Source organism: Methylobacterium sp. J-077, from assembly GCF_022829365.1.
In the GTDB taxonomy this organism is placed as follows: domain Bacteria; phylum Pseudomonadota; class Alphaproteobacteria; order Rhizobiales; family Beijerinckiaceae; genus Methylobacterium.
On sequence record NZ_JAKSYJ010000230.1, the window covers coordinates 1 to 111,357 of the forward strand.

Sequence of the window (111,357 nt, forward strand, 5' to 3'; positions counted from 1 at the left end):
CTCGATGCCGGCATCGTCCGGCCGCAGCTGCAGCCGGTGTTCTTGCCCGGCCTGCTGGCGGAGCTGGCCGAGAGCTTCAAGCCGTTCGCCGAGCGCAAGGGCCTGCGCCTCGCGGTGCGCTGCCCGGACATCACGGTCACCACCGACGTGATGCTGCTCCAGCGCATCCTCCAGAACCTGGTCTCGAACGCCGTCCGCTACACCGGCGCCGGCGGCATCGTGCTCGCGGCCCGGCGGCGCGCCGGCGGAATCCGGGTCGACGTGTTCGATACCGGCTGCGGCATCGCCGCCGAGGAGCGCGACCTCGTCTTCGAGGAGTTCTTCCGGGGCGGCGCCCGGACCGGCGCCGCGGAGGAGCCGGGCCTCGGCCTCGGCCTGTCGATCGTCCGCCGCATGGCCCAGGCGCTGGACCATCCCCTGACCCTGGCCTCCCGGCCCGGCCACGGCACCCGGGTGACCCTGGGCCTGCCGCTGAGCGAGGTCCCGGCCGCTCCAGCGCCCGCTGCCCCCGTGGCGACCCGGCTCTCGGGCGCCCATGTCCTGGTGGTCGAGAACGATGCCTCGACCGCCGACGCCCTGGCGCGGCTGCTGCAGAACTGGGATGCCCGGGTCTCGACGTTCCGCGATCTCGCCGGCGTGCGCGGGGCGGTGGAGGCCGGCGCCGCGCCGCCCGACATCCTGGTGCTCGACTACCATCTCGACGACGGCGCCTGCGGCCTCGACGTGGCCGCCTATCTCCGCGGACGGTCCGCGAGCCCGCTCCCGGCGATCGTCACCACGGCCGACCATTCCGAAGCGATCGAGGCGCGGGTGGCGGAGGCCGGCGCCGAGCTGGTCCACAAGCCGATCAAGCCCGCGCAGCTCCGCTCGCTCCTGACCTACATGCTGGCGTGACGCACAATCCCGTCCGCGCCGTGACATAGGACACGCGGCAGCCCTCGACGCTGTGCCGCGCCTGCGCGAGAGGAAGCCGGCATCCGCGGTGCGTCCCGCGCCCGGATCTTTTCCCGCAACCGACGTCGCCGGCCCTCCGGGACGCCGCAGGAGCGCGCGCGCATGGCGCAGGTCCCGGCCGGTACAGGCGCCCCCGCGCAGGGCGGCCAGCATGATGGCCTGCCGCCGCGGGAGCGTCTTCTGGCGATGGCGGCGATCGGCCTGGCCATGACCATGGCGGTGCTCGACGGCGCGATCGTCAACGTCGCGCTGCCCGTGATGGCGAAGGACCTGGCGGTGAAGCCGGCCGACGCGATCTTCGTGGTCAACGCCTACCAGATCGCCGTGACGGCGAGCCTGCTGCCGTTCGCGTCGCTGGGCGACATCTTCGGCTTCCGGCGGGTCTACCTGCCGGGGCTGGCGCTGTTCGTGGCCGCGTCGCTCGCCTGCGCGGTCGCGCCGAGCCTGCCCCTGCTGATCACGGGACGCATCGTCCAGGGGCTCGGCGCCGCGGCGATCATGAGCGTCAATATCGGCTTCGTGCGCTTCATCTACCCGCACCGGATGATCGGCCAGGGGGTCGCCAACGTGGCCCTCGTGGTGGCGGTGGCCTCGGCCGCGGGCCCGACCGTGGCGGCCGCGATCCTGTCGGTGGCGACCTGGCCCTGGCTGTTCCTGGTCAACGTCCCGGTGGGCCTCCTGGCCCTGGCGGTGGCGACGCGGACCCTGCCGGTGACGCCGGCGAGCGGTCGGCGCTTCGACCTGGTGAGCGCCGTGCTCAACGCCCTGACCTTCGGCCTGCTGATCATCGGCATCGACGGGCTGGGCGACCCGGAGCGCCAGGCGATCGCCGTCGCCGAATTGGTCGGCGCCCTGGTGATCGGCGCCGTGTTCGTGCGGCGCCAGGTCCGGCTGCCGGCGCCGCTGCTGCCGGTGGACCTGTTGCGGATCCCCGCCTTCGCCCTGTCGATGGCGACCTCGGTGGCCTCGTTCGCCGCCCAGATGGTGTCCTACGTCGCGCTGCCGTTCTACTTCCAGGACGTGCTGCACCTCTCCAGCACCCAGACCGGCTTCCTGCTCACGCCCTGGCCGATCGCGGTGGCCGCCATGGCGCCGGTCTCGGGGCGGCTGGCCGACCGTTACCCGCCGGGGCTGCTGGGCGGCATCGGGCTGGCGATGCTGGCCGCCGGCCTCGTCTGCGTGACGCTGCTGCCGGCGGCGCCCGCCACCCTCGACATCGTCTGGCGCCTCACCCTGTGCGGTCTCGGCTTCGGCCTGTTCCAGTCGCCCAACAACAAGGTCATCGTCACCTCTGCGCCGCGGGAGCGCGCCGGCGGCGCCAGCGGGATGCAATCGACCGCCCGGCTCACCGGCCAATCGCTCGGCGCGGCCCTCGTGGCGGTGATCTTCGGGCTGACCCACGGGCTCGGGCCCGAGCGGGCCGTGACCCTGTCGCTCTCCTGCGCGGTGGCGCTGGCCGCTCTCGGCGGCTGCGCCAGCGTCCTGCGGCGCGGTAAGGGCGGTTAGGCGAGCCCGGCATGCCACCGACCAGCGTGGCGAGCGTTGGCGGAGATCGATACCCGCACGATCCACGCCCCGGAGCCTCCGCCCATGGACCTCGACCTCACCGGCAAGAAGGCCCTCGTCACCGGCTCGACCGGCGGCATCGGCTACGCCATCGCCAGGGAACTCTGCGATCTCGGCGCAGAGGTCGGCATCAACGGCCGCACCGCCGAGCGGGTCGAGGCGGCGCTGACCAAACTCCGCGGCGAGACCAAGGCCGGCCGCGCCTTCGCCGCGCCGGGCGACGTCGCCACCGCGGAGGGGGTCGATGCCCTCGTCCGGGCGCTGCCGTCGGTCGATATCCTGGTCAACAACGCCGGGATCTTCGAGCCGAAGCCGTTCTTCGAGATCCCGGACGCGGACTGGCAGCGCTTCTACGACGTGAACGTGATGAGCGGTGTGCGCCTGTCGCGCGCCTATGCCCCGGCCATGGCCGAGCGCGGCTGGGGCCGGGTGATCTTCATCTCCAGCGAATCCGGCATCAACACGCCGACCGAGATGGTCCATTACGGGATGACCAAGACCGCGCAGCTCGCGATCTCCCGCGGCCTCGCCCAGACGGTCGCCGGCACCGGCGTGACGGTCAACAGCGTGCTGCCCGGGCCGACCCTGTCGGAGGGCGTGGCCGAGTTCATGAAGCAGATGGCCGGGGGCGCGGCCGATGCCGACCTCGACGCGATGGGCCGGGCCTTCGTGGCCGAGCATCGCCCGTCGTCGCTGATCAAGCGCCTCGCGACGGTGGAGGAGGTGGCAAACCTCGTCGCCTATCTCTGCAGCCCGGCAGCGAGCGCCACGACGGGCGCTGCGCTGCGGGTGGATGGCGGTGTCCTGCAAGGTCTCGCGTAGACCGCCTCGATCGAAACGGTCATCGGCTCGGGGCTATCGAGCCCCGGTTGATCGAGAGCCACCGGTCCGGCCGCGGGGCCGGACGCGGGCTTTGACAATCAAGCTTTCAGGTGCGCCGCGAGATGCTTGTTCATCTCGAACATCGAGCACTTGTCCTTGCCGAAGACCTTCTTGAGCTTGTCGTCGGCGAGGATCTCGCGCTTGTTCTCGGGGTTCTGCAGGTTGTGCTTCTTGATGTAGTCCCAAACCTTGCTGACCACCTCACCGCGGGGCAGCGGGCTGGTGCCGACGATCGCGCCGAGATCGGCAGACGGCTTCAGCGGCTGCTGCAGGGCGTTCGGCTTGGCGCCGGCGGCCTTCGTGGCGGCGGGCTTGGCAGCCTTGGCGGGAGCGGCCTTGGCGGCCTTCGGCTCATCGGCCTTGGTGGTCTTGGCCGCCTTCGGCGCAGCCTTCTCGGTCTTCGTGGCCATAAACTTCCTCCGGTTCTCGGGCCGCAGGCCGGGGCATGAGCGCCCCACGGCCGAGCCAGCATAGCAGCAACTAAGCGGTGCTGCCGCCGTTCCAAGGGGAAATCGCCTTCGGAGGGCCATCATCCACAGGGCAGGCGCGGAAATCCACTCCGGAACCGGCCGATTTGCACCGCAGCGAAGATGATTTCGTCAGAAACGGCCGATCGAAACCTGCTCTTAACGGTCGCGCTCCAGCAATACAGTCATGTTTACCCCGGTCCTCACGCTCGCGCTGTTGCTCGCCACCGGGCTCGTGCTCGGTCTTGGTCTCGGGATCCGGGCCGAGCCGGCCGCGTCCGGCCTGCAACCGGGCCGCCAACTGGTCTGAGCGCGGGCGTCGCCATCCCCCTCGCGGCCTTGCCGTGCGGGGCCGCCCGGTGCATCTGCCCGGCGCCATGATCGATCCCATCACATCCACCACCCTGGACAGCACCGCCCACGTCGTCCAGGTCGCGCTGAGCCCGGTCTTCCTGCTGTCCGGCGTCGCGACGCTGCTCAACGTCTTCGGCGCCCGGCTCGCCCGGGTCGCCGATCAGGCCGAGCGCGTCTCGACGCGGCTGGCCGGCGCCGGCGAGGCCGAGCGGGTCATCCTGGGCCAGCGCCTCGACCGGCTGCATACCCGCTTCCTGGCGCTGGACGCGGCGGTGTTCCTGGCCGCGCTCGGGGGCGTTGCGACCTGCGGCTCCGTGCTGACCCTGTTCGTCGGGGCCCTGCGCGACAGCAAGGTGGCGAGCCTGCTGTTCGGCCTGTTCGGCGCCGCGATCCTGTGCACGCTGTGCGCGCTCATCGCCTTCGGGTTCGAGATGCTGCTGGCCAGCCGGTCGGTCCGGGACCGGATCAACCAGCGCCGGGCCAATGCCGGGATGCTCGCGGATCTCTGATCGCCGGAACCCGTCCCCGCCCCGGCGTTTAGTCAGCAGGGCCGGATGCACGTCCGGCCCGGTCTGCGTAACCCGGGAGTCATCATGCCGACGGATCTGCCCACCGAGCGTACCGTGAGACCGACGGGCTCCCTGGAGCTCGATCCCACCGGCGAGGGCATCGCCATCGACGAGACCGCCCGCCTGATCGCGTCGAACAAGGTCGAGGGCACGGCCGTCTACGACCTTGAGGGGAAGCACCTCGGGGCCGTGCACAACTTCATGGTCGATAAGGTGACCGGGCAGGTCGCCTACGCGGTCCTGGCCTTCGGGGGTTTCCTGGGGCTCGGCGAGAACCACCATCCCCTCCCCTGGAAGGCGCTGACCTACAGCACCGAACTCGGCGGCTACGTGGTCGACATCGATCCGGGCAACCTCGCCGGCGCCCCGAGCCACGGCCCGGGCGAGGACGCCTTCGCCGACCCGAACTATCGCGGGCGGATCGAGGATTATTACGGGCTGCGCGCGCCGACGGCGTGAGCTTTGTGCGCGGGCGACACGCGTCTTCTCCCTGCGGCTACCGCCTGCACAAATCTGGAGCGCTGTCGCTCTTGCAGGTCGCTACGAGCCCCCTCTCCCGTTCGGGAGGGGACCCGCGCCCGTCACGCGTAACGCTGTGGCCTGCTCGGCGAGAGAACCCCGCGTGAGGCCCATAGCTTCGCGGGAAAGCGCGGCCCGTCCGTGCACCGCGCCCCCTTCCGGAGGACGCCCTTAAAACTTCCCGCCCAGCCCGACGCTGCCGCCGGGCGAGAGCATGGGACCCATCGAGCTGCTGCTCCCGCCGCTCGCGGCGTTGCCGCCCTCGATATCCTCGCGCCGGATCCGACGCTCGCCGGCGCTGGCCGACTGCGTCGCGCCGCCGGTGCTCTTGGGGATCGCGAGCTGCTTCGTCGGGGTGGTCTGGAGCGGCTGGCCATCGGCATCGACCGCGGCGTTCCGGGCCTCGCGGTTGGGCAGGGAGCCGCGCAGCGACGGCGGCAGCCCGACCTCCGTCTCCGGCATCACGCCGCCGCCGCCGCCGAGCGCCTGACAGCCGGCCACCAGGCCGGCCAGGGCGGCGCCGAGCGCGAGGCCGCGCGCAACGGCGCATCCCGACGAGGTGAGGGTCGACATCGTGTGGTCCTTGCAAGGGGCCGCATCGGTCTGCGCGGCGCGCATGGGTTTCTGGTCCGGTGTCTACGCTGGGGTTGCGGCGAAAACCAGACGCCCCTTGCGGCGGTGCGAACCGGAGGTCGCCCGGGCCACACCGGCGTGGAACTTGCGGACCGGCCGCGACGATCCATAACTTCGCCTAGGTCCTTCGGCAGACAGCTGCCCGCAGGCGGGGTCTCGCCGGTGGCGGGCCCGAACCCGGCCATACGGTCGCGGTCGTGCCGGCGCGCCGGCCCGGCCCGGCCTTTCCTCAGAGGACGCAGCGTGTTCAGAACCAACCGGATGATCGCGGCCGCAACGATCGCCCTGTGGGCGTCGGGAGCCGTGGCGCAAGCCCCGTCCCCCGGGGGCGAGGGCGCATCCGGCCAGGCCGCGCCCGCCAGCCCGCCCGCCGCCCCGCCGGCCCCGGGCGCGACGACGGGCGCTGCGCCCGCGGCGACCCCGCCCGCCAACGCGACGCAGGCGGCCCCGGCGAACGCCGCCCCGCAGCAGCAGGGGACCCCGGCCACGGTCCTCGACACCCAGGATTACGAGAGCCTGCTCGGCCGCAGCGTGCGCAGCGCCGGCGGCGACGAGCTCGGCCGTGTCATCGACATCATCATCGACAAGGACGGTCATCCGCGGGCCGCGATCATCGATTTCGGCGGCTTCCTCGGCGTCGGCACCCGCAAGATCGCCGTGGATTGGCGCGCCCTGCGCTTCACCGCCGACGGCAACAAGGAGCGCAAGCTGTCCGTCGCGCTGAGCCGCAACCAGGTCCGCGTGTCGCCGGAATACAAGGCCGGCGAGCCGATCGTGGTGCTCGGCCCGGCGAGCCCCGCCGCTCCTGGGGAAGGCGATCAAGCCGCCACCCCGGCCGCGCCGGCCGGCCCCGCCGCACCCGCTCCCACGGCCGCCGCCCCGGCTTCTCCCGCCGCCACGACCGCGCCTGCCGCGCCTGCCGCTCCGGTGCCCGCCGCCCCTCAGGAAAAGGCTCCGGACAAGTGACGGTGGCCCGATTGAAGGCAAGACCCGCCATTTCCCCCCGCGAGCGCGAGGTGTCCCGACAGGACCCGCGGTCGCGGCTCGTCCGCCTGAAGGACCAGGCGGCCGAGGTCCCGCGCGAGCCGGCGCGGGCCGCCGCGGAGGCCGCGCCTGTGGACCGAACGCTGTCCGCGGTGAGCCGCCACGGCCTCGACGCCTTCGCGTTCTTCGTGGCCAACCTGCAGACCGGGTTCGGGCCGTTCCTGGCCGTGTACTTCTCACAGGCGAAGTGGACGCAATCCGATATCGGCTTCGCCCTGACCGTGGGGAGCCTCGTCGCCCTGCTCGGGCAGGTACCGGGCGGCGCCTTCGTCGATGTCGTGCGCTCGAAGCGCTTCGCCGCCGCGGTGGCGGTGATCGGCATCTCGGGCAGCGCCTTCGCGCTGGCGGTCTGGCCGAGCTTCCCGGTGGTGCTGCTGGCGATGGCGGTCCATTCCGGGGCGAGCTGCGTGCTCACCCCGGCGATCGCGGCGATCAGCATCGGGCTGGTCGGCCGCGCCCGAGCGGGCGAGCGCCTCGGCCGCAACGCCAGCTTCGCGGCGGTCGGCAACGCCCTCGGCGCCGCCGGCATGGGCGCCATCGGCTACTACCTCTCGAACGGGGCCGTGTTCTACCTCACGGCGGCCCTCGTGGTGCCGACGATCGTCGCGCTCAGCCGCATCCGCGCCCGCGAGATCGATCCCAACGTGTTCAAGGAGGCGGCCCCGGCGCAGGCACCGCGCACCGCCGGGCAGGACGGGGTCCGGGCGCTGCTGACCAATCGCGGTCTGCTGTGCTTCTCGGCCTGCATGGTGCTGTTCTTCCTCGCCAACGCCGCGATGCTGCCGCTGGTCGGCAGCGTCCTGACCCTGCGGGCGAGCGAGACCGCGACCGCCCTGATCGCGGCCTGCATCATGGTCCCGCAGGCCGTGCTCGCGGTGAGCGCCCCCGCGGTCGGCCGGGCGGCGGAGCGGTTCGGCCGCTACCCGGTGCTGCTCCTCGGCTTCGGCGCCCTGCCGGTGCGCGGCCTGATGCTCGCCTACACCACCAACCCCTACGGCCTCGTCGCCATCCAGGTGCTGGACGGGATCTCCGCCTCGGTGCTCGGCGTGATGGTCCCCCTCGTGGTCTCGGATCTCACCCGGGGCACCGGACGGTTCAACCTGGCGCTCGGCGCCGTCGGCACCGCGATGGGCGTGGGCGCCGCCCTCTCGACCTCGATGGCCGGGATCATGGCCGACCGCCTCGGCAGCCACAGCGCCTTCCTGGGGCTGGCCTTCATGGGATTTGCGGCCTTCATGCTGGTGGCGCTGATCATGCCCGAGACGCGCCAGCCCGCGGAGGCGGCGTGACCCGCGGCACCAGATTCGCTTACGTGTCTCCGTGCCGCTCAAGCGGCGTTCAGGTTTGACAGATAAAAGCGCGCGGGAGGTGCGGGCCGGTGCAACATATGGCAACGCTGTCGCGTTGCCGCTGCGGGTCCGACTGCGCCCGCGTTGCACTCCGCCTCAGCCCGCACCCGCCAGTGCCGCGTGAATACGGAATGGTCACCGCGATGGAAGAGCTGCACCAATACGCTGAGAGGCCCTTCGCCTTCGTCGGGCGATACCTCCGGCGCCGCTGGGTGCCCCACCTGGTGATCCTGATCTCCGTGCTCGGCGCGGTCGGGTTCTCGGTCTCGACCGATTACGCCCTCAAGGGCGTGGTCGATGCGCTGACCAAGGGGCCGGGCCCGGGCAACACCGTGGTCTGGGGGGCGCTCTCGGTCCTGATCGCCTTCATCGCGGCCGACAACATGCTCTGGCGCGTGGCGGCGCTGACCGGAGCCTTCACCTTCGTGGGCGTCACCGGCGACATCCGCCGCGACCTGTTCCGGCACATGACCGGCCATTCCCCGACCTTCTTCTCGGACCGGCAGCCGGGCACGCTGGCGTCGCGCATCACGGCGACCTCGAACGCGATCTTCACGGTCGAGAACATGTTCGTGTTCAACGTGATGCCGCCGACCGTCGCGGCCTTCGGGTCGATCGGCTACATCGCCACCGTCAACACCACCATGGCGGCAATCCTGGCCGGCGTGTTCGCCGCGGTCGTCGTGCTGATGTTCAAGATGGCTTCGGCCGGCAAGCCGCTGCACCACGACTTCGCCGCCAAGGCGGCCTCCGTCGACGGCGAGATGGTCGACCTCGTCGGCAACATGTCGCTGGTGCGCGCCTTCTCGGGCTTCAAGCGCGAGGGCCAGCGCTTCGAGGGCACCATCGCCACCGAGATGCGCGCCCGGCGCTCGTCGCTGCTCTACCTCGAGAAGCTGCGCATCGTGCACGCGGTGCTGACTGTACTGGCAGTGTTCGGCCTGCTCTACTGGGCGATCCAGATGTGGGAGGCCGGCCAGGCGACCAACGGCCAGGTGGTGCTGGTCTGCACGCTGGGCATCCGCATCCTGGCGGCGACCCGCGACCTCGCGGTGGCCCTGGTCGACGCGACCCAGCACACCGCCCGTCTCGCCGAGGCGCTGCACACCCTGCTCCAGCCGCACGACCTCGTCGATCATCCGGAGGCGAAGCCGCTCACCGGCCAGGGCGCCAAGATCGAGTTCGACCACCTCGCCTTCAACTATCCGGACGGGCGCCCGGTCTTCACCGATTTCGACCTGGTGATCGAGCCGGGCCAGAGGGTCGGCCTCGTCGGCAAGTCCGGCGGGGGCAAATCGACCCTGTTCTCGCTGCTGCAGCGCTTCTACGACGTGAAGAGCGGCGAGATCCGCATCAACGGCCAGACGATCGAGCGGGTGACCCAGGAATCCCTGCGCGAGGCGATCACGGTCGTCCCGCAGGACGTGTCGATGTTCCACCGCAGCTTGCGCGAGAACATCCGCTACGGCCGGCCCGAGGCCACCGACGACGAGGTCTGGCAGGCCGCCGAGGCGGCGCGCTGCACCGAGTTCATCCAGGCTCTGCCGGAGGGGTTCGACACCATGGTCGGCGACCGGGGCGTCAAGCTCTCGGGCGGCCAGCGCCAGCGCATCGCCATCGCCCGCGCGATCCTGAAGAACTCGCCGATCCTGCTGCTCGACGAGGCGACCTCGGCGCTCGACGCGGAATCCGAGCAGGCGATCCGCCAGGCGCTCGCCAACCTGATGAAGGGCCGGACCGTCATCGCCATCGCGCACCGCCTCTCGACCCTCCAGGATTTCGACCGGATCGTCGTGCTGGAAGGCGGCCGCATCATCCAGGACGGCTCGCCCGACAACCTGACCCATCTCGACGGCTTCTTCCGCGAATTGATGAAGAAGGAATCGATGTCGATGTCCCTGGCCGCCGCCTGAGCGGCGATCCCGGCCGTGCCCGACCTCGACAGCGTCGTCCGGGAGATCTCGGAGGAGATGGCGCAGCGCCGCGACCGGGGCGCGGTGGCCGACTACATCCCCGAACTCGCCCACGTGGACCCGAACCAGTTCGGCATCGCGGTGATCGATGCCGAGGGCCGGGTCACGACCGGCGGCGACAGCGAGACGCCGTTCTCGATCCAGAGCGTGTCGAAGGTGTTCACGCTCACCCTGGCGCTCGGCATGGTCGGCGACCGGCTGTGGAAGCGGGTCGGGCGCGAGCCCTCGGGCAACCCGTTCAACTCGATCGTGCAGCTGGAGCGCGAGCGCGGGGTGCCGCGCAACCCGTTCATCAACGCCGGCGCCATCGCGGTGACCGACGTGATCCTCTCCGGCCACGAGCCCCGGGAGGCGCTGGGCGAGATCCTGCGGTTCATGCAGTTCCTGGCCCAGGACCCGACCATCACCATCGACGAGCGGGTGGCGGCCTCGGAGAAGCGCACGGGTTTCCGCAACACCGCGCTGGCCAACTACATGAAGTCCTTCGGCGTCATCGAGAACCCGGTCGACTACACGCTCGGCGTCTACTTCCACCATTGCGCCATCGCGATGAGCTGCCGCCAGCTCGCCACGGCCGGCCGGTTCCTGGCCCATAACGGCCGCAACCCCTCGACCGGCCACAACGTCGTCTCGGTCGAACGGGCGCGCCGCATCAACGCGATCATGCTGACCTGCGGCCACTATGACGGCTCGGGGGAGTTCGCCTACCGGGTCGGCCTGCCGGGCAAGAGCGGCGTCGGCGGCAGCATCCTGGCGGTGGCGCCCGGCAAGGCCTCGATCGCGGTCTGGTCGCCCGGCCTCGACGCCGCCGGCAATTCCCATCTCGGCCGCGTCGCCCTGGAGCGCCTGACCCAGCGCATGGGCTGGTCGGTGTTCGGGGCCTGACGTTCGCGCGGGGTAAGAGGACGTCTCCGCCGCCATTCCCGCGAGGCGAAGGCGGAGGCGGACGCCTCCGGGGTCAACAGCGCTGGAAGTACCGGTAGATATCCGGTGCGCGCAGCCACTTGAACTCCGCCGTCAAACCGCCCTGCTGCTGGATCCACTGACGAATACCGGCCGGATACCCGCCCCACATCGTCTCGGTTCCGGCCTCGTGTTGCGCCAGATGGAAGCCGAAGGCGGCCTCCGGCGTCACGCAGATCCGGCTTGCCGGCACGTGGCCGAGCAACGTGGTGCAGGCCGATTGGCAGTTCCCGACCACGCGCACCCGCTTGCCCTGCGCGGCGAGTTCGGTCCAGAGGCTGTCATACTGCATGACCGAGCCCCCGTGATTGTCGGATACATCGATCGTGTCGCCCGCGATGCGCCATTCCGACATCGGATCGCTCGATCGACCACCGCGCGCGGACGGGCTGAGCGGATAGAGCAGGCCTGCGCACAGAAGCGCCGCCGCCACGAGATGCGAAGCCGGCCGGAACTTTTGCCCGCACATCATGATGAGCCGCCGATTTCCTGACCGAACGTGCCCAACACTGTATCGGCGAATGCGGACGACAGTCGAGCCCCGGCATGGATCGCCAACCGCCGTCGTGATCGCACGATGGCGAGCGGGAAGCCGCGCCTTGCGTGGGCCGATCTTTCAGGGCAAGCGGCGCGGCTGGACGGGACGGGCGACATGACGACGAGTGCGGCTCCGCGCGCGCGATTGGGCCAAGACGGGGCGACATTGGATCCCGGCGCCATCCTGGCCCGCCTCGACCGGCTGCCGCCGACCCGCACAGTCTGGCGCTTCGTGGCTTTGCTCGGCCTCGGCTTTTTCTTCGAACTCTACGACCTGCTGTTCACCGGCTATGTCGCGCCGGGCCTCGTGAAGGCCGGGATCCTCACGCCGACGACGCGCGGGCTATTCGGCGCGAGCGGCGTGGCGAGCTTCGTGGCGGCCCTGTTCACCGGGCTGTTCATCGGCACGCTGGTCTGCGGCTGGCTGGCCGACCGGTTCGGCCGCCGGGCGATCTTCACGTGGTCGCTCCTGTCCTACACGGCCGCCAACCTCGTGATGGCCTGCCAGACCGAGGCGTTCGGCCTCAATTTCTGGCGGCTGATCGCCGGGATCGGCCTCGGCCTAGAGATGGTGACCATCGGCAGCTACCTCTCGGAGCTGGTGCCGAAGGGGATCCGCGGCCGCGCCTTCGCCCTGTGCCAGGGCATCGGCTTCACCGTCGTGCCGGTGGTGGCGTTCCTGTCCTACCTGCTGATCCCGGTGGCGCCGCTCGGGATCGACGGCTGGCGCTGGGTCGTGCTGATCGGCGCCACCGCGGCGATCGGGGTCTGGTGGCTGCGCGCGGGCCTTCCGGAGAGCCCGCGCTGGCTGGTCGAGCGCGGGCGGCTCGCGGAGGCCGACGCGATCCTGCGGCACCTCGAGGCGCAAATCGCCGCCGAATACGGCCGCCCCCTGCCGACGCCCGCTGCGCCCGAACCTATGCAGCGGCGCGGCGCGTTCGGCGATTTGTGGGTGCCGCCCTACCGTCGCCGGGCCCTGATGATGGCTGGCTTCAATGTGTTCCAGACCGTGGGCTTCTACGGCTTCGCCAACTGGGTGCCGACCCTGCTGGTGGCGCAGGGCATCACGATCACGTCGAGCCTCGCCTACACGGCGCTGATCGCGCTCGCCGCTCCGGTCGGCCCGCTGATCGGGCTGGCCATCGCTGACCGGTTCGAGCGCAAGCACGTCATCGTGGCCGCCGCGCTGGTCTACATCGCCTGCGGGCTGGCCTTCGCGCAGACCCGGGACGTGTCGGCGACCGTCGCCCTCGGGATTGGCCTGACGCTGGCCTCCAACGTGATGTCCTACAGCTTCCACGCCTACCAGGCCGAGTTGTTCCCCACCGGCATCCGGGCCCGGGCGGTGGGCTTCGTCTATTCGTGGAGCCGCTTCTCGGCGATTTTTACGGGTTTCGTCATCGCCTTCGTGCTGCGCGAGGCCGGCACCCCGGGGGTGTTCCTGTTCATCTCCGCCGCAATGCTGGCGGCCGGACTTCTTGTCGGTCTTCTCGGGCCTCGCACCCGCGACGTGGCTTTGGAGAAGATCGCGGGTTAAAGCTCGCCGCCGCGCGGTAGCGAATCGTGATACCCTCAAGCCATGGTCGCACAGCCAAAGTCCCGGATGACGGTCGACGAGTTCCTGGTTTGGGCCGAGAACCAGCCCGGGCGCTACGAGCTTGTGAACGGCGAGGTTTTCGCGATGTCACCGGAGCGGGCTCGGCACAGCCTGGTGAAATACGCCACGCAGACGGCACTGAACCGCGCGATTAGGAGAGCCGGCCTTCCCTGCCACATGATGCCGGACGGGATGACGGTCCGCGTCGACGCCGCGACCACGTTCGAGCCGGATGCCCTGTCTTATTGCGGGCCGGCAATCGACCTCGATGCCGTCGAAGTGCCCCACCCTGTCATCGTGGTCGAGGTGCTTTCACCAGGGACTGAATCGGTGGATACCGGGGCGAAGCTCGTCGGCTATTTTCAGATCATGAGCCTGTACCACTACTTGATCATCGACCCGGTCAGGCGCCTCGTGATCCACCATGCGCGCGGCGCCGAGGGGCTGATCGAAACCCGGATCGCGACCGAAGGCGCCCTCGACCTGACGCCGCCGGGCCTGAGCCTGCCCGTCGGCGAGCTGTTCGCCGATCTCCCGCCCCCCGCAGAGCCCGCGGCTTGATCCGATCCGAGGCGGATGTCACAGCGGCGCAAACGCGAATCAGGACGCCCGGATGACCACACCCCTCGATCTCCTCGTGCTCGGCAACGCCATCGTCGACGTGATCGCCCGCACGGACGACGCCTTCCTGGCCGCCCAGGGCGTGACCAAGGGCGCGATGCAGCTGATCGACGAGTCGCGGGCGGAAGCTCTGTTCGCCGCGATGGGCCCGGCCACGATCGTGTCGGGAGGCTCGGGGGCCAACACCGCGGTGGGTGCGGCCCTGCTCGGCGCCAAGACCGGCTTCGTCGGCAAGGTCCGGAACGACGAGCTCGGCGGCCTGTTCAGCCACGACCTCAAGGCCACGGGCGTCAGCTTCTCGGTGCCGCCGGCGAGCGAAGGGCCGGCCACGGCCCGCTGCTTCGTGCTGGTGACGCCGGATGGCGAGCGCACCATGAGCACTTATCTCGGCGCCTGCCAGGGGCTGAACCCCGAGGACGTGGACCGGGCGCTCGTGGCCTCGGCCCGGGTGGTCTACCTCGAAGGCTATCTGTGGGATCCGCCCGCTGCCAAGGACGCGTTCCGCAAGGCTGTCCAGATCGCCCACCAGGCCGGCAACGCGGTGGCGCTGACCCTGTCGGACGCGTTCTGCGTCGGCCGCTACCGGGACGAGTTCCTGGGGCTGGTGCGCGACGGCAGCATCGACATCCTGTTCGCCAATATCGGCGAGTTGCAGAGCCTCTACCAGACCGACGATCCCGAGGCCGCCGTGGCCGCGCTCCGCGACGAGCGCAACGCCCGCGGCCGGCACCTGCTCGGCCTCGTCACCCGCTCGTCGGATGGCGCCCTGGTGGTGCAGGGCGGCGAGGTCCGGACCGTCGAGGCGAGCCCGGTGCGCGAGGTGCTGGACACGACCGGCGCCGGCGACCTGTTCGCCGCCGGGTTCCTGGCCGGCCATGCCTGCGGACTCGACCACGTCACCAGCGCCCGCCTCGGCGCGCTGGCAGCCGCCGAAGTGATCCAGCATATCGGCGCACGCCCGCAGGCCGACCTCGTCGGCCTGGCCAAGGCGCGCGGCCTGCTCTGATCCGCCCCCTCAGGCGGCCCGAACCGTCGCGAGGAAGTGGGTCACCTCGCTCCGGAGATGCTCGGAGCGGAGCGACAGCTCGGAGGCCGAGCTGAGCACCTGATTGGCTGCCGCCCCGGTTTCGTTGGCGGCACCCGCGACCCCGGAGATGCTGCTCGTCACCTCGCCGGCGCTCGCGGCCGCTTCCGTGACGTTGCGGGCGATCTCCTGGGTCGCCGCCCCCTGTTGCTCCACGGCCGCGGCGATCAGGGTCGCCACCGTGCTGATCTCCTGGATCCGCCCGCCGATGCGGCCGATCGCCGAAACGGCGCCATCGGTCGAGGCCTGGATGCGCCCGATATGGCCGCTGATCTCGTCGGTGGCCTTGGCGGTCTGGCTCGCCAGCTCTTTCACCTCAGCCGCCACCACGGCGAAGCCGCGCCCGGCCTCGCCGGCCCGGGCCGCCTCGATCGTGGCGTTGAGCGCCAGCAAATTGGTTTGCCCGGCGATGGTGGTGATCATCGTCACGACGTCGCCGATCCGGGCCGCCGCGCCGCTCAGCTCCTGCACCAAGTGGGCGGTGGAGGCCGCATCCTCGACGGCGGCCTGGGTCAGCGCCGCTGCGTTCGAGACCTGACGGCCGATCTCTTGGACGGAGCTTTCCAGTTCCTCCGCGGCCGAGGCGGCGGTGTTGACGTTGGCGGCGGCCAATTCGGCTGCGCTCGCCACCCGCAGGGATTGGCTGGCAGCGCCCGAGGCCGTGTCGGTCATGGTGGTGGCGGTGGCCTGTAAGGCCGCGGCGGCCCCCGAGACCGTCCCGATGATGCCGCCCACCGCCCCCTCGAAGGCGTCGGCGATCTGGCGCATGCCGGTCTTGCGCTGCTCCTCGGCGGCCTGTCGGGCCTGGGCGGACTCCGCTTCCAGGGCGCGAGCCCGGATCAGGCCGTCCTTGAAGACCTGCACGGAGGCTGCCATGGCGCCGATCTCGTCGCGCCGCTCGGCATGGGGAACGGTAATGGAGAGGTCCTGCGCGGCCAGCCGGGCCATGATCTCGGTCATGGACCGGATCGGGCGGGCGACGCCGCGCAGGATCAGCCAGAAGGCTCCGGCCGTGGCCGCCAGCCCGGCGATCAGTGCGGCGGCCGTGACGGTCCAGGCCGTCGTGTAGGCATCCTCGGCGCGCTTCGTCGCGGTCTGCGTGCCCTCGGCATTGACCTTGGCGAGATCCCCCAGCGCTCCGAAGGCGCCCACCAGAGGGGCGCGGGCCGGCGCGATGGCGTCGCGGGCTGCGGTGCGATCACCGCGCTTGAGCGCGGCTACGATGGCCTCCCGGGACGCCAGATAGGCCTGCCACCGCGCCTCGAACGCGTTCCACAGACCTGTCTCGCGCGGCGATCCGATATGCGACCGATACTGCTGGAATCTCTCCGGGATAGTCGCATCCATCTCGGTGAATTCAGCATCCAGATCGCGGTTTTCGGCGCTGTTTTCGGCGATGACTTTGCGGATCGTCGTGGTGTGATAGCGAAGCGCTAGGAACTGCAGTTCGTCCAGCTCGTGATCCTTCACGTTCCAGACATCCCGCATCTCCCGGGCCGAATCATGCACGTCTTTGATACTGACGATATTGCACAATGAATTTACAACTAAAAGAACCAATCCGATAAACGAAACCAGAAACAACCGAACCGTTATGCTGCGACCGAACCGCATCTCGCTCTCCACCCAGTGTCACTGTGTAAGATATTATCGCATCAGCGTGACAGAATGGATTTGAAGACAGTGATTTGATTTAAAAAATCGATGGCCGGCAGACGGTATGACGAACAAATTCGCTCACCGGTTCGATTTATAGCCTGAAACGATCCGCCCGAGCCCAATTGGAAGTAGAGAAACGGCGATCGCCGCAATGGCCTGCCGGATCACGGCCGGAGCAGCACCTTCCCGACCGCGGCCCGGCGGGTCAGCAGGCCGAACGCCTCGGGGAAGTCGGCCAGCGCGTAAACGCCGTGGACCTGCGCGGTGAGCTTGCCCTCGGCGACCCAGTCCAGCAGCCGGCGCTGGTCGGCCCGGTACGCCGCCGGCTCGCGGTCGAGGAAGGCGCCCCAATGGACGCCCTGCACGTCGAGCTCCTTCAGCAGGATCAGGTTGAGCGGCAGCCGCGGGATGCCGCCGGCGGCGAAGCCGATGACGAGGTAGCGGCCGCGCCAGCCGAGCGCCCGCAGGGCGGGTTCGGCGTAATCGCCGCCGACCGCGTCGTAGACCACGTCGACCCCGCCGCCGCTGATCCGGCGCAATTCGTCCTTGAGGGTCGCGGGATCGTAGACGAGCGTCGCCTCGGCGCCGTGGGCGCGGGCGACCGCCAGCTTCTCCTCCGAGGAGGCGCAGGCGATCACCCGGGCGCCCATCAGCCGGCCGAGTTCCACCGCGGCGAGGCCGACGCCCCCGGAGGCGCCGAGCACGGCGAGCCATTCGCCCGGCTTCACCTTGGCCCGGTTGGCCAGCGCGTGCAGCGAGGTGCCGTACGTGATCGTGAGCCCGGCCGCCTGCGCGTCCGGCACGGCCTCCGGCACCGGCGTGAGCTTGGCGGCCTCGATGGCGATCAACTCGGCGCAGCAGCCGTGGCCGGCATGGACGATCACCCGGTCGCCGATCGCGACGCCCGAGGCCCCCTCCCCCAGCGCCTCGACCACCCCGACGCCCTCGCCGCCCGGCGAGAACGGCAGCGGCGGCTTCACCTGATAGCGCCCGGCGACGATCAGCGTGTCGAAGAAGTTGAGCGCGGCGAGCCGGATCCGCACCAGGGCCTGCCCGGGCCCCGGCACCGGACCGGGGCATTCCACGATCTCCAGATGCTCCGGCCCCTTGAGCCTCGTGCATAGCAGCGCCCGCATCCTATCCTCCCGGTCGATGTGTTGGTCCTGTCCAGGCCAAAGTTCAGGCCGAGACCGGCCGCGCGGTCAAGCCGTCCCGATCATCTCCCGGATGCGGGCGCCCAGCACCTCGACCCCGAACGGCTTGGTGATCACCTGCATGCCGGGGGCGAGCGGGCCGTTGCCCAGCACCGCATGCTCCGCGTAGCCGGTGATGAACAACACCTTGAGGCCCGGGCGCGTCGCCCGGCCGGCCTCGGCCATCTGTCGGCCGTTCAAGCCGCCGGGCAGCCCGACATCGCTGACCAACAGGTCGATGCGGACGTCGGATTGCAGCACCTTGAGTCCGGCGGTGCTGTCGGCCGCCTCGATCGCGGTGTAGCCCAGATCCTCCAGCACCTCGGTGACGAGCATGCGCACGGTCGGCTCGTCGTCGACCACCAGCACGGTCTCCCCCGGCGCCGCCCGGGCGGGGGCCCCGAGGGCGGCGTGCGGATCCTCCTCCAGAGCGGCGCCGCGGTGCCGGGGCAGGTAGAGGCAGACGGTGGTGCCCCGGCCGAGTTCGGAGGCGATCCGCACCTGGCCGCCCGATTGCTGGGCGAAGCCGTAGATCATCGACAGGCCGAGGCCGGTACCCTGCCCGATCGGCTTGGTGGTGAAGAACGGCTCGAACACCTTGCCGACGATCTCCGGCGCCATGCCGGTGCCGGTATCGGTGACGCGCAGCACGAGGTACTGGCCCGCCGGCAGGTCCTGGCGCCGGGCTGTGCGGGCGTCGAGCCGGGTGTTGGCGGTCTCGATGGTGATGCGGCCGCCCTCCGGCATCGCGTCCCGGGCGTTGATGCACAGGTTGAGCAGCGCGTTCTCGAGCTGGGGCGGATCGACCAGGGCCGGCCACAGGCCGGCCTCGGTCACCACCTCGACGGTCACGGCGGGGCCGACCGTGCGCCGGATCAGCTCCTCCAGGCCTGCCACCAGCCGGTTCACGTCGGTGGGCTTCGGGTCGAGGGTCTGCCGGCGCGAGAAGGCGAGCAGGCGGTGGGTCAGGGCGGCGGCGCGCTTGGATGCGCCCTGGGCGGCGTTGATGTAGCGGTCCACATCCATGAGGCGGCCTTGGGCGAGCCGGGTCTGGATCAGCTCCAGCGAGCCGGAGATGCCGGCCAGCAGGTTGTTGAAGTCGTGGGCGATGCCGCCGGTGAGCTGCCCGACCGCCTCCATCTTCTGCGACTGGCGCAAGGCCTCCTCGGCGGCGGCCAGCGCGTCGGCGCGCTCGCGCTCGGCGGTGAAGTCGCGCCCGACCGCGTTGATTACCCCGTCGCCGGGGCGCGCCGCCCAGGTGATCCAGCGATAGCTGCCGTCCCGATGGCGATAGCGGTTGTCGAAGCGGGCTTGGCTGCGCCCCTCGGCCAGTTGCCGGCCGCCCTCGGCGGTGCGGTCGAGATCGTCCGGATGGACGAAGCGCATCAGGTTGGTGCCGACGAGCTCGTCGGCGCGCCAGCCCAGCAGTTCCGTCCAGGCCGGGTTCACCGCGGTGATCGTCCCGTCGAACAGGCAGCGCAGCATCATGTCGGACGAGAGGGTCCAGAGCGCGTTGCGGTCGGCGGTGCGCTCCTCGACCTGCCGGGCCAGGGAGGCGTTGAGGTCGCGCAGCTCCGCGAGCGCGGTCTCCAGCCGGGCCTGGCTCTCGGTGAGGGCGGCGTCGGCCAGCACCCGGCCGGTGGTCTCGTTGGTGAGGATGAACAGGCCGGCGACCTTGCCGTCCGCGTCGAGCACCCGCGAATACGAGAAGGTCCACCACGTGTCCTGTGCGCCCCGGTCGGTGTCGAGCCGCCACGGCAGGTCGATGAACCGCTCCGGCCGGCCGTCCATGGCGGCGTCGATGATCGGCTTGGCCTGCGCCCAGCCATCGGCCCAGACCTCATCGAACCGCGCGCCCATGGCCCAGGGCAGCCGCGGCCCGAGCAGGGGAAAGTACGTATCGTTGAAGAAGAAATGGAGATCCGGCCCCCAGGCCAGGATCATCGATTCCGGCGAGTTGAGCACCAGCGACAGGGCGGCGCGAAACTCCGCCGGCCAGGTTTCCGGGGGGCCGAGGGGGTGGCCGGACCAGTCGCGCGCGCGGATCATGCGCGCGGCCTCGCCGCCGCCGGAGAGGAAGGCCAGGGGGTCGGTCACAGGGCGGGAACGGTACTCGTCATGGGCATATACGGCGTATGACTGCCTTTGGCGGCATCTCCAAGATGGCCGCTCGCGGTTCAATGACATCGTTGCAAAGCACCGTCTTTGCGAGCGGAGCGAAGCAACCTAGGGCAGCGGGGCATTCGTGAGTATGGCGCCGACTGGATTGCTTCGCTTCGCTCGCAAAGACGGTCGGGCCCAGCCTCGATCCAACCAGCTCGCCAGAGGCTGAACCCGATCAGACTAAGCGTGCGAAAGAGTGCTGACGGCCTTTCCCGGTCATTCACGTGCTGCGCCGACGAAGGCGGCATTTGGCTCAAAGCAGGCGCTTTTCGGCGGACATCGTATAGATCTTGGCTGGAGTCGGGAGCAAACTCGGCCGCCGCTGGCGAGGCGGCGTTTTGACGTGGCCCCCACACCCATCAAGTCAGGAAAGAATTTGGATGAGGAAGGCCGCGCCACTGAAATTGATCCGGCCGCGAGCCTCTGACACTAAACTTCAATTATAGCGGTTTGGTATCGAGCCAGAGAAGCACGCCGAGTTTAAGGAGGCGCTGCTATCGGCAGCGCGTTCCGCAGTCGAACAATTTCCGGACAACCTAGAGGCTGTTAAGAAAGAGCTCCGAGAAGCGTTTCCTGTGAGCGTGCTAACGGCGTTCTTCAACTATGGCATGCAGGTAAGCCTGGGGCCGACCGCTGAACAGCACAAGCCCTTGCCAGATATCCTGCAGCATCACGGCGAACTCCTCCACGCCCTGGTGCTGACGTTGCCGATTGGGGAATGGGGCAAGCGTCCCCTCACATCCGACGTCATGCAGCGGCTCTTCGATGCAGTACCGCAGCTATCCAACACGTTTTTCATGCAGCGTGTCCTAGACGGCGAGTCTATCCAAGACAACGAGGCACAAGTCGTGCTCTCTCTTCAGGAGCGCATCCGCTTTCACACACACGGAGTCCGAAACTGGGGGTACTTTGACAACGTCGTGGCTCTTTCGCGCGATCTCTACGCCGCGCTCGATCAAGGACTCTCTGCACATCATGGGTTTGGCGCCTCGGACGTGATCGATGTTCTCTTGGCGCTCACCTCCGAGTTCGAGCGCCGAAATGGGGAGCACTGGGAGATCCTTCGCAAGGTTCTCCGCGGCCGCACCGTACGTAAACTGGTGGAACTCTACTACAGGCACGTCCCCAACCTGACAGGAAGCGTGGACGAAATGCTAGCTGCGCTACCAAAATCTTTTACTCGCGAGCAGATGATTGGGTTGCTTATGTCGCATCTCGATCTTAGGGTGCTTGATGTTGCAACCTTTACGGTTGCCGAGATTGCAGCACTCACTAAGAAGCCGGTATCGGCAATCCAAGCGGTCCTCAACGCCTTAGCATTCGAGCCAGGCTCCCTCGAAGATCAAAAGCCGCAGCATCTGTTCCTCGACAATCCCGTGTGGGATCACCCGGCCATTCGAATGGGCAGGCGGTTCATCATACCGCTCCCACACATGGCCTTCAGCCATATCCACCGGCTGATGGACCGCTTGATCGCTGAAGCGGGGCTGCAGAAGCAACTAAAGGATCGTCGGGCAATCTACCTCGAGCAACAGCTTGAGGCGGTGTTTCGCTCGGCGCTCCCCGGAGCGGAAATAAAGCCAGGCATCAGGTGGAAGAAGAACGGCCAACAGTTTGAGAACGACCTAGTGGTCCTTTTCGATCACGTGGTGATCATCGCTGAGGCCAAGTCGCACCGCCTCACACCCTCAGGGCTCCGCGGAGGCAAAGAACGTGTGAAGCGGCACCTCGACGAGATGGTGCTCGATCCTTCCATCCAGTCGTTGAGGCTTGAGGCACTGATAACGGCGGCTCGTGGCGGTGACGCGGAAGCAACTGAAATTCTAACCGACATCGGCATTGACCCAACCTTGGCAGACCGCGTGGTTCGCCTCTCGGTCACCCTAGACGACTTTTCGGTGCTAAGTGCTTCAGAGCCGGACTTTAAAAAGGTGGGATGGGTCCCTCAGGACCATGCGCTTGCACCAAGCTTTCTGATTTCAGATCTAAAATGTGTCGTCAGTATTCTAGACAATCCTATATCATTTTTACACTATATATACGAGCGTGTTGATTTACAGAAGTCTTTCGATTTGCTAGGAGACGAAATCGATTACCTCGGTTTGTACTTAGCAACGGGATTTAATATCGCCGCCCTCCGCAAAGATTTTTCTAAGTTCTCGCCTGTCGGTATGTCTGCTCCGATCGATCGCTACTATAGAGAACGAGAGACTGGGCTGAATGTGCCGAAGCCAAAGATGGATCTCTGCCCACTGTGACGAAAAATCATCGATCGGCTTGTCCAGGCTCGGCCGCCCGGCTGGACGCTCGTTGGGATGCAGCTACTTTCGAGCGCTGATCCGGCTGAGCAGCGAGCAATTGAGCGGAACCTTCACAAGCTGCGCGCCAATGTGCGAAAGCAATACCGTAATCCGGAACACATAAGCACCCTCGTTATCCGTCCGCTTGAGCAGCGAAAGGGCGCAGTAATGTTCTACTTGTTCCCAGACCAATTGCGGAACACTCAGCGAACCGCAATGCAACAGCTCGCAGAAGAAATGTCAGCGGCTGAAAATCTGATGTCATGTCTGATATTCTCTCGGTCAACTAAGAATTGGGGCCAGGCGTATGAAGCCGTTTTGCTGCTGGAGCACAAGGTGACGCCACAAGCGCTACTGGCCTAATCGCTAACTCCTTATCAATCCTCCTGTCGAGATCATGCGATATCGGCTTCTGGTGTGCAGCGATTGTTAAAAGTTCGATACCTGACTGGCGGCATTCCACCCTTTTCGGACATTGCCCCGGCCAAGCTGATCAAGTTCCAACCCTAGTGCGCCTCCTGCCAATTCCCCGCCGCCTTGGCCTCCACCACCAGCGGCACGCGGAGCGTCAGAGCCGGCGCCGGCGCCTCTTCCATCACGCCGCGGATGATCGGGATTGCCCGGTCGATCTCGTCCTCGGCGGCCTCGAAGACCAGCTCGTCGTGCACCTGCAGCAGCATGCTGACCTTGAGCTTCTGGGCGGTGAGCGCCCCCTCGATCCGGGTCATGGCCCGGCGGATGATGTCGGCGGCCGAGCCCTGGATCGGGGCGTTGATCGCCTGGCGCTCGACGCTGGCGCGCTCGGACGGGTTGTTGGAGCGGATCTGCGGGTAGTGGCAGACGCGGCCGAACAACGTCGTGACGTAGCCCTTGTCCCGGCAGATCTTTTTGGTGGTGTCGATGTAGTCGCGGATGCCCGGGAACTGCTCGAAATACTGCTTGATGAACGCCGACGCCTCCTCCCGACCGATGCCGAGCCGGTCGGCAAGCCCGAAGGCCGAGATGCCGTAGATGATGCCGAAGTTGATGGTCTTGGCCCGGCGCCGCAGGTCCGGCGTCATGTCCTTCAGCGACACGCCGAACATCGCCGAGGCCGTGGCGGCGTGGATGTCGATCCCGTCCGCGAACGCTTTGCGCAGCTCCGGGATGTCGGCCATGTGGGCGAGCAGCCGCAACTCGATCTGCGAGTAGTCGGCCGAGATCAGCCGGTTGCCGGGCGCCGCCACGAAGGCCCGGCGGATGCGCCGGCCCTCCTCGGTGCGGATCGGGATATTCTGGAGGTTCGGCTCGGAGGAGGAGAGCCGCCCGGTGGTGGTCGCCGCTAGGGAGAACGAGGTGTGGACCCGGGCGGTCTCGCGGTCGGCGTGGGTCTGGAGCGAATCCGTGTAGGTGGATTTCAGCTTCGCGAGCTGCCGCCACTCCAGGATCTTTTTGGGGAGTTCGTGGCCGGCCTGGGCCAGTTCCTCAAGAAGAGTCGCGGGCGTCGCCCACTGGCCCGACGGCGTCTTCTTGGCCCCCGGCAGGCCCATCTTCCCGAACAGAATGTCGCCGATCTGCTTCGGCGAGCCGACCGAAAACTTTTCGCCGGCATCGTCCTGGATCTCCTCCTCCAGGCGGACGAGGATCTGCGAGAAATCGCCCGAGAGGCGGCTCAGCATCTCCCGGTCGACCCGGATGCCGCGCTGCTCCATCCGGGCGATCACCGGCAGCAGCGGCCGCTCCAGGGTCTCATAGACGGCGACCCGGCGCTCGGCGACGAGGCGCGGCTTCATCATCCGCCACAGGCGGAGCGTCACGTCCGCGTCCTCGGCCGCGTAGGCGGTGGCCTTGTCGATAGCGACCCGGTCGAAGCTGACCTTATTGCGCCCCGTACCGGCTACATCGGAAAACGTGATCGGCTGGTGTCCGAGGTGGCGGCGGGCGAGCTCGTCCATGCCGTGGCCGCCCTTGCCGGCGTCGAGCACGTAGGAGATCAGCATCGTGTCGTCGAACGGCGCGATCTCGATGCCGTAGCGGGCGAGCACGACCCAATCGTATTTCAGGTTCTGGCCGACCTTCAGGACGCCCGGGTTTTCCAGGAGGGGCTTCAGCCGACTGAGCGCGTCCTTGAGCGGGATCTGGCCCGGCACCGGCTCGGCCACGTCGGAGGCGGCCGCGCCCTCGCCGAACAGGTCGGTGGCGTCGGCCTGCACCTTCGCGGCCTGGATATGGGCCAGCGGGATGTAGCAGGCCCGGCCGGTGGCGGTGGCCAGGGAGACGCCGACGAGGCCGGCCTTGTGCGCGTCGAGGGCGTCGGTCTCGGTATCGACCGCGACCACTCCGGCCTCTTCAGCCTCGGCGATCCAGGCGTCGAGCTGCTCCAGGGACGCGACGGTCTCGTAGGCGGCGGTGTCGAACGGCGCCACCGCCTCGGCGGCGCGGGCGGCGACCACGTTGCCGGGCGTCGCCTCGATCGGCGCCCGGGGCTTCGCCGGCGCGTCCGGCAGGTCGAGATCGGCGAAGGGATCGACCTCGCCGCCCTCGGGCGGGGCGGCTCCCGGCGGCCGCTCGGCGCCGGCGGCCGCAGTCTCAGGGTCCGGCGGCACGGAATCGCCGAAGAACGGCACCGCATCGCTGCCGCCGGCGGCGTTGCCGTAGCCGTGGGGCTTGGCGCCCGGCAGCAGCGCCGGATCCGGCTTCACCGCCTCGGGGTCGACATGCAGCATCTGGGCGATGCGGCGGGTCAGGGTGTTGAACTCCATCGCCTTCAGGAAGCCGACGAGCTTCTGCGGGTCGGGCTCGGGGACGCGCAGGTCGTCCAGATCGACCGGGACCGGCACGTCCTCGACCAGGGCCACCAGCTTGCGCGACAGCTGGGCCTGCTCGACATTGGCCAGCAGAGTCTCGCGGCGCTTGGGCTGCTTGATCTCGCCGGCCCGCTCCAGCAGCGCCTCGAGGCTGCCGAACTCCTTGATCAGAGCCGCGGCGGTCTTCAGGCCGATGCCGGGCACGCCGGGAACGTTGTCGGATGTGTCGCCGATCAGGGCCAGCGCGTCGCCGATCTGGTTGGGCTGCAGCCCCTCCCACTTGGCGATGATCGCCTCGACATCGAGGTTGCGCTCGGGCCGGTAGCCGGCCTTGCCCTTGGCGCCGGATTCGAAATCGTAGAACCGGACCAGCGGCCCGACGAGCTGCATCAGGTCCTTGTCGGACGAAACGATGATGACCCCCGCGCCCCTTGCCTCGGCCTGACGGGTGTAGGTGGCGATCAGGTCGTCCGCCTCGTAGCGGACCAGCTCCACCGCGTGCAGGCCGAAGGCCCGCACGGCGTCGCGCATCAGCGGCATCTGGCGCTTGAGGTCGTCCGGCGCGTCGGGGCGATGGCCCTTGTAGTCCGGGAACATCTCCTTGCGGAACGAGCCCTCGGACTTGTCGAAGATGATGCCGAGATGGGTCGGCATGATGCCGGCCGCGCCCTCCTGCAGGAACTGGGCGATCTTCGTGCAGAACAGCCGCACGGCACCGGTGGGCAGCCCGTCCGAGGGACGCGAATTGTACTTCTGGTCCTGGTTGATCGACTGGAAATAGGCCCGGAAGATGAACGACGAGCCGTCGACCAGGATTACCTGATCGCCCGGGCCGACGGGTTTGGTCGCGGGGCTCGCGTCGGGCTTCGCGTCGATCATGTGCTCAGGCGGCTCGGGGCGATCAGGGGTCGGGCGCGCGGTCCAACTCGGCGCGGCAGGCGGCGACGAGGACGGGCAACTCGTGGTGGACGGTGAGCCAGACGATGTCCAGCGTCACCCGGTGATAGCTGTGGCGATAGACGTTCCCCGCATCCGCGATCTGTCGCCACGGCACCGCCGGATGCCGAGCTTTCATCTCGGCGCTCAATCGACGGCTCGCCTCCGAAATGATTTCCAGGCCGCGCACGACCGCGAAGTGGGTGCGCTCGTCCGCCTCGACCGTCTCAAACGTGAACCCGGCCACGAAGCGGGCGACGCGCTGCGCGTTGACGATGATGTCGGAGCAGGCGGTCCGCTCGCGCTCAGAAGGCGAAAACGGCATCGCGCTCGGCTCGCGTGCGGACCCGATCCTTCAGGGCCGCCCGGTTCGCCACGTCAACCCGGATCGGAAACAGATCATCGATGAAGTGGCAGAGTCCGACATAGCCATAGACACCGCCGACGACGGGCGCGTCGATCTCGATCATCACATCAAGGTCGCTGTCCGCCTGTGCTTCCCCGCGAGCGACGGAGCCGAACAATGCTGCATGGAGCACCCCACGGCGGCGAAGTTCCGCCTCGTTGGCGCGCAGGATGTCGAGGGCAGCGAGCTTGTCCATCGTGGTGGGACCACAGAGAATCGTCACCGATCAGCATAGCAGAACCGAGCGCGGTGGAGGATCATGCCGCCAGTTCCCGTCCCAGCGCCTCCACCCGGCGCAGATCGTCGACGAAAGCCGCGTAGGCCTCCTCTTTCGCCTCGTCGGGCAGGCGCAGCAGGTAGGACGGGTGGACCGTGATGAAACCCTGGACGCGGTCCTCGAACCGGTCGAACCGGAACGGGCCCCGCGCCCGGGTGATCGGGACCGCCTTGCCGGTCAGTGCCAGCACCGCTGTCGCGCCCAGCGCCACCACGAGCTTCGGGGCCACGAAGTCGAGCTCGCGATCGAGCCACCAGCGATAGTGGCTGACCTCGCCGGCCGTCGGCTTCTGGTGGATGCGGCGCTTGCCGCGTTCCTCGAACTTGAAGTGCTTGACGGCATTCGTGAGATAGCTCGCCCCGCGGTCGATCCCGGCCTCCGCCATGGCCCGGGAGAGCAACTGCCCCGCCGGCCCGACGAAGGGCCGGCCCTGCCGGTCCTCCTGATCACCCGGCTGCTCGCCCACGAAGGCGACGGTGGCCCCGACAGGTCCCTCGCCGAGCACCGCCTGCGTGGCGCCCGGCACCAGCGGCTCGGTGCGCTTGATGATCGCGTTCAGCGCCTCGAGGGTTTTGGGGTCCTGATCGGCCATGGCGGCGACGGCGCGGGCGGGTTCGCGGCGTGTGGGCAAGGTTGGCTCCCTCTCGATCATCGCGTCGGTGCGCCCCGCCGCCGCCCGGACCAGGGCGGGGATCGCGGCGGTCTCGGGCATGTTGTGCCAATACTTCTTGGGCATCTCCGCCCGCATCGCCTTCAGGTTGGTGCGGGCCGGGTTGAACGTGCTCTCGTAATAGGTCTGCCACCCGGCCTCGAAGCCGTCGCCCTCGGGGAGCGACGCCCGGTCCCCCGGCGGCCCGTAGGTCAGGGTCTCGGTATCCCAGCGGGCCGACCCCTCCGGCGTCAGGATCGACCAGCGCATGCCCCGGAACCGCGCGACGAAGAACGGCGCCGCCGCCTCCAGGATGTGATGGTCGGGCTCGAACCACGCCACGAAATGCTCGCCGGTCGCGTCCTCGGCGCGGCGGAAGCGCAGGAAGGCGTGCATCTTGTGCAGGTCGCGCCCGATCGCCTTGGCCATCCGGTGCAGGCGGTGGACCAGGGGATCGCTGCCGACCTCCATCAGGTGCCGCTCGCCGTGGCAGACCCGCCAGATCAGGGCGTAGAGCAGCCCGTAACGCTCCGGGTCGCGGTGGGGGATCACCTGCGGGATCAGGGCGGCGACGGGTTTGGGCAGGGCGAGCGGCGCGGCGGGGGCCTGGGCGGTCTCGGTGCCGAACAGGCCGGGGGAATCCGTCACCGCCCACGCCACGGCCTCGGGGGGGACGCCCTCCGCAATGAGCCGGCGCGCGGCGTCGCGGAAGCCGGTGAGATCGGCGCCCGGGCGCAGGAGGATGCTTTGCGGCGCGCGCGCATTCCCTCTCCCCTCTGCGGGGGAGGGTGGCCCCCGGAGGGAGTCGGGAGAGGGGAGCGCCGCTTCCTGAAGAGTCGCGACGACCGCGCCATCCTGCATCGTCGCGCTGCCCCTCTCCCGACCCGGCCTGACGGCCGGCTCACCCTCCCCCGCAGAGGGGCGAGGGAGCGGCGCGTTTCCGAGCGTCATCAGAACAAACTCAGCTGCGTCGCCGGCTCGACCAGCCGGGCGCGCAGGTCGAGCCGGTCGGTCAGCCCGACCGGGCGGTGGTCGGCGGCGACGAGGAACGGCCGCGCCCGCTTCAGCCCCGAGGTCAGCCGGGCGACGTCGTCGAGGCGCAGGGTCGCGTGGCGGCGCGCCGTGATGATCTTGTCCACCGCTCGGGCGCCGAGGCCCGGCACGCGCAGCAGCCATTCCCGGTCGGCCTTGTTCACGTCGACGGGGAATTTCTCGCGGTGTTTCAGCGCCCAGGCGAGCTTAGGGTCGATGTCGAGGGCGAGCATGCCGTCCTCCGAGGCGTCGGCGACCTCATCGGGGGTGAACTGGTAGTACCGGAGCAGCCAATCGGCCTGGTACAACCGGTGCTCGCGCTGGAGCGGCGGCGGCTTCGGCGGCAGGATCGCTGATCCGTCCGGGATCGGGCTGAATGCCGAATAGTAGACCCGCTTCAGCCCGACGCTGCCGTAGAGATGCGCGCTCTTGCGGATCAGCGCCTCATCGGTGGTGGCATCGGCTCCGACGATCACCTGGGTCGAATGCCCGGCCGGGGAAAAGCGCCGCTTCTCGGCCTTGGCCTCGACGATGCGCTCGCCGATCTGCGCCATGGCGTTCTGGATCGCGGCCCCGTCCTTCTCGGGGGCGAGCCGTTCCAAGCTGGCCTCGGTGGGCAATTCCACGTTGATCGAGAGCCGGTCGGCGTAGAGGCCAGCCTCCTCGATCAACCAGGGGCTCGCCTCGGGAATCGACTTGAGGTGAATGTAGCCGGCAAAGCCATGATCGCGCCGGAGGGACTTCGCCACCCGGGTCAGCAGCTCCATGGTGTGGTCGGGCGACTTGATAATGCCCGACGACAGGAACAGGCCCTCGATGTAGTTGCGCCGGTAGAAGTTCAGGGTCAGGTTGACGACCTCCTCGACGGTGAACTTGGCCCGCCGGACGTTCGAGGACCGCCGGTTGATGCAATAGGCGCAGTCGAACAGGCACCAGTTGGTCAGCAGGATCTTGAGCAGGGAGACGCAGCGCCCGTCTGGCGTGTAGGCGTGGCAGATCCCGGCCCCGGTGGTGGAGCCCAAACCGTCCTTGCCGGCCGCACGCTTCGGCGCCGCCGAGGACGCACAGGAGGCGTCGTACTTGGCGGCATCGGCCAGGATGCGCAGCTTCTTGGCGAGGGTCTCGTCCATCGAACAGACAATGAACGACAGGCCTGAAGAGGCAAGGCCGACCCGTGCCCGGCCCCCGTCCGTGATGCCGCACCCCGGTGGAGACAGCACGTCGAGCACGATTCCGACAAGAAGGCACCCATGCAGGACACATCGCAATTCCCGGATCGCCCTGATCCCGGCTACACGCAGGACGACCGGGATGCAGTCTGCGATAATCCCGTGATGACCGACGTAGAACTGGCCGAACTGCAGCCGGCGAGCGCGGTGCCGGAGGTCTTCCGCCTGCTACCGAAGCGTGGCCAGTCGAGAGCCGAAGCGGCCCGAGGCCCAGGCCTGATCGATCACTCCGGCTCGTCCGGGTCGGCATCGACCACCCGGCGCGCAAGGTCATAAGAGAACCCGGCCCGGGCCAGGGCGCCGAGATCGCGGTCGCGATGGAGCGCCCGCGTATCGGGCCGGCGATGTATCCCGAGGCGTCGCCGCTTGGCGTAGGCGCGGGCCGCCTGCAGCTCGATATCGGCGGCCTCCGCCTCGGGGATTGCCTCGCGCTCGGTCCGCATGGCCGCCTCGACCACGTCGCGAGGCACGCCCTTGGCGGCGAGTTTGGCCGAGGCGCCCCGGCTCGACGTGCCGCGCCGGCGCAGCGTCGCGAGCCGGGCGTCGGCAAAGCGCGCATCGTCTACGAGGCCGGCCGAGACCGCCCGCGCCACCGTGGCGGCGACCATCTCGGCGAAGGCTGCCGGATCCTCGCCGCGCAGCCGGGCGCGTTTGTCGACCCGCCGCGCCAGGGTCCGGCGCAGCATCTCGGTCGAGGCGCTGTAGCGCTCCAGGTAGTAGAGCGCGACCCGCTGCAGCCAAGCCGCGCTCACCGGGCCGGGCGGCCGGCGCTCCGCATGGCGGGTTCCTGGCCCGGATTCTGCAACGTTTGGTGGTTTCACCGGTTCTTCACGATCTCGACAGGTTTGCGTTCCATGACGTGGGGATGGAACGCGCGCAACGCGACAGGCTCGGCCATGGTCCGGAGCAAAGTCCTTCGCCCGATCTCACCCACGGCCCGTGGCGGCGACGCCTGCGCGCCGCGGCGACGATCCTGATGCGCCGTGAGTGGCTCCTCGTTCTGGTCGCCCTCGGGCTGGCCGCGGTCGCGGCCGGCATCGTCTATCTGTCGCGCCCGACCACCCTCACGGTCGCGGTCGGCCCCCAGGACGGGGCCGAGGCCGCCCTGATCGAAGCCTATGCCAACGCCCTCGACCGGAGCCGCGAGGACGTGCGCCTCAAGGTCGTTCGGTTCTCCGACGTGCGCGACAGCGCCATGGCGCTCCAGCGCAACCGCGCCGACCTCGCGGTGGTACGGCCGGACGTGTTCCTGCCCGAGAACGGCCTGACGCTGGCGATCCTGCACGACGAGGCCCTGGTGATCGCGGCGCCCGAGGCGTCCGACATCGACGACGTTCCAGCGCTGGCGCGCAAGCGCCTCGGCATCGTCGTGCGCCACGGCGCCGACCTGCCGTTCCTGACCAACCTGCTTTCCTTCTACGATCTTTTGCCGGATAGCCCGGCTGAAGATCAGCCGGAGGGTAGCCACGCGGCCGGTGAGACGGAGATCGGGGCCGGCCATGTTCAGGTGGTGCCGCTGAAGATCGGTGAGGTCACGGCGGCGCTTGCGGAGAAACGCGTCGACGCGGTTGCGGTGATCGCGAGCCCCGCCTCGAAGACCGCCGGCGCGGTGGTGCGCGCCATTGAGCTAGGCTCCCCGGACCGAAAGATCGGCTTCGTATCGATCCCGGACGGAGACGCGATCCTGCAGCGCTTTCCCGAATTGCAGGCGGTGACGATCCCGGCCGGGACCTTCGGCGGCCGCCCGAAGCGCCCGGACGAGGATGTCCGCACCGTCGGAGCCTCCTATCGCCTGATGGCGCGGGGCGCCGTCAGCCGGGTCGCGATCGCGTCGGCGACGCAGCACCTGTTCGAGTGGCGCTCGCGCCTCGCCGCCGCGGCTCCGGCCGCCAAATTGATGAAGGCGCCGGATTTCGACACCACGGTCGCGGCGACATCGGCGCGCCTACCGAACCACCCCGGCGCCGTGGATTATTTCGAGCGCGAGCAGCAGACCTTCCTCGATCGCTACGAGGATTACATCTACCTGCTCGCCTTCTTCGGCGGCACGATCGGCTCCGGCATCGCCTGGATCGGCCAGCGGCTGGCCCGGAAGCGCCGGGAGCGCATCGACATCGTCCTCGACCGCCTGCTCGACATCATGCGCGAGGTGCGCGCCGCCACCGGCACGGCCGAACTCGATGATATCGCGATCGAGACCGACGGGCTCGTGGCCGACGTCGTCTGCTACGCCCGGGAGCGCAGCATCGACGCCCGGACGGTGAGCGCGCTGATCCTGGCGGTGGACGGCGTCCACGCCGCCATCGCCGATGCCAGACGGCGGGCCGAGGGTTCGGCGCCCGGCGTGACCGCCCGATCGCGCACCGGCCGGCTGCTGGCTCTCAACCTGCCGGCCGCGGAGTGACGGTGTCGGTCCGCGCCGAAGCATCGGACCGTCGACGCGCGGCGCGCGCTCACCCGGACCGCGGCACAGGCGCCCTCCGGGCTACGGGATCGCGTCGGGGCAGGAGGCGCGGCTGTGCGTGGCGCATCACCGCACGGCTGGCGGCGTAGGCATATCATGCTAACGGAGGGCATGTTCGATCCCGTCGCCGCCCTCGAAACGGTCCTCGACACGCTCGACCGCGAAGCCCGCGAGCCGACCAAGCTGCGGGCCGTGCTCGTGCCCGAGTTGCGCCGGGTCATCGAAGAAGGTCATCGCGCCGCGGAGGCGCAGCTTCTCCAGGATCGCAACGGGCTCCGCTGCGCGCAGGCCTTGTCGGATCTGACCGACGCCGTAGTGCGGGCGATCCACGACGCCGTGGTGCGCCAACTCTATCCCAACGACAACCCGTCGACCGGCGAGCAGCTCGCCGTGGTCGCCACCGGCGGCTACGGAAGGGGCACGATGGCGCCCGGCTCCGACATCGATCTGCTGTTCCTGCTCCCCTACAAGCAGACCGCCTGGTCCGAGAGCGTCGTCGAGGCGATGCTCTACGTCCTGTGGGACCTGAAGCTGAAGGTCGGCCACGCCACCCGCTCGGTGGAGGAATGCCTCCGCGAGGCGAAGGCGGACATGACGATCCGCACCGCGCTGCTCGAAGCGCGCTACCTGTTCGGCACGCGGATCCTGTTCGAGGAGTTGGTGACGCGCTTCGACGCCGAGCTGGTGATCGGCTCGGCCGCCGAATTCGTAGACGCCAAGCTGCGCGAGCGCGACGCCCGGGTCTCGAAGGCCGGCTCCTCGCGCTACTTGGTCGAGCCCAACGTCAAGGACGGCAAGGGCGGCCTGCGCGACCTGAACACGCTGTTCTGGATCGCGAAATACACCTACCGGGTGCGCGACCAGATGGAGCTCGTCGGCGCCGGCCTGTTCACCCAGGAGGAATACGCGCTGTTCGAGCGCTGCGACGAGTTCCTGTGGCGGGTTCGCTGCCACATGCACTTCGTCACCAAGCGGTCGGAGGAGCGTCTGTCCTTCGGCCTCCAGCCGCGGATCGCCGAGCGCTTCGGCTACGAGGCCCGGGGCGGCCTGTCCGGGGTCGAGCGCTTCATGAAGGCGTATTTCCGCGTCGCCAAGGATGTCGGCGATCTCACCGCCATCGTCTGCGCCGAGCTGGAGGCGCGCCATGCCAAGCGCACGCCGGTGCTCGACCGCTGGATCGGCCGGTTCCGCGACCGGTTCCGCGCCACCGCCATCGAGGCCGAGGACTTTTGGATCGACCACGGCCGGGTGAACCTGCGCGCCGAGGACGCGTTCGAGCGCGATCCGGTGAACCTGATCCGGCTGTTCTGGCTGGCCGACCGGCACAACCTGGCGATCCACCCGGACGCCAAGCGGCTGGCGAACCGGTCCCGGCGCCTGATCACCCCGACCCTGCGCTCGGACACCGAGGCCAACCGGCTGTTCCTCGAGATCCTGACCTCGCGCAACGCCCCCGAGGAGGCCCTGCGCGAGATGAACGAGGCCGGCGTGCTCGGCCGGTTCATCCCGGATTTCGGCCGCATCGTCGCGATGATGCAGTTCAACATGTACCACCACTTCACGGTGGACGAGCACCTGCTGCGCACCGTCGGCGTGCTGGCGGCCGTCGAATCGGGCCGCGTCGACGAGGTCTACCCGCTGGTCTCGCGCCTGATTCACACGGTCCACAACCGTACGGCGCTCTACGTGGCGATCCTGCTCCACGACATCGCCAAGGGCCGCCCCGAGGACCACTCGATCGCGGGAGCGGCGATCGCCGAAAAACTCTGCCCGCGCTTCGGCCTCACCGAGGCCGAGACCGAGACCGTGACCTGGCTCGTCGAGCATCACCTGCTGATGTCGATGACCGCGCAGAGCCGCGACCTGTCGGACGCCAAGACGATCGAGCGCTTCGCCTCGGTGGTACAGAGCCTGGAGCGGCTGAAGCTCCTGACCATCCTGACGGTGGCCGACATCACCGCGGTCGGGCCCGGAGTCTGGACCGCCTGGAAGGGCACCCTGATCCGCACCCTCTACGACGAGACCGAGGTGTTCCTCTCGGGCGGCCATTCCGAGATCGCCCGCACCGACCGGGTGCGCCTCGTCCAGATGGGCCTGCGCGAACAGCTGCCCGGCTGGGCCTCGGAGGAGTTCGACGCCTATGCCGGTCGCCACGGCCAGGCCTACTGGCTGAAGGTCGACAGCACGCGCCAGCTCAAGAACGCGGTCTTCCTGCGCAACGTGCTCAGCGAGGGCCGCACCAGCGCCACCGACGTGGCCCTTGATCCGGTGCGCGGGGTGACCGAGATCACGATCTACTCGCCGGACCATCCGCGCCTGCTCGCCATCGTCACCGGGGCCTGCGCGGCGGCCGGCAGCAACATCGTCGACGCGCAGATCTTCACCACGACAGACGGCTTCGCCCTCGACACGATCTTCATCTCCCGGGCCTTCGAGCGCGACGAGGACGAGCTGCGCCGGAGCAAGCGCATCACGGCGGCGATCGAGCGCTCCCTGAAGGGCGAAATCCGCATCGCCGACCTCGTCGCCGACAAGCACCCGCCGACCAGCGCCCGGGCCAAGACCTTCCTGGTGCCGCCGGATGTCGGGATCGACAACGCCCTGTCGAGCCGCGAGACCGTGGTGGAGGTGACCGGCCTCGACCGGCCCGGCCTGCTCTACGAGCTGACCACGGCGTTCGGCCGGCTGTCGCTCAACATCACCTCGGCGCATGTCGCCACCTTCGGCGAGCGCGCGGTGGACGTCTTCTATGTCACCGACCTCACCGGCACGCGGGTGACGCAGCCCGACCGGCAGGCGGCGATCCGCAAGGCGATGCTGGACGTGTTCGCGGGGGACGTGGCCGCCCTCAAGGCCGAGGGGCTGGAGGCCCTGGTCGCCGCGCCGCCGCCGCGCGAGGCGTGAGCGTGCGGGTTGATTTCGGCCGCCGCGGGTCAGATATCAGCGCCGAATTCGATTCCCCCTCACCCATCCCTGCCGACGACTGAAACGCGATGACGAGCAACGACATGTCCCAGGATGACCAGCGCCAGACCACGGTCGAGGCCGGTGCCAGCGCGGCCCAGGAGACCGCGTCGGGCGGCAAGCCCGCCGAAACGCCGTCCGTCGATCCGGTCGCCGAGGCCCTGGCCCTGCTGACCGCCGAGCGCGACGAGCTGAAGGATCGGATGCTGCGCACGCTGGCCGAGATGGAGAACCTGCGCCGCCGGACCGAGCGGGAGATCGCGGATGCCCGCGCCTACGCGGTCACCAACTTCGCCCGCGACGTGCTCAACGTGGCCGACAACATCCATCGCGCCCTCGACAGCGTTCCGGCGGACGCGAAGGCCGCGGCGGACGGCGCCTTCAAGGGGCTGATCGACGGGATCGAGCTGACCGAGCGCGACTTGGTCAAGACCCTGGAGCGCCACGGGGTGAAGCCGGTCGAGCCGCACGGCCAGAAATTCGACCCGAACCGCCACCAGGCCATGTTCGAGGTGCCGAACCCCGACGTCCCGGCCGGCACCGTCGTACAGGTGGTGCAGACGGGCTACGTCATCGGCGAGCGTGTGCTCCGGCCGGCCCTGGTCGGCGTCGCCAAGGGCGGCCCCAAGGCGGCTGCGAGCCCCGCCGACGCCGCCTGATCAGCGCCCGTGCGCCGACGCCTCTTCGCACGGCAGCGCGGTTGCGAAATCTGAGATGAACCGCGCCGTCTGTCGGGTCTCGGCCGGCGTGCGCGGGTCGCGGGCGACCAGACCCGCCTCGACCTGAGGCGGCGGTTGCAGGCGCAGGCCGGGAGCAGGCCGGAGGCCGAATCGGGCCAGCAGGCATCGTGGTGCGCGCAGGCGCGATCCAGCGCGTCGATCGGCGGATAGCCCGGGCCGCGGTTTCCGGGCCCGCAGAAATTGCCGTGGATCAGGAAGCCGCCTGGCCCGGATGGCCCGGGCGGCACGATCTCTTGCGCCGTCGCGGTGAAGACGGTGAGTCCGAGGGCGAGCAGAGCCGCCGCGATGGGGGTCAGGCTGGGAGCGTTCACGGCGGCCGATCCTGCGTCGGGGATGCCTCCTCACGTCGCGCGGCGATGCCGACGCGGCATCCGGCTACGACGTCGCCCACCGGCTGCGGAAATCCCGACCGGCAGGTGATTCCGACCGGCAGGTGATTCCGCGAAGCCGAACACCGCGCATAGCGACCGAACCCGACGCTACCGTCAAGACGGATCATTACGAATATTGACTAGATTCAGCAATATTTACCGGTCTCGTCCAATCCGGTCCTGCGGTCTTGTTTGCCGGCACCTCAATACTCGGCACGCTGGCATTGTCGCGTATCCGTCCTGCAAACTGACGCGCGGATCACAGGGCCAGGAGCAGCAGGCCGACGACGGTGACGGAGAGGATGAGGCACAGCGCCAGATCGAGGATCGGCGCGCCGCCGCATCCGGGCGCCTGTCGGGCGCGGTCACTCACCGCCTGGACCAGGGTGCTCACGACCGCGCCTCGGCTGGAACCGGAACCGACGCGGCGGTCTTCACGGCCCCTGCTGCGCGGGCTGGCCCGACGAGACCGGACGGTGCCGCCGCCCCGTCCGAGGGGACGACTGGGGCGGCGGCCTGCGACGCCTTCGTCTCGCCGACACGGTGGACCGTGTCCGCGACGGCGATGCCGAGGGCGGGCAGAGCGAGCGCGGTGAGGAGGCAGGCGATGCGCCTCAGCCGCGGCATGGGATCGGTCGGGCGGGACCGGTGGCGCGTCGTTTCGGGAAGAGTGAGGGGCGGCAGCGCTTCGGCGACCAGTCTGCGCATCTTGGCACTCATCGTCCCGGGCTCCGTCGACGACGTGGGAAATTTGACCACGCTGTTGGGGATACGTGTGCAAAATTCCCACGTCAACTGGAAATCCGCGTTTCGGCGTGTGCATGCGCACGCCGTGGGATTGTCTCCCACGACACATCCGCTAACGATGCCGCCATGTCCGAGAGTCCCGACACGAAACCGGAGGGCGCCAGCCTGCACGCGCCGCTCGCGCGGCTGCTGCGGCCGCTGGTGCGCCTGCTCGTGGCCCGTGGCATCACCTTCCCGGCGCTCACCGACCTGCTGCGCGAGCTCTACGTGAACGTGGCCGAGTACGATTTCGCCCTGCCCGGGAAAGAACAGACCGACAGCCGCGTCTCCCTGCTCACCGGCATCCATCGCAAGGAGGTCCGGCGCCTGCGCGGGGCCGGGGCGCCGGTGAGCGCCGTGCCGGCCGTGGTTTCGCGCACCAGCCGGATCATCGCTCGCTGGATCGCCGACCCGTCCTTCACGGATCCGCAGGGCCAGCCCCTGCCGCTGCCGCGCACGGCCGATCCGGGCGCGCCGTCCTTCGAGGCCCTGGTCTCCGGGGTGACCCGCGACCTGCGTCCCCGGGCGGTGCTCGACGAGTGGCTCGACCGCGGACTCGCCTTCCTGGACGCGCAGGACCGGATCGTGCTGGCCGAGGCCGCCTACGTGCCCCGCGGGGACGGCTCGGGCGAGCCGCAACTCTACTATTTCGGTCGCAACCTCCACGACCACATCGCGGCGAGCGTGGCCAACATCGTCGGCGACAATCCACGCTTCCTGGAGCGCGCCGTGCATTACGACGGCCTCTCCAAGGAACTCGCCGTCAAGCTGGAAGCACGGGCGCGCGAGATCGCCATGGAGGCCCTGCAGCAGGCCAACCGCGAGGCGCATGCCGCCTGCCAGACCGATCCCGGCGGCGATCACCGCTGGAATTTCGGCCTCTACGTCTATGCCGAGGCCGCGCCGCCGGCCCGGCCCGCGGACGGGCGCTGAGAGGCCGGCCGGTGCGATCCTCTCCGAACCGCCGGTTCGTCCTGCGCCTGCTCGCGGGCGCCGCCGCCCTGCTGCCGGGTACCGCCCGGCCCCAGGAGAATCCGCGCGATCAGGGAATCGGCGGCACCGGCATGAAGATGATCGAGGAGCCGAAGGACGGCCCCCTCGGCGAGGGCGACCGCGGCATCGGCGGAACCGGTGTGATCGGCACGATCCGTCGGTTCGGCTCGATTGTCGTCAACGACCTGCGCATCGCCTATCCGCCGGAAGTCGCGGTGCGGATCGACGGAGAACCCGCCAAGGCGACGGACCTGAAGATCGGGCAAGTCGTGCACGTCGTCGCCCGGCCGGAACGGGGCGGCCTCGGCACACGCCGCATCGACGTGACCAGCGAAGTGGTCGGCCCCGTGGAATCGGTCGGCCCGGGGCGGATGATCGTGCTCGGCCAGCGGGTCGATACCGTGAGCCTCACGGGCGACTGGCAGGCGGGCAGCCGGGTGGCGGTGAGCGGCCTGCGCCGACCGGACGGCGTGATCGTGGCGAGCCTGATCGAGCCGCGGACCTCCGGGCCCGACCGCGTCGCCGGGCCGGTGCGCCGCGATGCGGGCGGGGGCCTCGCCATCGGCGGCCTGCGCCTGAAGGGCGCCGACGCCCTGCCCCCGGGCCAGCGCGCCCTGGTGACCGGCGTGACCGAAGTCGGCGTCCTCAGCGTGACCAACGCCGCCCAGGTCGGGCTGCCGTTCCCGCCAGGCCTCAAGCGGGTGTCGATCGAGGCCTATATCGGCCGCGCCGGGACCGGCCTCGATCTCGGCTCGGGCCTGGCCGTGGCGGGCTATGCCGGGCTGCGGGTGCCCCGCCAGGGCAGCGTGCGCGGCGTCCTCACCGCCGACCTCGCGCCGGACGGCGTCCTGACCCTGGAGCGGCTGCGGGTCGAGGACCGGATCGCCCCGGAGCCGCCCCGGCCGGACGCGCCCCGGTTCGAGCGGGAGCGCGACCGCCTCGACCTGCAGAAGCTGCCCGACCTGCCGGAGATGCCCGGCGGGCTCGGCGCCGAGCCCGCCGGCCGGCAAGGCGCGTTCGGGGGGATCGGCGGCGGCCACGGCCCGACCATCGACACCCGCCCCGGCGCAGGCGGCATCCCGGGAGCGGGCGGCCCCGGCGGATTTGGCGCGCCGCGCGGCGGCCCCTTCGGCGGCTCGGTCGGCGGTCCCGGGGGGCCGGGTGGCCCCGGGGGCTTCGGCGGTCCTGGCGGTGGGCCCGGAGGCCCGGGCGGGTTCGGAGGTCCGGGCGGCGGCGGTCGGCGCTGAGGCGCGCCATCAGCCCTCCGCCTCCCGCGCGAGCAGATCCCGCTTGCGGGTGACGCCCCAGCGGTAGCCCGACAGGGCGCCGTCCGAACGGACCACCCGGTGGCACGGGATCGCCACCGCCAGGTGGTTCGCCCCGCAGGCCTGGGCGACCGCCCGCATGGCGGTCGGGGCGCCGATGGCGCGGGCGATATCGGCGTAGGTCGCGGTCGTGCCCACCGGGATCGCCCGCAGGGCCGCCCAGACGCGCTGCTGGAACGCGGTGCCGCGGATGTCGAGGGGCAGGTCGAGCCCGGTACGCGGCGCCTCGACGAGCCCGATGACCCGCGCCATCCAGGCCTCGAAGGCGGGATCGCCGCCCTCGATCTCCGCCCCCGGGAACCGGTCCTGCAGGTCGCGGACCAGGGGCTCGGGCTCGTCGCCGAGCAGGATCGCGCAGATCCCAAACTCGGTGGCGGCCACCAGGATCGCGCCGAGCGAGCAGGCGCCGACGCCGAACTGCATGCGGATGCCGGGGCCGCCCTTGCGGTAGGCGGCCGGCGGCATGCCGAGACGGCCGGCGGCATCCGCGTAGAACCGGCTCGCCGTGGCGTAGCCGGCCTCGTACAGCGCCTCGGTCACGGTGGCCGCCTTGGGCAGGCCGGCGGCGAGGATGTCAGCCCGGCGGCCAGCCGCATAGGCCTTCGGGGTGACGCCGGTGGCAGCCTTGAACACCCGATGGAAATGGTAGGCGCTGAGGCCCGCGGCCCGGGCGAGGTCGGCCAGCGGCGGCATGGTCTCGGCGGCCTCGATCAGCCGGCAGGCCCGGGCGACGGCCTCGGCCCGGCGCTCGGGCAACCCGGGCTCGTTCGGCCGGCAGCGCCGGCAGGGCCGGAAGCCCGCTGCCTCGGCCTCCGCGCAGGTGGCGTGGAAGGTGACGTTCTCGGGCCGGGCCGCCCGGGAGGGGCAGCTCGGGCGGCAATACACCCCGGTGGTGCGGACCGCGTAGACGAAACGGCCATCCGCCCGCCCGTCGCGGGCGGCGAGCGCCGCCCAGCGTTCGATGTTTACGGATTTGGCGGTCGCGAGCGCGGTCATGGTCGCACTATGCGGCGCGGCGGGTGTGTTGAGGAGGGGCTTGGCGGAGACGGACATGACGGGACCTCCCGGACGGGTATATCGAGCGTCCTTCATCCTGCCGGCCCACGGCCGAGGCCGCATCCCGCGTCTTGCTGTCGAATTTCCGATCTTCCTCCCGAGTGCGTCATGGCGTCGAGCGACCCCGATCACATCCATGTCGGCAAAGACGGCTGGCTGTTCCTGAAGACCGGGACCAACGACATCCTCGGGCAGTTCGAGCGCCCGGAGGAGACCACCGACCTGATCTGGAGCTGGCGCAGCCTCGTGTCGAACCGGGAGCGGCGGCTGCGGGCGCTGGGCATCGGCTACCGCCACGTGGTCGCCCCGGACAAGCTGTTGATCTACGACAACCAGCTCGACGGCATCGCCATCGCGCCAGCCGCCTCGCCGGCCTACCGACTGCTCCACGCGGAACCGTATCTGGGACCGGCCTGGCGGCGGGGACCGCGCGCCTTCTACGCGGATTGGCGGCGGCGCAAGCGCTGGCGGGAGACCTGCATCGATCTGGTCACGCCGATGCGCGCGGCCCGGGACACGGCCGACCTCTATTGCCGGACCGACACCCACTGGAGCTTCGACGGCTGCTACCTGGCCTATGCCGAGATCTGCCGCGCCTTCGGGGCGAAGCCGCGGGCGGATCTGCGCGACCGGCCTTTCACCCAGAGCGACCATGACGGCGACCTCGGCAGCGCCTTCGATCCACCCCGCCGGGCGCCGTCACGGGCCTATCAAATTCAGCAGGATGCCGTGCGGACCTATGCCAGCCCGATCGTCGAAGCGCGGGAGAAGGCCGGCCTGCTGCACACGCTCCATGTCGGCGCCAACGTCGTCTACGGCAACGCCCAGGCGACCGACCCGCGCCGGCTGGCTTTGTTCGGCGATTCCTTCTCGCACGTCATGCCGTACATGCTGACGATCCTGCTCGCGGAGACCTTCCGCGAGGTGCACTTCGTCTGGAACACGTCGCTCGACTGGTCCTATATCGACCGGGCGAAGCCGGACCTGGTCCTGACCGAGGTGGCCGAGCGGTTCATGGCCCAGCTGCCCGACGACGGCTTCTCGCTCGACGCCTACGTGCAGGAGCGGTACGGCGCCGAGCTGGCAGGCTCCTAGCCTTCGAGCTTCGCCATCAGCGCCTCGGACAGGGCGAAGTTGACGTAGACGTGCTGCACGTCGTCCTGGTCCTCGATCACCTCGACCAGGCGGATCAGCTTCTCGCCGGTCTCGTCGTCGACATCGATCGTGTTCTGCGCCTTCCAGATCAGGCCGGTGCGGGTCGGCTCGCCGAAGCGGGCTTCGAGCGCCTTAGCGACCTCGCCGTAGGAATCCTGTGCGCAGACGACCTCGTGGCCCTCTTCGCTGGAGCTGACGTCGTCGGCCCCGGCCTCGATCGCGGCTTCCAGCATCGTGTCGGCATCGGCGACGCTCGCCGGGAAGCCGATCACGCCGACCCGGTCGAACATGAACGCCACCGCGCCGGTCTCGGCGAGGCTGCCGCCGGACTTGGTGAAAGCCGAGCGCACGTCCGAGGCGGTGCGGTTGCGGTTGTCGGTCTGCGCCTCGACGATCAGCGCGGCGCCGCCGGGGCCGTAGCCCTCGTAGCGGATATCCTCGTAGTTCTCGCCATCCGCCCCGGAGGCCTTCTTGATGGCGCGCTCGATATTGTCCTTGGGCATGTTCTCGGCGCGGGCCGCGATGATCGCAGCGCGCAGACGCGGGTTCATGGCCGGATCCGGCGTGCCGAGCTTGGCCGCCACGGTGATCTCGCGGGCGAGCTTGCCGAACACCTTCGAGCGGACCGCGTCCACCCGGCCCTTCCGGTGCATGATGTTCTTGAACTGCGAATGGCCTGCCATGGCGTGTGAGACTTTGTTCGTTGGCGAGGGCGGGAATCCGGGACCCCGCCGTCGCGGCTGTGAGGTCGCCGCGTTATAGGCCGCCGGCTTCCGACGAAGCAACGCGGCCGGGGATCGTCACGCGCACGGAAAGATCCCGGGCGCCGGGCGTTGGCGGGGGACTGTTTCACGTGGAACCCCGATGTCGAATCCGACCGAACGCAGCAAGACAGTGATGGTGACCGGTGCCAGCGCCGGCGTCGGCCGGGCGGTGGCGCACGAATTCGCCCGGCACGGCTGGAATGTCGGGCTCATCGCCCGGGGTGAAGCCGGGCTTGCCGGCGCCGTCCGCGACGTGGAGCGCGCGGGCGGCCGCGCCCGCGCCTTCGCGATCGATGTGGCCGACGCGGATGCCGTTTCGCGCGCCGCCGATTCGCTCGCGCGGACCTTCGGCGGCATCGACGTCTGGGTGAACAACGCGATGGTGACGATCTACGCGCCCGTCCAGGAGACGAGTGCGGAGGAGTTCCGCCGCGTCACCGAGGTGACCTATCTCGGGCAGGTGCATGGGACACTGGCGGCGCTCCGCCACATGGTGCCGCGCGACCGGGGCACGATCGTCCATATCGGCTCGGCGCTCGCCTACCGGTCGATTCCGCTGCAAGCGACCTACTGCGCGGCCAAGGCGGCGGTGCGCGGCTTCGTCGACTCCCTGCGCAGCGAGTTGCAGCACGATGGCAGCCGGGTGCGGCTGACGATGGTTCAGCTCCCCGCGGTCAACACGCCGCAATTCGATTGGGCGCGCTCGCGGCTGCCCCGCAAGCTCGAGCCGGTGCCGCCGATCTACCAGCCTGAGGCCATCGCCCGGCACGTCTTCCGGGCCGCCCACGCCGTGCCGCGGGAATTGTGGATCGGCGCCTCGGCCTGGGAGGCGATCGTCGGCAACATGCTGATTCCGGGCTGGATCGACGGCTACCTGGCCCGGCACGGCTATCGTGGGGAGATGACCAGCGTGCAGGCCCAGAAGAACCGCCCCGACAACCTCTACGACCCGGTCGACACCGACCCGGGCGCCCATGGGCGCTTCGACGCCCGGGCGACTGCGCACGTGGCCGCCGCCGACCCGCGCTGGCTCAAGCTCGGGATCGCCGCACTGCTCGGCGTGGCCGCCGGCACGATGCTGTTCGCCACCGAGGCTAAGGGAGGGGCGGAGGCGCGGCGGCGCTAGGCGGCTTCGCCCATCGGCATGCGCGATGCCGGCGACGGGATGACCCGCACGGCGGCATTCACCGATCGCGAGCGCGCACGGATGGTGAGAGCCCGGATGTGACCATTTTACACCCTGCTCTAGAAACGCTGACCGCTGGGCAAGCGGAATAGCGGCCCGACCCGGACCGTCGCGTCAGCCAGGCAGCGCGGAAAGCCCTGCCGGTCCTCCAGGCGTGGGCCGGCAGCCGGCAGAGAAGTCCCCGCATCGGAGTTTGGCGCATCGATGAGACAGATGAAGTCGGGGGTCCGCCAGTCGAGATCGGCATCCTGCGCCAGCGCCGCGCCGGAGGTGCCGATGAGTAGGGCGAGCAGGGTGAAGATCCGCATCGGGTCCACTCAAAGCACGAGGGCCGCATTGATCACGCCCGACGAATCGAGGCGGCGACCTGCCCGAATTCCCTTGCATCATCCAGGCAATTCTGCGGCCGCCGCTCAGCGGATCCCCGCGTGCCAATCCCGCAAGGCCGCCAGCGTCACCACGCGGCCCGGCCAGTCCAGGCCGGCAAGGTGCCGGTGCGGGTGGCCCGGCTCGCCGAGGTCGGAGACTGCCGAGAAGGCGCCGTCGAGGCTGTGGCTGTCGGTATAGCGGCTTCGTGTCGCCAGGACCGGCAGGCCGGCGGCCCGGGCCGAGGCGATGCCGGCGGCGGAATCCTCGAAGGCTATCGCCTCCGAGGCCGGTACCCCGAGACGGTCCAGAGCCAGCAGGAAGACGTCGGGGGCGGGCTTCTTGCGGTCTGCCTCGTCGCCGGCCGCGATCACCGCGAAGGGTGCGTCGAAGGCTGAAAAGTTGGCCGCCAGCAACCGGTCGACATTGGGCCGGCTGGTGGTGGTGGCGATGGCCAGCCGAAGGCCGGCAGCCCGGGCCTCGCCGATCAGCCGGGCGATCCCCGGGCGCAGCGGCAGCCCGGTCTCGGCGATGAGGTTGCCATACGCGATCGTCTTGCGGGCGTGGATCTCGGGCGCCAGCGCTTGGAAGGACGCGGCCTCGCCCGGGTGGCGGGTGTCGATGTAATGGGTGAGCCGCTCCTTGCCGCCCATCACGGTGAGCAGGTCGGCATAGAGCGCCGGGTCCCAGCGCCAGGGCAGGTCCAGTTCCGCGAAGGCGCGGTTGAAGGCCTGGCGGTGCAGGTCCTCGGTCTCGGCGAGCGTGCCGTCGACGTCGAAGATCAGCGCCCTCAGCACGAGAGGTCGCGGCCGGAGGCGCCCTCCGCGCCGGCCCGGATCGCCGCGATGCGCTCCGCATAGGCGCCGGGACCGCCGCTGAAGACCGCGTTGCCGGCCACGAACGTGTCGGCGCCGGCGCGGCTCGCCGCCTTCACGGTCTCGGCATCGATGCCGCCATCGACCTGGATGCGGACGTCGCGGCCCGCCACCATGGCCCGCACCCGCGCCACCGCTTCCATGCTGCTTTTCAAGAACTTCTGGCCGCCGAAGCCGGGATTGACGGTCATCACCAGCACGAGATCGACGATGTCGAGCACCGGCTCGACCATCGCAGCGGGGGTGCCGGGGTTGATCGCCACGCCGGCGCGCTTGCCGAGGTCGCGGATGGTCTGGAGCGAGCGGTGGATATGCGGCCCGGCCTCGGCATGGACCGTGATCCCGTCGGCTCCGGCCTCCGCGAAGGCCGCGAGATACGGGTCGGCCGGCGCGATCATCAGGTGCACGTCGAAGAATTTGTCGGTGTGCGGGCGCAGCGCCTTCACCACCGGGGGACCGAACGTGATGTTGGGCACGAAATGCCCGTCCATCACGTCGAGGTGGATCCAGTCGGCCCCGGCCGCATCCACGGCGTGGGTCTCATCCGCGAGGCGGGCGAAATCGGCCGAGAGGATCGATGGGGCGATGACGGGAGGCAGCATCACGGGTCTTTCGATGGTTTGGCTCAGACGGTGTTCAAAACGCGGGCCGATCCCACACAGACCCTCATCCTGAGGGGCCGGAGCGAAACGAAGGCCTCGAAGGAAACCTCGAGGGATCACGTGGCCGGCTGGAGGGCCCCGTCGAGGGCCGCCGACGAAGGCACGTCAGAATAAGGTTATGGATGGGATCAACGTTCGAGGTGGTTTCCAATCTGTGCCTCCCCCGTCACGCCAGGCGGCGGCGGCGTTCCACGAGCTGCATGATCATCGGCGTCAGGATCAGCTGCATGGCCAGATCGAGCTTGCCGCCCGGGATCACGATGGAATTGGCCCGGCTCATGAAGCTGTCGTGGATCATCGAGACGAGATACGAGAAGTCGATCCCCTTCGGGTCCTTGAACCGGATCACCACCATCGACTCGTCGGCGGTGGGGATCCAGCGGGCGATGAACGGGTTCGAGGTGTCGACGGTCGGCACCCGCTGGAAGTTGATGTCGGTGAACGAGAATTGCGGGCAGATGGTCTGCACGTAGTCGGGCATCCGGCGCAGGATCACGTCGGTGACGGCATCCGTGGAATAGCCGCGGAACGAGCGGTCCCGGTGCAGCTTCTGGATCCATTCGAGGTTGATCACCGGCACCACGCCGATCTTCAGGTCGGCGTAGCGGGCGATGTCGACATCCGGGTCGGCCACGCAGCCGTGCAGGCCCTCGTAGAACAGCAGGTCGGAATCCGGCGGGAATTCCTCCCAGGGGGAGAAGCTGCCCTCCGGGATGCCGTAGGCCCGGGCGTCGTGCTGGTCGTGGGCGTAGTGGCGGGTCCGGCCGGTGCCGCTCTCGGCATAGCTGCGGAACACCGCCTCCAATTCCGGCAGCAGGTTCGCTCGGGGCGCGAAGTGCGAGAGCGTCGGCTCGCGCGCCATCATGGCCCGCATCGTGTCCCGGTCGAAGGCGTGGAAGCCGTCGCCCTCGATGAACACCGCGCGCACGTCCTCCCGGCGGAAGATCTGCTCGAAGGTGTTGCGCACCGAGGTCGTGCCGGCCCCGGAGGAGCCGGTCACCGAGATGATGGGGTGTCGCGCCGACATCTTTTCTTCTTGGCGTCCTGCCTATGAGCGCATCAGGCCGCGCTGGCCGAACAGCGGCGAGCGGCCGGCATCGGGCTTGCCGCCGGCGTAGTAGGCGGCCACGCAATCGACCTCCTCAATGGAGCCGCAGACCAGGGGCGCCCGCTCGTGGATGCCGGTGGCCACCAGGTCGAGGATGCGGGTCTGGCCGTCCGAGGCCGCGCCTCCGGCCTGCTCGATCAGCATCGCCACCGGGGCGACCTCGTAGAGCAGCCGCAGGCGGCCGCGGGCGTAGTTCTTCCGGGCGTCGCCCGGATACAGGAACACGCCGCCCCGGGTCAGCACGCGCTGGATGTCGGCCACCAGGGAGGCGAGCCAGCGCATGTTGTAGTCCTTGTCGCGCGGCCCCTCGGTGCCGCGCTGGCAATCCTCGATATAGGCCTTCACCGGGGCGTCCCAGTGTCGGGCGTTGGAGGCGTTGATCGCGAATTCCTTGGCCGAGGTCGGGACCGACATGCCTGCGCTGGTCAGGCGGAACACGCCCTCCGTGCGGTCGAGGACGTAGGATTGCGTGCCGTCGCCCAGGGTCAGGATCAGCGCGGTGGCCGGGCCGTAGGTGACGAAGCCGGCGGCGATCTGGGCGGTGCCGGGGGTCGTGAAGGAGGCCAACGGGTTGGCCGAGTCCTTGATCGACGGGCGGATGCCGAAGATCATTCCCACCGCCATGTTGACGCCGATATTGGAGGAGCCGTCGAGCGGGTCGATGGCGACGGCGAGCGGCGCGTCGGGGTTCAGCCGCATCACCGCCTCGGCCTCCTCGGAGGCGACCTCGGCCACGGGCGCGCCCTGCAGGGCGGCGGTGACGCTCTCATGGGCGATCACGTCGAGCGCCTTCTGCACGTCGCCGTCGCTGTTGTGCTCGCCCGCCGCCGCGAGGTCGCCGCCGAGCGCGCCACGCCCGATCAGGGCACTGATCTCCACCGCCGAGCCTGCGATCGCACGGATCACCGCGGCGGCATCCTTCAGGGCTGGGTTGGCGTCGACCGCCTGCGCCAGGCAGGTCTCGAGAGGCGTCCCGATCGCTGCTGAAATTGCCATCGGCCTATCTCTCCTGCTCGGATCCCGCCTGCCCGGATCGCGCGTTCCGCGCTGGGTCTGTACCGACCCCTCTATCATCATGATAGCGGGCCGCGCCCCCCGATCGACAAGAACCGAGGGCGCCGGGCTCAAGATTTCTGCAGGATCTTGTGTCAAAGGACAAAAAAAACGAAACCTCCGCCATGCGCAACCTCTCCCTCAAGCAGCTCCAGGCAGTGGCGGCGGTGGCCCGCCTGGGTACCATGACCCGGGCCGCCCAGGAGCTGAACGTCACCTCGGCCGCCCTCTACGCGCGCATCCGCCAGCTGGAGGAGGAGGCCGGCCTGCTGCTGTTCGACCGGACGCCCGGCGGCCTCAAGCCCACCGATGCGGGCCGCGAGATGCTCTGGGCGATCGACAGCATCAACACCGTGCTTGAGACCTGCACCGACCGGCTGCGGACCCTGCGCGGCGCCGAGGGCGGGCGCGTGGCGCTGGGCGTCGTCTCGACGGCGAAGTACTTCGCACCGCAGGTGATCGCGGGCTTCGTCAAGAAGCATCCGGGGGTCGAGATCAGCCTCTCGGTGCGCAACCGCGGCCAGACCGTGGAGGCGCTGCGCGGCTACGAGATCGACTTCGCCGTGATGGGTCGTCCGCCCCGCGACTTCCCGATCGAAGCCGCGACCTTCGGCCCGCACCCGCTGGTGCTGATCGCGGCCCCGAGCCACCCGCTCGCCGGCCGGACCGGACTCCTGCGCGAAGACCTGGCCGACCAGCCGTTCTTCTTCCGCGAGGAAGGCTCCGGCACGCGCACGGTCTTCGAGGAGTTCATGAGCGGCATCCTGGTCAAGCGCGCGCTGCTCGACATCGACACCGGCTCCAACGAGACCATCAAGCAGGCGGTGATGGCCGGGCTCGGCATCGCGCTCCTGTCGGTGCATTCGGTGGCGGCCGAGGTCGAGAGCGGCCGCCTCGCCCTCCTCGACGTCAAGGGCCTGCCGATCCGGCGGGACTGGTACGCGGTGCGCCGGGCCGACAAGGTGCTGGGGCCGGCGGCCTCGGCGGTCTGGTCATACCTGATGAGCGACGGCGCCCGCATGCTGCCGGGCGTCACGCTGCCCGAGGTCGTTGGAGCCAAGGCGTGAGCGCCCCCGGCATCGTCGTCGCCGGGGCCGGCCAGGCAGGATTCCAGCTGGCGGCCTCCCTGCGCGAGGGCGGCTTCCGGGATCCGATCACCCTGGTGGGCGACGAGACCGCCCTGCCCTACCAGCGCCCGCCCTTGTCCAAGGCCTATCTGGCGGGCAAGACCGACGCCGAGGGCCTGTTCCTGCGCCAGCCCGGCTTCTTCGCCGAGCACGCCATCACCCACCGGCCGGGGATCCGCGCCGTCGCGATCGACCGGGCCGGGCGGCACTTGCGTCTCTCGGACGGCCAGAGCCTCGCCTACGACCACCTCGTGCTGGCCACCGGCGCCCGCAACCGGCCGCTGCCGGTGCCGGGGGCCGATCTCCCGAACGTGCGCCAGCTGCGCGGGCTGGCCGACGCCGACGCGCTCCGGGCGGCGCTCGGCGAGGCCAAGGCGATCGTCGTGGTCGGCGCCGGCTTCATCGGGCTGGAATTCGCCGCCGTGGCCGCGGTCCGGGGCCTGGCAGTGACCGTGGTCGAGGCGGCCGACCGGCCGATGGCCCGGGCGGTCTCGCCGGAGATGGCGCAGTTCTTCCGCGCCGCCCATGAGGCGATGGGGGTGCGCTTCGCCTTCGGGGCCGGCGTGACCGCGATCGCCGGCCGGGAGGGCCGCGCCACCGGCATCGTCCTGGCGGACGGGCGAGAGCTCCCCGCCGACTTCATCCTGGTCGGCATCGGCGTGCTGCCGAACCGGGAACTCGCCGCCGAGGCCGGTCTCCCGGCCGAGGACGGGGTGCGGGTCGACGCATTCCTGGCGACGCCCGATCCCGCGATCTCGGCGATCGGCGATTGCGTGCGCTTCCCGAGCCCGTTCGCCCACGGCCTCACCCCGGACGGCACCGTGCGGATCGAGTCGGTGCAGAACGCCATCGATCAGGGCCGCTGCATCGCCGCACGCCTCACCGGCAAGCCGGCAGCCTACGGGGCGCTGCCGTGGTTCTGGAGCGACCAGGGCGCACACAAGCTGCAGATCGCCGGCCTGTCCGGCCCCGGCGACGCCAGCGTCGTCCGCGGCTCCGGCGCGGCGTTCTCGATGTTCCGCTTCCGGGACGGGGCCTTGAGCGCGGTGGAATCGGTCGACCGGGCGGGCGACCACATGATCGCCCGGCGCCTGCTGGCGGCGGGAACGCCGCTCACCCCGGAGCAGGCGGCCGATCCGGGCTTCGACCTCAAGGCCCTGGCAATGAAGCGGCCCTGACCGGCGCAGAGCAGGTCAATTCGAGAAGGTGATCTTCGGCCCCGGCCGCTTCAGGGCCACGGCCGTGGCGATCCCAAGTCCCACAATCGTAACCGCGCAGGCTGCCAGCGCCCCGAACTGGCCGAGCTGCATCAGGGCCTGCCCCAGGACCGCGACCCCGAGCGCCTGGCCGCAGAAGAACGAGAAGGCATGTAGCGCCACCGCGGAGGCGCGGGCCGTCGGCGCGACCTCGGTGACCTGGGTCTGATAGGTGTTGTGCAGCATGTAGAAGCCGAGCCCCATGGCGGTGAGCGCCGCGCAATCGAGCTGCCAGCTTTGAGCCAGCCCGACCACGGTGAGCGAGGCGCCGCAGATCAGGCCGCCGCCGATCAGCATCCGGGGCATGCCGAGGAGCCGCACCAGCAGCCCGACCAGCGCCGAGTAGAGCAGGCCGCCGATGGCGAAGCCGGCGAGCACCAGGCCGGCCTCCCGCGGGCCGCCCTCGCCCCGGGCCTCGATCAGCGGGGCGAGATGCGGGAACACGCCGAAGATCGCGATCGCCTCGACGAACACCGCGGAGAATAGGATCCGGGCCCGCGGATTGGCGAGGATCGTCCGGTAGCGCCCCACCGCCTCCCCGAAGGCTGGGCGGCGGGCCGGAAGGCGGCCTGTGCGGTCGAAGCCGAACACCGTCGCGGCGCAGGCGATCGCCGCCACCAGCGCGGTGACCGCGAACACCCCGCGCCAGCCGATCACCGCCTCGATCAGGCCCGCGAAGGTCGAGCCGGTGAGCTGCCCGAGGATCACCGCCACGAGGAAGCGCCCGATCGCCACCTGCCGCCGGTCCATCGGCACCCGGTCGCCGAGCAGCGCGAGCGACAACGGGATGCAGCCGCCCGCCGCCGCCCCGGCCAGCATCCGCAGGCCGAACAGGCTGCCAATATCCGGGGCGAGGCTGCACAGGACGAGGGCGCCGGCGAGCACCGCCAGGCAGACGCTCATCACCCGCTCCTTGCCGAGCGCGTCGCCCACCGGGCCCAGCACCGGCTGGATGAAGGCGTAGGGCAGCGCGAAGGCGGTGGAGAGCAACGCGACCGTGTGGGCGTCGCTGCCGAGGTCCCGGGCGAGCACGCCGACCAGGGGCTCGACCGAGCGCAGCGCGAAGGTGCTGCCGAACCCCGCGCAGGCCAGGACCACGATCAGCCGCGGGATCGAGGCGGCCGGCGCCTGCGTGACGGTCGCGGGCGGCGTCAGCGCCGGCTCTTGTCTGTCGAGCATGGAGAGGATTCGCGCCGCGGGCGGGACTCGGGATCCGCGGCATCGCATCTCCGCCGCCGGAGCGAAACCCATCCGGATCAGTGCGCGTAGAAGGCTGGGTCCGAGTTGTCGCTTGGGTTCTCGAACGCCCAACGGAGCGCGGAGGAGAGCGGGATGTTGTAGGTCAGCCCGCGCGGCGGCACCGGCTTGAGGAACCACGTCTCGTAGATCGTCATGATCTCGGGGCTGCGGTACAGGTCTGCGGTGGCCCGGTCGACCACCGCCTTGAAGGCCGGGTCTTCCCGGCGCAGCATGATCCCGTAGGGCTCCGGATTGGACAGGGTTTCGTCGCTGATCACGTAGGCGGCGGGGTCCTTCGACTGGGCCGCCACGACGCTGAGCTGCACGTCGTCCATGACGAAGGCCGCCGCCCGACCGGTCTCGACCAGCAGAAAGCCTTCCGGCACGTCCTTCGCCGCGATCACGTTGATGCCGAGTTTGCGCTCGTTGTTGGCCTTGATCAGCATCAGGATGTTGGTCGAACCGGCCACCGACGAGACCGCCTTGCCGCGCAGATCATCCAGTTTGCCAATCTTCTGGTCTTTCCGGGAGATGAACCGGGTCGCGGTGAGGAAGTGGGTGTTGGTAAAATCGACCTGCTTCTTGCGCTCCGTATTGTTGGTGGTGGTGCCGCATTCGAGGTCGGTGGTGCCGTTGGTCATCAGCGGGATGCGGGACGACGAATTCACGAACTCCATCGCGACCTCGAGCCGCGGCATCTTCAGCTCGCGCTTCACGGCGTCGGCGATCTTGAGGCAGATATCGACCGCGAAGCCGACCACCTTCTGATTCTGGTCGAGGTAGCTGAACGGCGGCGCGGTATCGCGCACGCCGAGCACGATCCGGTTGTTATCCTTGATCTTCTTGAGGGTGCCGGTGAGCACATCGGCCCGGGCCGCCGGGGGCAGCGCCGCGAGCAAAACGGCGAGGATCGGGGTGAGCAGGCGCATGGGCTGGCGGGCTCCGTCGTCGCGCATCGGGGCGCCGGCCGAGAGGGGCGGCGGGGAGCCGGATCGGGCTTCCGATCAACGCTCAGCAAGAGTCCGGCCGCGATGATGCCGGATGGCGGAACCAAGACCGGTTCCCGACCGAACCGAGCGCCGGAATATTGATCATCCCGCCGGTTGGGCGACGTGCAGGACCGGCAAGGCGCGCAACGCATCGGTGGCGTAGTCGAGGAAGGCGTTCACCCGGGCCGGCCGGAGCCCCTGGCTCGGGGTGACGAGCTGGACCGGCACCGGCGGCGGCTCGTGAGCGGCGAGCAGGCGCACGAGGCGGCCGGCGGCGATGTCCTCGGCGGCCTGGTAGGACAGCACCCGGGCGATGCCGCGCCCGGCCCGGGCCGCGATCAGCGCCGCCTCGATCTCGTTGACGATCAGGCGCGGCGCGAGGCGGATGCGGTGGGTGCCGAAGCGCCATTCGCGGACGTTCGCGCGGACCATGCCCAGGATGGTGTCGTGGTCGGCCAGGTCGGCGGGCGTCCGGGGCGTGCCCCGCGCCGCGAGGTAGCCCGGGCTCGCCACCACGACCTCGCTCACCTGCCCGACCCGGCGCGCGACAAGGCGGGATTCGGCGAGCGTCCCGATCCGCAGGGCGACGTCGATACCCTCCTCGACGAGGTCGAGGTTGCCGTCGGCGAGCACCAGCTCGACCTGCACCTCCGCATAGGCATCGAGGAAGCCGGACACGACTGGTGTGACGTGCTTGCGCCCGAACAGGACCGGGGCGGTGACCCGCACGAGGCCGCGCACCGCATCGCCCGCCGCGCCGGAGACCGCCGCCTCGTAGTCTGCCAGCAGGCCGCGCGCCCGCTCGGCCAGTTCGAGCCCCGCCGGGGTCGGCGCGAGGCGCCGGGTGGTGCGCTCGATCAGGCGGGTGCCGGCCCGCGCTTCCAGGCTGGCGAGCGCCCGGGTCGCGGCGGCGGCCGAGCGGCGCGACCGGCGCGCCGCCCCGGCGAGGCTGCGGGCGTCGATGATCGCGACGTAGAGCGCGAGTTCGTCCAGCCGGTCCATGGATCATTTCAGAAACTGAAATTCTGAGGGTCATAGCTTCAGGATTATTGCCATCCCTTGCAAGAGCCATAGTCTGGGCCTCGCTGGAGACCCCGACCATGTCCGACCCCGACCTGACCCTTTACGGCCTGCGCCTCTCGGGCCATTCGCACCGCGCGGAACTGTTCCTGTCGTTGCTGGGGCTGCCCTATCGCTTCGTCGAAGTGGGTAGCGCCGAGCAGCGCGCCGCCGCCGATTTCCGGCGTCTCAATCCGCTCGGCCAGATTCCCGTCCTGACCGACGGCGCGGCGGTGATCCCCGACAGCAACGCGATCCTGGTCTACTTGGCCGCGCGCTACGCACCGGATGGCGGCTGGATGCCGGTCGATCCGGTGGCCGCCGCAGCGCTCCAGCGCTGGCTGTCGATCGCCGCCGGGGAGATCCGCTATGGGCCGGCGCTCGCCCGGCTGATGGTGGTGTTCGGCGCGAGCGCCGACCGGACGGCGGTGCACGCCATCGCGGCGCGGATCCTGACCTTCATGGACGGGCATCTGGCCGAGCGCCGGTATCTCGCGACAGAGCGGCCGACGCTCGCCGACATCGCCTGCTATTCCTACGTCGCCCACGCCCCCGAGGGCGGCGTCTCGCTCGCCCCCTACCCGGCCGTGCGGGCCTGGATCGCCCGGGTCGAGGCCCTGCCGGGCTTCCTCCCGATGGCGGCCTCTCCCATCCCCGAACAGGCGTGAGGCGTGCCATGGCCGACTTTCACGCAGACGAACTGACGGCCCAGGCCCACGCGGGCCACGTGCTCGGCGAGACCCCGGCGATCCGGCCGTTCATGCCCGATCAGCACCGCAGCTTCTTCGCCGGCCTGCCCTATCTCCTGCTCGGAACCGCGGACGCGGCCGGTGCGCCAGTCGCGACCCTGCTGACCGGGCCGCCCGGCTTCGTGCAGAGCCCGGATGCGACGCATCTCGCCATCGCCGCGGCGCTCGATTCCGGCGACCCGGCGGCCGAGTTCCTGGTGCCGGGTGCCGAGACCGGGATTTTGGGCATCGATCTGGCAACGCGGCGGCGCAACCGCGCCAACGGCCGTATCGTGCTTCGCGATCGGGACGGCCTGACGGTGACGGTCGACCAGAGCTTCGGCAACTGCCCGCAATACATCCAGCGGCGCGCGGTCGAGCCGGTGCCGCGCCGGTCGGGTCCGACCGAGATCCTGTCATCCCTGGACGCGGAGGCCGGCGCGCTGACCGACGCCGCCGACACGCTGTTCGTGGCGACGCGGTCGCGGGACGGCCTCCGGGAGGGCGGCGCCGATATCTCGCACCGGGGCGGCCGGCCGGGCTTCGTCCGGCGCCGGGGCGACGTGCTGACGGTGCCGGATTTTTCCGGCAACCGCTACTTTAACACCCTCGGCAACCTGATCGGCGAGCCGCGCGCGGCTTTGCTGTTCCTCGACTTCGCCTCCGGCGACCTCCTGGCCCTCCAGGGCCGCACCGCGATCGACTGGACCGGCGCCGCGGGCCTCCTGGGCGCGCAGCGGTCCTGGTCCTTCACGGTGACGGGCGGCTGGCGCCGCCGGGCGGCCATGCCCCTGCGCTGGAGCGAGCCCGAGCCGGCGCCGCAGCTTTTGCGCACCGGCATCTGGGCCGAGCTCGAAGGAGCCTGAACGTGGTTCAGGCCGCGCCTGCAGCGGCAGCCTCATGCTCCTGCGCAAGCTGCCCATCGGCTGCGGCTACGGTCTGGAAGGCTGGGCGACCGTGGACCCGGGCGACGTAGGCCGACAGGACCGGATCTGGCGCCACCAAGCCGAAGCCCATCGTCCAGCCGAGTGCGCTGCCCCAGAGGATGTCGGCGGCGCTGAAGCGATCGCCGAGCAGGTACGGGCCCGGATCCAGCGCCTCGGTGATGCGCGCGATGACGCTGCCGTAATCGGCATAGGCCGACATGGCCCGCGGCCCGGGCTCGCGCTTGAGATGGCGGTCGATCACGGCGGGCTCGAAGCAGGAACCGTAGAACACCATCCAGCGCAGATACGTCCCCCGGGCGGGATCGGTGATGGCCGGGGCGAGGCCGGCCTCGGGGAACAGATCGGCGAGATAGAGGTAGACAGCAGCCTGCTCGGTCACCAGCGCCTCGCCGTGGCGGATCGCCGGCACCTTCGCCATCGGGTTGACGGCGCGGTAGGCGCTCCCGAGGTGCTCGCCGGCCCGCATGTTGAGCGCGTGCAGGCGATGCGGAGCGCGGAGTTCCTCCAGGAGCACGCGCACCCCGGTCGAGCGGGTATTGGGAGCATGGTAGAATTCGATCTCCGGCGTAGCCATGCCGCACCCTTCCAAGGCCTGTGATTCGCACGGCGGTACGGTTCGGTCCGCCGAGGGGCCGGGTCAATCCTGCAGCGCACGCGCCAAGGGGCGATGTCCCATTCCGACCGGAAGAGGCTTCCGCACAGGGTAGCCTCTTCCGCAGGGACCGGAATCGCGGCAGGGACGTTGGGCGTTTGTGCGTTGCCGCGCGTTGGACTGCCGTCCGGCGCGACGCGACCCGGGGATTCGAGTTCTGATGGCGAAGATACTGCTGGTCGAGGACCATGAAGAGATCTGGGACTTCCTGTCCCGCCGCCTCAAGCGCCGCGGCTACGAGGTGATCCTGGCCCATGACGGCGAGGCCGGCGTCCAGCAGGCCCGGTCGGGCCAGCCCGACGTGATCCTGCTCGACATGAACCTGCCGGTGCTCGACGGCTGGTCGGCGGCGCGGGCGCTGAAATCCGGATCCGACACGCGGGCGATCCCGATCATCGCGCTCACTGCCCACGCCATGTCCGGAGACCGGGACAAGGCGATCCAGGCGGGCTGCGACGACTACCATCCCAAGCCGGTCGATTTCTCCAAGCTACTCAGCCAGATCAGCGCCGCCCTGGGCGAGACCGCGCAGGCAGGCTGAAGCCGCCCAGCTCCGAATCGCTCCGCCTTCGCGGTGCGGCAGCATCCCAAGTTCGACACGTCAGTGGAGCGTATCCGTGAGCGAGGATCCCGTCACCGCCCAGCGCCTCAAGCAGGGCCTGCCGGTCATCGTCGCCCTGGCCTCGACCCTGCTGGTCGTGTCGATCATGGCGGCCCTGTATCTCGGTCGCGAGATCCTGGTGCCGGTGACGCTGGCGATCCTCCTGAGCTTCGTCCTGGTGCCGGCGGTCCGGATCCTCCGGCGGATCCGCGTGCCGCGGGCGGCCGCGGTCCTGCTGGTGGTGGTGATCGTCTTCGGCGGCCTGTTCGGGATCGGCAGCCTGATCGCCAGCGAGGCGTCGCAGCTCGCCGCCGACCTGCCGCGCTACACGCAGGTGATGAGTACCAAGATCAAGGACCTGCGTGGCGCCACCGCCGGGGCCGGGACCCTGTCGCGGATGGTCGACATGGTCCAGGATCTCAGTGCGACGCTGCAGCCGCCCGCGGCCATCGAGGTCAAGGGCGAGCCGGGAACCCGCACGCATCCGCTCACGGTTGAGATCAGCCCCGCCCGCGCGAGCGTCCTCGAGACGTTTCAGACCTTCGCGGGGCCGATCCTGCACCCGCTGGCCACCACCGGCCTGATCCTGATCTTCACGATCTTCATCCTGCTCCAGCGCGAGGATTTGCGGAACCGGGCGATCCGGCTGGCGGGCGGCTCGGGGGACCTGCGCCGGGTCACGGCAGCGATCGACGACGCGACCAGCCGGCTCAGCCGATTCTTCCTGGCCCAGCTCGCCCTCAACATTGCGTTCGGGGTGGTGATCGGTGTGGGCCTGTGGCTGATCGGCGTGCCGAGCCCGACGCTGTTCGGCGTGCTCGCGGCGATCCTGCGCTTCGTGCCCTATATCGGCGCCGCGATCAGCGCGCTGCTGCCGCTGATCCTCGCCGCCGCGGTCGATCCCGGCTGGACCATGGTGATCGCCACAGCAGCCCTGTTCCTAGTGGTGGAGCCGATCTGCGGCCACGTCATCGAGCCGCTGCTCTACGGCCACTCCACCGGCTTGTCGCCGATCGCCGTGATCCTGGCCGCCACGATCTGGACGTTCCTGTGGGGGCCGATCGGCCTCGTGCTCGCCACCCCGCTCACCGTCTGCCTGGTCGTGCTCGGCCGGCACGTGGAGAGGCTCTGGTATCTCGACGTGCTGCTCGGCGACCGGCCCGCTTTGGCGCCGCCCGAGATCTTCTACCAGCGCATGCTGGCGGGCGATCCGGCCGAGGCGATCGACCAGGGCTGGCAGTTCCTGAAGGCGCGGGCGCTCGTCACCTATTACGACGAGGTCGCGCTCGCCGGCCTGCTGCTCGCCCAGGAGGATCTCTCGCGCGGCACCCTGGACCGGGCACGCCAGGACGAGGTCGGCGCGGCGATCCGGACCGTGGTGGCGAGGCTCGGCACCGCGCCGGTGGCGCGGCGGACCTGGCGGGGATCGACGCGCTCCTCGCCCGATACCGAGACCGCGGCGGCGCTGGCCGCCATCGGGCCGGACCGGCAGGTCGCCGGCATTGTGCTGGCCCGCGAGCAGCTCGCCCCGGCTTGGCGGAGCGAGACGCCAGTCCTGTGCGTGTCGAGCCGCGGCCCGTTCGACGAGGCGGCGACGCTGATGCTGAGCCAGATCCTGGGCCGCCACGGGCTGGCCTCGCAGACCCTGTCGATGGCCGCGATCCGGGCCGGCGAGAGGCCCGAAAACCCAGAGAGCCTGGCGCTGATCTGCTTCTCCTACCTCGAGCCGGTCAGCCTGTCGCAGATCCGCTTCACCGTCCGGCAGGCCCGCGCGGCGGTGCCGGGCGTGCGTATCCTCGTGGGCTTCTGGCGCGAGCGCGACCCGGCCACCCTGGACCGCCTGCGCCGGGCGACATCGGCGGATTTTCTGGTGACGTCGCTGAACGAAGCGCTCTCGGCGGTGCTGACCGCCTGCCGGGACCCGGCGCCCCCGCGGATCGCCCCAGCGCCCGCCAAGGCCCTGCCTATGGCGGCCCGAGCGGCGGCGTAGCCGGCACACGTCCCCACGGTGCGCGCCAAGCGCGACATTGGTGCCATCGACAACCTCGATTGCCCCCTTAAAGTCGCAACGGGATATCGGTCTCGGGCCGGTATCCGCGCCATTCAAGTCCGAAAGAACTAAGACCGCGCGGCATGTCCGACTCTCCCGAAAAACCCCCCATCGGACCGGCCGCGGTGGTCAGAGACGGTGCGGCCAGTGATGTCGCCGACCGCAAGAGCGATATCTTCTTCGCCGCGGTGGAAACCACCCGGATGCCGATGATCGTCACCGATCCGCGCCAGCCGGACAATCCGATCATCTTCGCCAACCGGGCCTTCCTGGCGATGACCGGCTACACGCCGGAGGAGCTCATCGGTCGCAATTGCCGGTTCCTGCAGGGCCCGGAGACCGATCGCGAGACGGTCGATCAGGTCCGCTCGGCGATCGCGGAGAGGCGCGAATTCGCCACCGAGATCCTGAATTACCGCAAGAACGGCTCGACCTTCTGGAACGCCCTGTTCGTCTCGCCGGTGTACAATTCGGCGGGCGAACTGGTGTACTTCTTCGGCTCGCAACTCGACGTCTCGCGCCGGCGCGACGTCGAGGAGGCGTTGGGCCAAGCCCAGAAGATGGAGGCTTTGGGCCAGCTCACCGGCGGCATCGCGCATGATTTCAACAACCTGCTTCAGGTGATCGTCGGCTACGTCGACATCCTGGCCTCCGGGCTGGAGAAGCCGGATGCCGACCGCGCCCGGCTCGGGCGCGCCACCGACAACATCCGCCAGGCGGCCGAGCGTGCGACGACGCTGACGCAGCAGCTCCTGGCCTTCGCCCGCAAGCAGCGCCTGGATGGGCGTGCGGTCAACCTCAACATGCTGGTCGAGGGGATGCGCGAGATGGCCGCCCGCTCGGTCGGCGAGGTGGTGACGATCGAGCTGGATCTCGCCCGGGACCTCTGGAACTGCCGGGTCGACCCGACCCAGGCCGAGGTCGCGATCCTCAACGTGCTGATCAACGCCCGCGACGCGATGCCGGAGGGCGGCACCGTCCAAATCACCACTGCGAACACCGAGATCGCGGCGGGCGGCGAGATCGGGCCGCTGCGTCCCGGCCGCTACGTCAGCATCGCCATCCGGGATACCGGCACCGGCATTCCCCCGGCGGTGCTCGCCCGGGTGATGGACCCGTTCTTCACCACCAAGGAGGAGGGCAAGGGCACCGGGCTCGGCCTGTCGATGGTCTACGGCTTCGCCAAGCAATCGGGCGGCGCCGCCCAGATCGAATCGACGGTCGGCGCGGGCACGACGGTGCGCCTGTCTTTCCCGGCCACCGACGGCGACGCGCATGCCCCGTCCAAGGTCTCGCACCGGGCGGTGGACCGGCAGGGTACCGAGACGATCCTGATCGTCGACGACCGCGAGGACGTGGCCGAGCTCGCCCGCACTATCCTGCGGGATTTCGGCTACACGACGCTGATGGCCGGCAATGCCCGCGAGGCGCTGGAGATCCTGGATTCCAGCGAGCGCATCGATCTGCTGTTCACCGACCTGATCATGCCGGGCGGCATGAACGGCGTGCTGCTCGCCCGGGAGGCGCGTCGCCGCCAGCCCAAGCTCAAGGTCCTGCTCGCCACGGGCTACGCCGAGGCGAGCCTGGAGCGAACCGACATCGGCGGTTCGGAGTTTGACCTGCTCAACAAGCCGTACCGGCGCACGGACCTGGTCCGCCGCGTGCGGGCGATCCTCGACGGTCCGACCGGCGTAGGCTGAGCGTGAGGAGTGGCGCCATGGCGCAGGGCGACAAGGCGAAATACACCGCCAAGCAGAAGCGCAAGGCCGAGCACATCGCCGAGTCCTACGAGGCCCGCGGCGTGCCGGAGCCGGAAGCCGAGGCGCGGGCCTGGGCCACCGTCAACAAGGACGACGGCGGCGGCAAGAAGCCGGGCGGGTCGGGGCGCGGCAAGGCCACCGGCCATCCGGCGGCTCACAAAGGCGGCGCGACAGGGGGCAAGGCTTCCGCGAGCCGGACGCCGGAACAGCGCTCGGCCTCGGCGAAGAAGGCTGCGGCGACGCGCAAGGCGAATGCTGCGGCGAGCGCGTAAACGGATGGTCGAACCCGGACGTTTTTCAGTCGGCCCTGTGTTCCGTCACGGATGGCGATCGGTCAGCGGGATACTAAGCTCGACCGATGAGACACTATCTCGTTCGCGTTGCTAGCGAAGCCGATCGGCAGCTCTATCATGCGATCCGCCGAGCAGTCCTGTGGGAGGAACGCGGGCGTCAGGGCTACGACGATGCGCGTCCCGAGGAGCGTCTGTCCAACAACCATCGCCTACTGCTGACCTTCGACGGGCAGGGCATCGGCACGACCCGACTCGATGACCTGCGCGACGGCACGGGCCTCGTCAGGCTCGTTGCGGTTACGGGTGCCGTGCGCGGGCAAGGTCACGGGCGCATCTTGAACGCGATGGTGGAGAATTACGCGCGCGGGCTCGGCATCGGCACCCTGTTCGTCAACGCGGCGCCGAATGCCGAGGGTTTCTATGCGGCGACGGGATGGATGCGCTGCCGGAACAATGCGCCGGAACAACTCGGGCATACGGAACGCGGCGTGCAGATGATCAAGACTATCATTCGTCGCGATCCGGAATCCGTCAGCCTTCCTCCCGCCGCTCAACCAGCTTGACCAACGTGTACAGAATTCGGTTCGCTGACGTCGGGATGCCCAGCGCCGCGCCTTTCCGCACGACGTAACCGTTGAGGTGGTCGATCTCGCTGGGCCGGCCCCGGGCGAGGTCCTGGGCGGTGGAGGAGCGCTGGTCGGCCATGCCGGCGCTGAGGGCCAGCACCGTGTCGAGGATGTCGTCGGGCACCGTCACCCCCGAGGCGCGGGCCACCGCGACGCATTCCTGCACCACGTCGGTCATCGCCGCGATCACGCCCTCGCCCTGGACCAGGCGGCCGTAGGGCAGCTGGGTCAGGGCCGAGAGGGCGTTGTAGGCGCAGTTGAGGATCAGCTTGCCCCACAGCGCATCCACGGCGCGCTCCGACACGGTGGTCGGGATCCCGGCTGCATCGAACGCGGCGGCGATCGTCTGGCTCGCGTGGGAAGCGCCGAGCGCGAGGTCGCCCCTTCCGTTGTGGCGGACCTGGCCCGGCCCGACCATCTCGGTGGCGACATAGACCGCCACCGGCACCACGGGGCGCCCCAGCACGGCGGCGAGGCGCTCGGCATTGTCGACGCCGTTCTGCAGGCTGAGGATCGTGGTCGAGGGGCCGAGATGCGCCGCGATCGTCGCCCCGGCCGCTTCCGTGTCGCCCGACTTGACGCAGACCAACACCAGATCGGCCCCGGCGACGCCCTCGCCCGATACGGTCGCCTGGACGGGGACGGAGTCGCGCCCGGCCGCGCTCTCCAGCACCAGCCCGTCGGCCTCGACGGCCGCGACCAGGGCGGGGCGGCCAATCAGGGTGACCGCGTGGCCTGCCCGCGCGAGCAGGAACCCGTAATAGCAGCCGACCGCCCCGGCCCCGAGAACCGCGACCTTCATCGCGCCGAAGCCGCGGCGCGCGCGGGATGGAACGGCGCGGCGCCGACCGCGCTGGTGCGGAGATGGTCGAGCAGGGCCTGGACCGGGTGGCGCAGCCGGACGCCGTCGACCAGCTTCGCCTGGGACCGGCAGGAATAGCCGTCCGCCAGCAGGGTGCCGCCGGGGGCATCGGCCACGTGGCGGGCCCAGCTCAAGCCGTAGATCGCCGCGGAGGTGGCGCGGTGGCGCGCCTCATGGCCGTAGGTCCCGGCCATGCCGCAGCAGCCGGCGGCCAGCACGTCGAGCCGCAGCCCGAGATGGGCGAACACCGCCTGCCAGTCCCGGACCGCCCCGGGGGCGTTGGTCCGCTCGGTGCAATGGGGCAGCAGCCGCAGGGTCGCGCCGCCCTGACGGGGCGCGATCCGGTCGAGCTGGGTGGCGAGCCATTCCTGCAGCATCTGGACCTTGGGCAGGTCGTCGCCGCCGAGCGCCTGGGCGTATTCGGATCGATAGGTCAGCGTCATCGAGGGGTCGAGGCCGACCAGCGGCACGCCCGAGCGGGCGAGCGCCCGCAGCATCGCGGCGTTGGACCGCGCCACCGCAGCGAACCGGGCCAGGAAGCCGTGGACATGCAGCGGCTTGCCGTTCGGCCGGTAGGGCACGAGCCAGGGCTGGAAGCCGAGCGCGATCAGGAGCGCGCAGGCATCCACCACCAGGGTCGCCTCGAAATGGCTGGTGAAGGCGTCCTGCACCAGGAGCACCGCGCGCTCCCGCTCCGCCGGGGTGAGCCGGGCCAGCGCCTCCGGCGTCGCGGTGGCGACACCGAGGTGCGCGAGCCGCGCCTTCAGGCTGCCAAGCGACAGGGCCGGGATCTCGACCAGGCCGGCCTTGGCGAGCAGCATCCGGGCGAGCGGGTTGGCCAGGGCCGCGTTGCTCAGGCGCGGCATCCGGGCCGCCAGCGGCAGCAACGGCTCCAGAGCCGCCACCAGATGGTCCTTCAGGGGCCTGGCGTAGCGGGCGTGGTAGAGCGCGAGGAACTTGGCCCGGAAGGTCGGGACGTCGACCTTGATCGGGCAGGAGCCCGTGCAGGACTTGCAGGCGAGGCAGCCGTCCATCGCCTCTTTGACGGCGAGCGAGAAGTCGCCGTCGTCGGGGACGCGTCGGAAACCGCTCCGCAGGGTCGCAAGAACATCGGGCAGCCAGCCGGCGCGCTGGCGCTTCAGCTCCGCGGCCGGGTCGATCCCCGCCTGCGCGGCCAGGCGCAGCCACTCGCGCATCAGCGAGGCACGGCCCTTGGGCGAATGCCGCCGCTCCCGGGTCGCCTTCCAGGAGGGGCACATGGCGTCGTCGGCGTCGTAATTGAAGCAGGCGCCGTTGCCGTTGCAGTGCAGGGCCTCATCGAAATCCTGCCGGACCGGCGGCGGGATCGTGCGGTCCTGCTCGCCCCGGCGGGGCACGCCGTCGATCCGGGTGAGCGCGCCACCGCGCGCCGAGGCGATCTTGCCCGGGTTCATCCGGTCGCCCGGGTCGAAGGCGCGCTTGACCGCCTCCAGCGCCGGCATCAGCGGCCCGAAGGTCGCCGGCACGAATTCGGAGCGGAACCCCTTGCCATGCTCGCCCCAGAGCAGCCCGCCATACTTGGCGGTGAGCGCGACCACGCCCTCGGTGACCTCGCGGATCAGGGCGTTCTGGTTCGGGTCCTTCAGGTCGATCGCCGGGCGGACATGCAGCACGCCGGCATCGACATGGCCGAACATGCCGTAGCGCAAGCCCTTGGCGTCGAGCAGCGCCCGGAACTCGGCGATGAAGTCGGCGAGTCGCTCCGGCGGCACCGCGGTATCCTCGACGAAGGGGATCGGACGTGCATCCCCCTTGGCGGCGCCGAGCAGGCCCACCGCCTTCTTGCGCATGGTCCAGAGTTTTTCGATCGCGGCGCCGCGGGCGATGGTGAAGCCGAGGCGCTTGGTATCGGTGCCGCGCTCGGCCTCCAGCATGGCGGTGAGCCGCGCCAGGGCGTCGTCCACGGCCTGGGCATCGTCGCCGATGAACTCCACCAGGTTGATGCCGTGGACCGGACGCCCGCCGGGATCGTCCGGGAAGAAGGCCTGCACCTCGGCCCAGATCGGGTCCTTGCGGGCGAGGCCGAGGACGGTGGAATCGATGGTCTCCACGGAGGCCGCGCCGAACGGCAGCAGCGCCTGCGCATCGCGCAGGGCCGCATCGAAGTCGACGTAGGAGAGCGCCATCAGCACCGAGGCCTTCGGGATCGGCAGCACGTTGAGCCGCGCCTCGGCGATCAGCGCCAGGGTCCCCTCGGAGCCGCAGATCACGCTCTTGAGGTCGAAGCGACCCGCATCGTCGCGCAGGTGGGCAAGATCGTAGCCGGTGAGGCAGCGGTTGAGCTTGGGGAAGCGCTCGGCGATGAGCGCTGCGTTCTCGGTGACCACGGTGTCGACGGTGCGGTGGATTTCGCCGACGCGGTCGTTGCGCGCCTTGGCGGCGGCGAGCCCGGCCTCGTCCAGCGGCTCGGCGTCCCAGACCGTGCCGTCGGCGAGCACGCAGGTCAGGGCCAGGACGTGATCGCGCGTCTTGCCGTAGAGGCACGAACCCTGCCCGCAGGCGTCCGTGGAGATCATGCCCCCGATGGTGGCGCGGTTCGAGGTCGAGAGCTCCGGGGCGAAGAACAGGCCGTGTGCGGCCAGCGCCCGGTTGAGCTGGTCCTTCACCACCCCGGGCTCGACCCGGACGGTGCGGCGCGCGACGTCGATCTCCAGGATGCGGTTCATGTGCCGCGAGGTGTCGACCACGAGGCCGTGACCGAGCGACTGGCCGTTGGTGCCGGTTGCGCCGCCCCGGGGGCGGATCACGATCTCGGTGAAGCGCGGATCGTCCAGCAGCTTGGCGATCCGCACGAGGTCGTCGCGCGAGCGCGGGAAGGCCACGGCCCCCGGCTCGACCTGATAGATCGAGTTGTCGGTGGAAAAGACCGTGCGGTCGGCGGCCGAGACGGTGAGGTCGCCCGCGAAGCCGCGCAGGCGCAGCTCGGCGATCACCGCCTCGTAGAGCGGCACGGCCTCGGTGTGGCGGGTCAGGACCGGGATCATGCAGGCGTTCTACACCCGGCGGATCGGGAGGGAAGATCGGCGTTTATGTCACGGCGCCCCGGCGCAGGCTGGCACTCCGCTTGCCACAGCGGGCGGGATTGCGGAGCGGAAGCCCATGAACGCGAGCGTCGAACGGGTCCGGGATGCCCTGGCCGAACTGATCAAGGCCGCCCTCCTCTCCGACGACGGCAAGAGCCTCGCCTGCCGCGAGGCTGGGCGGGAAAAACTCGCCGGGCTGAAGGCCGACCCGCCGGAGGCCGAGAGCCTGCGCATGGACGGCGCCTGGATGCTGGCGATCCAGCAGGCAGAGACGCCGGAGCTGGCGGCCGAGGAAGGCCAAGTGAACCTGACCCTGCCGCGCGCCTGCCCGTTCACCCTGGACGAGATCCTGGCCCCCGGCTTCGATGTGGATCTGGCCGTCGACCGGATCCGCAAGTCCGCCTCGACCGGCTGAACGCGCCTGTTGAGGGCGCGGCGGCCGCCGTTGCCGCGGACCTGCCGGGACCCCATCTTGCAATGACGAGACCGAATCAGCGGTCCGGCGCCCGATCGCGGGCGCACACCTTTTTCGAGAACCGTCCGGCACCACCTTTTGGCACGACGCATCAGCGCAGAGGCGGTCGAGCCCGCCGCTCCCCCGCCCCTCCCCACCCGCGAGCAGATCCTCGCCTTCGTGGCCGAGGCGACCGAACCCGTCGGCAAGCGGGAGATCGCCAAGGCGTTCGGCATCAAGGGTGCCGCCAAGATCGACCTGAAACGCATCCTCAAGGAGATCGAGGAGGATGGCGCCATCGATCGCGGGCGCGGCGGCCTCGCGGCCGCGGGCCGCCTGCCTCCGGTGGTGCTCACCGATATCCGCTCGCGCGACCGGCACGGCGACTTCCTGGCGATCCCGGTGGAATGGACCGGCACCGGCAAGCCGCCGTCCATCGTGCTCGTCCAGCCGCGCGGCCCGCGCAAGGGCAGTCGGTCGGCCGCCGGGATCGGCGACCGCGCCCTCGTCCGGGTCGAGCGCGACGCCGAGGGCGGCTATACCGGCCGGGTCATCAAGGTCATCGGTAAGAACAAGGCCGAGATCATCGGCGTCTATCGCGCCGGCGCCCAGGGCGGCAGGATCGTGCCGGTGGAGAAGCGCTCGCAGGGCCGCGAGATCCTGATCCCGCCCGGCGAGGAGGGCCAGGCCCGGGACGGCGACCTCGTCAGCGTGTCGCTGGAGCGCGAGACGCGCTTCGGCCTGCCGCGGGGCCGGGTCCGGGAGCGACTCGGCTCGCTCGGCTCCGAGAAGGCCGTAAGCCTGATCGCGCTCCACCTGCACAACATCCCGCACGTTTTTTCGGACGCGACCCTGGCCGAGGCCGATGCCGCAGCACCCGCCACGCTGAAGGGCCGCGAGGATTGGCGCGAGCGGCCGCTGCTGACCATCGATCCACCCGACGCCAAGGACTACGACGACGCGGTGATGGCGGAACCCGATCCCGACCCGGCCAATCCCGGCGGCTTCATCGTCACCGTCGCCATCGCGGATGTCGCGGCCTATGTCCGCCCCGGATCGAGCCTCGACCGCGAGGCGCTGGAGCGGGGCAACTCGGTCTACTTCCCCGACCGGGTCGTGCCGATGCTGCCGGAGCGGATCTCGAACGACCTCTGCTCCCTGCGCGAGGGCGAGGACCGCCCGGCCATCGCGGTCCGGATGGTGATCGCCGCCGACGGCGTGAAGCGCCGCCACACGTTCCACCGGGTGATGATGCGCTCCCGGGCCAAGCTCGCCTACGCGCAGGCACAGGCTGCGATCGACGGCCAGCCGGACGCCGCGACGGGGCCGCTGCTGGAGACGGCGCTCCGCCCACTCTGGACGGCCTACGCGGCCCTGCGCGAGGCCCGGGACCGCCGCGGTCCGCTCGCCCTCGACCTGCCCGAGCGCAAGGTGCTGCTGTCGCCCGAGGGCGCGGTCGACCGGGTGATCGTGCCGGAGCGCCTCGACGCGCACCGGCTGATCGAGGAGTTCATGATCCAAGCCAACGTCGCTGCGGCCGAGACCCTGGAGGCGGCCAAGCAGGCGCTGATCTACCGGGTGCACGACGAGCCGGCGCAGGAGAAGATGCAGGCGCTCGGCGAGGTCCTGGCCTCGGTCGGCATCAAGCTGCCCAAGGAAGGGGCGCTGCGCCCCGCCTTGTTCAACCGAATCCTCGGCTCGGTGGCGGGCAGCGAGCACGCGACCTTCATCAACGAGGTGGTGCTGCGCTCCCAGGCCCAGGCCGTCTACGCCGCCGAGAATCTCGGCCATTTCGGGCTGAACCTGCGCCGCTACGCGCATTTCACCTCGCCGATCCGGCGCTACGCCGATCTGATCGTCCACCGGGCGCTGATCACCGCCTGCCGCCTCGGCTCCGACGGGCTGCCGCCGGAGGTGTCGCTGGGCGAGCTCGCCCAGATCGGCGAGCAGATCTCGGCGGCCGAACGCCGGGCCATGGCGGCGGAGCGCGAGACCATCGACCGGCTGATCGCCTACCATCTGGTCGACCGGATCGGCGCGACCTTCGCGGGCCAGATCGCGGGCGTCACCAGGTCGGGCCTGTTCATCAAGCTCGACGAGACCGGGGCGGACGGGTTCGTGCCGATCTCGCAGCTCGGCGCCGATTATTTCCGCCACGAGGAGGCCCGCCACGCCCTGGTGGGCGAGCGCAGCGGCGAGACCTTCCGGCTCGGCGACCGCGTCGAGGTCCGCTTGGTCGAGGCCGCCCCGGTGGCGGGCGCGCTCCGCTTCGAATTGCTCAGCGCGGGGAAGACCCGCGCCGGGTCCGGAAAGGACTGCGGCGGCCGGAAGCCCGGCGGCCGCCCGTTCAAGGCGGCGCCGTCGGGGCGCCCGCCCGGCATCCGCAACTCAGGGACGCGCCATCGCGGCTCGCGCCGGTGACCCGGCCGGTGTAGACCCTGGACATGGCCACCGACGCGATTCCCGTGCGCACCCGCCTGATCCCCGCGATGGCGCGCGGCTTCGTCGGCCGCTGCCCGCATTGCGGCCAGGGCCGGATCTTCGGGCGCTTCCTCAAGGTGCGCCCGGATTGCGAAGCCTGTGGCCTGGAACTGCACCACCATCGCGCCGACGACCTGCCGCCCTACGTGGTGATCTTCATCGTGGCCCACGTGGTCGGATACCTGATCTTGGAGACCGAGACCCATTACGACGTCCCCCTCTGGATCGAGATGGGGGTCTGGCCGGTCTTCACGTTGCTGTTCGCCCTCGGGTTGCTCCAGCCGGTCAAGGGGGCCGTCGTCGGGTTGCAATACGCCCTTGGCATGCACGGCTTCGCCACGTTACCGCGGGGCCGCCCCGTTTCGGGGTTGAAGGAGACGCGCCTTGCCGCAGCCGGAGCCGCAGCAGGAATCCGAGATCCCAGCCAGCCCTGAACGGACCCCGTCGCCGGCGCGCCTGCGCCCGCGGGACGCCGCGACCCTGATCGTGCTGGACCGGCGCGGCAAGGGCGGCCCGAAGGTCCTGATGGGTCGGCGAAACCCCAAACTCGCCTTCATGCCGGGGCAGTTCGTGTTCCCGGGCGGCCGGATCGAGCTCGGCGACCGCCACATGCCGGTGGCCGGCGCCCTGCCCGATTACGCCGAGGCCGCGCTGACCCGCCAGGTCTCCCGGCCGCCGCACCATCTCGGCCGGGCGCTGGCGCTCGCCGCCACCCGCGAGACCTACGAGGAGACCGGCCTGCTGCTCGGCACGCGCGAGCACGGCGCCCCCGAGACCGCCCCGGCGGGCTGGGAAGCCTTCGCCCGCCACGGGATCCTTCCGGATCTTGAGGCTCTGCACCTCGTGGCCCGGGCAATCACCCCGCCCAAGCGCGTGCGCCGGTTCGACACGCGCTTCTTCGCCGTGGACCGCCGCTTGGTTGCGGCCGAGGAGCCGGGCCGGGTGAGCCCGGAGGCCGAGTTCACCGAGCTTGCCTGGGTCCGCCTCGACGCCGCGCGCAAGCTCGACCTGCCGTTCATCACCCGCGCCGTCCTGGACGACCTCGAGGCGCAGATCGCCGTCGATTTCGCGCCCTACCGGATGATCCCCTTCCACTACGAGCGCTACGGCCGCCGCGAACGGGTTGCTTTGTGAATGTGTCCGAGAGGCCGGACCGGATCGTCGCGGGGAGCGGGATCGGGCCGGACACCGTGGCGGCGATCACCGCCGCCATCGCGTGCGTCACGGTGGTCGGGATCGGCCTCAGCCTGTCGATCCCGCTCCTGTCGATCGAGTTGGAGCGGCGCGGCGCGTCGAGCACCTTGATCGGGCTCAACACCGCGATCGCCGGCGTAGCCAGCATCTGCACGGTGCCGTTCGTGCCGCGGCTCGCGTCCCGGATCGGCGTCGCGAGGCTCCTGTGCCTGGCGCTGATCGTAGGGGCGGCGAGCCTCGCGGCCTTCCCGATGGTTCCGGGCATCGCCCTGTGGTTCCCCCTGCGCTTCGTGTTCTCGATGACGCTGGGCGCGCTGTTCGTGCTGTCCGAGTACTGGATCAACGCGGCAGCCCCGCCGGAGCGCCGGGGCTTGGTGATGGGCATCTACGCCACGGTGCTGGCGGCCGGCTTCGCGGTCGGCCCGGCCCTGCTGGCGCTGGTCGGCACCGAGGGGCTGGCGCCGTACCTGACCGGCGCCGCTTTGATGCTGGCCGGCGGCCTGCCGATCGTCCTCGCCCGGGGCCTGTCGCCGACCATCGCGCACGGCTCCGGCCGCAGCATCCTCGCCTACCTGCGCTTCGCCCCCGGGGCGCTGCTCGCCGCCCTCGCCTACGGGGCGGTCGAGACCGGGATCTTCGCGATCCTGCCGCTCTACGGGCTGCGCCTGGGCTACGACGCGCAGGGCGCGGCCGGCCTCGTCAGCCTGATCGCGCTCGGCAACGTGCTGTTCCAGATCCCGTTCGGCTGGCTTGCCGACCGCTTCGACCGGCGCGCGGTGCTGCTCGGCGCGAGCCTCGGCGGCGCGGCGGGCTCGGCCCTGATCCCGCTGGCCTCCGGATCGCCTGTGGCGCTCGGCCTCGTCCTGTTCGCCTGGGGCGGCATCGCCGGCACCCTCTACACGGTTGGCCTGACCACCCTGGGCGACCGGGTACCGGCCTCCGACCTCGCGGGCGCCAACGCGGCCTTCGTGGTTCTGTACAATGTCGGCCTGATGCTGGGGCCGCCCCTGATCGGCGGCGGCCTCGATCTCGTGCCGCCGCATGGCTTCGCGTGGGCGCTGCTCGCCCTGTTCCTGGCCTTCTCGGCGACCCTCGCCACGATGGAGCGCTCCGCCGCCCGGTCTTGACCTAACCGACCCGATCGGGCATTGACCCGCCCGTATTCGGCCGGGCTTTCCCGGCCATTTGCGTTTCGCTCACGCGGAATGCCGCACCCTGCAGGAGCGCCGCGCCATGGCCAAGGCCGTCACCGTCAAGATCAAGCTCATCTCCACCGCCGACACCGGCTATTTCTACGTCACCAAGAAGAACTCCCGCACGCAGACCGAGAAGCTGACGATGCGCAAGTACGATCCGGTGGCGCGCAAGCACGTCGACTTCAAGGAAACCAAGATCAAGTAAGGCTTCAGGCGGCCCTCAGGCCCCAGCCGATCCGAAGAGCCGCTCCGGGGACGGGGCGGCTTTTTCTATGCGCGTTAGGATCCGTCCTCCGGCGGTCGGCCCCAGCCCAGCGCCGCACCTTAGTGTGGCCGCGATTCGGGCGCTGCCTGACGCCGCGCCGGGATTCGCATCCCCCGCATTGGCCGGACCGGTCATTGGAGCGCGCACACGATGTCGAAAATGCTGCTGACGATGGTGATCGTCCTGGCGGTTCTCGCGGCCCGCATCGTCCTCAAGCTGCCGCTGCTGCCGTACCGCGCCGCTCGCGGCCTCTGGCGGAGCCTGTCGGCGCCGGCCTAAGCGCACGCCTCACGCGCCCGGCGCCCCCCCGGACAGCTGAGGATCGAGCGTCCGCGCCAGGGTCCGGGCGATGGCGACGAGGGCGGTGACCATCGGGGTCGAGGGCTCCCGGCGCGGGGCGACCAGACCGATCGTGTGCTCCAGGTCCGGCGCGGTGATCGGGATCGCCCGCACCCCCGCCATCGGCCCGAGGGCATCGACCAGGATCTCCGGCATGATCGAGGCCCAGCGCAGGCTGCGCACATGGGTCATCAGCACGATCATCGAGTTCGATTCGAGGGTCGCGACCGGCTCCGCGCCCGATTCTCGGATCTGCTGGTCGATGATCCGCCGGTTCTGCATGTTCGGGGTCAGCAGGCAGAGCGGCAGGCGGCCGGTCTCGGCCCAGGTGACGCTGCTGCGGCCGTCGAACGGACCGCCATCGGCCGTCACCAGCCGGTAGCGCTCCCGGTAGAGCGGCACCGACACGACCCGGCCCAGGGGCTCGTTGTCGAGGTAGGTCAGCCCGGCATCGGCCTCCAGGTTCTCGATCAGCGAGAAGATGTCGGCCGAGGCGGCGGATTCGACCGTGAGCCGCACGTCCGGGTGGCGCTCGCCATACGGGGTGGTGAGGCTCACGATCATCGGCAGAGCCGTGGGGATCGCGGCGATGCGCAGATGCCCGGTCAGGCCCCGGCGCAGGCCCGTGACCTCCTCGTGCATCGCCCGCGCGTCGGCGACGATGCGGCGGGCCCATTCGAGGACTCGCTCGCCCTCCGGGGTGAAACCCTGGAAGCGCGAGCCGCGCAGCACGAGCTGCACGCCGAAGCGGTTCTCCAGCTGCTTCACGCCGGCTGAGAGTGTCTGCTGCGTCACCCCGCAGGTCTCGGCCGCATGGCCGAAATGCTGCTCGCGGGCGAGCGCGAGCAGGAAGTCGAGCTTGTCGATCACGGAGGCCTTCCGAACCACTCATGCCGGCACGCAGTGGCATGCCAGAAGGTAATCACCTGCTTGGCCAGCCACAACAGGTCGCTCAGCGGAACAGGATGAACGCCTTCGACAGGGTGATGCCGATGCCCCAGAGGATCGGGATGCCGACCACCGCCCAGGCGAGCGCGGCCCCGGGACTGAGCCCGCCGCGGCCGATGCCGAACGAGCCCGACGACCGGACGGCGGCGGCACCGGCCCGGGCGTCGAGGGTGGCACGCTCGGCATCGGACATGAACCAGCGTCCCGCGAGCGGCCGGATCAGCAGGTTGCAGACGAAGCCAGCGGCGAGGAACGCGGCCAGCACGTACATGGTCCGCCCGTAGAGATCGGCGCCCTGAACCCCGGCGGCGGCCTGGGCCTCCCGGATCTTGGTGACCACGAACGGCCCGACGATGCCTGCGGTCGACCAGGCCGTGAGCAGACGCCCATGGATCGCGCCCACGAACTGCGTCCCGAACACGTCGGCGAGGTAGGCGGGGATCGTCGCGAAGCCGCCGCCATACATGGACAGGATCACGCAGAAGAAGGCGACGAACAGCGCCTGCGAGCCGATCCCGGCGGCCCAGGGGGCGGCGGCGTAGAGCACGCCGCCCAGCGCGAAGAAGATGGCGTAGGTCACCTTGCGGCCGATCCGGTCCGACAGCGAGGCCCAGAAGAACCGGCCCAGGATGTTGAACAGCGACAGCAGGCCGACGAAACCGGCCGCGATCGCGGCGATCTGGGTCTTCTGGCCGGACTCGAGGGCGGAGAAGCCGGTGCCGGGCAGCCCGATCAGGGCGCCCCCGAAGATCTCCTGGAGCATCGGCGAAGCCAGCGCCAGCACGCCGATCCCGGCCGATACGTTGAGGCAGAGCACCAGCCAGATCATCCAGAACTGGACAGTCTTGTGCGCGTCCCGGAGATGGACGTGACCCGAGGCGATCATGGCGTTCCTGGCGGCGGGCGGCGTCCACCCGTCCGGCTGCCAGCCCGCCGGCGGGACCCGGTAGCCGAAGGCGCCGCCCAGCATGAACACGCAGTAGCCGAGGCCCATGACCGCCAGCGTCTGCCAGACACCGGCGGACTCGGCGCTCCGGAAGGTCTTGATCAGGCCGTCGGCGAGCGGCGAGCCGATCATCGCGCCGCCGCCGAAGCCCATGATCGCCATGCCGGTGGCCATGCCGCGCCGGTCGGGGAACCACTTGATCAGCGTCGAGACCGGAGAGATGTAGCCGAGCCCCAGACCGATGCCACCGATCAGCCCCATGCCAAGCCAGACCAGCCAGAGCTGGTGGAGGTAGACGCCCAGCGCGCCGATCAGGAAGCCGCCGCCCCAGCACAGCGCCGCCGCGATGCCGGCCTTGCGCGGGCCCGCCCGCTCCAGCCAGCCGCCGAACAGGGCGGCCGAGAGACCGAGCATGACGATGCCGATCGAGAAGACGATGACGAGGTCGCTGACGCGCCAGTCGCAGGTGGTGGTGAACAGGGCCGTCATCACGCCCATGTCGGGGCAGGCGGCGGGGGCGGGCTGGCCGACGGACAGCGCCCGGGTCAGCGGCAGCCAGAACACCGACAGCCCGTAGGACATGCCGATGCAGAGATGGATCGCCAGGGCCGCGGGCGGGACCAGCCAGCGGTTGAAGCCCGGTTTGGCGACGATACGCTCACGGGACAGCCAGCCGTGATCGCTCCCGGGCGCGACCGCGCCCGCCAGTTCTGAACGCATCGAGACTTCCTCCGGGCAAGACTTCGTTGCTTGAGTCATGCCACGGGGAAAGCCTAACCGCTCTGCCTGCCGGGTACCAGTACGCGGCGCGGTCGAGCGCGCGATCTCATCCGCTCATCGACAGCGCGGATTACCGATCAGCCGGCGTCGCTGGCGCCCTCACCGAGCTTCTGCGGATCGCGGGTCGCCGGGCGCACGGGGCTCTCGGCCTGGGGCTCCGCACCGCGCAGGGCCTGCTGAACCAGTCTGTCGGCCCGCTCGCCCATCTCCGGCAGGGCGGCCTCGAGCTTCGAGACCATCTTGGGCGTCCAGAACGCCGTGATGTGCTTGTGCACTCCGGCCACCGCCTCGTCCTCCGGGTAGGACCGGAAGAACGTGGCGATCTGGTTCGCCATCCGGAGGAGCTTGTCTTCCTGGGTCTGCGCGCTCATCGCCTCACTCCGCCGCGTCGAGGCGCTGGGCGATCCGGGTCAGCGAAAAGTCCTCCTCGTAGAACTTCGCCTGCCAGTCGGACGGCCGGTTGGTCCGCCGGACCTGCACCGCGGTCACCTTGTATTCCGGGCAGTTGGTGGCCCAGTCGGAGTAGTCGGTGGTGATGACGTTGGCACCGGTCTTGGCGTGGTGGAACGTGGTGTAGACCACCCCCGGCTGCATCCGCTCCGAGACCTTGGCCTTCAGGGCGATGTCGCCGGACCGGCTCTCCAGGGAGACCAGATCGCCCTCGACGATGCCGCGCAGCTCCGCGTCGAACGGGTGGATCTCCAGCACGTCCTCCTCGTGCCAGCGCGAGTTCTCGGTACGCCGGGTCTGCGCGCCGACATTGTATTGGGACAGGATCCGGCCCGTGGTCAGGATCAGCGGGAACTTCGCCCCCGTGCGCTCCTCGGTGGCCACGAACTCGGTGATCATGAACCGACCCTTGCCGCGGACGAACCGGTCCACGTGCATCATCGGGGTGCCGAGCGGCGCCTTCTCGTTGCAGGGCCACTGCACCGAGCCCAGCTCGTCGAGCTTGGCGTAGGACACGCCGGTGAAGCTCGGGGTCAGGTCGGCGATCTCGTCCATGATCTCGGACGGGTGGCTGTATTCCATCTTGTAGCCGAGCGCGTTGGAGAGCAGCACCGTGCCCTCCCAGTCGCCGTAGCCGCCCATCGGGGGCATCACCTTGCGCACGCGGGAGATGCGGCGCTCGGCATTGGTGAAGGTGCCGTCCTTCTCCAGGAACGAGGCGCCCGGCAGGAAGACGTGGGCGTATTTCGCGGTCTCGTTCAGGAACAGGTCCTGGATGACGATGCACTCCATCGCCTTCAGGCCGGACGTGACATGGTGCGTGTCCGGATCCGACTGCGCGATGTCCTCGCCCTGGATGTACAGGCCCTTGAACGCGCCATCGACGGCCTCGTCGAGCATGTTGGTGATGCGCAGGCCCGGCGCGCCGTCGAGCTTGGCGCCCCAGAGAGCCTCGAAGCTCTCGCGGGTGGCGTCGTCCGAGACGTGGCGGTAGCCGGTGAGCTCGTGCGGGAACGAGCCCATGTCGCAGGAGCCCTGGACGTTGTTCTGGCCGCGCAGCGGGTTCACGCCGGCGCCGAGCTTGCCGATGTTGCCGGTGGCCATGGCGATGTTGGCCATGCCCATCACCATGGTCGAGCCCTGGCTATGCTCGGTGACGCCCAGCCCGTAATAGATGCCGGCCGCGCCGCCCGTGGCGTAGAGCCGGGCCGCGGCGCGGACCTCGGCCGGGTCGAGGCCGGTGAACTGCTGCTGCGCCTCGGGGGAGTGACGTTCCTCGGCGATGAACCGGGCCCAAGTCTCGAACTCGGCGAGATCGCAGCGCTCGCGGACATAGGCCTCGTCGATCAGCCCCTCGGTGACGATCACGTGCGCCAGCGAGTTGATGAAGGCGACATTGGAGCCGGGCTTCAGCGGCAGGTGGAAGTCGGCCTTGATGTGGGGCGACTTCACGAGGTCGATCTTTCTGGGATCGGCAACGATCAGCTTGGCGCCCTGGCGCAGGCGCTTCTTCATCCGCGAGCCGAAGACCGGGTGGCCGTCGGTCGGGTTGGCGCCGATCACCAGGATCACGTCGGACTTCTCGACCGACTTGAAGTCCTGGGTGCCGGCCGAGGTGCCGAGCGTCGACATCAGGCCGTAGCCGGTCGGCGAGTGGCAGACCCGGGCGCAGGTATCGACGTTGTTGTTGCCGAAGGCGGCGCGCACCAGCTTCTGGACGAGGTAGGCCTCCTCGTTCGTGCAGCGCGACGAGGTGATGCCGCCGACCGAGTCCTTTCCGTATGTCGCCTGGATGCGCTTGAACTCGGAGGCGGCGCGGTCGATCGCCTCCTCCCAGGACACTTCGCGCCAGGGATCCGTGATCTTGGCGCGGATCATCGGCTTGGTGATGCGGTCCTTGTGAGTGGCGTAGCCGTAGGCGAAGCGGCCCTTGACGCAGCTATGGCCCTCATTGGCCTTGCCGCCCTTGTAGGGCACCATGCGGACGACGCGGGTGCCCTGCATCTCGGCCTTGAACGAGCAGCCGACGCCGCAATACGCGCAGGTCGTCACCTCCGCGTGCTCGGGCTGGCCGAACTCATGGATCGACTTCTCCTGGAGGGTCGCGGTCGGGCAGGCCTGCACGCAGGCGCCGCAGGAGACGCACTCCGATTCCATGAAGTTGGTCGGGCCGGCCGCCACGCGGCTGTCGAAGCCGCGGCCGGCGATGGTCAGCGCGAAGGTGCCCTGCACCTCCTCGCAGGCGCGGACGCAGCGGTTGCAGACGATGCACTTCGCCGGGTCGTAGGTGAAGTACGGGTTCGACTCGTCCTTCGGGAGGTATTTTTCCGCTGTCGGCACGACGTGGTTGTCGCCCTCGTAGCCGTAGCGCACGTCGCGGAGGCCGACGACGCCCGCCATGTCCTGCAATTCGCAATCGCCGTTGGCGGCGCAGGTGAGGCAGGTCAGCGGGTGATCGGAGATGTAGAGCTCCATCACGCCCTTGCGGAGCTTGGCCAGCTTGTCGGTCTGCGTGCGCACGACCATGCCGTTCTCCGCCGGCGTGGTGCAGGAGGCCGGCGTGCCGCGACGCCCCTCGATCTCGACGAGGCAGAGCCGGCAGGAGCCGAACGGCTCCAGGCTGTCGGTGGCACACAGCTTCGGGATCTGGGTGCCGGCATGCATCGCCGCCGCCATCACGGAGGTTCCGGCTGGAACCGTCACGTCCATGCCGTCGATCGTCAGGGTGACGGTCTGCTCGGCGACGCGGATCGGCGTGCCGTAGTCGATCTCTTTGATGAGGGCCATGGAAGCCTCCTCACTCGGCCGCGGCAGGCAGCGAGCCCGCGCGGACAAAATCCTCGGGGAAATGGGTGATCGCGCTCATCACGGGCATCGGCGTCAGCCCGCCCATGGCGCAGAGCGACCCATCGGTCATGACCTCGCAGAGATCCTCGATCAGCTTGAGGTTCGTCTCCGGCCGGATGCCGGCGATGACCTTGTCCATGGTCTCGACGCCACGGGTCGCGCCGATGCGGCACGGGGTGCACTTGCCGCAGGATTCGGTGGCGCAGAACTCGAAGGCGAAGCGCGCCTGGCTCGCCATGTCGACAGTGTCGTCGAACACCACAATGCCGCCATGGCCGACGAGGCCCTTCTTGGCCGCCATCGCCTCGTAATCCAGCGGCGTGTCGAGGAGATGGTCGGGGAAGTAGGCCCCGAGCGGCCCGCCGACCTGCACGGCCCGCACCGGCCTCCCCGAGCGGGTGCCGCCGCCGTAATCCTCGATCACCTCGCGGAGCGTCACCCCGAAGGCGAGCTCGATCAGGCCGCCATGCTTGATATTGCCGGCGAGCTGGATCGGCAGGGTGCCGAGCGAGCGGCCCATGCCGTAATCGGCGTAGGCCCCGGCGCCGTTCTCGAGGATCCACGGCACGGCCGTGAAGGTCATGACGTTGTTGACGAGCGTCGGCTTGCCCAAGAAGCCCTTGAGCGCCGGGATCGGCGGCTTGGCGCGCACGATGCCGCGCTTGCCCTCCAGGCTCTCCAGCAGCGAGGTCTCCTCGCCGCAGATATAGGCGCCCGCCCCCAGCCGCACTTCCAGGTGGAAGGTCTTGCCCGAGCCCAGGATGTTCTCGCCGAGCACCCCGGCCTGAATGCCGTTGGCGATCGCCTCCTTAAGAGTGGCGTAAGCCTGCGGGTATTCGGAGCGCAGGTAGATGTAGCCGCGGGTCGCGCCGGTGGCGACGGCCGCGATGGTCATCCCCTCGATGAGGTTGAAGGGGTCGCCCTCCATCATCATCCGGTCGGCGAAGGTGCCGGAATCGCCCTCGTCGGCGTTGCAGACGACGTATTTCTGCTCGCTCTTGGCGAGCATCACGGTGTTCCACTTGATGCCCGCCGGGAAGCCTGCGCCGCCGCGGCCGCGCAGGCCGGAATCGCGCACGGCGGCGACGATGCCCTCGGCGTCGAGCTTCAGCGCGGCCTCGAGCCCACGATAGCCGCCATGGGCCCGGTAATCGGTCACCGAGACCGGATCGATCACGCCGCAGCGCTGGAAGGTCAGGCGCTGCTGCCGGGCGAGGAACGGAATTTTTTGGGGATCGCCGAGTCGGAGCGGGTGATCGCCGCCGGTGGCGAGGCCGGCATCGAGCAGGGCGTCGACATCCGAGACCTTGACCGGCCCATAGGCGATCCGGCCCTCGGGCGTGGCGACCTCCACCATCGGCTCCAGCCAGAACAGGCCGCGCGAGCCGGTGCGCACGATGGTCACGTCGAGGCCGCGGCGCTCGGCGCCGGCAAACAGCGCCCGGGCAACCTTGTTGGCGCCGAGGCCGAGGGCCACGGCGTCCCGGGGGACGTAAAGGGTGACGCTCACTGGCGGGTCTCCCGCTTGGTTTCGGCCAGCGCCTCGTCGAGGGCGTCGGCGGTCAGGTGGGCCACCGGCTCGCCGTCGATGAGGGCCGCGGGGCCGTTGGCGCAGAGGCCCAGGCAGTAGACCGGCTCGACCGTGGCGCTGCCGTCGGCAGTGGTCTCGTGCCAGCCGCAGCCGAGGCGGCCCAGAATCTCGCGGTGGAGCTTGTCCGAACCCATGGCCTGGCAAGCCTCGGCCCGGCACAGCTTCACCTCATGGCGGCCGGCCGGATGCGCCCGGAAATCATGGTAGAAGGTGATGCAGCCATGCACCTCGGCGCGCGACAGGTTCAGCGCGTCGGCGATCAGCGGCACGGCGCCGCCGTCGACGTAGCCGAAGGTCTCCTGCAACGCGTGCAGGATCGGCAGCGTCGCGCCTTCGAGATGGGTATGCTCCGCAATGATCCCGGTGGCGCGTTCCGCGCTCCAGGGCTCGTGACGCGCCATGGTTTCCAGCCCAGTCTGTTCCTTTTCTAAAGCGAAGTGGAACAGAAATGCCGAACTCCATCAATCGTGCAGTCCGGTGGACCGACAAAGGATCTCTGTCGAGCTGTCACTTGCGCGAAGGCCGCAGGCGAAAATCCTGGTAAGCCTCTTGTATTAGGCCTTTTTCTTAAGCCGTCCGTCCGCCGGACATTCTTGCGTGCGGCGCAACATGGTCTTGTGCCCTGCAAGAAATTGCATTCGCCGCGCGGCCCGACGTGTCAGAACTCCATGTCGAGCTCTTCGATCTCGTCCGGCTCGTCGGCGGCGGCCTCCGCCCATTCGATCATCAGCGGCCAGTGCAGGATCGTGTCGCGATAGGCAGCGGCCCGGGGCGGCAGCGCCACGTCGTAGGTGCGGAAGCGCGTGCAGACCGGAGCGTACAGCGCGTCGGCGAGGCCGGGGCGCTCGCCGAACAGGAACGGGCCGTCGTAGCGGTCCAGGCAATCGTCGAAGATCGTGACGATGCGCTCGATATCGGCCTTCGCACCGTTGAACACCCGGAACCCCGGATGGAAGGCGCGCAGGTTCATCGGCAGGGCCGAGCGCAGGTTGACGAAGCCGGAATGCATCTCGCCGGCGATCGAGCGGCAATGGGCGCGCTCGGCGATGTCGCGCGGAAGGAAGCCGGCCTGCGGGAACGTCTCGTTGAGATATTCGGCGATGGCGAGGGTGTCCCAGACCACCACGTCGCCGTGGCGCAGGCGCGGCACGAGGAAGGACGGCGACAGGTGCAGCAGCTCGGCACGGCTGGTAGCGTCCGTGCCCGACAGGACTTCCGTATCGAAGTCGAGACCCGCCATCCGGCAGATCAGCCAGCCCCGCAGGGACCAAGAGGAATAGTTGCGGCTGGAGATGGTGAGCGTGGCGGCGGTCATCGTCTTCACCCCGGGCGCGTCGCCGATCATGCGATCGGCTCTGCCGGATCCAAGACTCGTGCCGAAGCAAAGACTCGTGCCGATTCGATCCGGGCGAATCGCGATGCGCCCGATCCTATTCCCGTCGCAGCAGCGCGGCGACCTCCGCCTGCTCGGCCGCCGACAGGGTCCGGACCGGCGCCGCCGGCCGGCGGCGGGCGAGGCGCCAGATCCCGAACCCGCCGAGCAGCACCGCCAGGATCGGGGTCAGCCAGAGCAGCAGCGTGTGCAGGGCGAAGACCGGCCGCAGCAGCACGAACTCGCCGTAGCGGTCGACGACATAGCGCAGCACAGCCGGGTCGGTGTCGCCCTTCTGCAGGCGCTCGCGCACGATCACGCGCAGGTCCTTGGCCAGCGGCGCGTCGGAATCGTCGATCGACTGGTTCTGGCAGACGAGGCAGCGGAGTTCCGACGAGATTTCCCGGGCGCGATGCTCCAGCGCCGGATCCTTCAGCACCTCGTCGGGCTGGACGGCGTGGGCCGGGGCAGCGAACGCCAAGACGGTAAGGAGCGCGAAGACGAGGCGGATGCGTATATGCGCATCCCCTCCCCCCTTTGCGGGGGAGGGTACCCCGCGGAGCAGGGGGGGAGAGGGGCAGCGCGACGACAGAGGATGAGGCTCCCGGCGCGCCCCTTCCGGCAGCGTCGCTCCCCTGTCCCGACCCGGCCTGACGGCCGGCCCACCCTCCCCCGCAGAGGGGGGAGGGAGAGCTGCACGGGCCTTCATATCCACCATCACTCGGCCGGCACCGCGGCCGCGGTCGGCATCGCCCGGGCCCGCGCCTTGGCCGGGACGCCGACGCGCATCCGGCGGTCGGTGAGCGACAGGCCGCCGCCCAGCGCCATGACCACGGCGCCGAGCCAGATCATCAGCACCAGCGGCTTGTAGTAGAGGCGCAGCCCGATTCCGCCGTCCTGACCGATCTCGCCGAGGCTGGCATAGACCTGGCTCGCCCCGATGGTCAGCAGGCCGGACTCCGTCACCGACATCTTGCGGCTCGGGTAGAAGCGCTTGCCGGTCTCGACCCGGCCGACCTCGTCGCCGGAGCGGGTCCGGATCGTCAGGAAGGCCGCGGCCTCCTCGTAGTTCGGGCCGGCGCGGGGCGCGACCCGGTCGAGGGTCGCCGTGTAGGGGCCGGCCGTCAGCGTCTGGCCGGGCTTGAGCGTCGCTAGCCCCTCGGTGGCCCACCCTTGCGCGGCGATGCCGATCACCACCACGCCGACGCCGGCATGGGCGAGCGCGGTGCCCCAGGCCGAGCGCGGCAGGCCGATGGCCCGGCGGCCGATCTGGCCGAGGTCGCGCGTCCGGCTGGACCCGAAGCCCCGGGCCCGGGAGACGATCTCCAGGGCCGAGCCGATCAGCAGGTAGGCGCCGAGCCCGATCCCGACCGGCGCCATCACCGGGCCACCCCAGGTCAGGGCGAGGACCGCGAAGCCGACCGCCAGGGCGACGGCCAGAGCCGCGAACAGGCGCTGCGAGGCGGCGAGCACGTCCCCGCGCTTCCAGGCCAAAGCCTGGCCGAAGGGGACGATCAGCAGGAGCGGGATCGCCAGGGGCACGAAGGTGGCGTTGAAGAAGGGCGGGCCGACGGTGATCTTCTCCCCGGTCAGCATCTCCAGCAGGAGCGGGTAGAGGGTCCCGACCAGCACGGTCGCACAGGCCGCCACGAGAAAGAGGTTGTTGAGGACGAGGGAGCCCTCCCGCGAGATCGGCGCGAACAGGCCGCCCTGCCGCAGCAGCGGCGCCCGCCAGGCGAACAGCGTCAGCGAGCCGCCGATGAACAGCACCAGGATCGCCAGGATGAAGACGCCGCGGGTCGGGTCGGTGGCGAAGGAATGCACCGAGGTGATCACCCCGGAGCGGACCAGGAAGGTGCCGATCAGCGACAGCGAGAAGGTCAGGATGGCGAGCAGCACCGTCCAGACCTTCAGGGCGTCGCGCTTCTCCATGACCACGGTGGAGTGCAGCAGCGCCGTGCCGGCGATCCAGGGCATCAGGGAGGCGTTCTCCACCGGATCCCAGAACCACCAGCCGCCCCAGCCGAGCTCGTAATAGGCCCAGTACGAGCCCATCGCGATGCCGAGCGTCAGGAACGACCAGGCGGTGAGGGTCCAGGGCCGCACCGCGCGCGCCCAGACCGCGTCGATCCGCCCGTCGATCAGGGCGGCCACCGCGAAGGCGAAGCTGATCGAGAAGCCGACATAGCCGATGTAGAGGAGCGGCGGGTGGATCGCGAGACCGGGATCCTGCAGCAGCGGGTTGAGGTCGTTGCCCTCCAGCGGCGCCGGGACCACGCGGCTGAACGGGTTCGAGGTCGTGATGATGAACAGCACGAACACGAAGGTGATCAGGCCCTGCACGCCCAGCGTGTTGGCGCGCAGCCGCGGCGGCACGGAGTTCCGCGCCACCGCCACGCAGGCGCCGAACAGGGTCAGGATCAGGACCCAGAGGAGCATCGAGCCCTCGTGGTTCCCCCAGACACCGGAGATCTTGTAGATCAGCGGCTTCTGCGTGTGCGAGTTCTCGACGACGTTCTGGACCGAGAAGTCCGAGGTCACGTGCGCCCAGGTCAGGGCCGCGAAGGCGAACAGCACGCAGGCGAAGGCGCCGAGCGCCGCCTGCGAGGCGGCTTGGCGCAGGGCCGGATCGCCCGAGCGCGCCGCCCAGACCGGCATCACCATCTGGACGAGGGAGATCGCCAGCGCGAGCGCGAGCGCGAAATGGCCGGTCTCGACGATCATGCCGGTTTCCTTACCGCTCGCTGCGGGGGCCGAGGGTGCCGCCGTTGGAGGCGGTCGTGGGCTGCGGCCCGGCGCCCCCCTTGTTTCCGCCTTCCTGCCAGTGCCCCTGCGCCTTCAGGGCGTCGGCGACCTCACGGGGCATGTACGATTCGTCGTGCTTGGCGAGCACGGTGTCGGCGCGGAACCGGCCGCCCGGCTCCAGCATGCCCTCGGCCACCACGCCCTGGCCCTCGCGGAACAGGTCAGGCAGCAGGCCCTTGTACTGGACCGCGACGGTGGCGTTGGTGTCGGTCACGACGAAATCCACGGTCTGGTCCGGCCCGCGCCGGAGCGAGCCGTCCTTCACCAGTCCGCCGAGGCGCAGGCGGGTGCCGGGGGCGATGCCCTGCTGGGCGATGTCGCTCGGCGAGCGGAAGAACACGATCGAGCCGCTCATCGCGAACAGGATCAACCCCACGGCAAGCGCCAGGACGCTACCGCAGGCGGCGATCAGGATCAGGCGGCGGCTCTTGCGCGTCACGTCTCTTCCACCCCCGGTCCGGCGGACTTCTGCCCGACCAGACCTGAACCGTTCTCATTCTAGCCTTGCAGGGTGTCGGCCCGGTGAGCGCGTCGGTCAAGGGCGCGGGGCGGGACTGATTGTCGTACGAACAGGCACGCGCCGTCAGGGATCGGATCTGGGGGGCAGATCGAGTTCCCGGGCGAGCCCGTCGAGCCGACCCACCGCCTCGGCGTTGGCGGCGAGCGCCATCCGGGCGCGGTCGAGGGCCTTGATCGCCTGATCGCGCTCGCCCAATGCACTGTAGGAGCGCACGAGCCGCAGCCACTCGTCCGGCGTGCCGCCCCGGGCCGCCAAGCGCCGGTCGAGGCCGTCGACCATGCCCCGGATCGCGGCGTCGCGCTCTGCCGGGCCCATCGCCTGCATGGCGGCGGCGGCCGATTCGGTGTCGGAGCGGGGCGTCGGCCCCGCCATGGGCGCGGGCGCCGCGGGCGGCGCCTGGCCGGGATCGAGGCCGAGGATGCGGGCGCCCGCCTCGACCTGGGCGAGGCCCTGCGGATCGCCGGCCAGCGCCACCCGGGCGCGGGCGAGCGCGGCGACCGCCTGATCGCGCTCGCCGAGCACGGCGCGGGAGCGGGTGAGCCGCAGCCACTCGTCGGGGGTGCCGCCGCCGGCCTTGAGCCGAGAATCGAGCCCGTCGACCATGCCGCGGATCGCCGCCTGCTGCTCGGCCGGGATCTTGGGGGCTGCCGGAGTGTCGGCGGGGAGCGCCGGCTCGCCCTTGAGACGGGCGAGGTTCTGCCGGACCAGCCCGAGCCAGGGCGCGTCCGCGGGGCTCGCCGCCTCCAGGGCGGTGAGCTGGCGGATCGCCTCGCCGGTATCGCCGGCCTGCTCGGCCGCGCGCGCGAGATAGAAGCGGGGTTTGGGCGCGTTCGAATCCTTGGCCAGCGCCTTCTCGAACAGGACCTTGGCCTCGGGCGAGACGGTGCCCTCGCGGGCCGCCGTCAGGGCCTCGCCCCAATCGGCCAGGGTGTCGGCGGTCTCGCCCTTCAGCCGGGCGATGTTGGCGAAGGCGCGGGCCGCATCGTCGAACCGGCCGGTGCGCATGTAGACCGGGGCGAGCACGGCCCAGCCGCGGGCGTCGTTCGGGTCGCGGGCCAGCCGCGCCTCGATCTGGCCGACCGCCTTCATCAGGTCCTCGGTGCCGCCGCGGGCGGCCTGCCGGTCGGCATCGGTCTGCGCCGGCAGTTCGGGCGAGCCGTAGAGGCCGTAGGCGATCAGCGCGACGAGGGGGATCGTGGACAGCGCGAAGGCGGAGGCCGCCCGGCGCCGGCGCAGCCGCGGCTCGGCCGGGCGCGCGGCCTCGTCCGCGACGGCATCCGACGCGTCGTGCCGGGCCTCGCGGCTCGCCCGCAGGAGCCGGCGGGCCGCCTCGGCGCGGGCGGTCTCCGCCTCGTCCGGCGCGATCAGGCCGCGCTCCTGGTCGCGGGCGATCTCGGCGATCTGGTCCTCGTAGAAGGCGGTCTCGGTATCGATGCCGGAGCCGCCCGCCTCGCCGGCCGGAACGGCGGTGCGCCGCGACATCGGCCAGAGCAGGCCGAGCACGGTCGCCGCGGTCATGCCCGCCAGGATGAACCAGATCGCCGTCATCGAAACTCGGAAACTCTGCCGTGGCCCAGTCGGGGAAGGCCTCCCACGATAGGCCACAGGACGGATTGATCGTTTCGCCGCTCAACCCGGTCGGCGCGAGACTTCGCTTGCGGGCCCGGTCCCGCAAAAGCAATAAAAAACCCCGCTCGGGCGGGGTCTTCGAACGTCGCAGCCTCAGGCATCGCCGCGGTCAGGCATGCTTGCCGCCATCCGCCCGGCGCCCCACGCGAAGACGGTCCAGTTGCTTCACGGCCCGCTTGCGATCCCGGGCCGAGGTATCGGCATCGCGAGTCCGGACGCCATCGAAGACGCGGTCACTGACGTAGTGGTCGTCGCTGCGCGGATGCCGCAGGGTGGTTGTCATGGCATCCTCCTGAGCGATCGATATCCTCCACACGGATCTCAGACTGTCAACTCTCGTCTTAAGACCCAGAACCTTCGCCCCCAAAGATCCGTTCCAGTTTCTATTACCACATATCCTTTCTGTTCTAGCGTCTGCGTCAACAAAACATCCTTCCGCAGCGCCTTCTCCGGCGGATTGCGAGACTTTGTGACGCGGTAGATCACCCGCGGCCGCACGTGAGCGACCAGCACGCGCAAGCAGGCTGCAACGATCGGCATGATGAGGGGCCGACAAGCATCAGGCAGGTAAGGCCGTGCGTAGGTCCGATCCTGCGTCTCAAAGGTGGGCGCGTCATCCGACAGGCTGACTATCAGGATCGTAAACGAGAATTCGTGAAACGACGTGATGTCCAGACGCGGCAAGGTCGCTTGCATGTCTGAAAGCCGCGACTCGACCTGAACCAACCTATCGGTGACCTCGCAATAGGCGACCGGCACAAGCACCATGTGCGCCGCGTCCCCGTCTCCTTCAACACTGAACGAGGTCGGCACCCCCGAGATGAGGGAAACGAACGTCAAGATCTGATTCCACCGAAGGGCCTACACCGCAGGCATCGCGGGAAGGTCAGGCTGTAAGATCGCCAGCGTCAAGATCGCAGCATGTGCTGCTCGACCCAAGCACCATCAGTGGCTGGCCGCCCCGACGGGCGCGTCGCCCGGCACTTCCAGGACCGCCCGCAGGCCGCCGAGGCTCGCCTGCTCCAGGGTGAAACGCCCCCGGTACAGGGTGGCGAGATCCGCCACGATGGAGAGGCCGAGCCCGGATCCGGGCTTGGATTCGTCGAGGCGCCGGCCGCGGCCGAGCACGGCCTGGCGGGCCTCCGGGGGCAGGCCCGGGCCGTCATCCTCGATGGCGACCACGAGGTGGGGATAATCGTGCTTGGCCACCGCCTCGGCCCGGATCGCCACCCGGCCGTGGGCCCATTTCGAGGCGTTGTCGACGAGGTTGCCGACCATCTCCTCGAAATCCTGGCGCTCGCCCCGGAAGCGCAGGCCGGGGGGCACGTGGACGTCGTAGGCGATGTCCTTGTCCCGATAGATCTTCCCGAACGTGCGCACGAGGCCGGCCAGGGCCGGCTCGACCTCCGTCGACGTGCCGAGGGTTCCGGCCAGGGCGGCGGCACGGGCACGATCGAGGTGGTAGTTCACCTGGTCGCGCATCACCGCGGCCTGCTCGCGGATTTTTTGGGACAGTTCCTCGGGGGCGTCCGAGGCGCCGACCTCGTTGACGATGATCGAAAGCGGCGTCTTGAGGGCGTGGGCGAGGTTGCCGACCTGGGTGCGGGCGCGCTCCAGGATCTCCCGGTTGGTCTCGATCAGGAGATTCACCTCGCCGGTGAGCGGGGCGATGTCGCGCGGATAGGTGCCGGTGATGCGGTCGGCCTCGCCCCGGCGCACGGTACCCAGCGCGGCGCGCATCTTCTTCAGGGGCGCGAGGCCGAACCGGATCTGCAGCAGGGTGGTGATCGCCAGCGACAGGCCCAGCAGCCCGAACGTGATGGTGAGCGAGTTCCGGAACCGATCGACATCGTTGACGATCTCGTCGGCGGGGCCGGCCACCCGCACCGTGTAGCGGCCCTCCTCGCCGAGATCGACGTCGCGCTCCATGATGCGCAGGAGGCGCCCGTCCTGGCCCTTGCCGTAGCCCTGCCGGATCTGCCCGACCCCGACCTTGCCGTCGGCATCGGTGGCCGGCCCCAGCGGCACGCCGACCAGCGAGCGGGAGGTGCGCAGGTCCCGGGGCTTCGCGTCGGGCTTGCCGACCTGCCAGTACCAGCCGGACAGCGGCAGGTCGAAGCGTGGATCGCCGAGCGAGAAGGTCCGGCTCTCCGGATCGTTGGGCGAGACCAGATCGGTGGCGAGGTTGTTGGTGAAGACCAGGAGCCGGCTGTCGAAGGCGCGCTCGGTGTTCTCGCGGTACAGCGTCGTGAGGATCCAGGCCGCGATCAGCAGGATCGCCGAGCTCGACAGGAACGCCGACACGGCAAGCCGCACCGCGATCGAGCGGCGGCGCAGGGAGAAGAGACCGATCAGGGTTTTCATCGGGACAACCGCACTCACCCCGGCGTCACCGCATCGTAGTACACCGCGCCCCGCATCAGCGGCCGCGCGGTGCGGAAGAACGAGCCGCGCTCCGCCCGCCATCCGTCGCCATCGCGCGTCACGCTGGCGTCGGCGGTGAGGATGCCCGACGGCATGCCGACCCGCAGGGCCGCGTCGCCGGTCGCGTGCGCGACCTCGTGGACCAGGCTGCCCGCGATCCGGGCTGCCACCGCGAGACACAGGGTGGCGGTGAGCGGTAGCGCCTGATGCGGCACGCCGTTCGAGATGACCCGGGCGGTCAGGTCGATGTCGGCGGCGCGGATCGCCGCCCCGGACAGGCTGGACGAATCCTGCGGCGGCGCGACCAGGCCGACGAAGGGCACGTGGACGATCCGTGCGGCGGCCTCCAAGTCGGGAGCGATGCCCATCGCCACGGAGCCGGCCAGGCGAATCCGCGCCAGCCGGTCGAGGAGGCCGGGTACCCCCTCCAGGGCAACGGGCAGCTCGGTGCCGGACAGGCCGAGATCGGCGGCGCGGACGAACACGCAGGCATTGGCCGCGTCCACCAGCGACACCTCGACGGGCCCTAGGCCCGGCACGTCGAGATGCTGCCGGATGGCGCCGGTTGGCAGCAGCCGGCCGGTGGTGGCGCCGCCCGGATCCACGAAGTCGAGGCGGATCGGCGCGCCGGTGCCGGTGACGCCAGGGATCGCCAGGTCGCCGCGGTAGACGGTCCGCCCGTCCCGGACCGCGAACCCGGCCTCGATCCGCTTGCGGGTGTTGGTGTTGTAGATCCGCAATCGCACCGGGCCGTCGGCGGCCTGTACCAGCCCTTCGTCCACGGCGAACGGGCCGATCGCCGAGAGCATGTTGCCGCAATTGCCGGAGAGATCGATCCGCCCCTCGCGGACCACCACCTGCACGAAGGTGTAGTCGATATCGGCATCCGGCCGGGCCGAGGGCTCGACAATGCAGATCTTCGAGACCGAGGAGACGCCCCCGCCCATGCCGTTGAGCTGGCGCCCGAACGGGTCGGGGCTGTCCATGGCGGAGAGGAAGGCCGATTCCCAGGCGGCGATGTCGCCCGGCACGTCCCGGCGATGCAGCATCAGCGCCTTGCTGGTGCCCCCGCGCATGAACACGGCCGGCAGCGTGCCGAGGGCGGGCAGCCCGGTCACACCCGCGCCGGCGGCTGGTTCGGGTCCACCAGGTAGCCCAGCCCGCGCACGGTCTGGATCAGGTCGACCGCGAGCTTCTTGCGCAGGCGGCCGACGAACACCTCGATGGTGTTCGAATCCCGGTCGAAATCCTGGTCGTAGAGGTGCTCGGTCAGCTCGGCGCGGGAAACCACCCGGCCGGTATGGTGCATCAGGTAGGAGAGCAGCCGATATTCGTGGCTGGTCAGCTTCACCTGGGCGCCGTCGACGAACACCTTGCCGGAGCGGGTATCGAGGATGACGGGACCGCAGGCGATCTGGCTGGAAGCGTGGCCGGCCGCCCGGCGCAGCAGCGCCCGGACCCGGGCCATCAGCTCTTCCATATGGAACGGCTTGGTGACGTAGTCGTCGGCGCCGGCATCGAAGCCGTCGACCTTGTCGGACCAGCGGTCCCGCGCCGTGAGGATGATCACCGGCGTCTTCACCCCGGCCCGGCGCCATTTCTGCAGCACCGAGACGCCGTCGGCCTTGGGCAGGCCCATGTCGAGGATGATCGCGTCGTAGGGCTCGCTCTCCCCGAGATAGCCGCCCTCCTCGCCGTCATAGGCCTTGTCGGCGACGTAGCCGGCCTCCTCGAGCGCCGCGACCACCTGCCGGTTGATGTCCCGGTCATCCTCCACGACGAGCAGTCGCACGGCTCACTCCATTCCACTGCGGGTGTGAAGCCCGGTCAGTATTGGCCCACCACCTTGCCGGTGCGGGCGTCCACGATCACGTGCACGAAATGCCCGTCCCGGCGCAAGGCGGTCAGCATGTAGACGAGGCCGTCCTCGTGACGGCACAGGCTCGCGCGCTGGATCTCGGCCCGGGGGATCACGGTGCGCGCCGCCCGGATCGCCGCCACCGGGGCGATCACCCGGCGCTCGCCGACCTCCTCGCGCATGTCGGCCGGCGACAGGCAGGTCTCGATCCGCAGGGGCGTCGGATCCGCCACGGGGGCGGCCTGGCCGGCCGGCCCGTCATCGGCCATGGAGCCGAGGCCGCTGGCGGCAAGCGCCGCGGCGGTCAGGCTGATGGCGACAAGGGCGATGGCGTAGCGCATTGCCAGACAATGAGCGCCGAGGGCACTGAATGCCCCCTGAATACGGAGCTGTAGATCCGACGACGCGCGATCGGCGGGCTGTCGGCTCCGTGGAAACGGGAACGGTTTGATCGCGGACGGCATCGTCCGGCACTACGGCCGACGGGCTTTCCCGGTTCCACCGCGCGGGCCGTGCCGCACAGGCGATGGTGGGGGTCTAGCGATCGTCGCGGCATCCGGCCGGCGGCGGCGGCCGGACCAAGCTCGCCGGCGCGGCCGCGCGGGCGGCCAGGACGGCATCGATCGACCAGGGCCGCGCCCCGACTTGCGCGCCGAGCAGGAGCGTGATCGCGATCGCGGCGGCCCCGGACAGGGCCAGCCAGATCCGGTCGAGGATCCGGTCCCAATGCAGGCTCATCATGGGCCTCCCGTAAGCAGTGTCCAGAACGCCCGCAGGGCGGGCATGCGCTCGACCAGCCACGCGATCTGGTCCGAGAACCAGTGCGCGGCAGCCGCCGCGGTGACGAAGGCGAACAGGAGCGCGTGCTTGAGACGCCGGAGGTAGCGGCGCAGCACCCGCCGCTCGACATGCGCGTCCACGAGCTCGTCGAGGACGGCCAAGCGCGGCTCGGTCTGGCGGGCGACGTAGGCCTGCCAGAACGGCGGGAAGCGGATCGTCCGCGCCCGACCGGCGGGGTCGGACGCGTCCTCGGGCGGATGGCCGGGGGCATGACGGGCCGCGTTCATGGCTACTTCCCCCGGCACAGAACATTGCCAGCCTCGCACCAAGCTGTGCGCAGGGCTCGACGCGCTCCCTCTCCCGTGCGGGAGAGGGTTGGGGTGAGGGACCCGCCCTATCCGGAAGAACCTGTCCCCTCACCCTGTGCCTCTCCCGCACGGGAGAGGGGACCCGCGCATCGTCCGGCATCGTGGGAAGTCGGCCGCTCGCGGGCGGAGAGCGCCGAAGGCCGTCAGGCGCGATGCGCCGCGTCCCGGTCGCGCAGCTCCTTCAGCGCCGGCGCGAGGACGTTGCCGGCGCTGGCCTGCGGGTCGAGGGGCAGGGCCCGGAAGATCCGGGCAGCGACGCCCTCGGCGCCGCCCGCCTTCCGGACGACATGGGCCGGGGCGGTCGCCAGGACGTGCCGAGCACCCGCAGCCACCACCGCGGAGCCGAGATCGACGTTCACGGTCCGGCCCCGGGCGGCGCCGGCCACGGCGTTCTGGCCGTACTCGGCCCCGGCCCGGATCGCCGCCTCGACCCGCTCCCGGGTCAGCAGCGACGCCGCCCAGGGCGCGACCCGGGCGATGCCGGCGGTCACGGCCGCCGCGGCGAGCGGCACCAGCACCGCCGAGACCGGCTGCAGCAGGCCGACCAGCCAGTCGCCCCAGGGGATCGCGACGCCAGCGACCGGCGCGGCGGCGAGCGCTGGGGATACGAGAGCGACGAACGGGATCGCAGCGCCGGCGAGCGCCAGCCCGGCGCGGAAGAGGTGCGTCATGATCGATCTCCGATGTCGTGCGCACGGCGGACCCGGCCGGCTCGGGATTCGGGGGCTTGCGGCGCGGGCGCGCCGTCGCGCAGGGCGGCGAGCGCCCGGCGGGCCCAGTCCAGCCGGCTCGCCAGGGCGACCACGCCGGGCCGCTCGAAGAACCGGCACACGGTCTCGGTGGCGGTCTCGAGGGTCGGGGCCTGCCGCAAGGCGGCGAGCGCCGCCGCCTCGGTGGTGCGCAGCTCCGTGCAGAGGTAGCGGTATTGGGCCTCTGGGGCCGCCGGATCGAGGGCGCGGGCCCGGCACCACGCCTCCATGGCCACGCGCCGGGGGCCGGTCCATTGCGCCAGCCCCCAGCCGCCCCGGGACCCGGCCACCACCGGGGCGACCTCCTGGAGCTGACGGAACCCGCCGCTCTCGTGGCCGAGATTGCCCAGAAGGCCGGCGGCCTGGAGATCGGTGAGGCCGAGATCGCGCATCAGGCGCGGCCCGAGGCTCCGGCACCCGGCCGCGAAGGCGTCGCCCGGCCCCCGGGCCTGGGCGGTGGTTGCGGGCATGGGGGTTCTCCGGGCAGGGTCCGCGCGACGCGGACGGGGGGCACGTGGGACACGGACAGGACCGGCCGCTGGTGTTCATCGGCGATTCGATCACCGCAGGCTGGGGCCTTACCCGGGCCGAGATCTTCGCGCGGCACGGCTTCGTCGCCCGGGGCGTGCCGGGCCAGACGAGCGGGCAGATCCGCGCCCGGTTCCTGCGGGACGCGGAAGGCGCCCGGGGCATCCACCTGCTGTGCGGGATCAACGACATCGCCGAGATCGGCGGCCCGGTCCCGGACGGGACGCTCCGGGACAACATCGCCGCCATGGCGCGGCTCGCCTTCGAGGCCGGGCTGCCCCTCTGGATCGGCACCGTCATGCCGAGCGACTTCTGGGGATGGCGCCCGGAGCTGCGGCCGGTGGCGCGCATCCGCGCCCTGAACCGCTGGATCCGCGGCCATTGCGCCGCCAGCGCCGCCGCACTGATCGACTATCACGCGCCGCTCGCCACCCCGGCAGGCGCGCTGCGGCCAGCGTTCACCGAGGACGGCATCCATCTGAACGAAGCCGGCTACGCGGCGATCGAGCCGACGATGCTGGCAGCGTTGGCACCGGGAAATAATGGGTGAGGCAGGGCTGACGGACCGACAGGCCTATCGCGACGGCGACGTTTCGCCTCTTACGCCCCCTACGACATTCACAAATCGGCTTGCACCGGACGCGACGCGCCCCCTCTCCCGTGCGGGAGAGGGTTGGGGTGGGGGATACGCGCGATCCGGAAAGCCCTCACCCTGTCCCTCTCCCGCACGGAAGAGGGGACCCGAGCCCCATCCAGAAAACCGGGGATCCGGCAGTTCGGCATGCCGGAAGCGCAGACGATGCCGGAGCGGCGGTGATGGGGCGGCTCAGCGAGAGGGGCGCGTCCGGAACCGCCCTCAAGATCCCAATCCCAACCAATACGCCGAGACATTCCCGGCGCCCGTGACCGTGCTGCCGGTCGTGCGGCGATTGCGGAGGGTGAATCCGGTGGCATTCACGTCGCTCACGTGACTCGCGTAAAGCGTCCCGGAATCCCGGGAGACCGGCTGCGCCCAGACGCCCAGGCAGGCATTGGGGAATGCCGTCGCGAACGAGACGGAAACATCCGCATCGGCGCCCGTAGCGAGCCCCCATTGCAGGATCAGCCCGTTGGCGAGCCGGGCATAGCCGTTCTGAGCGAGCGCCTGCGTGCCGAGTGCCAGGGGTGTCCCATCGGCGCGTTGGTAGTGGCGCACGCGCCACCGGCCGGCGCCGTCCGAGGTGGCCAGGCAGGTGTCGTCGGCGGCCGTGACGATGTCGGCGCGGGTCGGCAGCATGAGCTGCTCGGAATCGTGGACCAGGGTGGCGGCGCCGGCAAAGCGCAGGAGCCGCTCCCGGTCGGCGCCGGTGCCGAAGCGCGTGATCCGGGCCGTGCCGGTGACCAGCACCCGCCGGGTGCCGGCGCCGCCGAGATCCGTGGTCGCCGCCGAGGCCAGCACGGTCTCCGTGGAGGCGAAGTCGATCCCGCCCTTCGCCGCGGAGGCGGTGAGTGCCGTACTGAAGGCGGACCCATCCGGCGACACCTTCAGGGAAAAGTCGTCGCCGCCGAGGAGGCCCAGCAGGGCGCGGGCGGAATAGCCGGTCTGGAGGATCAGGCCGGCATCCCGGGAGGCGGCCTGCTTGTTGACCGCGATCCGCATGTCGCCGGAGCCCGGCGTGGTATCGTCCCAGGTGAGCAGGGCCGCGTCCGACTTGACCGCGAGGCGGTTGGTGGCATCCGCCCCGGTGTTGATGCCGAGCTGGCCGACGCTCTGGATCGCCGTGAGCGTCCGGCGGAAGCCGCCCCAGACGGTGCCGTCGAACACGTAGAGGTCGGCCTCGTCGATCACGTAGGCGAACCAGCCGGCCCGGGGCACCGCGCCGATCCAGACGCCGTCCGAATAGCGCACCACCTGGCCGGTGAGCCCGGCCCAGGCGCCCCCCGGGTTCGAGGCGGCCACGAGGTAGCGGTCGCCGTCGGCTGGGTTCTGGGGTGGCGCGGCGAGGTCCTTGTCCAGGCAGGCGAGCTGGACCAGGGCGTCGAGGACGCCGAGCGCCTCGTTGTGGGTGACGTGCTTCTGGGCCTGGCTCGCCGCGATCAGCGGCAGGCCGAGGCGGGGCGTGGCATCGGTCATCAAGGGCTCCGGAAGGCTTGCGGTGTCCGATCGGATCGCCCGGCCGGATGTGCTTTGCCGTCATCGCGAGCGCAGCGAAGCGACCCAGGGACGCGCCACGGTCTGGTATCGCGCGCTGCCCTGGGTTGCTTCGCTGCGCTCGCAATGACGGTGAGGGCTTCGTCGATGCGAGACGGGATCAGGCCGAGCGGACGGGGATGCGGGCGCGGCTGGCCGAGCCGGGGCCGGCCACGGCGCCGATCTGCGCCACGGCCACGTCGAGGCTGGTCTGCTTGCCGCCGAAATCGGCCGCCTCGTCGGCGTGGAGGATCTGCTGCGCTTCGGCCCGGATCAGGCGCAGGGGCGTGCCGGCACCGGAATAGACCGTGACCGCGTAGGCCTCCGGCTCGTCCAGCGGGATCTCGGCGGGCTCCCAGGCATCACCGTCCCGGCGTGCCCGGCGGATCCAGGAGAGCCGCACGCCCGAGGCCTCCCGGCGCGCCCGCAGATGGACCAGCCGCAGGGGACGCAAAGCCGCGAGCCCCGCCGTCGCGGTGAACTCCGAAAAGGCCGGATCGCCCGGGTCCCGGGCGGCCGGGCCGACCCGGTAGCGGAAGCCGCGGCCGACCTCGTCCAGGCGCTCGACCAGGGGCACCACCGCGCCGTCGTCGAGCCGCACGATCAGGCTGCCCGCCGGGGCGGACCGGCCGGCCGACGCTTCGCTGCCGGCGAGCCCGCGCAACAATCCCGAGAGCCGGTAGGTGTCGGGGCCGATCAGCACCGCGTTGGCGGCGGAGAGCAGCTCCACCGCGCCGTCCGGCCCGATCAGCGCGAACAGGTTGCCGCCGCCGAGCATGGCGGCCTCGCCGATGGAACCGAGGGCTCCGCCCCGTCGCAGGGTGACGTCGAGCGGAACGCCCCGCTGCAGCCGCCAGAGCGGCCCGGCGGGCAGGTCGGTCAGGGTCAGCCCGAGGCAGGCCGGGTAGTCGACGAGGCCGTGCAGGGCGAGCGGCCCGGTCCCTTCCGCGCGCCAGACGGCCGCCTCCCCGGGCCAGGGCTCGGCCGCCACGACGAGGTATTGCAGCACCGTCGGGCTGCCGCGGTCCACCGGCAGGTCGAGCACCACGGCGAAGGGCGGTCCCGGGAAGGCCGGTGTCGAGCCGGCCGGCAGGGCTTGGCTGCGGGGCAGGCCGCGCGCGGGCCCGCCCCGGGGCGGCACGCCGCTCGCCTCGATCCGCCGTCCGGTGGGCGCGTCGTCGATCCGGTCGATCCTGCGCAAAACCGTCCCACCCGGCACGTCGGCCGGCACCGCCAGCAGGTCGCCGGGCTCCAGCTCCAGCCGGCGCGGGCTTAAAGAGAAGACCGCGCTGTCCCGGGCCGCGATGACCCGGTCGAGCATCGCCTCGGCCAGGTCGTCGCCGGTCTCCCGGCGGGTGACGATCGCCGCCTCGATCCGGACCTCGCGCCGCCGCTCGCCCACCGGGCGGATCGCGGCAGCCGCGGCGCGGCGGTAATCCGGGCTCTCGGATTCGGTGAGCCCGAGCTCGACCGAGCGCGGCAGGGCGCTCTCCTCGGCCCGGACCTGACGCAGGACCGGTTTGTCCTCGGACAGCCTGACGAGGTCGGCTTCGGCCAGCACCACCGGCCTGTCGCGGCGGGGCCCGCGCAGGTGCAGGGTGCCGGCCACCGCCGAGACGTCGAGGCCGTAGACCTGCGCCAGGGTCTCCAGGGCGCCGCGCGCCGAGAGCGGCCGGTCGACGACGTAGCCGTCGAGGAAGGCGGCGGCCTCCACGGCGACCGGCGCGTCGAAGCCGAAATCGGCCAGGATCTTCAGGACCAGCAGGTCGAGATCGCAGCCCTCGATCCGTCCCGTGATCCAATGCCCGACCCGCCAGTTGGCGGTGTCGGCCCAGACCGCCTGCACGGCCGGGAAGGCCGGGTAGGGCCGCGCGTCCCAGGACCAGACGAAGATCGATCCCGGATCGACCATCCGGCCGCCATAGACCGGCGAGACCGGGTTGTCGGCCTCCGAGAAGCCCGCGGCCGCCGGATCGAACCGGGCGATCACCGCCTCGACGCCCCGCAGCTGGATCAGCTCGTCGCGCAAGGCCCGGGATTGCGGCGGGTAGGCGCCCTCGGCCGATTTCGGATCGGGGAAGACGTTGGGGCCGTTCGTGCCCTTGTCCACCGCCGGCACCCCGACCTCGGTGAGCCAGATCGGCTTGCCCTCGGGCACCCAGGCGGTGGCGCGGGTCTCGAGCCCGCCGTCGCGCTCGACATGGGGGTTCGACCACCAGCCGACCAGGTCCTTGGGCCGGAAGACCCACGGCTTACCAGCGGCGCCGTCCTGGATCGGCAGGCGCGCCTGCGCCGCCCGCCCGGCCGCGTCGGCGTAGTACCAGTCGTACGCCTCGCCCGAGGCGCCGCGTGCCTTCAGGTAGGCGCGGTCGGTGATGTCCCCCGAGACCGCGAGGTCGGCATGGTCCGGCGTGTCCCGCCAGTCGGAGAGGGGCGGATACCAGTCGATCCCGACCGCGCCGATGTTCGGGTCGGCAAACAGGTCGTCGAGGGGAAACCGGATCGTGGCGCCGCCGTCGCGGACATGGGCGCCGTACTCGGTCCAGTCCGCCCCGTAGACCAGCGTCACGCCGGCGCCCAAGCGGGACCGCAGCTCCGCGGCGAGGGTCTTGAACGCCTGCACGGCCGGGTAGCCAGCGGCGGCGCGGACCCGGGTGAGGCCGACGAACTCGCTGCCGATGACGAAGCCGGCGATCCGCACGCCCCGCGCCGCCCATTGCGCCGCGAGGCCGGCGTAATGCAGCACCTCCGTGCGGTAGCCGCCCCCAAAGAAGCTTTGGATCTGCGCCTCCGCGGCGTCGGTGCCGTCCGGGCTCCCAGAGACGCCCGGGGCTGGGTCGCAGGTGATGCGCCCGCGCCAGGGATAGGGCGGCTGGGTCGCGCCGGGCACGCGGGGATCGGGCAGGCCGTTGCCGGCCGGCACGTCCATCATCACGAACGGGTAGAGCAGCACCTCCAGGCCGCGGGCGACGAGATCGGCCACCAGCCGGGCCAGCCCGGCATCCGACGGGGTGCCGCCATAGGCGGGCGTGCCGTCCGGCAGGGTCGAGACCATTTCGGCCCGCGCGCGCGTGATCCCGGCGACGCTCCAGGCCTCCGGCTTGGTGCGCTTGGCCCGGGTCTCGACCTTCGGCACCACCCGGCAGGATCCGGCGCGCAGGTCGGTGCCGAACCACGTCGCCACCACGGCGACCCGGCGCAGGTTCGGGCACAGGGCCTGGAGGGCGTCGAGGGAAGCGATGACGTCGGTGGTGCGCTGGAGCTGGTGCCGGTTCGCCGCCTGCGTCCGGCCGAGGCCGAGATCGACGGTGACGAGGTTCGGATCGAGGGCGAACTCGCCGGCCCCCGGGATCAGGTCGACGGCGCGGATCCGGTGGAACAGGCCGTTGACCGGGCGCACCACCTCGAAGGCGAACTGGGGCACGCGATTGCCGAACTCGGCGAGCGGCAGGTTCTCGAACACCACGTAGGCGAGGCCGCGATAGGCCGGGGCGTTCTCCGCCCCTTCCTTGGCGACGATCAGCGGGTCCGGCGCCTGGTCGGGGCCGCCGGTATGGACCCGCAGGGTGATCCCGACCTGATCGATCTCCCTGCCGTCCGCCCAGATGCGGCGGACCAGGGCGATCTCGCCCTCGCACAGGCCGACCGCGAGGTTGGCGTAGTAGGCGTAGCGGGTGCGCACGGTCTTCTGCCCGCCCGCGCCCTTGGAGGCGGAGGCCGCGCGCTCCACCGTCGTGTTGGCGACCTCCCGGGGGCGCGTCGCCCAGATCAGGCTGCCGCCGATCTTCGCCCGCCCGTAGACCCGCGGGATGGGGTCGCCCTCCGTGGAGGACAGGCCGGCCACGTCGGCGAGCCGCGGCCCCTCGACGAAGCGCGCGTGCCGCCCGGAGCCCGACAGCATCCCGTCGAGCCCCGCCCCCGCGGCCGCCCCGAGCACGCGCCCCACCACGGCCCCGATCGGCCCGCCCAGGGCGGTCCCCGCCGCCGCGCCCGCCGTCGACAGGATCAGGGTGGCCATGGCGGGCTCCGGAGTGGCAAGGCAACAGCGATTGCGAGGATATACAAATTTTTGTATGAGACGTGTCTGGGGCTTCGATGAGCTTGGGCGGTGTCGTGGTTGAGCGACCCAAAGGCGTGGTGTTTCGCGGGAGCGCGCTCGACGACCTGCGCGCCTTTCCCAGGGATGCGCGACGCGCCGCCGGACATCAGATCGACCGCGTTCAGTCCGGCCTTGATCCGGACGATTGGAAGCCGATGCCGACCCTCGGTTCGGGCGTCCGCGAGATCCGTATCAGGGAGCCGGATGGCGCGTTCCGGGTGATCTACGTGGCGAAATTCCCCGGCGCAGTGGTCGTCCTGCATTGCTTCCGCAAGACGACCCAAAAAACCGCTCTTGCCGATATCGCCACGGCCAAACGCCGCTACGCCGACTTCATGCAGGAGTTACAACGATGACCGAAAGACATTTCGACAGCGTCTGGGACGCGATCGAAGACACGCCGGCGGAGGCCGCGCATATGCGCATCCGCTCGCAGCTGATGATGGCCCTGCGCAATCACATCGAGCAATCCGGCCTGAACCAGTCCCAGGCGGCGAAGGTCTTGGGCGTCACGCAGCCGCGCGTCTCGGACCTGATGCGCGGCAAGATCGACCTGTTCGCGATCGACACGCTGGTCGCGATGCTCGCCGCGGCCGGACTCCAGGTTGAGCTGCGCATCGCCGCGGCGGCCTGATCGGCTTGATGCGGTTTGCGATCGAAGTGCTCGCCACTACCTCCACCGTCATCGCGAGCGCAGCGAAGCGACCCAGGGCAGCGCGCGATCCCAGACCGTAGCGTTTCACTGGGTCGCTTCGCTACGCTCGCGATGACGGCGTGGAACGACCTGAGTTGCGCGCGATAAGCGTCAAGCTCACCGTGGCGACGGGCTCCCCGTAAGGATCCTCCGGGAACCGGAACACCCCCGTCAGGTGCCGCCGCCACCAGGCGGTGAGTGCCACCTCGGCCACGGCGGCGTGGTCGTGGGCGTGGATCATGGCGCCGTCGCCGGTGGCGATGGCGCAGTGGCGAGCCGGGAGATGGGACCGGGAGGCGAAGAGCAGCACGTCGCCCGGTCCTGGCATCGGGCCGTCCACCGGCACGAGGTGGCGCGCCGCCGCGGCGGTGAGCGGGTCGGTGCCCGGCGCGGCGGATTCCGCCCAGGTGGCGGCATAGGGCGGCACCTTTTCCGGCTCGGCCCCGTAGAGTCCGCGCCAGACCCCGCGCAGCAGCCCGAGGCAGTCGCAGCCGACGCCGCGCAGGGACGCCTGGTGCCGGTAGGGCGTGCCGAGCCACAGCCGCGCCTCGCCGAGCGCGGCCACGCCGATGTCGCGCCGCATCGCGCTCATCGGAACAGGCTCCCGCCGTCGAGGACGGGCTCCGAGCCCGGCACCGCCCGCATCACCGCGTCGTTGCCGGGCATGTGCGGAAAGCCCTGGAAGTTGACAGCGTTGGCGAAGCGGTCCCGGCAGGTAGCGAGCCGCTTGTCGCAGCCGGCGGTGAGGCTGAACGCATCCCCGGGCGCCACCGGCCGGGGCGGCGGCACCCACAATTCGAGGAGCGTGCCGAGCTGGAGCCGCACATCCGCCGCGAGCCCGGCATTGGCGCCCGTACTCCAGGTGAGCGCTCCGCCGGTGAACAGCCCGTCCGGGAAGCCGCCAGCTAGGGTCACCGCGAGGGTCGCAGGTTCGGGCAGGCCAGCGACCAGGCCGGTGGTGCGCCAACCCGCGAGGTCGACCCGGCAGCGGGCGTCACCGAGATCGGCCCCGCAGGTGGCCCGGAAGGTGCGGCCGCGCTCGGCGCCGAGCCGGTGGGCGAGGCCGCGCAGCTCCGCCACGAAGGCATCGCCCTCGCGCCGCACCTCGCCGATCGTGCCGACATCGAGCAGCAGGCGGGTCTCGGGGTTCGACCAGTCGACCAGCCAAGTCTCCACCGCAGCGCCGTCGTACAGGCCGCCCGCGATGTCGGCCTCGGTCAGCCCGAGGGCGCTCAGCGCCCCGGCGACGTCGCCTCCGGAGACCGCGAAGCCGGATTCGGACGCGGCCTCGGCGGCCTCCAGCCCGGTGCGGGCGGCGTGGATCAGGCCTGCGAGGGTCAGGTCGCGGTCATGGTCGGTGAAGCCCAGCGCCACGCCGTCCCGCCGGCGCAGGGACCAGCAGCGGCACAGGGTGGTGACGCCGCCCGCGAGATGGGCCGCGAAGGCACTCGGGATATCGCGCATCATCAATCCTCACGTCACCTCAGCTACCCAGGTTTGTGGCGCGACAGCTTTTGCAGAGCTCGACGCCCCCCCTCTCCCGTGCGGGAGAGGGCTGGGGTGAGGGATCAGGTCCTTCCGGAGAGGTCGCACCCCTCACCCTGTCCCTCTCCCGCACGGGAGAGGGGATCCGCGCCCTTTCGCAGCCAATTAGGCGATCCGAAATCTGCGTCGCTCACGGCACGATCTCGACGAGGGGTACCTTCGGGATCTCGCCCGCCGTGAAGGCCGCGAGGTCGATGGTGAGGTCGTCGGTGTCGAAGCGGACCGGCACGTCGAAGGCGAAGCCCGCCGTGACGGCTGCCCCCGCCGGCGGGACGTGGCCGGTCGCGAAAGTCACGAGCCCCGTGGCCGGGTCGCAGGCGAAGGCGTCGGCACCGATCTCCCAGCCGGCAACCGCCACCCGGACGCTGCCGGAAACCGGCTTGGCGATGCGCCGGCGATAGGGCGCGAAGCCGGACCCGTAGGTCTTGGCCAGCGGGAAGGAGGCGGTGGCGCCGTCGCCGGTGCCGAGCGGCTGGTCGAGGGGGCCGATCGCCCGGCCGGGCGGGCCGGAGCGGAAATCGACCCGGTCGCGGTAGCGGAAGCCGTAGAGACGGCCGCGCCGCTCCTCGAAGAAGGCCAGCACCGCGTGGAGCGCATCGAGCCCGCGCACCCCGAACCCGGCATCGTAGCGGCGCCGCGAATCGGCCCAGCGGCCGTTGCGGTGCTCGCGGCCCGAGGCCAGCGTGACGATCTCGGTGAGCCGCTGCGGGCCGCCGCTGCCGCGCAGCGACACGTCGAGGGGAAACAGCACCTCGTGGAAGGCGTCGGCCATGGCGCGATGATCCCGGAGAGGGGGCCGGAGAAGGCACGTTCTCCCGGCCGCCACCGGCCGGGAAGAGTTTTTTTGGAACGGGCGAAACTTCGGAAACGCCGTTCATCGACAACCGGCCGCGACCGGGCGAAGATCATCGAAGACGACGGATGTTCCTGCGAAGATCTCGATCCCCGGTAGATCTTAGAAGATCTTTCCGGGGAGGCGGGCGTCGTCGACGATCCACCGAGGAGCCTTACGATGAGCGCCGTCCCGCAGCCGCTGCACCCCACCCTCGACATCCGCCGGGTCGCCGGCCGAATCGGCGCGGAGATCCGCGGCGTCGCGCTCTCGGGCGATCTCGACGCCGCGACGGTGGCGGCGATCCGCCAGGCCCTGGTCACCCACAAGGTGGTGTTCTTCCGCGACCAGAACCTCGACGAAGCGGGCCAGGAGGCGTTCGGCCGGCGGCTGGGCGACCTCGTCCCGCACCCGACCGTGCCGTCGCTGGCCGGCACCGCGGGAATCCTCGACCTCGACGGCAGCCGGGGCGAGCGGGCGAGTTCCTGGCACACGGACGTGACCTTCGTTCCGGCCTATCCGGCGATCTCGATCCTGCGGGCCGTGACTCTGCCGGCCTATGGCGGCGACACCCTCTGGGCCAACACCGCGGCGGCCTATGCGGAGCTGCCCGAGCCTCTGCGCGACCTCGCCGACCGGCTCTGGGCGCTGCATTCCAACGTCTACGATTACGTCGGCGGGCGCGTGAACGCCTCGGAGGCCGGCCGCCAGCGCTACACCGAGGTGTTCACCCGGACCGTCTACGAGACCGAACACCCGCTGGTGCACGTGCATCCGGAGACGGGCGAGCGTTCGCTGATCGTCGGGCAGTTCATCCAGCGCCTCCTCGGGCTCACGACCTCGGATTCGCAGCACCTGCTGGCGATCTTCACCGACCACGCGACCCGGCCCGAGAACACGGTGCGCTGGTCCTGGCGGCTGGGCGACGTGGCGATCTGGGACAACCGCGCGACCGTCCACCGGGCGGTGGACGATTACGGCGACCAGCCCCGGGTGGTCCGCCGCGTCACGATCGAGGGCGTCCCCCCGGTCGGCGTCGACGGACGCCGCAGCCGGGCTCGCGAGGCGGCGGCCAGCAAGGCGGCGTGAGGGGCGCAGCAGATCACGTCGCCCGCTGCCCCCGCGCCACCGCGCGGGCAAGGCTTGCGGTGACCTGCGCCTCGGAGCGGCGGAAGGCGCCGGGGTCGGGGGTGGCGATGTTGACCGTCACCGAGACCGGCCGGGGGGCAGCGCCGGCCGCGACGCCGAGGCGGCCGTCCGGGCCGCGGTTGAGCGGCAGGATCGCCTCGGGGCCGGCCTCGCCCATCAGGCCGGCGCCGCCGGCCATCGGGAAATAGGTCGGCGCAGCCACCACACCGCCGGTCGCGAAGGGCTGGACCCGGCCGCCTCGGAACAATCCGCCCCGGGCGAAGCCGGTCTCGCTGCCGGCGCCGGCCCCGAGCACGGCGTTGACCAGTCCGGTGATGCCGGAGCGGATCGGGCCGGTGGCCGCCCGGGCCGCCGCGCCGGCGAGCTTGCTGCCGATCGTGCCCAGCACGCCGTCGAGGCTGCGCCCGGAGGCGGCGCCCCGGGTGAGCGCCGAATCCAGGCTGCGGCCAAAATTCTTGGCGAGCTGGTCGAGGATCTCCAGCTGCTTGATCCGGGCAGCGTCCTGCGGATCGGGATCGGCGTCGATCATCGGCTGGGCCTCATCGATCGGTCCTGCAGCACAGCGCCGAGGACTGGGATCCCAAAGGGCTCAGCCCTTTGGCGGGATGTCGGGGCGGAGCCCGACGCGGCTCAGGTGCTCGGGCCCGAGTCCGGATAGGCGGCGAGCAGGCGCTCGAACGCGTCGCGGCTCAGCGGCTCCGGGCCGCGGCGGCGGCCGAGGGCGGCGGCGAATTCCCGGGGCGTCGCCGCCCAGAAGGCGGCCGGGCTCCAGGCGAGCGCCCCGAGGCCCAGGGCCAGGGCGTCGTCCCACGGGAAACCCGGGGCGTCACGGGTCGAGGTCGGAGCCGGCGCCGCCCGGTCAGGCGCCGGCTCTACCGAGGGTTTGCGGGGCCCGGCGCCTCCCCGAAGGCGGCGGCGAGGACCTCGCCCAGTGCGGTGGAGACCGCCTCCAGCCCGCCGGCGAGCGGCAGCCGCGCGACGGCGTCGTCGTCGAGGGCATGGCCGCCGCCGCGCAGGGCCGCGCCCAGCAGGGCGATCAGGTCCCGGGCCGAGACCCGGCCACCGTCGAAGCGCTCGGCCAGGCCGACCAGATCGCCGGCCTTGAGCGCGCCCTCCAGCTCGGCCAGCGCCCCAAGCGTCAGGCACAGGGTGTAGCGCCGGCCGGCCAGCACGAGCGGCACCTCGCCGCGGATCCGGTTGGCCATGGCTCAGACCGCCGTGAAGGCGAGCACGCCCGCCGAGTCGAGGCTGATGTCGAAGGTGACCTCGCCGGCATGGTCACCCCGGTATTCGAGGCTGGCGATCTGGAACGGGCCCTCCAGGGTCCCGAAGGCCGGCACGACCACCTGGAAGGTCTCGATCGCGCCCTCGAAGAAGATCAGCCGCAGGCGCATGTCCGAGGCCTGGTCGCGAAAAACCCCGGAGCCGGAGATCGCGGCCCGGCGCACCCCGGCCCCGGCCAGCAGCTCGCGCCAGCGCCCGGTGGAGTCCGCGTTGGTGACGTCCACGGTCTCGGCGTTGAGGGTGATCTGCCGGGTGCGCAGACCCGCCACCGCCAGAAAGCCGCCCGCGCCGTCGCCGGCCCGGAGCAGCAGATCCTTGCCCTTCTGTGCGCCCATCGGGCCCTCCTCTCAAAGAATCTCGGTGACGGCCTCGATCGTCAGGGTGGCGCGGGCCTCGCCGGTGCGGGCATCGCGGCTCGCCTTGATCGCCCGCACCCGCAGGGTGACGAGGCGGCAGCCCTGGAGCGGCAGGGCGGCGTCCGTGAGCAGCGCCGCCATGCGCTCGGCGGCGTCCAGCGCGGTGCGGACCGAGCCGGGCTTGGCGATGATCGCGATCACGTGGCTGTGGCGATGGCGCTCGGCGCCGTCGACGGAATCGTCCACGATCTCGGCCTCGCCGAACACGGCGTAGACCGGCACCGAACCCCGGGGCGGCTCGTCGTGGAGCCGGACCTTGCCGCCGAGCAGGGCGGCGAGGGCGGCGTCGCCGGAGAAGCGGGCGATCAGGCCGGCCCGGAGGGCCAGGAGCGGGCTCGGGTCGCTCACGACGCGCTCTCCCGGGCCAGTTCCTCGACATGGCAGACCAGGTCGCGGCCCGTCGCGTCCGGCTCGCTGACGGCGCGGATCGCGAAGCGGCGGGGGCCTGCGGCCAGCCGCATGGTCGGGTCGAGGGAAACCCGCCCGCGCAGGACGACCCGGTAGGCCGGCAGCGTGTCGGTGCGGCCCCCGGCCGGGCGATCGACAACGCCGGCCGGACTCATCGCGCCCCACAGGACCGGGCCGGCGACGTAGCGGCGCAGCATGCCTCCGAACCCGTCGGGCTGTTCCAGGGGCCGCTCCAGCACGAAGCGGCGGCGCCGGGCGCCGACCGGCGGGTGATGCGGACTGGTCGCCATCGGCGAAGCTCCGGTCGGTCGCGATTGAATGGTGAGCCGGCTCACAGCCGCATCCGGCGGAACGGCGCGGCGAGGTCGGCGGCATCGGTGCGGGCGGCATCCGGCTCGTCGCCGCGATGCTCGTAGCGCGCGGCGGCGAGCCGCAGGATCGCGAGCCGCAGGGGCGCCGGCAGCGGCGGCCCGTCGCCCCCGAACCCGGCCGCGACCTCGATCAGGATCGTGCGGCCGGCCGGGTCCGGCACGCCTAAGTCGATCAGCAGGCCCGGCGCCTCGACCGGGTCCGGCCCGAGGCGGACGAGGCCGGCGGCCAGCTCGGTGACACCCTTGGCATCGGCGAGGCCGGCACGGACCAAAGCCACGAGCGGGCTCAGCGGCAGGGCCAGCCGCCGGTTCGCCGGCCAGGCATCGAGGGCGATCCGGTAGCGGCCGGGCACCAGGATCCGGCGGGCCTCGATCTCCAGGCTGGCCCGGGCTGCGGTGATCAGGGCCTGGAGCAGCCCATCCTCGGTGCCGCCATCGTCGGCGTCGAGGCGCAGATAGGCGCGCAGCTCGGCCACGCTCACCGGCTCGACCACGGCCCCGTCGGCGCGTATCGGGATCATCGCGTTGCCCCCTCGCTGGATGTCTCGAATGCCGGTCCCGAAGCGCCGCCGGGCGGCCCTCATCGTCCTGGCCGCTTGCCTGTCGCTCGCGGGCCATCCGGCCGGCGCGATCGTCGGCGGCACCGAAGCGCCGGCCGGCGGGGCCGTGATGGTCCTGTCGTCGAACGGCGGCGTCTGCACCGGGCTGGTGCTCGCCCCCGACACGGTGCTGACCGCCGCCCATTGCGTCGCCGCCGGGCAGGAGCATCGGATCCACTTTCGCGATGATTCCGGGGCGCCGGTCCTGGTCGAGGTCTCGGGCCGGGCGATCCATCCGGGCTACGATGCCGGCGCCGCCTCGGGCCGGCGGCGCTCCATCGACCTGGCCTTGCTCCGGACCGTGACGCCGCTGCCGTCGCGCTTCGCCCCGGTCACCCTGAGCGCCGCGCTACCCCGTGACGGCGAGCGCCTGACCCTGTCGGGCTACGGCGCCGCCCGGCCCGGCGACCCACGCTCCACCGGCACCTACCGCGGCGTCGCCCTGCCGGTGATCGAGCCCTACGGTCCGAGCCGCATCCTGGTCTGGCTCCAGGGCGGCGCCGGCGGCGGCTGCCAGGGCGATTCCGGCGGCCCGATCGCCGAGCCGGACGGGGCCGTGCTGGCGCTGGCCGCCTGGATCGGCGGCGCCTGCGGCGGCCTCACCCAGGGTATCCTGGTCGGGCCGCAGCGCGGCTGGATCGACCGGGTGCTGGCGGGATGGGGCCGGAGCGCGCAGTGGGGCGGTTAAGACGGCATGAGAGGGACGGACCCGCCTCCGACCGTCTCCGTTCGGAACCGCAGCTTGGCCGGTTCATTGGCTTGCTCTAGGCTCCCTTTGCGTCGCGCCCTCGCCGCGGCGTCCCACCTTGCGCCGTGCGCGCGCCCCGGAGTGCCCGATGTCCCGTCGCCCGATGCGCAAGGCCGGCCTCCATGAGCGTATGCGAGGCGCGGGGCTCGGAGCCGCATTTCTCGGGAGCGTCCTGCTCGGGTCCCTGGCCGGGCTGATGCCGGCGCCCGCATCTGCGGTGATCAACGGCACCACCACCCGCGATCCCGACGGCGCGCGAAGCTTCGCGGTGCGGATCGAGAGCACCGAGGGCGAGATCTGCTCGGGCACGCTGATCGCCCCCGACCTCGTGCTCACCGCCGCCCACTGCGTGATGCGCCCGGCCGGCTACACGATCATCAGCGTCGACCGGGGCTTCCGCCAGCACCGCACCCAGGTCATCGCCGCGACCATGCATCCGGATTTCGTGCCCGGCACGACGCCCGAGGACCAGCCCGGCGTCGACCTCGCCCTGCTCAAGCTCGAAGCGCCGCTCGGCGCCGATTACGTACCCCTCGATCCGCGGGGCGCCGCCTCGATCGACACCGGCGCGCCGGTGGACATCGCAGGCTTCGGCGTCGTGGCCGAGAACCGGCGCGACACGGCCCGCACCCTGCGGCTCGCGCATCTCGTGTCGATCGGCTCGCTGCAGGTGGCCAACCGGGTGACCGTGGTAACCGATCGGCGGCGGATGGCCGAGACCTCGGGCGCGGGCGCGTGCCTGGGCGATTCCGGCGGCCCGATCCTGACCGGCGGCCCCGGGGGCTACCGGATCGTCGGCGTGGTCAGCTGGTCGAGCGGCGCCCTGCAGCAGGGGTCGCGCCGGACCGCCTGCGGCGGCTTCACCGCGGTGACGCCGGTGGCCGAGCATAGCGGCTGGATCGCCAGCCGGTCGGCCGAACTCGCGCGGATCCCGGTGGGCGAGGCCCTGCCGCGGGGCAACCGCTCCGACTGGATGGCCAAGCCCGGCCGGCGCCGCTGAGGCACCGCCCGGACGGGCAGGTGCCGACTTTCGGGACGAAACGAAGCACCACGACCGGCCCGCGACGCTCGGAACACCCGACGCGTCGTCGCGTTTGTGCAACGCAATCGCGTCAGACGAGGACTCGCGGCCGTGTCGGCATATTCGCGACCGTCTGCACGAAGGTTTACGGAGTAAATTTCATGGCTGACACCGGCAAGAGCGTCCGCTCGCATAAAACCCGTAACGACACCGACTCGAACGCCAAGCAGGTCTCGATCCAGGCGCTGAATGCCCGGCTGGCGGACGGCATCGATCTCGCCCTCGCGGTCAAGCAGGCTCACTGGAACCTCAAGGGTCCGCAGTTCATCGGCATCCACGAGATGCTCGACGGCTTCCGCACCGAGCTCGACGACCTCAACGACAAGGTCGCGGAGCGCGCCGTGCAGCTCGGCGCCACGGCGCTCGGCTCGACCCAGGTGGTCGCCGAGAAGACCAAGCTGCCGGCCTACCCGACCGGCATCTACGCCATCGCCGATCACGTCGCCGCGCTGATCGACAGCTACGCCGCCTACGCCAACGCCGTGCGCGAGAACATCGACGAGACCGACGAGGCCGGCGACGACGGCACGTCCGACCTGTTCACCGAGATCTCGCGGGCGGTCGACAAGCAGCTGTGGTTCCTCGAGGCCCACGTCCAGGAGCCGACCGGGACGCTGCGGGACGGAAACGAGGGCCGGTAAGTCGAACGCGGTGAGTTCGGGTCGATAGCACTGGAACGACAATCGCCCTCCCCTCCCACGGGGAGGGCGATTGCATGTGGAGACGCTGTTTCCAAGCGTCTGAGAGCATCCTCGCCTCCCGATGCACCTCGCTGTCATCCCGGGGCCGCGAAGCGGGGCCCGGAATGACAGGGTGATTTATCCGGCCGCTCTCAGCCCTTTTACGCCCTATGAGGACGGGAAGCTGGCCTGAATGTCAGAGGTGATCCGGCCGGCGCCCCAGAACCAGCCTCACGCAAACTTCAACACCTTGATCGCATCGAAGTCCTGCACCCCGCCGCCGACGCGCTTGGTGACGTAGAACAGCACGTAGGGCTTGGCCGAGTACGGGTCGCGCAGCACGCGCAGGCCGGTGCGGTCGACCACGAGGTAGCCGCGGCGGAAATCGCCGAACGCCACCGACAGGCTGTCCTTGGCCAGGTCGGGCATGGCCTCGGCCTCCGTGACCGGGAACCCGATCAACGTCGCGGCCCGGTCGGCGGCGAGCGGCGGCTGCCAGAGATAGTTGCCCTCCGCGTCCTTGAACTTGCGGATGGCGCTCTGGGTGCGCCGGTTCATCACGAAGCCGGCATTCTGCCGGTAGCCGGCGCGCAAGGCGTAGACCAGATCGAACAGCACGTCCGCCGGGTTGGAGGACGGAAATGCGCCGGCTGCCCCGGTGGCCACGACGCCGAGCTTGCCCGGAACCCAGGCCGTGTTGGCCACGGTGTCGTAGCTCAGGAAGCCGCGCGGGCGGCTGGCGCCGTTGCCGGTGACGAAGGCCACCCCCTCCTGCTCGGCGAAGGCCATCTCGACCTCGGCCGAGAGCCAGGCGTCGAGATCGACCACGGCGTCGTCCAGCAGCGTCTGGGTCGCCGCCGGCATGGCGTAGAGCTCCATGGCCGGGAACGCGATCTCGGCGAGCACCGGCCCGTCGGTGCCGGGGCGCGGCGCGGTCTCGGCGACCCAGCCGGTCGCCGGAGCGCCCACCGAGGCGGCGCGCTTGTACTGGGCGCCGGAGATCTGCTGGATGCTGGCGATGGACCGGATCGGCGAGACCTGCGCGAGCCGGGCCAGCACGGTCCGCTCCAGGGTCTGCGGCACCAGATAGCCGCCGTCCGGCCCCGAGCCGGCCGACAGGGCCTTGGCCTCCAGGCGCTTCAGCCCGGCGCTCTCGCCGGCCCGGACGTAGAGGTCGAAGGCCGCCTTGTGCTCCTGCGCGGCCCCGTCCTCCCGGGGGCCGGGCCGGCCCAGCGGCGGCCGGGCGCGGTCGAGGGTGATCCGGTCGAGCCGGGTCCGGGCCGCGTCCAGCGTCGCGTCGATCCGGGCGAGCTTCTCCTCGGTGAGCACGTCGGTGCCGAGCCGGCCCTCGATCTGGGCGATGCGGGTGTCGTTGGTCTCCTTGAACGCCTCGAACGCGGTGGCGAGTTCGTCGAGCGCCGGCTGGACCGGCTCGGCCCCGGGGCGGCCGGCCTTGTTCTCCAGGCCGGGCAGCGCGCCCTTGGTCTCCGGGGCGGGGCTCGACGGAGCGACTGTATGGGACATCATCGAACGACCTCGTGGCTAGGTGGGGTGAAGCGGGACCGGACCGCGGGCTTCAGGCCGGCGGCGGGTTCGGGGGCGATCCGCCGGGCGAGGCCGCGGATTTCCTCGGCGGACGGGCTGCGATCCGGGCTCGCCCGGGCCCCCGGCTGCAGCGGGAAGGTCACGAGCGAAATCTCCCAGAGGTCGACCCGCTGGAGCCGGCGCTCGCCGCCGGCCCCCTTGCGGGCGAGCAGGGTGCGGAATCCGATCGACAGCCCGTCGAGGCCGCCGCCGCGCATCAGCGCGTCGACCTCCCGGGCGCGCTGGACCGCGAGGTTGAGCTGCCCCTCGGCGAACAGGCCGCGGGCATCCTCGCGCAGCGACAGCCAGCGGCCGATCGGCTCGGCCGGATCGTGCTGGAACAGCAGCCGCACCCCCGCGGCCCCGCGCTGCACCAGGCTGGCGGCGAAAGCCCCCGGCACCACCACGTCGCGGCCGAGATCGGGCACGCCGAACACGCTGGCGTAGCCGGTGAAGTGGCCATCCATCGGCAGGGTCCTCGGTTGGCTTTTTTGGGTTGGGGGCGTGGCTTGCAGGAAAGCCGGCCCGCCTATGGCAAGCGCCTTCCCTCCCCCGCAGAGGGGGGGAGGGAGAGCGCGTGGGTCCGAAGCGGGGCGCGCCCTACCCAGTCCTGCCCACGACTGGCGGCTCCGGCGGATAACCCACCGCCTCGCGCTTCTCGGCAGCCGACAGGAACCCGGCCGCCTCGACCCGGCGCCACAGGGATTCCCGCTCGCCCGACAGGGCCTCGATCCGGTCGAGGTCGGGTTCCAGGTCCAGGGGACCGAAGGCGGGTTCCAGCCACCCGGCGAGCGCCTGGGCGGTGCGGACGGCCAGCGGGATCAGGGTCTGGCGGTAGAGCGCCCGGTTGGCCTCGGCGTAGTTGGCGTGGGTGCTGTCGCCGGGCAGGCCGAGCAGCAGCGGCGGCACCCCGAAGGCCAGGGCGATCTCCCGGGCGGCGGCATTCTTGGCCTCGACGAAATCCATGTCCTTGGGCGAGAGCGCCAGCGGCTTCCAGTCGAGGCCGCCCTCCAGCAGTAGCGGCCGGCCGGCATTGGCGGCGCCCTGGTAATTCGCCTCCAGCTCGGCCTTCAGCCGGTCGAATTGCGGCTCGGTGAGCGCCGCCCCGGCGAAGACCAGCGCGCCCGAAGGCCGGGCGGCGTTGTCGAGCAGCGCCTTGTTCCAGGCGCTGGCGGCGTTGTGGATGTCGAGCGCGGTCGCCGCCGCCTCGATCGGGGCGAGGCCGGCATAATCGTCGTCCGGGTGGAAGAGAGACAGCGCCAGGATCGGCGCTACCTCGGGCGCGCCGGGGGGCGGCAGGTCGAACCGGCGGCTGGTCCCGGCGACCGTGTAGACATAGGCGGCGGGCCAGCCGTCCGGGCCGGGCAGCACCCGCATCCGGCCGGGCCGCAGGGCCTGCAAGGCGGCGATCCGCCCGTCGAGGCTCACCGCTTCCAAGTAGGCGGTGCCGCCGAGCGCCAGGTCCGCATAGACGGTCTCGAGCAGGTGCGTGCCGCTCTCGCGCGGGTTCGGCCGGGCGAGCAGCGCCAGGAGGTCGGCGGCCCCGGCGGCGCCCGGCCCCGTGGCGATGAGCGGCAGGCTCGCCGCGCCCTCGGCGACCAGCCGGACCGCCCGGTGCACGACCGGGTTGCGCTGGTAGCCGGCTCGCGCCAGCGCCGCCGGGTCCCGGGCCGTCCAGCTCGCCCGTCCGTCGGTGTAGAGCGCGAAGGCCGGGGCGGCCTTGGTGACGAGGTCCGGCCCCGGGGAGGAGGCGGCGCGGCGCGCGACCCGCGCCAGCCGATCGAGGAGAGTCGCCATGCCGGTCCGGTCCTGCACGCAAGCATCGTCCCGAAAGCCGGCATCCGGATTTCGGGACGATGCGAATCAAAGGGCTGGGGTGTGGAATCGCGATCCGCCCGCCGACGCGGGCCGGAGCGGCGTTTTCAACGATGCAGAAACGGGCGCGCGATGTCTGGCAGGTGCGGCGGAACCACCGCACCCCGAGCCGCCGACGTGGCTATGCCGCCACAGCCTTGGCGCGCCGACTCATGTATTCAGGATGCAGTTCGTTCCAGAGACCACGAACCGACTCCCGGCGCGCTTCTCGCAGAGGCGCGCCGTATTGTTTCGTGCGCAGCGGGCAGGCGGACGGCTCCGATCAAACCCTCTCGACCTCCCGGCGGACGACACCGGCGGCTTCCCGGGCGCAGCCGAGCACGGCGGCCCGGTCGGCCTCGCTCGTGATCGCATGCCACAGGCGCAGCAGTTCGACCGTGGCGCTCAAGTCGGGGCGGACCGTCGAGGTCCCGAAGAAGTCGCTGACCGGGCAGCCG

Annotated in this window: 107 protein-coding genes and 2 pseudogenes (1 of these 109 only partly in view); 44 read left to right on the forward strand and 65 right to left on the reverse strand. The window is 70.6% G+C overall.

What is annotated here, in order from left to right:
* The 3 genes from MKL11_RS28765 to MKL11_RS28775 form a co-directional block, all read left to right on the forward strand.
* Positions 1-894: ATP-binding protein (locus MKL11_RS28765; RefSeq protein WP_243949974.1), on the forward strand; the 894-nt coding region annotated here is incomplete at its 5' end.
* A 162-nt stretch (positions 895-1,056) separates the two neighbouring features.
* On the forward strand, positions 1,057-2,460 hold the full coding sequence (locus MKL11_RS28770; protein WP_243949977.1) for an MFS transporter: 1,404 nt from the start codon (positions 1,057-1,059) through the stop codon (positions 2,458-2,460).
* Positions 2,461-2,544: 84 nt separating this feature from the next.
* Complete coding sequence (locus MKL11_RS28775; protein WP_243949979.1) at positions 2,545-3,342, forward strand: SDR family NAD(P)-dependent oxidoreductase; 798 nt, start codon at positions 2,545-2,547, stop codon at positions 3,340-3,342.
* A gap of 98 nt (positions 3,343-3,440) precedes the next feature.
* Here MKL11_RS28775 and MKL11_RS28780 read toward each other — a convergent pair whose 3' ends face one another.
* Positions 3,441-3,812 (reverse strand): SWIB/MDM2 domain-containing protein, encoded by a 372-nt coding sequence (locus MKL11_RS28780; RefSeq protein WP_243949981.1) that lies wholly within the window; start codon positions 3,810-3,812, stop codon positions 3,441-3,443.
* 244 nt (positions 3,813-4,056) lie between these two features.
* On the opposite strand from MKL11_RS28780, the gene MKL11_RS33260 reads away from it, so the two are divergent.
* The 3 genes from MKL11_RS33260 (at position 4,057) to MKL11_RS28790 (ending at position 5,251) form a co-directional block, all read left to right on the forward strand.
* The gene (locus tag MKL11_RS33260) at positions 4,057-4,179 is read left to right on the forward strand and encodes a hypothetical protein (RefSeq protein ID WP_279600782.1); all 123 of its coding nucleotides are present in this window, start codon (positions 4,057-4,059) and stop codon (positions 4,177-4,179) included.
* A gap of 67 nt (positions 4,180-4,246) precedes the next feature.
* Entirely contained in the window at positions 4,247-4,732 is a 486-nt protein-coding gene (locus tag MKL11_RS28785) for a DUF2721 domain-containing protein (RefSeq protein ID WP_243949983.1), read from the forward strand.
* 84 nt (positions 4,733-4,816) lie between these two features.
* Positions 4,817-5,251 (forward strand): PRC-barrel domain-containing protein, encoded by a 435-nt coding sequence (locus MKL11_RS28790; protein ID WP_243949985.1) that lies wholly within the window; start codon positions 4,817-4,819, stop codon positions 5,249-5,251.
* A gap of 231 nt (positions 5,252-5,482) precedes the next feature.
* On the opposite strand, the gene MKL11_RS28795 is transcribed toward MKL11_RS28790, so the two are convergent.
* Positions 5,483-5,884 (reverse strand): hypothetical protein, encoded by a 402-nt coding sequence (locus tag MKL11_RS28795; RefSeq protein WP_243949987.1) that lies wholly within the window; start codon positions 5,882-5,884, stop codon positions 5,483-5,485.
* A gap of 321 nt (positions 5,885-6,205) precedes the next feature.
* Here MKL11_RS28795 and MKL11_RS28800 point away from each other — a divergent pair, with 321 nt between their 5' ends.
* From MKL11_RS28800 to MKL11_RS28815, 4 genes are all read left to right on the forward strand, one after another.
* Positions 6,206-6,910: a PRC-barrel domain-containing protein gene (locus MKL11_RS28800; protein WP_243950217.1), complete on the forward strand. Its 705-nt coding sequence runs from the start codon at positions 6,206-6,208 to the stop codon at positions 6,908-6,910.
* Complete coding sequence (locus MKL11_RS28805; protein ID WP_243949990.1) at positions 6,907-8,277, forward strand: MFS transporter; 1,371 nt, start codon at positions 6,907-6,909, stop codon at positions 8,275-8,277. Before MKL11_RS28800 ends, MKL11_RS28805 begins: the two co-directional genes overlap by 4 nt.
* A gap of 203 nt (positions 8,278-8,480) precedes the next feature.
* Positions 8,481-10,250, forward strand: coding sequence for an ABC transporter ATP-binding protein (locus MKL11_RS28810; RefSeq protein ID WP_243949992.1), 1,770 nt, complete (start codon positions 8,481-8,483; stop codon positions 10,248-10,250).
* A 15-nt stretch (positions 10,251-10,265) separates the two neighbouring features.
* A complete protein-coding gene (locus tag MKL11_RS28815) occupies positions 10,266-11,195 on the forward strand; it encodes a glutaminase (protein ID WP_243949994.1) in 930 nt (309 codons plus the stop codon).
* Between the two features lie 73 nt (positions 11,196-11,268).
* Here the strand turns inward: MKL11_RS28815 and MKL11_RS28820 are convergent, their stop codons facing one another.
* The gene (locus MKL11_RS28820; RefSeq protein ID WP_243949997.1) at positions 11,269-11,706 is read right to left on the reverse strand and encodes a hypothetical protein; all 438 of its coding nucleotides are present in this window, start codon (positions 11,704-11,706) and stop codon (positions 11,269-11,271) included.
* Positions 11,707-11,925: 219 nt separating this feature from the next.
* On the opposite strand from MKL11_RS28820, the gene MKL11_RS28825 reads away from it, so the two are divergent.
* The 3 genes from MKL11_RS28825 to MKL11_RS28835 are packed head-to-tail and all read left to right on the forward strand — an operon-like array spanning position 11,926 to position 15,034.
* Positions 11,926-13,347 carry an MFS transporter gene (locus MKL11_RS28825; RefSeq protein ID WP_243950017.1) on the forward strand — a complete coding sequence of 474 codons (1,422 nt, stop codon included), beginning with the start codon at positions 11,926-11,928 and terminating at the stop codon, positions 13,345-13,347.
* Between the two features lie 42 nt (positions 13,348-13,389).
* Positions 13,390-13,968, forward strand: coding sequence for a Uma2 family endonuclease (locus tag MKL11_RS28830; protein ID WP_243950019.1), 579 nt, complete (start codon positions 13,390-13,392; stop codon positions 13,966-13,968).
* 52 nt (positions 13,969-14,020) lie between these two features.
* The gene (locus tag MKL11_RS28835; protein ID WP_243950021.1) at positions 14,021-15,034 is read left to right on the forward strand and encodes an adenosine kinase; all 1,014 of its coding nucleotides are present in this window, start codon (positions 14,021-14,023) and stop codon (positions 15,032-15,034) included.
* Between the two features lie 9 nt (positions 15,035-15,043).
* Here MKL11_RS28835 and MKL11_RS28840 read toward each other — a convergent pair whose 3' ends face one another.
* The 3 genes from MKL11_RS28840 to MKL11_RS28850 form a co-directional block, all read right to left on the reverse strand.
* Positions 15,044-16,726, reverse strand: a complete 1,683-nt coding sequence (locus tag MKL11_RS28840; RefSeq protein WP_243950023.1) for a methyl-accepting chemotaxis protein — start codon at positions 16,724-16,726, stop codon at positions 15,044-15,046.
* Between the two features lie 209 nt (positions 16,727-16,935).
* Complete coding sequence (locus tag MKL11_RS28845) at positions 16,936-17,907, reverse strand: NADPH:quinone oxidoreductase family protein (RefSeq protein WP_243950024.1); 972 nt, start codon at positions 17,905-17,907, stop codon at positions 16,936-16,938.
* A gap of 66 nt (positions 17,908-17,973) precedes the next feature.
* The gene (locus tag MKL11_RS28850) at positions 17,974-20,061 is read right to left on the reverse strand and encodes a PAS domain-containing sensor histidine kinase (RefSeq protein WP_243950027.1); all 2,088 of its coding nucleotides are present in this window, start codon (positions 20,059-20,061) and stop codon (positions 17,974-17,976) included.
* A 641-nt stretch (positions 20,062-20,702) separates the two neighbouring features.
* Between MKL11_RS28850 and MKL11_RS28855 the strand changes: the two genes are divergently transcribed.
* On the forward strand, positions 20,703-22,385 hold the full coding sequence (locus MKL11_RS28855) for a hypothetical protein (RefSeq protein WP_243950029.1): 1,683 nt from the start codon (positions 20,703-20,705) through the stop codon (positions 22,383-22,385).
* A gap of 548 nt (positions 22,386-22,933) precedes the next feature.
* Here the strand turns inward: MKL11_RS28855 and polA are convergent.
* The 6 genes from polA to MKL11_RS28885 form a co-directional block, all read right to left on the reverse strand.
* A complete protein-coding gene (gene polA / locus MKL11_RS28860) occupies positions 22,934-26,092 on the reverse strand; it encodes a DNA polymerase I (protein WP_243950031.1) in 3,159 nt (1,052 codons plus the stop codon).
* A gap of 22 nt (positions 26,093-26,114) precedes the next feature.
* A complete protein-coding gene (locus MKL11_RS28865) occupies positions 26,115-26,474 on the reverse strand; it encodes a DUF86 domain-containing protein (RefSeq protein ID WP_243950032.1) in 360 nt (119 codons plus the stop codon).
* The gene (locus MKL11_RS28870) at positions 26,455-26,751 is read right to left on the reverse strand and encodes a nucleotidyltransferase family protein (protein ID WP_243950035.1); all 297 of its coding nucleotides are present in this window, start codon (positions 26,749-26,751) and stop codon (positions 26,455-26,457) included. Before MKL11_RS28870 ends, MKL11_RS28865 begins: the two co-directional genes overlap by 20 nt.
* A gap of 61 nt (positions 26,752-26,812) precedes the next feature.
* Entirely contained in the window at positions 26,813-28,342 is a 1,530-nt protein-coding gene (locus tag MKL11_RS28875; protein ID WP_243950037.1) for a UdgX family uracil-DNA binding protein, read from the reverse strand.
* An 89-nt stretch (positions 28,343-28,431) separates the two neighbouring features.
* A complete protein-coding gene (locus MKL11_RS28880) occupies positions 28,432-29,643 on the reverse strand; it encodes a putative DNA modification/repair radical SAM protein (RefSeq protein ID WP_243950039.1) in 1,212 nt (403 codons plus the stop codon).
* A gap of 323 nt (positions 29,644-29,966) precedes the next feature.
* The gene (locus MKL11_RS28885) at positions 29,967-30,494 is read right to left on the reverse strand and encodes a regulatory protein RecX (protein WP_243950041.1); all 528 of its coding nucleotides are present in this window, start codon (positions 30,492-30,494) and stop codon (positions 29,967-29,969) included.
* Positions 30,495-30,718: 224 nt separating this feature from the next.
* Here MKL11_RS28885 and MKL11_RS28890 point away from each other — a divergent pair, with 224 nt between their 5' ends.
* The 3 genes from MKL11_RS28890 (at position 30,719) to grpE (ending at position 35,829) form a co-directional block, all read left to right on the forward strand.
* Positions 30,719-32,146 carry a TAXI family TRAP transporter solute-binding subunit gene (locus MKL11_RS28890; protein ID WP_243950219.1) on the forward strand — a complete coding sequence of 476 codons (1,428 nt, stop codon included), beginning with the start codon at positions 30,719-30,721 and terminating at the stop codon, positions 32,144-32,146.
* Positions 32,147-32,302: 156 nt separating this feature from the next.
* Positions 32,303-35,110 carry a [protein-PII] uridylyltransferase gene (locus MKL11_RS28895; protein WP_279600783.1) on the forward strand — a complete coding sequence of 936 codons (2,808 nt, stop codon included), beginning with the start codon at positions 32,303-32,305 and terminating at the stop codon, positions 35,108-35,110.
* Between the two features lie 104 nt (positions 35,111-35,214).
* A complete protein-coding gene (grpE, locus tag MKL11_RS28900; protein ID WP_243950045.1) occupies positions 35,215-35,829 on the forward strand; it encodes a nucleotide exchange factor GrpE in 615 nt (204 codons plus the stop codon).
* Here grpE and MKL11_RS28905 read toward each other — a convergent pair.
* From MKL11_RS28905 to MKL11_RS28910, 3 genes and pseudogenes are all read right to left on the reverse strand, one after another.
* Positions 35,830-36,221, reverse strand: a pseudogene (locus MKL11_RS28905) (hypothetical protein). It lies immediately after the preceding gene.
* Between the two features lie 319 nt (positions 36,222-36,540).
* Positions 36,541-36,675, reverse strand: coding sequence for a hypothetical protein (locus MKL11_RS33265; protein WP_279600784.1), 135 nt, complete (start codon positions 36,673-36,675; stop codon positions 36,541-36,543).
* Positions 36,672-37,001 carry a hypothetical protein gene (locus MKL11_RS28910; protein ID WP_243950047.1) on the reverse strand — a complete coding sequence of 110 codons (330 nt, stop codon included), beginning with the start codon at positions 36,999-37,001 and terminating at the stop codon, positions 36,672-36,674. Before MKL11_RS28910 ends, MKL11_RS33265 begins: the two co-directional genes overlap by 4 nt.
* A gap of 153 nt (positions 37,002-37,154) precedes the next feature.
* On the opposite strand from MKL11_RS28910, the gene MKL11_RS28915 reads away from it, so the two are divergent.
* Positions 37,155-38,000 carry a DUF6502 family protein gene (locus MKL11_RS28915; RefSeq protein ID WP_243950049.1) on the forward strand — a complete coding sequence of 282 codons (846 nt, stop codon included), beginning with the start codon at positions 37,155-37,157 and terminating at the stop codon, positions 37,998-38,000.
* Positions 38,001-38,011: 11 nt separating this feature from the next.
* Positions 38,012-39,307, forward strand: coding sequence for a DUF5666 domain-containing protein (locus MKL11_RS28920; RefSeq protein ID WP_243950051.1), 1,296 nt, complete (start codon positions 38,012-38,014; stop codon positions 39,305-39,307).
* Positions 39,308-39,316: 9 nt separating this feature from the next.
* Here MKL11_RS28920 and ada read toward each other — a convergent pair whose 3' ends face one another.
* Entirely contained in the window at positions 39,317-40,381 is a 1,065-nt protein-coding gene (gene ada / locus MKL11_RS28925) for a bifunctional DNA-binding transcriptional regulator/O6-methylguanine-DNA methyltransferase Ada (RefSeq protein ID WP_243950221.1), read from the reverse strand.
* A gap of 168 nt (positions 40,382-40,549) precedes the next feature.
* On the opposite strand from ada, the gene MKL11_RS28930 reads away from it, so the two are divergent.
* Complete coding sequence (locus MKL11_RS28930) at positions 40,550-41,536, forward strand: alginate O-acetyltransferase AlgX-related protein (RefSeq protein WP_243950053.1); 987 nt, start codon at positions 40,550-40,552, stop codon at positions 41,534-41,536.
* Here MKL11_RS28930 and MKL11_RS28935 read toward each other — a convergent pair.
* The gene (locus MKL11_RS28935) at positions 41,533-42,279 is read right to left on the reverse strand and encodes a YebC/PmpR family DNA-binding transcriptional regulator (RefSeq protein WP_243950055.1); all 747 of its coding nucleotides are present in this window, start codon (positions 42,277-42,279) and stop codon (positions 41,533-41,535) included. The genes MKL11_RS28930 and MKL11_RS28935 overlap by 4 nt on opposite strands.
* A gap of 181 nt (positions 42,280-42,460) precedes the next feature.
* Here MKL11_RS28935 and MKL11_RS28940 point away from each other — a divergent pair, with 181 nt between their 5' ends.
* Positions 42,461-43,486: an SDR family oxidoreductase gene (locus tag MKL11_RS28940; protein WP_243950057.1), complete on the forward strand. Its 1,026-nt coding sequence runs from the start codon at positions 42,461-42,463 to the stop codon at positions 43,484-43,486.
* A gap of 119 nt (positions 43,487-43,605) precedes the next feature.
* Here the strand turns inward: MKL11_RS28940 and MKL11_RS28945 are convergent, their stop codons facing one another.
* The 5 genes from MKL11_RS28945 to MKL11_RS28965 form a co-directional block, all read right to left on the reverse strand.
* Complete coding sequence (locus tag MKL11_RS28945; RefSeq protein ID WP_243950059.1) at positions 43,606-43,854, reverse strand: hypothetical protein; 249 nt, start codon at positions 43,852-43,854, stop codon at positions 43,606-43,608.
* Between the two features lie 105 nt (positions 43,855-43,959).
* Entirely contained in the window at positions 43,960-44,709 is a 750-nt protein-coding gene (locus MKL11_RS28950) for an HAD-IA family hydrolase (protein ID WP_243950060.1), read from the reverse strand.
* Positions 44,703-45,389, reverse strand: a complete 687-nt coding sequence (gene rpe / locus MKL11_RS28955; protein WP_243950063.1) for a ribulose-phosphate 3-epimerase — start codon at positions 45,387-45,389, stop codon at positions 44,703-44,705. The genes MKL11_RS28950 and rpe overlap by 7 nt, the downstream gene beginning before the upstream one ends.
* 226 nt (positions 45,390-45,615) lie before the next feature.
* Positions 45,616-46,476, reverse strand: a complete 861-nt coding sequence (locus MKL11_RS28960) for a phosphoribulokinase (protein WP_091863907.1) — start codon at positions 46,474-46,476, stop codon at positions 45,616-45,618.
* Positions 46,477-46,497: 21 nt separating this feature from the next.
* Complete coding sequence (locus tag MKL11_RS28965; protein ID WP_243950065.1) at positions 46,498-47,553, reverse strand: class 1 fructose-bisphosphatase; 1,056 nt, start codon at positions 47,551-47,553, stop codon at positions 46,498-46,500.
* A gap of 182 nt (positions 47,554-47,735) precedes the next feature.
* Here MKL11_RS28965 and MKL11_RS28970 point away from each other — a divergent pair, with 182 nt between their 5' ends.
* Both MKL11_RS28970 and MKL11_RS28975 read left to right on the forward strand, forming a co-directional pair.
* A complete protein-coding gene (locus tag MKL11_RS28970; protein WP_243950067.1) occupies positions 47,736-48,677 on the forward strand; it encodes a LysR family transcriptional regulator in 942 nt (313 codons plus the stop codon).
* The gene (locus MKL11_RS28975; RefSeq protein ID WP_243950069.1) at positions 48,674-49,915 is read left to right on the forward strand and encodes an NAD(P)/FAD-dependent oxidoreductase; all 1,242 of its coding nucleotides are present in this window, start codon (positions 48,674-48,676) and stop codon (positions 49,913-49,915) included. The genes MKL11_RS28970 and MKL11_RS28975 overlap by 4 nt, the downstream gene beginning before the upstream one ends.
* A gap of 15 nt (positions 49,916-49,930) precedes the next feature.
* Here MKL11_RS28975 and MKL11_RS28980 read toward each other — a convergent pair whose 3' ends face one another.
* From MKL11_RS28980 to MKL11_RS28990, 3 genes are all read right to left on the reverse strand, one after another.
* A complete protein-coding gene (locus MKL11_RS28980; RefSeq protein WP_243950071.1) occupies positions 49,931-51,172 on the reverse strand; it encodes an MFS transporter in 1,242 nt (413 codons plus the stop codon).
* Positions 51,173-51,249: 77 nt separating this feature from the next.
* On the reverse strand, positions 51,250-52,161 hold the full coding sequence (locus MKL11_RS28985) for an amino acid ABC transporter substrate-binding protein (RefSeq protein WP_243950073.1): 912 nt from the start codon (positions 52,159-52,161) through the stop codon (positions 51,250-51,252).
* Positions 52,162-52,323: 162 nt separating this feature from the next.
* Positions 52,324-53,223 (reverse strand): LysR substrate-binding domain-containing protein, encoded by a 900-nt coding sequence (locus MKL11_RS28990; protein WP_243950075.1) that lies wholly within the window; start codon positions 53,221-53,223, stop codon positions 52,324-52,326.
* Between the two features lie 98 nt (positions 53,224-53,321).
* On the opposite strand from MKL11_RS28990, the gene MKL11_RS28995 reads away from it, so the two are divergent.
* On the forward strand, positions 53,322-53,948 hold the full coding sequence (locus MKL11_RS28995) for a glutathione S-transferase family protein (RefSeq protein ID WP_243950078.1): 627 nt from the start codon (positions 53,322-53,324) through the stop codon (positions 53,946-53,948).
* An 8-nt stretch (positions 53,949-53,956) separates the two neighbouring features.
* A complete protein-coding gene (locus MKL11_RS29000) occupies positions 53,957-54,874 on the forward strand; it encodes a pyridoxamine 5'-phosphate oxidase family protein (RefSeq protein ID WP_243950080.1) in 918 nt (305 codons plus the stop codon).
* 7 nt (positions 54,875-54,881) lie between these two features.
* Here MKL11_RS29000 and MKL11_RS29005 read toward each other — a convergent pair whose 3' ends face one another.
* Positions 54,882-55,529, reverse strand: a complete 648-nt coding sequence (locus MKL11_RS29005) for a glutathione S-transferase family protein (RefSeq protein WP_243950082.1) — start codon at positions 55,527-55,529, stop codon at positions 54,882-54,884.
* Positions 55,530-55,767: 238 nt separating this feature from the next.
* Between MKL11_RS29005 and MKL11_RS29010 the strand changes: the two genes are divergently transcribed.
* The 5 genes from MKL11_RS29010 (at position 55,768) to MKL11_RS29030 (ending at position 60,874) form a co-directional block, all read left to right on the forward strand.
* Entirely contained in the window at positions 55,768-56,148 is a 381-nt protein-coding gene (locus tag MKL11_RS29010) for a response regulator (protein ID WP_058192055.1), read from the forward strand.
* Positions 56,149-56,224: 76 nt separating this feature from the next.
* Positions 56,225-58,198, forward strand: coding sequence for an AI-2E family transporter (locus tag MKL11_RS29015; protein ID WP_243950084.1), 1,974 nt, complete (start codon positions 56,225-56,227; stop codon positions 58,196-58,198).
* Between the two features lie 143 nt (positions 58,199-58,341).
* On the forward strand, positions 58,342-59,958 hold the full coding sequence (locus MKL11_RS29020) for a hybrid sensor histidine kinase/response regulator (RefSeq protein ID WP_243950087.1): 1,617 nt from the start codon (positions 58,342-58,344) through the stop codon (positions 59,956-59,958).
* A gap of 17 nt (positions 59,959-59,975) precedes the next feature.
* Complete coding sequence (locus tag MKL11_RS29025; RefSeq protein WP_243950089.1) at positions 59,976-60,290, forward strand: plasmid stabilization protein; 315 nt, start codon at positions 59,976-59,978, stop codon at positions 60,288-60,290.
* 86 nt (positions 60,291-60,376) lie between these two features.
* Positions 60,377-60,874 (forward strand): GNAT family N-acetyltransferase, encoded by a 498-nt coding sequence (locus MKL11_RS29030; RefSeq protein ID WP_243950091.1) that lies wholly within the window; start codon positions 60,377-60,379, stop codon positions 60,872-60,874.
* Here MKL11_RS29030 and MKL11_RS29035 read toward each other — a convergent pair.
* Together MKL11_RS29035 and MKL11_RS29040 are read right to left on the reverse strand one after the other, a co-directional pair.
* Positions 60,843-61,739, reverse strand: coding sequence for a ketopantoate reductase family protein (locus MKL11_RS29035; RefSeq protein ID WP_243950093.1), 897 nt, complete (start codon positions 61,737-61,739; stop codon positions 60,843-60,845). The two genes, MKL11_RS29030 and MKL11_RS29035, sit on opposite strands and share 32 nt — an antisense overlap.
* Positions 61,736-64,822 carry an FAD-binding and (Fe-S)-binding domain-containing protein gene (locus MKL11_RS29040; RefSeq protein ID WP_243950095.1) on the reverse strand — a complete coding sequence of 1,029 codons (3,087 nt, stop codon included), beginning with the start codon at positions 64,820-64,822 and terminating at the stop codon, positions 61,736-61,738. Before MKL11_RS29040 ends, MKL11_RS29035 begins: the two co-directional genes overlap by 4 nt.
* Positions 64,823-64,937: 115 nt before the next feature.
* On the opposite strand from MKL11_RS29040, the gene MKL11_RS29045 reads away from it, so the two are divergent.
* The 6 genes from MKL11_RS29045 to rpmG all read left to right on the forward strand — a co-directional run bounded on the left by MKL11_RS29045 (position 64,938) and on the right by rpmG (position 70,391).
* A complete protein-coding gene (locus MKL11_RS29045; RefSeq protein ID WP_243950097.1) occupies positions 64,938-65,276 on the forward strand; it encodes a hypothetical protein in 339 nt (112 codons plus the stop codon).
* 138 nt (positions 65,277-65,414) lie between these two features.
* A complete protein-coding gene (gene rnr / locus MKL11_RS29050; protein WP_243950099.1) occupies positions 65,415-67,736 on the forward strand; it encodes a ribonuclease R in 2,322 nt (773 codons plus the stop codon).
* A gap of 23 nt (positions 67,737-67,759) precedes the next feature.
* Positions 67,760-68,230: a DUF983 domain-containing protein gene (locus tag MKL11_RS29055; RefSeq protein ID WP_243950101.1), complete on the forward strand. Its 471-nt coding sequence runs from the start codon at positions 67,760-67,762 to the stop codon at positions 68,228-68,230.
* Entirely contained in the window at positions 68,181-68,930 is a 750-nt protein-coding gene (locus MKL11_RS29060) for an NUDIX hydrolase (protein ID WP_243950103.1), read from the forward strand. Before MKL11_RS29055 ends, MKL11_RS29060 begins: the two co-directional genes overlap by 50 nt.
* Complete coding sequence (locus MKL11_RS29065; RefSeq protein WP_243950105.1) at positions 68,927-70,117, forward strand: MFS transporter; 1,191 nt, start codon at positions 68,927-68,929, stop codon at positions 70,115-70,117. The genes MKL11_RS29060 and MKL11_RS29065 overlap by 4 nt, the downstream gene beginning before the upstream one ends.
* 106 nt (positions 70,118-70,223) lie before the next feature.
* On the forward strand, positions 70,224-70,391 hold the full coding sequence (gene rpmG, locus MKL11_RS29070; RefSeq protein ID WP_058192064.1) for a 50S ribosomal protein L33: 168 nt from the start codon (positions 70,224-70,226) through the stop codon (positions 70,389-70,391).
* 348 nt (positions 70,392-70,739) lie between these two features.
* Here rpmG and MKL11_RS29075 read toward each other — a convergent pair whose 3' ends face one another.
* The 21 genes from MKL11_RS29075 to MKL11_RS29175 all read right to left on the reverse strand — a co-directional run bounded on the left by MKL11_RS29075 (position 70,740) and on the right by MKL11_RS29175 (position 91,327).
* Positions 70,740-71,660 carry a LysR family transcriptional regulator gene (locus MKL11_RS29075; RefSeq protein ID WP_243950107.1) on the reverse strand — a complete coding sequence of 307 codons (921 nt, stop codon included), beginning with the start codon at positions 71,658-71,660 and terminating at the stop codon, positions 70,740-70,742.
* Positions 71,661-71,742: 82 nt separating this feature from the next.
* Positions 71,743-73,404, reverse strand: a complete 1,662-nt coding sequence (locus tag MKL11_RS29080; protein ID WP_243950108.1) for an OFA family MFS transporter — start codon at positions 73,402-73,404, stop codon at positions 71,743-71,745.
* A 137-nt stretch (positions 73,405-73,541) separates the two neighbouring features.
* Positions 73,542-73,835, reverse strand: coding sequence for a formate dehydrogenase subunit delta (locus MKL11_RS29085; RefSeq protein WP_243950110.1), 294 nt, complete (start codon positions 73,833-73,835; stop codon positions 73,542-73,544).
* A 4-nt stretch (positions 73,836-73,839) separates the two neighbouring features.
* Positions 73,840-76,701 carry a formate dehydrogenase subunit alpha gene (fdhF, locus tag MKL11_RS29090; RefSeq protein ID WP_243950112.1) on the reverse strand — a complete coding sequence of 954 codons (2,862 nt, stop codon included), beginning with the start codon at positions 76,699-76,701 and terminating at the stop codon, positions 73,840-73,842.
* Positions 76,702-76,711: 10 nt separating this feature from the next.
* Positions 76,712-78,271, reverse strand: coding sequence for a formate dehydrogenase beta subunit (locus MKL11_RS29095; RefSeq protein WP_243950114.1), 1,560 nt, complete (start codon positions 78,269-78,271; stop codon positions 76,712-76,714).
* Positions 78,268-78,753, reverse strand: a complete 486-nt coding sequence (locus tag MKL11_RS29100; protein WP_243950115.1) for a formate dehydrogenase subunit gamma — start codon at positions 78,751-78,753, stop codon at positions 78,268-78,270. Before MKL11_RS29100 ends, MKL11_RS29095 begins: the two co-directional genes overlap by 4 nt.
* A gap of 257 nt (positions 78,754-79,010) precedes the next feature.
* Positions 79,011-79,667 carry a glutathione S-transferase family protein gene (locus MKL11_RS29105; protein ID WP_243950223.1) on the reverse strand — a complete coding sequence of 219 codons (657 nt, stop codon included), beginning with the start codon at positions 79,665-79,667 and terminating at the stop codon, positions 79,011-79,013.
* Between the two features lie 115 nt (positions 79,668-79,782).
* Positions 79,783-80,205: a cytochrome c-type biogenesis protein gene (locus MKL11_RS29110; RefSeq protein WP_243950116.1), complete on the reverse strand. Its 423-nt coding sequence runs from the start codon at positions 80,203-80,205 to the stop codon at positions 79,783-79,785.
* A 236-nt stretch (positions 80,206-80,441) separates the two neighbouring features.
* Complete coding sequence (locus MKL11_RS29115) at positions 80,442-82,448, reverse strand: heme lyase CcmF/NrfE family subunit (RefSeq protein ID WP_243950117.1); 2,007 nt, start codon at positions 82,446-82,448, stop codon at positions 80,442-80,444.
* Between the two features lie 10 nt (positions 82,449-82,458).
* Positions 82,459-82,968, reverse strand: a complete 510-nt coding sequence (ccmE, locus tag MKL11_RS29120; protein WP_243950118.1) for a cytochrome c maturation protein CcmE — start codon at positions 82,966-82,968, stop codon at positions 82,459-82,461.
* A 144-nt stretch (positions 82,969-83,112) separates the two neighbouring features.
* Complete coding sequence (ccmI, locus tag MKL11_RS29125; protein ID WP_243950119.1) at positions 83,113-84,597, reverse strand: c-type cytochrome biogenesis protein CcmI; 1,485 nt, start codon at positions 84,595-84,597, stop codon at positions 83,113-83,115.
* A 190-nt stretch (positions 84,598-84,787) separates the two neighbouring features.
* Positions 84,788-84,961, reverse strand: a complete 174-nt coding sequence (locus MKL11_RS29130; protein WP_243950120.1) for a hypothetical protein — start codon at positions 84,959-84,961, stop codon at positions 84,788-84,790.
* Positions 84,962-84,999: 38 nt separating this feature from the next.
* Positions 85,000-85,518, reverse strand: a complete 519-nt coding sequence (locus tag MKL11_RS29135) for a hypothetical protein (protein ID WP_243950121.1) — start codon at positions 85,516-85,518, stop codon at positions 85,000-85,002.
* A gap of 105 nt (positions 85,519-85,623) precedes the next feature.
* Positions 85,624-87,042, reverse strand: coding sequence for a sensor histidine kinase (locus MKL11_RS29140; RefSeq protein ID WP_243950122.1), 1,419 nt, complete (start codon positions 87,040-87,042; stop codon positions 85,624-85,626).
* Positions 87,043-87,056: 14 nt separating this feature from the next.
* A complete protein-coding gene (locus tag MKL11_RS29145) occupies positions 87,057-88,220 on the reverse strand; it encodes a 2-methylaconitate cis-trans isomerase PrpF family protein (protein ID WP_243950123.1) in 1,164 nt (387 codons plus the stop codon).
* Positions 88,217-88,894 (reverse strand): response regulator transcription factor, encoded by a 678-nt coding sequence (locus MKL11_RS29150; RefSeq protein ID WP_243950124.1) that lies wholly within the window; start codon positions 88,892-88,894, stop codon positions 88,217-88,219. Before MKL11_RS29150 ends, MKL11_RS29145 begins: the two co-directional genes overlap by 4 nt.
* A 35-nt stretch (positions 88,895-88,929) precedes the next feature.
* A complete protein-coding gene (locus tag MKL11_RS29155; RefSeq protein ID WP_243950125.1) occupies positions 88,930-89,301 on the reverse strand; it encodes a PepSY domain-containing protein in 372 nt (123 codons plus the stop codon).
* A gap of 196 nt (positions 89,302-89,497) precedes the next feature.
* Positions 89,498-89,701 (reverse strand): hypothetical protein, encoded by a 204-nt coding sequence (locus MKL11_RS29160; RefSeq protein WP_243950126.1) that lies wholly within the window; start codon positions 89,699-89,701, stop codon positions 89,498-89,500.
* Positions 89,698-90,027 (reverse strand): hypothetical protein, encoded by a 330-nt coding sequence (locus MKL11_RS29165; protein WP_243950128.1) that lies wholly within the window; start codon positions 90,025-90,027, stop codon positions 89,698-89,700. The genes MKL11_RS29160 and MKL11_RS29165 overlap by 4 nt, the downstream gene beginning before the upstream one ends.
* 224 nt (positions 90,028-90,251) lie before the next feature.
* Positions 90,252-90,779, reverse strand: coding sequence for a hypothetical protein (locus tag MKL11_RS29170; RefSeq protein ID WP_243950130.1), 528 nt, complete (start codon positions 90,777-90,779; stop codon positions 90,252-90,254).
* Positions 90,776-91,327: a phage tail tip lysozyme gene (locus MKL11_RS29175; protein WP_243950132.1), complete on the reverse strand. Its 552-nt coding sequence runs from the start codon at positions 91,325-91,327 to the stop codon at positions 90,776-90,778. The genes MKL11_RS29170 and MKL11_RS29175 overlap by 4 nt, the downstream gene beginning before the upstream one ends.
* Positions 91,328-91,371: 44 nt before the next feature.
* Between MKL11_RS29175 and MKL11_RS29180 the strand changes: the two genes are divergently transcribed.
* Positions 91,372-91,935 carry a GDSL-type esterase/lipase family protein gene (locus tag MKL11_RS29180; RefSeq protein WP_243950134.1) on the forward strand — a complete coding sequence of 188 codons (564 nt, stop codon included), beginning with the start codon at positions 91,372-91,374 and terminating at the stop codon, positions 91,933-91,935.
* A gap of 306 nt (positions 91,936-92,241) precedes the next feature.
* On the opposite strand, the gene MKL11_RS29185 is transcribed toward MKL11_RS29180, so the two are convergent.
* Entirely contained in the window at positions 92,242-93,498 is a 1,257-nt protein-coding gene (locus MKL11_RS29185; RefSeq protein WP_243950136.1) for a DUF2793 domain-containing protein, read from the reverse strand.
* On the opposite strand from MKL11_RS29185, the gene MKL11_RS29190 reads away from it, so the two are divergent.
* The gene (locus tag MKL11_RS29190; protein WP_243950138.1) at positions 93,485-93,646 is read left to right on the forward strand and encodes a hypothetical protein; all 162 of its coding nucleotides are present in this window, start codon (positions 93,485-93,487) and stop codon (positions 93,644-93,646) included. The genes MKL11_RS29185 and MKL11_RS29190 overlap by 14 nt on opposite strands.
* A gap of 30 nt (positions 93,647-93,676) precedes the next feature.
* Here MKL11_RS29190 and MKL11_RS29195 read toward each other — a convergent pair whose 3' ends face one another.
* A complete protein-coding gene (locus MKL11_RS29195; protein ID WP_243950140.1) occupies positions 93,677-97,573 on the reverse strand; it encodes a glycoside hydrolase/phage tail family protein in 3,897 nt (1,298 codons plus the stop codon).
* Between the two features lie 83 nt (positions 97,574-97,656).
* Between MKL11_RS29195 and MKL11_RS29200 the strand changes: the two genes are divergently transcribed.
* Both MKL11_RS29200 and MKL11_RS29205 read left to right on the forward strand, forming a co-directional pair.
* Positions 97,657-98,010: a type II toxin-antitoxin system RelE/ParE family toxin gene (locus MKL11_RS29200; protein ID WP_243950142.1), complete on the forward strand. Its 354-nt coding sequence runs from the start codon at positions 97,657-97,659 to the stop codon at positions 98,008-98,010.
* On the forward strand, positions 98,007-98,288 hold the full coding sequence (locus MKL11_RS29205) for a helix-turn-helix domain-containing protein (RefSeq protein WP_243950144.1): 282 nt from the start codon (positions 98,007-98,009) through the stop codon (positions 98,286-98,288). The genes MKL11_RS29200 and MKL11_RS29205 overlap by 4 nt, the downstream gene beginning before the upstream one ends.
* 121 nt (positions 98,289-98,409) lie before the next feature.
* Here the strand turns inward: MKL11_RS29205 and MKL11_RS29210 are convergent, their stop codons facing one another.
* The 3 genes from MKL11_RS29210 to MKL11_RS29220 form a co-directional block, all read right to left on the reverse strand.
* Positions 98,410-98,940, reverse strand: coding sequence for an NlpC/P60 family protein (locus MKL11_RS29210; protein WP_243950146.1), 531 nt, complete (start codon positions 98,938-98,940; stop codon positions 98,410-98,412).
* Positions 98,937-99,812, reverse strand: a complete 876-nt coding sequence (locus MKL11_RS29215; RefSeq protein WP_243950226.1) for a DUF2163 domain-containing protein — start codon at positions 99,810-99,812, stop codon at positions 98,937-98,939. The genes MKL11_RS29210 and MKL11_RS29215 overlap by 4 nt, the downstream gene beginning before the upstream one ends.
* A gap of 211 nt (positions 99,813-100,023) precedes the next feature.
* Positions 100,024-100,665, reverse strand: a complete 642-nt coding sequence (locus MKL11_RS29220) for a DUF2460 domain-containing protein (RefSeq protein ID WP_243950148.1) — start codon at positions 100,663-100,665, stop codon at positions 100,024-100,026.
* Positions 100,666-100,905: 240 nt separating this feature from the next.
* Between MKL11_RS29220 and MKL11_RS29225 the strand changes: the two genes are divergently transcribed.
* Complete coding sequence (locus tag MKL11_RS29225) at positions 100,906-101,814, forward strand: TauD/TfdA dioxygenase family protein (protein WP_243950150.1); 909 nt, start codon at positions 100,906-100,908, stop codon at positions 101,812-101,814.
* 13 nt (positions 101,815-101,827) lie between these two features.
* Here the strand turns inward: MKL11_RS29225 and MKL11_RS29230 are convergent, their stop codons facing one another.
* The 7 genes and pseudogenes from MKL11_RS29230 to MKL11_RS29260 all read right to left on the reverse strand — a co-directional run bounded on the left by MKL11_RS29230 (position 101,828) and on the right by MKL11_RS29260 (position 104,874).
* Complete coding sequence (locus MKL11_RS29230) at positions 101,828-102,403, reverse strand: phage tail tape measure protein (RefSeq protein WP_243950152.1); 576 nt, start codon at positions 102,401-102,403, stop codon at positions 101,828-101,830.
* A gap of 101 nt (positions 102,404-102,504) precedes the next feature.
* Positions 102,505-102,678, reverse strand: a pseudogene (locus tag MKL11_RS29235) (phage tail assembly chaperone); the annotation flags it as partial.
* A 68-nt stretch (positions 102,679-102,746) separates the two neighbouring features.
* Entirely contained in the window at positions 102,747-103,079 is a 333-nt protein-coding gene (locus MKL11_RS29240; protein WP_243950155.1) for a gene transfer agent family protein, read from the reverse strand.
* 3 nt (positions 103,080-103,082) lie between these two features.
* Positions 103,083-103,493: a phage major tail protein, TP901-1 family gene (locus MKL11_RS29245; RefSeq protein WP_243950157.1), complete on the reverse strand. Its 411-nt coding sequence runs from the start codon at positions 103,491-103,493 to the stop codon at positions 103,083-103,085.
* A 12-nt stretch (positions 103,494-103,505) separates the two neighbouring features.
* Positions 103,506-103,922 (reverse strand): DUF3168 domain-containing protein, encoded by a 417-nt coding sequence (locus tag MKL11_RS29250; RefSeq protein WP_243950159.1) that lies wholly within the window; start codon positions 103,920-103,922, stop codon positions 103,506-103,508.
* On the reverse strand, positions 103,919-104,272 hold the full coding sequence (locus tag MKL11_RS29255) for a head-tail adaptor protein (protein WP_243950161.1): 354 nt from the start codon (positions 104,270-104,272) through the stop codon (positions 103,919-103,921). The genes MKL11_RS29250 and MKL11_RS29255 overlap by 4 nt, the downstream gene beginning before the upstream one ends.
* Positions 104,273-104,313: 41 nt before the next feature.
* Positions 104,314-104,874, reverse strand: a complete 561-nt coding sequence (locus tag MKL11_RS29260) for a hypothetical protein (RefSeq protein WP_243950163.1) — start codon at positions 104,872-104,874, stop codon at positions 104,314-104,316.
* 28 nt (positions 104,875-104,902) lie between these two features.
* Here MKL11_RS29260 and MKL11_RS29265 point away from each other — a divergent pair, with 28 nt between their 5' ends.
* The 3 genes from MKL11_RS29265 to dps all read left to right on the forward strand — a co-directional run bounded on the left by MKL11_RS29265 (position 104,903) and on the right by dps (position 107,422).
* Complete coding sequence (locus MKL11_RS29265) at positions 104,903-105,640, forward strand: S1 family peptidase (protein ID WP_243950165.1); 738 nt, start codon at positions 104,903-104,905, stop codon at positions 105,638-105,640.
* A gap of 148 nt (positions 105,641-105,788) precedes the next feature.
* Positions 105,789-106,700 (forward strand): S1 family peptidase, encoded by a 912-nt coding sequence (locus MKL11_RS29270; protein WP_243950167.1) that lies wholly within the window; start codon positions 105,789-105,791, stop codon positions 106,698-106,700.
* Between the two features lie 182 nt (positions 106,701-106,882).
* A complete protein-coding gene (gene dps / locus MKL11_RS29275; protein WP_243950169.1) occupies positions 106,883-107,422 on the forward strand; it encodes a DNA starvation/stationary phase protection protein Dps in 540 nt (179 codons plus the stop codon).
* A 270-nt stretch (positions 107,423-107,692) separates the two neighbouring features.
* On the opposite strand, the gene MKL11_RS29280 is transcribed toward dps, so the two are convergent.
* From MKL11_RS29280 to MKL11_RS29295, 4 genes are all read right to left on the reverse strand, one after another.
* Positions 107,693-108,985 (reverse strand): phage major capsid protein, encoded by a 1,293-nt coding sequence (locus MKL11_RS29280; protein ID WP_243950231.1) that lies wholly within the window; start codon positions 108,983-108,985, stop codon positions 107,693-107,695.
* Positions 108,985-109,512, reverse strand: coding sequence for an HK97 family phage prohead protease (locus MKL11_RS29285; RefSeq protein ID WP_243950171.1), 528 nt, complete (start codon positions 109,510-109,512; stop codon positions 108,985-108,987). The genes MKL11_RS29280 and MKL11_RS29285 overlap by 1 nt, the downstream gene beginning before the upstream one ends.
* A gap of 133 nt (positions 109,513-109,645) precedes the next feature.
* The gene (locus MKL11_RS29290; protein WP_243950174.1) at positions 109,646-110,842 is read right to left on the reverse strand and encodes a phage portal protein; all 1,197 of its coding nucleotides are present in this window, start codon (positions 110,840-110,842) and stop codon (positions 109,646-109,648) included.
* A 340-nt stretch (positions 110,843-111,182) separates the two neighbouring features.
* Positions 111,183-111,357, reverse strand: the 3' portion of a protein-coding gene (locus MKL11_RS29295) for a hypothetical protein (protein ID WP_243950176.1). It continues 77 nt past the right edge of the window; 175 of the gene's 252 nt are visible here — the last part of the coding sequence; the start codon falls outside the window, past its right edge — the gene reads right to left on this strand; it ends in the stop codon at positions 111,183-111,185.

Excerpts from the sequence above, each read along its gene's own strand:
- MKL11_RS28770 (WP_243949977.1), top strand. The coding sequence starts at position 1,057 with ATGGCGCAGGTCCCGGCCGGTACAGGCGCCCCCGCGCAGGGCGGCCAG.
- MKL11_RS28775 (WP_243949979.1), top strand. The coding sequence starts at position 2,545 with ATGGACCTCGACCTCACCGGCAAGAAGGCCCTCGTCACCGGCTCGACC.
- MKL11_RS28780 (WP_243949981.1), bottom strand. The coding sequence starts at position 3,812 with ATGGCCACGAAGACCGAGAAGGCTGCGCCGAAGGCGGCCAAGACCACC.
- MKL11_RS33260 (WP_279600782.1), top strand. The coding sequence starts at position 4,057 with ATGTTTACCCCGGTCCTCACGCTCGCGCTGTTGCTCGCCACCGGGCTC.
- MKL11_RS28785 (WP_243949983.1), top strand. The coding sequence starts at position 4,247 with ATGATCGATCCCATCACATCCACCACCCTGGACAGCACCGCCCACGTC.
- MKL11_RS28790 (WP_243949985.1), top strand. The coding sequence starts at position 4,817 with ATGCCGACGGATCTGCCCACCGAGCGTACCGTGAGACCGACGGGCTCC.
- MKL11_RS28795 (WP_243949987.1), bottom strand. The coding sequence starts at position 5,884 with ATGTCGACCCTCACCTCGTCGGGATGCGCCGTTGCGCGCGGCCTCGCG.
- MKL11_RS28800 (WP_243950217.1), top strand. The coding sequence starts at position 6,206 with ATGATCGCGGCCGCAACGATCGCCCTGTGGGCGTCGGGAGCCGTGGCG.
- MKL11_RS28810 (WP_243949992.1), top strand. The coding sequence starts at position 8,481 with ATGGAAGAGCTGCACCAATACGCTGAGAGGCCCTTCGCCTTCGTCGGG.
- MKL11_RS28825 (WP_243950017.1), top strand. The coding sequence starts at position 11,926 with ATGACGACGAGTGCGGCTCCGCGCGCGCGATTGGGCCAAGACGGGGCG.
- MKL11_RS28830 (WP_243950019.1), top strand. The coding sequence starts at position 13,390 with ATGGTCGCACAGCCAAAGTCCCGGATGACGGTCGACGAGTTCCTGGTT.
- MKL11_RS28835 (WP_243950021.1), top strand. The coding sequence starts at position 14,021 with ATGACCACACCCCTCGATCTCCTCGTGCTCGGCAACGCCATCGTCGAC.
- MKL11_RS28840 (WP_243950023.1), bottom strand. The coding sequence starts at position 16,726 with ATGCGGTTCGGTCGCAGCATAACGGTTCGGTTGTTTCTGGTTTCGTTT.
- MKL11_RS28845 (WP_243950024.1), bottom strand. The coding sequence starts at position 17,907 with ATGCGGGCGCTGCTATGCACGAGGCTCAAGGGGCCGGAGCATCTGGAG.
- polA (WP_243950031.1), bottom strand. The coding sequence starts at position 26,092 with ATGATCGACGCGAAGCCCGACGCGAGCCCCGCGACCAAACCCGTCGGC.
- MKL11_RS28865 (WP_243950032.1), bottom strand. The coding sequence starts at position 26,474 with ATGCCGTTTTCGCCTTCTGAGCGCGAGCGGACCGCCTGCTCCGACATC.
- MKL11_RS28870 (WP_243950035.1), bottom strand. The coding sequence starts at position 26,751 with ATGGACAAGCTCGCTGCCCTCGACATCCTGCGCGCCAACGAGGCGGAA.
- MKL11_RS28875 (WP_243950037.1), bottom strand. The coding sequence starts at position 28,342 with ATGCAGGATGGCGCGGTCGTCGCGACTCTTCAGGAAGCGGCGCTCCCC.
- MKL11_RS28880 (WP_243950039.1), bottom strand. The coding sequence starts at position 29,643 with ATGGACGAGACCCTCGCCAAGAAGCTGCGCATCCTGGCCGATGCCGCC.
- MKL11_RS28890 (WP_243950219.1), top strand. The coding sequence starts at position 30,719 with ATGCGCCGTGAGTGGCTCCTCGTTCTGGTCGCCCTCGGGCTGGCCGCG.
- MKL11_RS28895 (WP_279600783.1), top strand. The coding sequence starts at position 32,303 with ATGCTAACGGAGGGCATGTTCGATCCCGTCGCCGCCCTCGAAACGGTC.
- grpE (WP_243950045.1), top strand. The coding sequence starts at position 35,215 with ATGTCCCAGGATGACCAGCGCCAGACCACGGTCGAGGCCGGTGCCAGC.
- MKL11_RS28910 (WP_243950047.1), bottom strand. The coding sequence starts at position 37,001 with ATGAGTGCCAAGATGCGCAGACTGGTCGCCGAAGCGCTGCCGCCCCTC.
- MKL11_RS28915 (WP_243950049.1), top strand. The coding sequence starts at position 37,155 with ATGTCCGAGAGTCCCGACACGAAACCGGAGGGCGCCAGCCTGCACGCG.
- ada (WP_243950221.1), bottom strand. The coding sequence starts at position 40,381 with ATGACCGCGCTCGCGACCGCCAAATCCGTAAACATCGAACGCTGGGCG.
- MKL11_RS28930 (WP_243950053.1), top strand. The coding sequence starts at position 40,550 with ATGGCGTCGAGCGACCCCGATCACATCCATGTCGGCAAAGACGGCTGG.
- MKL11_RS28935 (WP_243950055.1), bottom strand. The coding sequence starts at position 42,279 with ATGGCAGGCCATTCGCAGTTCAAGAACATCATGCACCGGAAGGGCCGG.
- MKL11_RS28940 (WP_243950057.1), top strand. The coding sequence starts at position 42,461 with ATGTCGAATCCGACCGAACGCAGCAAGACAGTGATGGTGACCGGTGCC.
- MKL11_RS28945 (WP_243950059.1), bottom strand. The coding sequence starts at position 43,854 with ATGCGGATCTTCACCCTGCTCGCCCTACTCATCGGCACCTCCGGCGCG.
- rpe (WP_243950063.1), bottom strand. The coding sequence starts at position 45,389 with ATGCTGCCTCCCGTCATCGCCCCATCGATCCTCTCGGCCGATTTCGCC.
- MKL11_RS28960 (WP_091863907.1), bottom strand. The coding sequence starts at position 46,476 with ATGTCGGCGCGACACCCCATCATCTCGGTGACCGGCTCCTCCGGGGCC.
- MKL11_RS28965 (WP_243950065.1), bottom strand. The coding sequence starts at position 47,553 with ATGGCAATTTCAGCAGCGATCGGGACGCCTCTCGAGACCTGCCTGGCG.
- MKL11_RS28970 (WP_243950067.1), top strand. The coding sequence starts at position 47,736 with ATGCGCAACCTCTCCCTCAAGCAGCTCCAGGCAGTGGCGGCGGTGGCC.
- MKL11_RS28980 (WP_243950071.1), bottom strand. The coding sequence starts at position 51,172 with ATGCTCGACAGACAAGAGCCGGCGCTGACGCCGCCCGCGACCGTCACG.
- MKL11_RS28985 (WP_243950073.1), bottom strand. The coding sequence starts at position 52,161 with ATGCGCCTGCTCACCCCGATCCTCGCCGTTTTGCTCGCGGCGCTGCCC.
- MKL11_RS28990 (WP_243950075.1), bottom strand. The coding sequence starts at position 53,223 with ATGGACCGGCTGGACGAACTCGCGCTCTACGTCGCGATCATCGACGCC.
- MKL11_RS28995 (WP_243950078.1), top strand. The coding sequence starts at position 53,322 with ATGTCCGACCCCGACCTGACCCTTTACGGCCTGCGCCTCTCGGGCCAT.
- MKL11_RS29000 (WP_243950080.1), top strand. The coding sequence starts at position 53,957 with ATGGCCGACTTTCACGCAGACGAACTGACGGCCCAGGCCCACGCGGGC.
- MKL11_RS29005 (WP_243950082.1), bottom strand. The coding sequence starts at position 55,529 with ATGGCTACGCCGGAGATCGAATTCTACCATGCTCCCAATACCCGCTCG.
- MKL11_RS29010 (WP_058192055.1), top strand. The coding sequence starts at position 55,768 with ATGGCGAAGATACTGCTGGTCGAGGACCATGAAGAGATCTGGGACTTC.
- MKL11_RS29020 (WP_243950087.1), top strand. The coding sequence starts at position 58,342 with ATGTCCGACTCTCCCGAAAAACCCCCCATCGGACCGGCCGCGGTGGTC.
- MKL11_RS29025 (WP_243950089.1), top strand. The coding sequence starts at position 59,976 with ATGGCGCAGGGCGACAAGGCGAAATACACCGCCAAGCAGAAGCGCAAG.
- MKL11_RS29030 (WP_243950091.1), top strand. The coding sequence starts at position 60,377 with ATGAGACACTATCTCGTTCGCGTTGCTAGCGAAGCCGATCGGCAGCTC.
- MKL11_RS29035 (WP_243950093.1), bottom strand. The coding sequence starts at position 61,739 with ATGAAGGTCGCGGTTCTCGGGGCCGGGGCGGTCGGCTGCTATTACGGG.
- MKL11_RS29040 (WP_243950095.1), bottom strand. The coding sequence starts at position 64,822 with ATGATCCCGGTCCTGACCCGCCACACCGAGGCCGTGCCGCTCTACGAG.
- MKL11_RS29045 (WP_243950097.1), top strand. The coding sequence starts at position 64,938 with ATGAACGCGAGCGTCGAACGGGTCCGGGATGCCCTGGCCGAACTGATC.
- MKL11_RS29055 (WP_243950101.1), top strand. The coding sequence starts at position 67,760 with ATGGCCACCGACGCGATTCCCGTGCGCACCCGCCTGATCCCCGCGATG.
- rpmG (WP_058192064.1), top strand. The coding sequence starts at position 70,224 with ATGGCCAAGGCCGTCACCGTCAAGATCAAGCTCATCTCCACCGCCGAC.
- MKL11_RS29080 (WP_243950108.1), bottom strand. The coding sequence starts at position 73,404 with ATGCGTTCAGAACTGGCGGGCGCGGTCGCGCCCGGGAGCGATCACGGC.
- MKL11_RS29085 (WP_243950110.1), bottom strand. The coding sequence starts at position 73,835 with ATGAGCGCGCAGACCCAGGAAGACAAGCTCCTCCGGATGGCGAACCAG.
- fdhF (WP_243950112.1), bottom strand. The coding sequence starts at position 76,701 with ATGGCCCTCATCAAAGAGATCGACTACGGCACGCCGATCCGCGTCGCC.
- MKL11_RS29100 (WP_243950115.1), bottom strand. The coding sequence starts at position 78,753 with ATGGCGCGTCACGAGCCCTGGAGCGCGGAACGCGCCACCGGGATCATT.
- MKL11_RS29105 (WP_243950223.1), bottom strand. The coding sequence starts at position 79,667 with ATGACCGCCGCCACGCTCACCATCTCCAGCCGCAACTATTCCTCTTGG.
- MKL11_RS29115 (WP_243950117.1), bottom strand. The coding sequence starts at position 82,448 with ATGATCGTCGAGACCGGCCATTTCGCGCTCGCGCTCGCGCTGGCGATC.
- ccmI (WP_243950119.1), bottom strand. The coding sequence starts at position 84,597 with ATGACGGCGATCTGGTTCATCCTGGCGGGCATGACCGCGGCGACCGTG.
- MKL11_RS29130 (WP_243950120.1), bottom strand. The coding sequence starts at position 84,961 with ATGACAACCACCCTGCGGCATCCGCGCAGCGACGACCACTACGTCAGT.
- MKL11_RS29140 (WP_243950122.1), bottom strand. The coding sequence starts at position 87,042 with ATGAAAACCCTGATCGGTCTCTTCTCCCTGCGCCGCCGCTCGATCGCG.
- MKL11_RS29155 (WP_243950125.1), bottom strand. The coding sequence starts at position 89,301 with ATGCGCTACGCCATCGCCCTTGTCGCCATCAGCCTGACCGCCGCGGCG.
- MKL11_RS29160 (WP_243950126.1), bottom strand. The coding sequence starts at position 89,701 with ATGATGAGCCTGCATTGGGACCGGATCCTCGACCGGATCTGGCTGGCC.
- MKL11_RS29165 (WP_243950128.1), bottom strand. The coding sequence starts at position 90,027 with ATGAACGCGGCCCGTCATGCCCCCGGCCATCCGCCCGAGGACGCGTCC.
- MKL11_RS29170 (WP_243950130.1), bottom strand. The coding sequence starts at position 90,779 with ATGACGCACCTCTTCCGCGCCGGGCTGGCGCTCGCCGGCGCTGCGATC.
- MKL11_RS29175 (WP_243950132.1), bottom strand. The coding sequence starts at position 91,327 with ATGCCCGCAACCACCGCCCAGGCCCGGGGGCCGGGCGACGCCTTCGCG.
- MKL11_RS29185 (WP_243950136.1), bottom strand. The coding sequence starts at position 93,498 with ATGACCGATGCCACGCCCCGCCTCGGCCTGCCGCTGATCGCGGCGAGC.
- MKL11_RS29195 (WP_243950140.1), bottom strand. The coding sequence starts at position 97,573 with ATGGCCACCCTGATCCTGTCGACGGCGGGCGCGGCGGCGGGGACCGCC.
- MKL11_RS29205 (WP_243950144.1), top strand. The coding sequence starts at position 98,007 with ATGACCGAAAGACATTTCGACAGCGTCTGGGACGCGATCGAAGACACG.
- MKL11_RS29210 (WP_243950146.1), bottom strand. The coding sequence starts at position 98,940 with ATGAGCGCGATGCGGCGCGACATCGGCGTGGCCGCGCTCGGCGAGGCG.
- MKL11_RS29215 (WP_243950226.1), bottom strand. The coding sequence starts at position 99,812 with ATGCGCGATATCCCGAGTGCCTTCGCGGCCCATCTCGCGGGCGGCGTC.
- MKL11_RS29220 (WP_243950148.1), bottom strand. The coding sequence starts at position 100,665 with ATGGCCGACGCCTTCCACGAGGTGCTGTTTCCCCTCGACGTGTCGCTG.
- MKL11_RS29225 (WP_243950150.1), top strand. The coding sequence starts at position 100,906 with ATGAGCGCCGTCCCGCAGCCGCTGCACCCCACCCTCGACATCCGCCGG.
- MKL11_RS29230 (WP_243950152.1), bottom strand. The coding sequence starts at position 102,403 with ATGATCGACGCCGATCCCGATCCGCAGGACGCTGCCCGGATCAAGCAG.
- MKL11_RS29240 (WP_243950155.1), bottom strand. The coding sequence starts at position 103,079 with ATGGCCAACCGGATCCGCGGCGAGGTGCCGCTCGTGCTGGCCGGCCGG.
- MKL11_RS29245 (WP_243950157.1), bottom strand. The coding sequence starts at position 103,493 with ATGGGCGCACAGAAGGGCAAGGATCTGCTGCTCCGGGCCGGCGACGGC.
- MKL11_RS29255 (WP_243950161.1), bottom strand. The coding sequence starts at position 104,272 with ATGGCGACCAGTCCGCATCACCCGCCGGTCGGCGCCCGGCGCCGCCGC.
- MKL11_RS29260 (WP_243950163.1), bottom strand. The coding sequence starts at position 104,874 with ATGATCCCGATACGCGCCGACGGGGCCGTGGTCGAGCCGGTGAGCGTG.
- MKL11_RS29265 (WP_243950165.1), top strand. The coding sequence starts at position 104,903 with ATGCCGGTCCCGAAGCGCCGCCGGGCGGCCCTCATCGTCCTGGCCGCT.
- MKL11_RS29270 (WP_243950167.1), top strand. The coding sequence starts at position 105,789 with ATGTCCCGTCGCCCGATGCGCAAGGCCGGCCTCCATGAGCGTATGCGA.
- dps (WP_243950169.1), top strand. The coding sequence starts at position 106,883 with ATGGCTGACACCGGCAAGAGCGTCCGCTCGCATAAAACCCGTAACGAC.
- MKL11_RS29280 (WP_243950231.1), bottom strand. The coding sequence starts at position 108,985 with ATGTCCCATACAGTCGCTCCGTCGAGCCCCGCCCCGGAGACCAAGGGC.
- MKL11_RS29285 (WP_243950171.1), bottom strand. The coding sequence starts at position 109,512 with ATGGATGGCCACTTCACCGGCTACGCCAGCGTGTTCGGCGTGCCCGAT.
- MKL11_RS29290 (WP_243950174.1), bottom strand. The coding sequence starts at position 110,842 with ATGGCGACTCTCCTCGATCGGCTGGCGCGGGTCGCGCGCCGCGCCGCC.